This window comes from Clostridium aceticum (assembly GCF_001042715.1).
GTDB classification, from domain to species: Bacteria; Bacillota; Clostridia; order Peptostreptococcales; family Natronincolaceae; genus Andreesenella; species Andreesenella acetica.
This window is the reverse complement of record NZ_CP009687.1, coordinates 1,670,645-1,785,987: the sequence shown is the minus strand read 5'-3', so window position 1 is coordinate 1,785,987 and position 115,343 is coordinate 1,670,645. Positions and strand designations below refer to the sequence as shown.

The following is a 115,343-nucleotide window of genomic DNA, read 5'->3' as shown; positions in this document are numbered from 1 at the left end:
GGGTATTTCTTCCTCCTGCGGAGAGGAAAACCTATAATATCCAACAAAAAATCCTACTAAGATAAAGCTGAAAGCTATAATGAAGAAAGCCACTTTAAAAGGGAATCTTTTTCTTTTTCTAAACATAAAAAAACCTCCTTATCTATCTAGAAGGTTATTTTATCCAAATTTTAGAAAAATATACTTTTTTAATATTTACTTTTATTCTTAAATTTTCGGTACTTTAGGACTTTTTATAACTTAAAATAAAACGTATGATTATTTTAAAACAATACATACTAATATAGAAGTTAATTTATTTTGTTAAGGAGTTGTTAGAATGGATAGATTAGCTCTTATATTAGTAATCATAGGTGCATTAAACTGGGGTCTAATAGGCTTATTTCAGTTTGATTTAGTAGCATCTTTATTTGGCGGTCAAGGTACTTTATTAAGTAGAGCCATATATACTTTGGTAGGAATTGCTGGTGCTTATTGTATCAGTCTCTTGTTTAGAGAAAGAACTGCCTCAAGAGAGTAATAAAGCGTCTTGAATATAATTAAAAAGCGTTTTGAGAAAGAAGAGATAATAGCATCTTTAAATGATATTACTCTTCTTTTTATTTTGACAATACATCATCTATAATCTTTAGTAAAGGATAGAGAATAAAAGAATTCTGTCTACTCTTACTGATAACCCTTCTTTTTAAGTTTTAAGGTTTAGCTTACACGCAACAGTGGTATAGGTTTAAAGAAGTAAAAAAATATAAGTATAACCACCGCTATTATTAAGGAGGGTATGAATGCTAACTATAAGTAATTTGTCAAAAACTTATTTAAAAACAAAAAAAGTAGCTTTAAAAGACATTAACTTAAATATAGAAAAGGGGGAATTCACAGCACTACTTGGTCAAAATGGTGCGGGAAAAACTACTTTAATCAACATACTGGCAGGAAATGTTAAAAAGACCCATGGCGAGGTAAAAATAGGAGATCACGATCTAGAAAACAGCGAATTGGAAACAAAAAAAATTATTGGTATTGTTCCTCAGGAAATATCCTATGAGACTGCTTTTACTGTGGAGGAGATTTTAAAAAAGCAGGCGGGATACTTTGGCTTTAAAAACAACAATGCGTATATTGATGAATTATTGGAGTCCTTGGCATTAGAGGATAAGAAAAAGGCTTATGGTAGAGAACTCTCAGGGGGGATGAAAAGAAGACTATTGATAGCAAAAGCCCTTATCCATAAACCAGAAATTCTTATTCTAGACGAACCTACCGCTGGAGTAGATATAGAATTAAGACACGCTATGTATGAATTTCTAAAAAAATTACATAAGTCAGGGATGACCATCATATTGACCACCCACTATATTGAAGAAGCAGAAAAACTATGTAAAAGGGTGGTTGTAATAAATAAAGGGGAAATTATTGCAGATGAACCGAAGGATAAATTGTTAAAAGACTTTTCTAAAGAAATAAAAGTAGAAATCGACTTTGATTGCGAATTAAGTATAAATGACTTTAAATTTTTAAGTGAGTACAATGTAGAAATAAAAGATAAGAAAAAACTTATACTGAAGATTGTAAAAAATGATTTAACAAAGGTTATAGAGAAAATAGTGCAAAAAAATATGAAATTTATAGACTTAAATATAGAAAAACAAAGTTTGGAAGATATCTATCTACAGTTAATCAGACGTTAGGAGGATCATATATGGGTAAAAATTTGATATTTTATAATAAAATTGGTTTTGTAACATTACTCAAAAGGGAAATTCATAGGTTTATGAAGGTTTCTGTTCAAACTATTCTTGCCCCTTTACTTTCAAATATACTGTATTTAGGTATATTTGGAGGAATGCTGCAAACTAGAGAAGTGGGCATCGAAGGGATAAGTTATCTCCACTTTCTTGTCCCTGGGTTAACTACCATGGGGGCAATCCTTTCCGCATTCCAAAACCCTGCATTTTCTATCATTGTACAAAAATTTCAAAATACTATACAAGATTTGAACAGCTATCCAATTTCTGATATAGAAAAATCTTTGGCCTTTATTCTTGGTGGAACCTTCAGAGGTTTGCTGGTAGGTACATTAACCTATTTAGCTACAGCTTTTTTTGTTGGATATACAATAGAGTACCCTTTGTTTTTCTTTATTTCTCTTTCTGTCACGTCATTTATTTTTGCATCCATAGGCTTAATTTCAGGTCTTTTATTAGATAGCTTTGAAAAATTGAATTTTGTGTTGGCTATTGTTATTACACCGTTAACCTATATAGGAGGTGTATTCTTTGAGATTACAAAATTACCTGGAATTTTATCGAAAATTAGATATATAAATCCTATCTATCCACTTGTAAATCTTACTCGATACACTTATATAGGTGTTTATGAAGGCAATTTATTACTACAGTTGTTGGCAGGCAGTATCTTCCTCATTGGACTTTTTTTAACTGCAGTCTACATATTCAAAAAAGGTTATGGAATTAAAATAGATTAATTCTTATGAAGGAATTAGAAGAAATTTTAAATGCTTTCAGTAAGTTTTATTAGTAATTTCTATTTATATCTGTATCATATCGTCAAAAGGATGCCATAGAACATAAAAAAAAACAAAAAACAAGTTGTATATAATAAACATGTATGGTATACTACATTAGTGTCAATAATTCATAACATATGGGGGTAGATGGGTGCTGGTGTGCCCTCTGGTCTTCAAAACCAGCGCGAGGGGTTAGTAGCCTCTTGGGTGGGTTCGATTCCCACGTACTCCCGCCATATATTTAAACTTTCAACGGCTACAACTCAAAGAGTTGTAGCCGTTTTTTAAAGCCTGTAAAACATATATAATTAGATTATTTATTATCTATCCAGTATTGTTACTTGCTTAATGATTATGTCCTCCTGAGGGCTAGATACTTCTCCAGAATAAGGATTCAGCTCTACAGGTGTATTTGCTATTTTATCTAGAGTTTCTTCCCCCTCTATTAGCTTACCGAAGGCTGCATATTTACCATCAAGAAAACTTTCATCCCCATGCATTATAAAAAACTGGCTTCTTGCAGAATTGGGATCACCACTACGTGCCATAGAAATAACCCCTTTAGTATGTTTTAAAGTGTTTTGTGGGAATCCATTTTCAGCAAATTCCCCTTCAATGTTTTTCTCTGATCCTCCTGTGCCATTTCCATCAGGATCACCGCCTTGAATCATAAATCCTTCAATTATTCTATGGAATGTTAAACCATCATAGAAGCCAGATTTAGAAAGATTAACAAAGTTTTCTACTGTTTTAGGAGCGAATTCAGGGTATAATTCTAAAACCATCTTGCTACCATCCTGCATCTCTATCTGCACCCTAGGATTTTCAGTATTATTAGTAATTTCAGGCTCTTCACTAACTTTTTCACCATCACATCCTGTACTTAGTAAAGTTATTGCCAGTACAACCGTCATCATTGCAATAAATTTTTTCATACCAGTGTTTGTCATCATCGTCTTCTCCTTTATCATCATCTTATTATAAGCCAACTATTGTATTAGCTAATGTTTCCTGCATAGTTGGCCTGATATCTGCACTAATCAATATAGTGCCCGTATACATTATACGCTATATTATAGAAGATAACAAGAAGTCCCGCCGTCCTTTCTGCAATTGGGGGATATGCCACTTATTGCATTTATACATATGAAAATAAACCTATTGAAGCTTATTTTTTTCGAATTGAAAACTATCTCCTCGACTTAAATCCACTTCCATACCTGTAGAAGTAATTCTTTTTTCTATACAATCCCGACAATGGGCTGGTTCATCATCAATGCAAATTTTATTTTCATAAAGTTCATAAAGAGGCCTTACTTTCGTGGGAGAAAGATTAGGCATGACAACATTAGCTCCAGCTAAAATTGCCTTCTCTCTTCCTTTAAGGTCCAAGGTTCCTAGTGCAGTGGTAGCAGGTAACAAAGCCTCTGGAACCATTAATCGTGCTAACGCCACCATTACCAATGTATCCTCTAGGGAGCCTGCTACAGCATTTCTTAAAGGTGTTTCTCCGTGGGGAATAAAAGGTCCTATCCCGATCATATCAGGATTTAATTCCTTTAGAAAAAACAAATCCTCTGCTAAGTCTTCTGCTGTCTGATCCGGTAGTCCCACCATAAATCCAGCCCCTATTTGGTAACCAATTTCCCTCAACATCTTTAGGGTAGCTCTTCTACTTTCAAAACTCATAGTGGGATGAAGCTTTTCGTACAAAGTCTTTGATGCAGTTTCGTGCCGTAGCAAGAATCGATCTGCCCCCACTTTGAACAGTTGTTGGTAAAGCTCTTTACTTCTCTCTCCAATAGATAAGGTGACAGCAACATCCTCATATATTTCTTTGATTTTTTCTACAATGTAAATCAACTGATCTTCTTCGTACCAAAAATCTTCACCACTTTGAAGCACAAAAGTTCTATAGCCAAGGCGGTAGCCTTCCTTGCAACACTGGAGAATTTCTTCAGCAGAAAGTCGGTACCGTTCTATCTTCTTATTAGAGCTCCTAAGACCACAATAAAGACAGTCTTGCTTACAATAGTTGGAGAATTCGATAAGACCCCTCATGTATATTTTTTTACCATAATAACGAATTTTTGTTTGCAAACTATAGTGGAAGAGCAATTTTTTACCTTCCTCTTCTAAGCCACTTATTAGTGCCACTAATTCTTCTTTTGTTAAAACATGATGATGATAGAGCTTTTCAATCAGTTTATTACTCATTTTCATCCTCCAATCACAGATATATCTTCTTCCCATAACATTTTTACCTGTGGGAAAGGAGAAATAACCCGTTGTAAAATTCCCTGAACATGGGCTATTAAAACACCATAGTTGACAATCGGAACCTCTGCTTCAACAGCTTGAGAAATCCTATAAATCATAGCAGAACGATTTAGCATACATCCACCGCAGTGGATGATTAGTTTATATTTTTTTAAATCCTTCGGAAATTGTGTACCTGCACAGTATTCAAAGGTTAAACTTTTTCCTGTCAGCTGTCTAATCCATCGTGGAATTTTAACGTGGGCAATATCATCTGCCTGTTGGTGGTGGGTACAGGCTTCCGCTACTAGAATCTTATCCCCATTTTCAAGGTTTTCAATAGACTTTGCCCCCTTGACTAATTCTGTCAAGTCCCCCTTATGTCTAGCAAATAAGATAGAAAAAGAGGTTAATGGAATATCTTTTGGTGTGTCCGCCGCTACTTTTAGAAAAACCTGGGAATCCGTTATTACTAAAGCTGGTTTTTTCCCAAGCTTTTCTAAGGTTTCTCGTAGTTCGTACTCCTTTGTAACAATTGTAATGGCATCACATTCTAAGATGTCTCTTATGGTTTGCTGCTGGGGTAGAATGAGCCGCCCCTTAGGTGCCGCTTTATCGATGGGAATCACTAGCACCACAAAGTCTCCAGAAGAAATAAGATCTCCTACGATTTTAAATTTATCCTCATCATTAGGAGCAATTTTGATGATTGCCTTCTTTAATAAAGGAATGTTTTTACCTGTTGCGGCAGAAACCGATATAAAAGGAATTCCTAAGGAAGCTTCTAATTCTTGTAATTCTTTTTCGTGTAATGATTGAAGGTCCATCTTATTTAAAACACCTTGCATAGGGATTTTTTTTGATTTTATTAGTTTTATGATCTCTTGATCATAGTCAGTAAGCCCAATAGTAGCATCAATTAAAATTAAAGCAATATCTGCTTTATTTAAAACCTCGAAGGATTTTTCCTTCCTTAGTTGACCTAGTTCTCCTTCATCATCTAGCCCAGCCGTATCAATGAAAACAACAGGACCTATCGGTAAAAGCTCCATGGTTTTATAAACTGGATCTGTAGTAGTACCTTTAACATCTGAAACAATAGCAATGTTTTGACCTGTAAGAGCATTAATGATGCTAGATTTACCAGCATTTCTATTACCAAAAAGAGCAATGTGAATACGGTTGGAGCGGGGGGTTTGATTCATACTCATAATTTACCTCCTTATATTCCTGGAATACCAGGCTTTGTAATTACGTAGGGATTTAAAATCTTTTCTATTTCCTCCTCAGACATCAGCTTCTCTTCCTTTAACACTGCTGTAATATCCTTATCCTCCTTCTGTGCTTTTTTTACTAATTGAGAGGCACAATCATGTCCTATATGATAGACTAATGCAGTCGCTATAGCGCAGGACTCGGATAAATGTTTTTTGCATACTTCTTCGTTTATTTCTATATGATCTATACACTTTTCCTTAAATAATAGAATAGCCTTTGTCATCATTTCTAGAGATTCTAGCAGTGTATCAGCAATTAGAGGAGTAAAAGCATTTAGTTCAAGCTGACCATTCATTGCAGCTAAAGTAATGGCATAATCATTGGCCATAACCTTCATAGCCATTTGGCATACCATTTCTGCTATAACAGGGTTTACTTTGCCAGACATAATGGAGGAGCCTATCTGTACAGAGGGCAAAGTAATTTCCCCTATCCCACCCTTAGGGCCGGAATTTAACAATCTTAGATCACTGGCAATTTTAAAAAGATTGGTTGCAGCAGATTTTAAAAGGCCTGAAACCTCCACAAACACATCCATGTTTTGCGTAATATCCATAGGAAATTCGCTACGTGCAAGCCCCAACTTCGTTGTATCCTGCAAAATGTCTGTGATGGTGTATATGTACTTTAAACTAGCATTCATTCCTGTTCCTATGGCAGTACCACCGATATTAATTTGTCTCAATCTTTCTTCTACTTTATAAAGTCGCCATCGATCTCTAGCTACGGCTTGAGCATAAGCACCAAAACTTTGACCAGCCATCATAGGTAAAGCATCCATTAGCTGTGTACGACCAAGTTTAATAATATGCTCATATTGATTTTCTTTTAGTTGTAAACTATTCTGCAATTCTGCACATGCTTCACTAAGGGGACGTAATAAACGAATAGCTGCAATTCTCAAGGCAGTTGGGTATACATCATTGGTAGATTGTGAGAAATTAGTATGATGGAGGGGATGTATTACTTCATAATTACCTTTTTCATGACCTAATAATTCCAGTGCTCGGTTTGTTAATACCTCATTAACATTCATATGGCTCGAAGTACCGGCTCCCCCTTGAAGGGGGTCTAGAATAAATTGATCTGAAAGAGCACCTTGTAATACTTCATTACAAGCTATGATAATAGCATTACCTATGTCTGAAGAAAGACTTCCCAGCTTTAAATGTGCCATAGTCGCAGCTTTTTTCACTTCTACAATAGCGTGAATTAAGTGGATATTGGTACTTCTATTGCTTATTGAAAAGTTTTCTACTGCCCTTTGGGTATGGATTCCATAGTAAGCATCCTGTAGAATTGATATTTCTCCTAGAAAGTCTTTTTCAGTACGATAAATCTTCTCATGAGGAAAATTCATTTTTTCACCTATCTTCCTTATTATTAATTTAAATTTCAAAGTGAGAAATTTAACAAAAACAGTCCTTTTCTTCTTATAGAAGAAAAGGACTTACTTAACCAAGGTAGACATAATTATATTATAGTGTTTTTCTTTCCCCTCCCCTCAGGCCTGATCAGCCCTTTAGTTCAGATTTAAAAAAAGCTTCCTTGGTGAAAATATAGGATTTGCACCTCAGAAAAAATGGAATATTTTGTTTGATAAAATTGTATCAAAGATTTTAAGGAAAATCAAATAGATATTATCAACTCAGTGCATGTATACATTGTACATTGTGCAGTCTTTTAGAAAACAGCAACCCTTCTTTACTTTTCCATAGCTATCCTTCACCTAATTATTCCCTATGCATTATAAATACCAGCTACTTAACAAACATAGTGAAAATAAACCCTCTAGCAAACATGTCAAGAAGTTACATTATTTTGTAACATAAAAGACCCTACAACATAAAATGTTTAATATCTAAATAAGAGGGGGGTATCCTCTTGGAGGTATCCGTTATTATAGAAAGTGTTATTTCTTTGTTCATTATTATATTAGTAGGAGTTTATGGCAGTAAGAAAAAGATCATTACTGCAGAAACCAACAAAAAATTAGTAGATATTCTTATACAAATAGCCCTGCCCTTTATGATTGTTTCTTCTTTCATTTATACCTATGATCCTACTATTAAATCTAATGTTATAAAAACATTTTACTACTGTATTTTAGCTTATATACTGATGATCCTTATTTCACACTTGCTCTTGTTGCCAGTAAAAAGTGATAGGAAAATAATCCTGCATTTTGCCAATGTCTTTGTGAATACAGGCTACGTGGGATTTCCAATCCTGAATTCTATATATGGTGCAGAGGGGGTTATATACGGATCTATATTTAATATGTTTTTCGTTATACTAGTGTGGACATATGGTCTTATATTATTTAAAGGTAATTTTGACAAAAAGGAATTAAAGGAAGAACTAAAAAAAATCCTTCTAAATCCATCTATCATAGCAGTTTGTGTAGGCATTATGATCATGATATTTGATATTCAATTACCAGGTGCCTTAATATCTAGCGTAGAGGCCATCGGCAATATCACAGGTCCATTATCCATGATCATTATTGGCGTCATACTGGCAGACGTAAAAATAAAAAAGTATTTAAGAGATTGGACAATATATTATGGAGTAGCTACTAAACTAATTATTATACCTGCTATTATATACTTAATCTCATTGTTAATAGGGGATTCATCTAAGGCTATAAATACGGTAGTTATTATGTCCGCTATGCCGGCTTCCGCTATGACCTCAATACTAGCAGAAAGCTTTGATAAAAAGAAAGAATATGCAGCTGTTGTTGTATCTGTAACTACATTACTTTCGTTAATTACTGTTACTATATTATTAAAGATTATAATGTAGTTTAAAATCAGATATGTCTTCCATGTATTATCTGAAATTGTATAATCTTAAAACCGCAATTACTTATGGTGCGGTTCATTGTATCGGTGTAACTGCGGTTTTTCTATGTGTAAAGGTAAGTGAAAGCAACTGATTCTCACATTTAACTCAATTGCCAAAGTGGCTGTTTAAAAAATGAAGGATTCTTTCTGAGTACGCTTTATCATTTTCCGGATTTAAAAGGTTATCCCTTTCTACAATAAAATGATGATATCCTTCTCTGATCCAAATTTCAGCATGTTCAGGTGCATTTTTTATAATTCTTTCAAAATTAGAAAAGGGTACTTCTGGATCTTCGCTAGAATGCATAATCATTACAGGTCTTTCGCCTGAATTTTTTATCTGTACTTTAGGGCTTATATAGAATGATTCGAAACCGTATTTAAGTGTTGTATGAAGCTTCATAAAAGGCTTTTGCATATAAGCAAATACTTTTGGCACCCTCATATTAATCATCGTATCACAAAATACATCCTCCCACGATGAAAAGGCTGACATACTTAATATAAAAAGTTAACCCTGTATCAGCAATAAAACCAATTACATCGCCATTAATGTTTAACTTTATGGCATTTCATCCTCATTTATAAGTTTATATTCTTCTGTGTAGGTAGCTTTGGCGAGTACTTTTAAAAGTGTGCCTTGATCGAGTCTAATACTAGTGGTGAATACCACTCGTTTCGTCTCTCCGCTTTCGGTGACACCCTGCTCCCTATATTTATATCTTCCGTTATCATCTGTAGGTTCATTTTGAACTTCAACATATACATATTCCTGTTCAATCAATGGATTAAAACGATCGAATGGCTCGGGAAATAAAAGGTATATGCTAGCAATGACAACGACTACAACAAGACAAGAAAATAATATCTTTTTCATAACTTTCCCTCCTTTCTATAGAGCATTTATAACGATGTTTTTGTAATACCGAATGGTAAATGCGGCAAACATCAAATAGATGACAATATACGCTACCATACTAATGATGATTGGGGTGAGCATGCTTGCGGCCATGAGAATAGAACCTACGTTAAGCGCAAAAGCAGCGTGAATTAACCCAATTCCCAGAGGAATTAAATAAACAAAGAGCTGCTTACGGACGATGCCTTTCATAATATCCTTTACTTGAAATCCGAGTTGTCGCAGTATCCGATAATGGGTTTTTTCTTGTTCGGCCTCTGTCATTTGTTTAAAGTACAAAATACTTCCCGTTGAAAGGATAAACACAAAGCCTAAAATGCCGGCGATGAAAATGAGGAGCCCAAAGGTTTGACGCGATCCCTCGTATGCGGAATAAAAGTCAGTGATATACAGATCACTATCCAGACTTGTTAGAAAGATGTCAGAGGCCATATCAGATTTCTCAGTATCCAATAATTGAAACACCTCAAAAGTCAAAAATTCTTTATACTCATCATCCTGAATGCTGTCTCTCATTCTCTGGAAGGTTTCTTCAGAAACAAGTAATTGTTGGCCATAGAATCTGTAATTCATCACATTTTCAATCCTAAACTTGGAGACTGTTAGTTGATTTACTTCATCCTTTGATGCGTACTGCACGTCTTTTGGAAATGAAGTATCCATTCCTTCTATAATGGCTCGTGTATTATAATAGATTGCTTCATCATCTTGGGGACTCTCAACATCTAATCCAGCCTGGGCCATCTGCTCTGCTGAAAAAAGCATAAACCTTCTATGACGATTATCTACATTTGGACCCTGTTCCACCCATGTGCCATTAAATCGTATGGCATCTAGTTGATAATGATAAAATTCAATCTGCTCCTCTTCTAACCTACTTGATATGATAGCAGCTTCATCCTGCATATTTTCAACTGCAAAATCAAAAGGCATCGCCAGTCTCACATCGTTTTCCGTTGAATAATATAAGGAATATGAAAGTGAAATCATCGTAATCGTTGCGGCAGACAATACAGTGATTAAGGTTAAGGAATTGGCGTGACCCTTCATTCTGTGCATTAATGGTGCTACCGACAGGCTATTATACAAGCCGAGATTTCCATTTTGCTTTTTTCGGAAAACATATAGTATCCAGCTTATTGTCGTATGGAAGACTAAATAGGTTCCCAGTATGGTACTGGCGAGAACTAATAACATAAGAAACATCAGCAAGTCTGCATGGTCTACAATAAAAGTAGACACATAATACCCAAACCCTATTAGACTTAATCCTGCTAACCCTAAAATGCTTGAAAGGATACTTGGACGCTTGACAAAGTAATCATTTTGATTATTTGCTTGAAACAATTGTAGTAATGTACTGCGATAAACCTTCAGTATAATTTGTAAGGATGTAACAGCAATTAAACAAGTAAAAACAGCAATTGTTTGGATGACTGCTTGGCTGGAGAAAGTTAAGCCAATCATAGCTTCAAGACCTATCAGGTTCATAAACATTAAAATAAAGAGTCGCGAGAGTAAAGTTCCAACGAGCATACCGATAAGTAAAGCTCCTAGACCAAGGATAGTGTGTTCCAAGATCAGTACCCGAGCGACCCAAGCCTTAGACAAGCCAATTAGCTGATACAATCCGATTTCTTGACTACGTCTTCTAATAAATATGCTCGTAGCGTACATCGTAAACACAATGGTAATGAAAGTGAGTAATATTCCAGCGACTTGAAAGCTCGCTGAGAAGTTCATGCTAGTTTTACTCATGTTAACAATGGTTTGATCATTTTGTAGGGTAGAAAAGATAAAATACAAACTTATGCTGAAAATCATGGAGAAAAAATAGAGATAATACATTTTGATGTTTTTTCCCATGCTGCGGATTACTAATTTCTTTATAGTCATTTCTGGGTTCCCCCTCCAAGAACGGCTTGCATATCAAGAATGTCCTTAAAGAAGGATTCTCTCGTTTTCTCTCCCCGGTACAATTCAGAAAAAATCCTTCCATCCTTTAGAAAGACCACACGGCTACAGTAACTAGATGCTAATGGGTCATGTGTAACCATAACAATAGTGACTTGTCGTCCTTGGTTAATCTCATGTAAATTTTCTAATAAGTTGGAGGCTGCTTTTGAATCAAGGGCACCAGTAGGCTCATCAGCAAAAACAATGGAGGGCGAATGAATTAACGCTCGTGCTGCAGAGGTCCGTTGCTTTTCACCTCCTGAAATCTCAGAAGGGTACTTATTTGCTAACGACTTGATTCCTAATATCTCTGTGATTGCATTAAACTCCGTTTCAGCCTGCTTTTTGCTTGTTTTTGTTAAAGAAACTGGTAACAGTATGTTTTCTTTTACCGTTAATGTATCAAGCAAATTGTAATCCTGAAAGATAAAGCCTAAATGTTGACGACGAATTCTTGAAAGCTGACTATCCTTCATTTTGGATATCTCGTGCTCTTTTATAAAAATTTGTCCATCTGTGGCACGGTCAATAGTAGCTAATGTATTGAGAAGAGTTGTCTTGCCTGAGCCTGAAGGTCCCATAATTCCAACAAACTCACCCTCTATCACTCGAAGGTCGATTCCTTGTAACACCTGTTGAGCATTTCCCCTTAAACCATAAGACTTACGTACTCCCTCAGCAATTAAAACTGTCTTCTGTGTCCTTTGATTTTTCATCTCATTCACTCCAATCAAGTTGTTCTATATACAGTATAATTCTTTTGTGGCTCTAGGTCGTAAGCTTTAGGTGATAAAATGAGTCCAAATGTGATATTTTCGTCACCTTGCCAAATAAAAAGCAGTCAGGCAGTAAATATCCTAACTACTTCATTAATGCCTATCTTATAGTAATGATCGTCTAATGCGTTCAAATGGATTATTACTAGAGAATATCATCGAAATAGATGTACCTTCGCCAACGGCTGAATCAACCTCAAGTCGAATATGTAACTTCTTACTTATTTCTTCTGCAAGATAAAGTCCCATTCCAGTGGCTGAGTGCTGTACCCTCCCATTTTCTCCAGTGAAGCCTTTATCAAATATACGTGGCAGGTCATGTGCTTGAATACCAGGCCCTTCATCTTTAATCGTTACGATGACGAATTCATTTTCATGGAGACCAATGTGAATGAATACATTTCCATCTGTTGAACTGTACTTAATCGCATTCGTTAAAATTTGTCTCATCACAAACCCGCACCACTTTTTATCAGTGTACACGGTAGACGCGGTGTTCCCCGTCAAATCAATGGATATATTTTTTTCCATACACCATGTTGATAGCTCACGAACCTCTTCTCTTATCAAATCTTGCACTTGTAGCTTTTCTGGGAGTAAGTCTGAGTCTAAGTTAGCTAATCGCGAAATATAAAGCTGTCGGTCAATTAATAAGTGCATCCTCAACCAGGGCGCATTTAGCCTTTGAGCTAACTCATTAGAACGATGAGCATCAATGGTTATCTTCATCGCTGTAAGGGGCGTTTTCATTTCATGAACCCATGATGCAAGATCATTATGGTCCATTTGTTGAGAGGAGTGATCCTCACGACGTTTGTTTTGCTCATGCTCATGAATTGTTTGTAAAAGTGTATACACAATGCTCTCCGGAAAAGGACTATGAGGAGAAGGAGTGCTTTCAAACCAGTCATCTCCCACACCGTTAGAAAGGGTCAGCAGAGACTTATAATAGGCGGTTTCCTTTTTGTACCTCCAAATAAAAAAACTAACACAGATAATTATAAACAAAAAATTTAAATAGATGAGAGATTGAGGCTCCACAACAATACCAGCGTCAAATTGTATCAAAGCGTTGGTAAGTAGAAGCAGTAACCCAATTAAGCCAATCCAACTTTTTTTATAAACGAGATAAGCTATAAACAATGTGAAGCCTCCTAAAGCGTAACGGCCATATATCCAAGACCTTTTTTTGTCACAATTCCTTCGGCTAAATTGAGAGAAGAAAGTTGTTGCCGTAATCTTTTGATGTTGGTAGTCAGCGTATTGTCATTAATATATTGATCATCATCCCAGAGCATTTTCATCAGTTCATGACGTGAGATGATCTTATTATTTGATCTAACTAAAACCGAAAGAATAAAAAATTCATTTTTTGTCAGGTCAATGGTTTTCCCATCCTTATAGATTCTGCCACTTTTCAAATCAATAAGCGCTTGATTCCACTCAATTACATCGGAGGATGCTTCTTCATACGTATACGTTCGACGAAGAATCGCCTGAACCTTGGCGAGAAGTACATCCATATGAAAAGGCTTCTGAACGTAATCGTCCGCCCCTAAGTTCATGGCCATCACCATATCCATCGGATGATCTCTTGATGAAAGAAAGATAATAGGAACTTTGGACACTGCACGTATTTCTCTACACCAATGAAATCCATCAAACTTTGGAAGCTGTATATCAATAATCACTAGGTGAGGGCGATGCTCTACAAAGGCATCCATCACATGAGAGAAATCATTTGGATTACTCACCCCATATGACCACTGACTTAACCCTTCTCTAAGTGCCTCTAGGAGAAGAGCGTCATCCTCAATAATAAAGATATTCATATTCATTGATAACCCTCCGTATCTATATACTTCTTTATTATAAACAAATGAAAATCAAAAAACTATAGGATAGATGAGTATTTTTTATCCCATTTTCCCTAATCCTGCATCAGCAGACTAACCTATTCTATTCCCTTATCCACGAGAATATTTTTGGCTGTTTCATTTTCATACCCTACGTTTTGTTTGATATGGAGATTATTTACATTTACAATAATTAATATTCCGTCTCAGATTTAGACAAGCGGAGAAGCTCCTTGTTTTCCTTACGTCATATCAGTTATTAACTAAATAACAAGTATCCAAACTCTTTTGGATACCAGTTTATTCAATACTTCTATCAAAAACCGCAGTCATTTATGGTACGGTTCATCATACCATAAATAACAGCGATCTTTCTAAGTAAAAAAACACCTTATTAGAGGCATTCATTTCCTTCATTGAGGTTACGAATATTCAATATATAATCAAACACATCATCACTTGTTATGATTTTGCCATTTGTATGTTTTTTTCTTCTATTTAAAAAATCAAATTCCATATCATCATTTGAAAATATAAAAGCACTTAAATACACCATGAGTCCCTCCTTATCCCTTTACCTCTAACTAAAATATACCCTTAGTTATGCAAAATTCATTTTTTGCATTTAATAACCATAAAATTCAATGGAGGTTTATTATCTATTTTACTATCCGACTCATTAATTTCTGAAACTTCTGTCAGCCTATCCATATTAATGTTTTTGAAATATACATCACTTTTATTATGTTTATCAAGCGAGGGCGATGAGGTGCACCTTCCTCAAATTTATATTTACCTGACTTGTACTATAGTAAAACTGTTCTTTATCTATATGGTGAATTAACTAGGATCAATTTTTCAATAGCCTCTTTTTCATCTACTAAGAAAAACAAATCTTTTCCCTTGTTACTCTCATAAATAAAATCTCTTAAGCTCTTGCTTGAATATATAGAAAAGTCCCCGACTATGGCTATTTTCACACGATAATTAATGAACTTTTGCAAGATTTCTCCTGCAAGTCCTGTTTTTAAGTTGAAAAAGTCCTCACATATTGCTGATTTATTTAAAATTATTGAATCGCAGCCAGTCTCATAGTTTACTGTTGCAATAAAATCTAGTGCAGACTGAACATTAGTGATGAGTATTTCGCTACTACTTACAATGGCGATTTCTATGTCATTTTCTTTCATTTTTTCAATTTTCATGATAGTCCTCCAATGAATGATTATTCTTTTAAATTATATAATTGTTCTTGAACTCATTTTACTAGCAGTAAACTTGAAACTTCTTTAAAGGATTTTGCGAGACGCAGTCCTAGATCATCGATGAAAAAGGTCGGATGACTGCGGCGGCGATTCGAAGCAAGACAACCTCTGGCTGGATCAGACCATCCGCCACCACGAAAAATCCTATAGGCCCCATATACTTTTTCATCATATACATCCCAACACCACTCCCATACATTACCCAACATGTCATACAGCCCCCATGCATTCGGTTCTTTTTTTCCTACTTCGTGGGTTTTTCCACTTGAATTTTCATTATACCAAGCAATCTTATCAAGTTTTCCATATCTAACCTCTGTAGTTCCTGCTCTACATGCGTATTCCCACTCTGCTTCAGTAGGTAGGCGATAACCATGCGATTCCCAATCACATGTAACATCTTCACCATTACTACCTATAATGTAACATTCTTTTAATCCCTCTCTCTGGGATAGTAAATTACATAAGTAAATAGCATCGTACCAAGAGATATTCTCAACAGGATTTTGCTTTCCTCTAAAAGAGGAAGGTGCCTTTTGGGTTATATCATAATAAAGCTCCTGGGTGACAGGATACTTGGCGAGAAAAAAAGGTTTTATTTCGACTTTCCACTTATATTTTATTCTATCGTCTCTTAACACGATCTCTCCCCTTGGAATTTCTACCATTTGAGTATCGGCATAGCGCTTTACTTTATAGGCCATGTTTCTTCCCTCCATACCATAATAAACAAGCCTCCATGTCTAATATAGTTAATACTTTTATATGAATTTTCTTCATTATATCCATTTATTCAACAAGCATTGAAATTGAACTTAACATACCTTCAATAAACTTTACGGTACCCCACAAAATAATTCTTAGCCTTTTATCTTTCTCATCATATTTTACTTGAATTGTGGATTTACCAATCCCTGGCTCTTTACAATTGGCTATTGCTATAAGTGTGTTTGATATTCTTATATATTCATCTTTTTGGATTTCATTGATGTCGATTACCGATGATACATGCATCCGCTTTTGTATAGCCTCTACTTCTTCCCCCACAGTAGAGTAATCCACCTCTAGCCTCTTATCTACTTTTTCATTACCTATTTTAACATTGTTTTTTTCCATAAAAACGTTTAAATCATGTTCTGAAATTCTCCACTGTTTTCCAACTTTACTTGCTCCAAGGCTACCTTCCGCTATAAATTTTCTAATAGTTTTATGATGCATGCCTAACAGTTTTGCAATTTGGTCAATTGTATAAAATTTGTTTTCCATATCATGTAATCCTTTCTTAATAACTTATTACCAAATTATAATTAATTTCCATGCTATGGTCAATTAATTCATTGTATTTTGTTGTAATTTATATCATTTTTTTGTCTTTTGTTGTATTTAAGCACAATCATCAAAGAGGTAGAATTGTCAACATATAGCTTCCTTCAGCAATGGTGTGATCTCCCCTGAATAATATATGCTTAAAACATGAAGCGCTCTGGTAAAGGCTGTATAAAGAAGCAGTCGTTCTTCCTCACAAGCGTAGTTTTCATCTCCTACATTATATATAAGCACCACATCAAACTCTAACCCTTTAGCTAGGTAAGCCGGTATCACCAAGTTACCATTCACATATCCATCTTCATCATTGAGTATTGCTTTAACATCAACCTTGTCTTTTAGGAAACTATATACCTTCTTTGCTTCCTTTACAGTCCTTGTTATGATACCAATTGATTTATATCCTTTATCCTCATATCTTTTTATATCCTCAAGAAGTCTTACTTTTATAGCTCCTTCATCTGGAAAGCTAAGAAGCAAAGGCTCATCTCCTCTTCTTTCTACGAATTCATCAGTAACTTCCTTATTAAGCAATCTTCTTGAAAACTTAGTAATTTCCATTGTGGACCTGTAGCTTTTAGTTAGATTTATTATACATGTGTTTTCTTTAGGAAATACATGAGATATGTTGCTATAATCTCCTACATTCATAAACGGATTAATGGATTGGTGTAAATCGCCTAGCATAGTCATACTAGCAGACTTAAAGAGCTGATAAAAAATCTCATACTGCAATGGTGTGTAATCCTGAGCTTCATCAATAATAACGTATTTTATTTCTGCGGTTTCAGGAAGGTCTCCCATTACACCCTTTAAATATAAAAGGGGTGGCTGATCCTCATAATTAAGCACTCCAGCCTTCAGATTTTCAATAGTATAGCTTTTGATTTCACTAATTTTAGCCTCACAGTATTTAGCATTTGAACCAGTAGAAAAAACCTCAAGCTTTTCAAACAGATTTTTATAAATATCCATCAAATTAAACGCTGTTATTCTATTGATTTCATTGTATATATCCTTCATTTCGTTTCTTACAGTAGCTACACTAATCTCTTTAATTTCTACTTTATCTATATAAGAACCTGTATTATTGAGTTCACTAGCAACTTCTTTTATCCGTTCCTTTTTATATGACTCTACGAGAAACAAAATTCTATCTTTTATTTTTTGGAGCCTCCTCTTCAGTGGCAGTTGAACATAATCTTTAAAGAATAATTGTTTTATATCTTCAGATGAGATTATTAACTTGTCTTGAATAATAATATCTGTAAAATTTCTGTCCTTTTTTTCTAGGTAGAAAGTGTATCGTTTTAACATATCTATAAATTCTACAGAGGACTTAAATTTAATGTTTGTGATTCTTTTTTGATAGATATCTTCTTTCTTAGATGTAAGAATGTACTCCATCATTTGGTAATAGCTTTCCTTTATAAACTCTTTCCCTAACGCTTTATGCATATATTCCTTAAATGTAGTCTGATACATATTGTCTTCCCCAAGCTGTGGTAGTACATTAGAGATATAATCATTAAAAATATCATTCGGAGAGAATATTACTATATTTTGAGGTTTTATTTTATCTCTATGTTTATATAAGAGATAGGCAATTCTATGAAGAGCAACAGAGGTTTTCCCGCTTCCAGCGGGGCCTTGGACAATCAGGTTTTTATACTCCTCATTACGAATAACTTTATTCTGCTCTCTTTGAATAGTTGTTACGATTGCCTTCATCTTATTATCTGTGCTTTTACTCAAGATATCCTGTAACACTTCATCGTCTATATTAAGACTGCTGTCAAACATATACTGGATTTTACCATTATTAGTTTTATACTGCCTTTTTAACGTTAATTTTCCATCAACGATTCCTTCAGGGCATTCATAACTGACTTCCCCAATTTCATAGTCATAAAACATGCTTGAAATCGGTGCTCGCCAATCGTATATGAGAAAATCAAAATCATCATTCATAAGATTTGAAACTCCAATATAACACTTTTCAACTTTCTCCCCACCATTCTCCAGAAAATCCATTCTTGCAAAATAGGGTGATACAAGCATTTTCTCGTATTTTTCCTCAAGTTTTCTAGTGAGTTCATGACCTCTCTTCTGCGTTTTCATGGTATTGATAAACTGCATAAAATCTACAACTTGGTCTAGACCATTGCTTATGGAAACAGAACCTATATCCTGCCACATCTCTCTTTGTGTTTCGATGTAGTCTTTTTTAAAACTTTCTTTAGAATCACGATTTTCATCAAGTTGTTTTCGAACCTCTTTAAGCACCTCCTGTAGCCATTCATTTTCGGTGATCCATTCAACGTCTCTCATACTCATAGCATATACGCTCCTTTTTAATAATTAGTAAAAAAATTTTAAAACCCTCTTGACATTGTTTTTCTAAAGGTATATAATTAATATAGGGTAATTATAATTTAAATTATAAAAGTGACAAATATCTGTTTTAGTGTATCACTTTTATTTTCTTATGTCAATATTAAAGACATCTGTCCTTAAACAGATGTCTTTTTGTAATGCTTTTATGCAATTTACTTCTATTATCCTATATCATATTCACTAACCCATTTCATTAAACATCCGATGATAGACAGCTGGAAAATTCTTTTTTGTATTTTTCGAAAAATTCATAAGAGGTTGCGAATATTCAATATATAATCAAATACATCATCACTTGTTATGATTCTGCTATTTTCAGGAATGTCATCTTCAATCTGCATCCCACACATATTAACATAATCGGAATAGAAATTAGATTTATTGTAGATAGAGTCTCGAAGAATCTTTGTTTTTTCTGCTATTACATTCAATGCTGTTGATTTTCCTGAACCATTTCCACCATATAAGATTGTAATTGGCTCAAAATCAATTCTTGCGAAATTATGTTTTGATAATCCTTTGAATGGATAAAACGTATCATAGCATGTTCTCTTTTCTTCTATTAAAAAATCAAATTCCATATCTTCATTTGGAAATGTAAATGTACTTAAATAGATCATTATTTCCTCCTTATCCCTTTACCTCAAACTAAAATATACCCTTAGTTATGCAAAGTTCACTTTTTTACATTTAATAACCATGAAATTTAATGGAGGTTTATTATCTATTTTACTATCTGACTCATCAATTTCTGAAACTTCTATCAGCCCATACTTTCCAAATTCTTGCTTTATTGAATCAGAATCATAAAAGAACATTTTTACTCCTTTTATTCTCTCGAATCGATCTTTACTTAGTTGTTTCCCTTGGCCAAACATTGGAGCTTTTTTTGAAATAGTTGTAAAAATCATATATCCATTTGGTCTTAATTGATTATAACAATCTTTAATAAATTTCTTTCTCTCATGATGGTTCAATAAGTGGATAAGTGCATAACAAAATATGCCGTCATAAAGTTTGTTGTCAAAGGGCATATCAGTTACTGAACCATGATAGATACTAATATCATCAAGCCCGCTTTTTCTTGCCAAATCAATGGCTGTTTTTGAAATTTCAATGCCCGTTACATTAATTCCGTTTTCGATAAACACCTTTGCATTTCTTCCGTATCCCATACCCGGTATCAATATGTCCTTAACTTTCTTTTCAAGGAAAAAATTCTTTGTGAAAATTGCAAAATTTGAAGGTTCAAATCCCCACATTGTTTGTTTTTCTATAAAGCTCGATTCCCAAAATTCTGTCATATCATCATCTCCTTAAATAGATTTTTTCATCATTTGTCTCCATACTTTTTAAGAATTGTATATATTGTAGGTATATTTTATCTATAATCAGAATATAAAAAAGACTTATACTATAGCTGAATATGTGAAAAAATTATTCCTTACATATTCCATTATTTGCTGCATTTTGGATTATTTCATAAATTTTTTTATTCTGCAAATATATCTCCATCACATTTTCTGCTTCTTTCATTACTTTGAAGATTTGACACCCGCTTTCCTCCTCATGTAACTCACAACTAAATAACGCTCCTGTTCCCTCTGTTGCCTTAATTACATCCATAAACGAAATGTCTTCTACCTTTTTACGCAAAACATAGCCACCTTTTACACCTGGAGTTGACTGAATTAAATCAGCTTTTACTAGTTGCGTTAAAATCTTCGAAAGATATGTGGCAGATATACTAAAGTGATTTGACAATGTTTGTAAACTAAAGTTATCATCTTTATTATGTTTAATCATATATGCCATGGTATGAAGTGCATAGTTTGTAGCTTTAGTATATTTCAAAATGAAGCCTCCTTGTAAAGATATTATAGACTTTAATTATCTTCAATTGTACAAGGAGTATTTATTATTGTCAACCCTTTAAAAAATTAATGAAACACTTCCAATAACCTACAAGTCTTTTTGCGTACATAACAAACTAGCCGCTTTCTCAAAACCTCAGTCATTTGCGATAAGGTTCACCGTATGGCTATAACGACGGTTTTTATGTATAAAAAAAGTCAAAAAGACCACATCACTCTTTTGACTCAAACTTATTAAAAATTTTTTTTGATTATTATAGACATATCTGTTTTTTTAGCTGCTTACAGGGTTTATTAAAGAGCATGGCACATTACACATACATTTACCACATGCATCTCCAGTACCAATAGAGTACTGTGGTATATTGTCATCATAAATTTGATCATTGCACCTTTTTTTATCAACAAAAGGATATCCATTATTAATTGAAATTGCCCCAGCTACACAATACTTAACGCACTTTTTACATGTCCCATTATACTTATATAGGCAATTTTCTTGCTCCTTTCTTTCAGTATGCTCTAATACCATATTAGTAATAATGCTCCCCATTCTCCCACAGCATCCTCTTTCAGTTATAAACATATTATTTACACCAAATGTTCCGATGCCAGCTATATATCCAACATGTCGGTGTGACCAATCACTAATTAATTTTTTCTCATCGTAATTATAAGTAGGCGGTAAAACAGTAGAAGAATAGCCTTTTTCTCTTATCTTTTCATATAAATATTTATTTATATCTACTATAAGATGATTTGTCTCTATATTGGCAATATCCCATTCTCTTGAACTTTCAATGTTTCCTGCATTACTCTTTACAATTTCTTCACTAAAAGGTAAGAAAAACACAATTACAGATTTTGCATCACTAATAAAATCTGATGGCAATGCATGAGAAGAGCTTATTATGTCTTTAAGATCTGCAAACATGGGATCTGTAGCGCTAGCAATCCCAATAACTGGTTCACGCCAATTGGACTCTGTTCCTTTCAATCCTTTATAATTTTTTACATAATCTTTGATTAATAAAGTTACATAATCGTTCATATTTTTACTCCTTTGAAATTAATATTTTAAGGTCATAAGAAGCTATTCACCTTTTAGTAGACTGCAAGATGTTTTAATGAAATTTAAAAATACTTTATCGTCCTAATTCTAAAGTTTCATAAGTCCATGTCAAAAGCAGTTTCATTGTATTTGTTTATATTGTAATCACGATTATGATTTATTAATATAATATCATATTTATAACCAAATAGAAATCATTTCAGAAAAATCTTTGCTTAAATGTGGCCAAGCGGGGACGGCAGACGGGGGTTTTACCGTTTTCGTTTTATCCATTGTTCCAGATGTTCTATAGCTTACACCCACTGTTTTCTTTCCATTCTATGGTGAACAACTGGAAAATTCTTTTTTGTATTTTTCGAAAAATTCATAATATGTACGCACATTCTCTAATTCTGTCCACTTTTTTACATTAACTGGGTTTTCATCAAGATCATATATTTTTGCTCCATGCATGGCAAGTAAAAACGGTGAATGTGTTGATATAATAAATTGACAACTAAAAAACCGTGCGGAGTCCTCAATAAACTTCATTAACTCTATCTGCCGTTTAGGAGAAAGGCTATTTTCAGGCTCATCCAATACATATAGCCCATTTTCACTGATTTTTTCTACAAAGTATCGGAATGCATTTTCACCGTTTGAATACTCTCTCACATTGTCCATCAACTCATTTCTTACAAACTTTGATTGAGTTTTATTTCTAGCACTATTTACTTTCTTTAATTGTTCATAATCTTCTATAGACTTTAGTTTAAAATTAGCATATTTCGCCTCTAAATATTCTTCAAAAATTTTTTCTCGTTTTTCATCAATTCCTTCATTGAGGTTGCGAATATTCAATATATAATCAAATACATCATCACTTGTTATGATTCTGCTATTTTCAGGAATGTCATCTTCAATCTGCATCCCACACATATTAACATAGTCGGAATAGAAATTAGATTTATTATAGATAGAGTCTCGAAGAATCCCTGTTTTTTCTGCTATTACATTCAATGCTGTTGATTTTCCTGAACCATTTCCACCATATAAGACTGTAATTGGTTCAAAATCAATTCTTACGAAATTATGTTTTGATAATACTTTGAATGGATAAAATGTATCATAGCATGTTCTTTTTTCTTCTATTAAAAAATCAAATTCCATATCTTCATTTGGAAATGTAAATGTACTTAAATAAATCATTATTTCCTCCTTAATCTAGCTTTTTCTATCATATAACATACTATATTTCTGATTTCCTAAGAGGTTTCTTTGAAGATAAGTTTAATCTGTTATTATCAATTCTATAAATCCTATATAAATCCTTTGATTTTTTTACAAATAATAGCAATTTTTTTACCAAAATCCCAGTTACTAGAAGAACTAATCGCTTGTATATCTTACTGACGATACGTTGAGCTTTTCCCTTAAAAAGCTACAGGTTTCATTTAAAGCTTCTGTGGCTTCAGGAAACATAGGTGCCAACACTGGAAAACAATGAAACATTCCCTTCCAAACCTTTATTTTCACTTCTACCCCTGACTTTTTTGCTTTTTCTGCAAAAAGAACCGAATCATCTCGTAGAGTTTCATCATTACCGACTTGAATGATCATCGGAGGCAGTCCATGCAAGTCACCAAATAACGGTGAAGCATATGGGTTCTTTGGATCACCATCACCTATATAATAACCCAAATAGGTTTGATTGGCCCCCTTTGGTGTACATGGATCTGCCTTTACACGGCTCTTATGAGATTCACCAGATAATGTCATATCTGTACACGGTGAGAACGCAGCACATACAGCAGGTAATGGTATCCCATCATCTTTACACTTTATCATTGTGGCAAATTGAATTCCTCCACCAGCTGAATCCCCTGCAAACGCTATGTTTTCTGCTTTATAGCCCTCCTCAAGCAGCCATTTATAAATAACTACAGAGTCATAAACAGCAGCTGGGGCAGGATTTTCTGGTGCAAGGCGATAGTCGAAGACTAAGGCATTTACTCCTAAGTGCTTTACAATATTCCCAACGATATTTCGATGGGATTTTGCATTACCCATTACAAAGCCACCACCATGGAAATAAAGCAACACCTTATCCCGTGGTGTACCCTTCAATTCAACCCATTCAGAATAAAAGTCTTTGAACTCTGACTGCCTATAGGTAATCCCGTCATTTTTTTTTAGTAGTTTTGCAGCCATCTCATCGGTTTCACGTCGTAACTTTTCAATGGATGTATTTTTGTCTATTACTTCTGGTTTTAACTGTCCCTTTAATAGATGCCTATATCTTAACATAACATGAAATATTTTTGCTTTTAAACTCATTTAAAACAACTCCTTTTAAGATTCCTGTAGTCATTTAAACAACATAGATTCAATAATACCTTGATCAGGTAACCTACATGGTAATGGCCTTGTAGTATTAAAAATTGCTAAACCATTGATGGTGCTCCAAAATAGAATTGCTAAGTCTTCAGGATTTCCATCTACTATTGTATTTTCCTTTTGCCCCTGCTCCATGATTTTTGCAAAGATTTCATATGGAATATCCCGTTTTTCATTAAGTATTTTTTGTGCTTTTTCTGGAATTGCAGTGGAATTCATGGCTTGTGCTATTAAGCTACAGGTTTCCCTAAAGCTTTCGCTGGTTTCAATAGTCTTATAAAGCTCTGTCAGGGTTAAGGTTATTTTTTCCTTGGCCTTCATATCTAAATTATATACATAATATGAAGCCTCATTTATTTTGTCTAGTGCATTATCAATTAGATCAATAAAAATATCATCCTTTGAAGGATAGTACCGGTACAATAAACCTTGTGATACATTAGCCTCCGTTGCAATATCTTGAATACGGGTAGCAAACAACCCCTTCTTTGAAAATTGATTTAAAGCAGCTGCTCGGATTTTTTCTTTACTTAATTCTCTCATTTGTTGATTTTTTTCTGTTGTTCTAGCCATTTAAGTACACTCCTAATATATAATGAATGAATTTTCATTCATTATATATCTATTATATATTTTTTGTCAAGATGTTCCATAAATATTTTTATTTTTTATCTTATCTCTATAGAAACGTAGAAAAGGACTAAAGCTTATACTCGTTTTAGTCCTTTTCTACGTTTCTATTTATTATTAATCTCTAGATTTTTCTTTATTCTTCTCTACTTTTCCTCTTGAAAATAATCGATTACAAAAAACCGCAGTCATTTGTGGTAAGGTTCACCGTAACGTTGTAACTGCGGTTTGCATGAAGGTTAATTTATTAAAACATTAATTATTACCTGAACTACTGCTGGGACAGGGGTGATGGCTTTTCCTTTGCAATTTTATAATAAACATAATCGGATTCACCGTCCTTAAAACACCATAACCCTCCATACATCTGAATAGAAGCACTTAGAGCCGTACAATCCTGGAATTCAATTAAAAGCTGATGTTTTGGGGGACGGACAGCACTTTCATCGTGAAACCTGATTCCTACACCGTCACCTAGAAGTATTACTGCATTCTCACCCCTAATCTCAACCATTCCACCATAACTCTTTGCTCGATTAATGATTTTTCCTGCAAGCAGAGAATGGTAATCCTGAGGATTACCATGGTAAAAGGCAAATTTGTGGGGGCTTTGGTCAGCAGTTACGACTGAAATCTTCTTCCCAACAATAATATCATCAATCTGTTTAGCGATAGTTACTGCTTCGGGCAACTCAAGCATTATAAGCACCTCCGATATATTTATTTAATTATTTATCTTCACCTCATGTAGATAGCTATATTTTATTCAATTATTGGTATCCATAATTCCATATAAGTTCTATCTGGTGAAGAACCGTAGTATAATTCAATAGCTGTATGTTCAACATTGATTTTTTTCTTTGTAATCCATAAATGCATATATTGGTATACTTTATTAATTGTTTCTGTTATCAGTGTATAGAAATTTTCTGCTTCAAATTTACATATAATATATCTCCTGTCGATAAGAGTGTATGTTTCCATCTTATCATCTTCTATTTTTTCTCTTGTTTCTACACCTGCAAAATATTTTAGCTTTTCACTTTCTCCAATATTTAGACTTATCCCGATTTCATTGCCTTCAGGCATACATTGTTCAATATTTGCCTTTATTGCATGCACTTTGTTCCAGATATCTTCTAATGGGTCAATACTAGGCGATTTATGTGTTACTTCAACTGTGTAACCTGCAAAATATTTTGGTTTATTCAGGAAATGCCGAGTTATTTCAAGCACTATTCCGTCTGTAACAATAGGAACATCTTCATCAATAATGTTGTATTGTAAAAATATTTCTGGCTTTAAAAAATGAGATAACAAAACAGGGTTAGCCCTATACTCTGAAGGAGTTAATCCATATGCGTCTTTAAAGCACCTGCTAAAGGTCTCGTGGTTTTCAAAACCATACTTGAAACATATATCAATAATATTGTCTTTTTTATTGATTTTTAACTCTTCTGAAACCTTAGCCAACCTTCTTAGTTTGACATATTCCATAGCGGTCTTACTAACTACTCTCTTGAACAGTTTTTGAAAATAAAATGGAGAAAGATTAGCTATATCAGCCAAGCAATTAATCGTTATTTCTTTATCCAAATTTTTTTCAATATAATCAGTTGTTTTTTCTATGCATTCCCATGATTCCATAAGTAATTACCTCCTCATTATATTATGTTTAAAGGATACCATTAAACAAAAAGATATTCTTGATGAGAAATGTCTTTTTGAAACCATAGTTTATCTTTTGTATTCATAAAACTTTCAGTTCTCCGTCTAATATCTCCTCAATACACTTTTATTTCCCTATACCCTATCAGGATGCCATTGGTATATGTCTAAATCTATTCTGCCATTTATACCTACCTCAATCCCCTCCAGCTCCAGGAACCGTTTTTGTTCCTTAAAGCCTTCTTCATCTTTAAATCCAATCTGCCCTTTTGAATTAAGGACTCGGTACCATGGCAAGTCATACTTGCGGCTCATGGAATGAAGTATGCGAACAACTTGGCGGGCGGCTCGGGGATGCTCTGAAAGTCCCGCAATCTGTCCATAGGTCATCACCTTTCCCCTAGGAATACTGGATATGATCTGAACCACCTTTTCTGTAAAGGACGTCATAGTTATAATTCCTTTCTATTTATTATTTTCCCTACAAGGGACATAGGGACAGATTGCCCCTTATATTAATTAATTTAGTCTAGCTTTTGTTGAAAATACTTGCTCTCAATAAAACCGCAGTCATTTATGGTACGGTTCACCTACCTCAATACTAAATCCCACCACATAGATCCTCTTGCATTAACTTCCTTGGCAATGAACACGCTATCATCTGTACTTTTTCTACTTCTAAAGCTCGGTTTAGAAGTAGAGGTATGCTTTAAGGCTCGTAGTTTATTCTAGCTCGTTGCCTGTTTTTTTATAGAGAATGACCATAACAACTGCTCCCATCATAAGAAGCCCTACTAAGCCTAAGACAATAGGAGTAAGGTATCCAAAACGCTTCTGCAAATTTCCTCCCACTTTATCTAGCAGTGTAATTTTCTCCTCTGCATAAAGGGTAAAAAACAGGTCTTCTTCTGGTAAGCTTGATAGGGTTGCTGTGTAGAGCTTATTTTCTTGATTTAGCCATTCTATATTACTTTTTACTACATAAGGAGCCTCTTCTGGTGTGATAATTTTAATATTTAAGTTTTTAAAATCCTTCCAATTTGCAGCGGGGTTTAAAATGTATTCAAAGGTGTGTAGGGGTTTTACCGTTTTCGTTTTATCCATTGTTCCAGATGTTCTATAGCTTACACCCACTGTTTTTCTTCCATTCTGTGGAAATTCAACAGTGTAGACCAAGGTTAACATTCTCTGATCATGCTGTTGTGCTAGAAGATCATGTTCGGAGACATACCCCATATTTTGTGTAAGATATTCATCAAAAGATTTTGCATACAGATTATAGATCTGATTATCTGAAATCATTTCAATGTTTTTACTATTGATATGACTTGTTATGTACGATATCAAATATTGTTTGAGTTCTATTTCTTGCGTTAAAATTTCATAGGTGAAAAAATTTGTTTTCTCTTTAAATTCTCCATCTGTATAAGCACTTATCTTCAAATCAATATCCTCACCTAAAACAAAAACTTCTAATGTTTCCGGCTCATAACACCAAACAGCAATTTTGGTTTTTTCACCACTACGCTCATAACGATTAAATCCATTTGTTAATACTTTTGTTTTTTTATGATCGAAATTAAAGTCTATGACAAAGTTTATCCTTTGATCAGTGGTTGGCTTTACATCGATAATGTAGCGTTTTCCCTTTTCAGTTTCTGTAAAATGCTTTGCCTTATAAGGGTTCTTTGTGACAGTACCTACAATACTCTTAAAGTCAAAGTTTGTTCTCTTATCCACTTGTAAAGGATCTCTATAGCTGTTCACCACATCTCCAATATATACATCATACTCCAGTACATTTTCATCTTCTGTTATAACAATTTCCTCCCCTACAAAACTGTCAAGCGTTCCTATAAAAGGGAAGGCCATTTGTACTGATTGCAGTTCATTTGTTGGGTTAAACATTTCGTAGGTTGCAGTAACCTTCCCACTGATGGTGTGGAAGGAATGATCATCATCAGAAAAATCAAAAACCAAGTCTTCCTTTTCTACCCTAATTGGAGAGTTTTCTTCAATTGACAGTATCGTTGAAGATGGATGCCCCTGCCAAAATACAGGCCCGGCATTAGCAAAAACTATAGCAGGAGTAGAAAACATAATTGCAGCAAATACAATGCTTATTAGAAGCTTTTTCATAAGATTTCCCCTTTACTTTATATGATTATTCTTTCTGGTACAAAATTTATTATATAAGTTGTAGTAAATATGTTACATTCGCTACGCCACGGGGACAGTTCCTCAGGCACATAAAAACATACGTGCCAGATGAACCGTCCCCATGACTCCGCTATCTTACACTAAACTATAAAAGTTTTATTACAACTCACTATAGTTATTTTCTTTACTAGGCCGCTGTTTTCCTTCAATTAGTTTTCGCCTGTAGGACTTTTTTATAGTGATGAAATGTAGCAGACTTTATCTTATCTCAGCCCAATAAAAAAACCCTCTTGAGAGGGTTTTTTTATTGGGCTGAGGTCTAAGCTATTTTCTTAAATAACTCTATTAATTTATCTTTGTCAAAAAATACTGGATTTCCGCCTGCACAAGCATCCTTCATAGCATTTTCAGCAAGTTTTTCGAAGTCAGGATTATCAACACCTACTTCTTTTAAAGATTTTGGTATACCTACTTCTTCTGAAAGAGCCTTCATTTTGTTGATTACAAAATCAACACATTCTTTATCTGTTTTACCAGAAACATTCATACCAATTACTTCTGCGATGGCACGGAACTTCTCAGGAGCACCCTTTGCATTTTCTTCTTGAACAATAGGGAGAAGCATTGCATTACATACACCGTGAGGTAGATCATAAATACCACCTAATTGATGAGCCATAGCATGTACATTTCCTAAACCTGCATTACTGAAGGCAATACCATTTAAGAAACATGCATAACCCATTTGTTCTCTAGCTTCAATATCATTGCCATCCTTCACTGCTCTTGGAAGGAACTCGAAAACTTGTTTGATTGCATACAAAGCTGTTGAATCTGTCACATCATATGCACCCTTAGCTACTACTGCTTCAACTGCATGGGTTAAGGCATCCATTCCAGTTGCAGCGGTTAAAGCTGCTGGCTTAGCTAACATCAGTTCTGGGTCATTTACTGTGATGGCAGCCAGTGAATTTGTATCTACCATAATCATTTTTACTTGACGCTCTTCGTCTGTAATTACATAGTTGATTGTAACTTCTGCTGAGGTTCCTGCTGTTGTTGTAACAGCTACAATAGGAAGACTCTTCTTTGTAGTTTTGTTTACACCTTCATAATCCCTTGTATCTCCACCATTTGTAGCAAGAATGGCGATTGCTTTTCCACAGTCTTGTGGTGAACCTCCGCCTACTGTTATAACGAAGTCACAACCTTCTGCCTTTAGTGCAGCTAAACCATCATTAACATTGGTAACAGTAGGGTTTGGTTTAACATCATCATAAACTACATAAGGTAGATTGATTTCATCTAATAAGTCTGTTACCTTTTTTACTGTACCGTTTGATACAAGAAATTTATCACTTACAACAAAAGCCTTTTTTGCCCCTAAGGCTTTAACAGGCTCCTTCATCTCTACAAGACAACCTCTTCCAATTAAGTTAACTGGTGGAACATAATAAATACTCATCAAAATTTCCCCTTCCATGTTGTAATTATTGATTGCCATTTAAATATAAAATGATATTAAATCATTACTATAAGCCTTACAAAAAACTCCATTAACAAACTAAGTAACCACCAAAGGTTTTTAAAAAGAAAATGCTAGTTCTTATATATAAACTATGTTCGTAATTAAGTTCTGTTTATAATTTAACATAGTTGCATGTAATTGTCAATAAGTTAGAAACTCAATCTTTATAATTTTTTTCTCAATTTTTTAGGACTAAGTTCCCCTTTGAATGATGATTACATCATCGTTTTCTACTCTTTTAATATCCGTTAAGGTTAAGACTGAAGATTGCAAAACCCTTTTGTTTCAATCATACCTAATGCTTCTTGTCCCATTACGGCACCTCCATAGATTTTTTATTATTTTCTTTTATAATTAAGCCTTATTATTAAATAAATTTTATTATTAAACCTGCTATCTTTTCTTGACTATATCGATTACATATTGTACTATATAGACTAATATTATTGTACTATTTTGATTTCGTTGCAACTTATTTGATTATTTAAATACAATGACAAAATACTGCCTATAGCACCTGATTTGTTAAACATTCCGTTTAAATTAATTTCAAAAAATAATACATTATCTATGGATTAGACTGTAAGAATTTTTGCAACAAAAACTGAAGTCATGCTGTTTTTTAATTTTAAATTCTATTGTTTATGACTACAAAGGGAGACTTCACCATGAGTTTATTAGATAATTTTAAAGTAGATATCAAAACACTGACGGATATTCAGAGCAGACTAGCAAAATTAGTTGATGTACCTACCATTATCGTGGACCCTGAAGGTAATCCCGTCAGTGAAATAAGTAACTTCACCCCCTTCTGCAAGCTTATTCGTTCTTCTCCAAAGGGGTCACGGAAATGTATAGCCTGTGATGCGGAAGCTGGCCTGATAGCTGTTGAAAAGAAAACCCCAAGAACCTATACCTGTCATACTGGATTGATCGATTGTGTTTCGCCAATTATTGTAGATGATCATTTTTTAGGCTCTGTGCTAGGGGGACAGGTTTTAATCGATGGAGAGCAAACAAGAGATACTATCGATATTAAAAGAATATCTAAAGAGTTTGAAATTCCAATAAATGCACTAGAAAAAACCCTTCATTTTATTCCTGTGGTTTCCCGCCAGTATTTGCAAAACTATGTAGATTTCTATAATTTTCTTGCTAATCAAATCGCTCAAATGGGAATTCATAGACTTACTCAAGAGAAGCTGCTAAAAGAAAGTAGAGAAAAATTTCAATTGGAACAGCAGGCTAAGAAGATGGAACTAAAGACAATCCGCGCTCAAATCCATCCTCATTTTCTTTTTAATACTTTAAATACCATCGCCAGAATGGCCTTGATTGAAGATGCCCCCAAAACTGAAGAGCTCATCTACCAACTTTCTAATCTACTGAGATACAACTTAAAAAATGCAGAGGATTTACCTAGGATCAAGGATGAAATTAGTAATATTAAAAGATATCTTGCCATCCAAACCTTTCGATATAGCGATCGCATCAGTTATGAAATAGATATAGACGAATCTATTATGGAATATAGGATTCCCTCTATGATTCTACAGCCTATTGTAGAAAATTCTATGATCCATGGATTGGAGCCAAAAAAAGAAGGGGGCAAAATAACTATTACAGGAAAAGTTTTACCTAACAAAGATCTCTTAATAAAAATAGATGATAATGGTAAAGGCATTGAAGCTGAGTTGCTTCATATGTTAAATAACTTAAATGATAGGTCTGAGCATCATACAGGCATCGGTATTAAAAATACCAACGATAGAATCTGTCACCATTTCGGTAAGGAATATAGCATAAAACTAGAAAGCCAACCAAATACCTTTACTACTGTCTCTATCCATATCCCGTGCATTAAATAATTTCACCGGACTTCTTATACTAGTATCATAGGTGTTAATTTAACAGAATTACTACCAAAATTCTCTGGAACTGTCCTTCTGAGTGTAGCGAAGGATCTTGGAATAACGAAGAACTTTGCTAATACTAAGATCCTTCGACTCCGCTTTGCTCCACTCAGGATGACAAATTATGGTTTAAGTTAGCGCTAATGATATTATTATAAAGATAACTTTGACTGAAAATATCTATCTTAGGGGGTATTCAAGTGTATAAGCTTATGATTGTTGAAGATGAACCTATTGAAAGAAAAGCATTAAGAATGATATTAAATAGAAATTTCTTTAACCTAGATATTGTTGAAGATGCTAAAAATGGCATAGAAGCTGTAGAACTTGCTAAGATTTATAAGCCCCATATTATACTTATGGATGTTAAGATGCCTGAAAATACTGGACTTGAGGCTCAAAAAAGAATCATTAAGTTTTTGCCAGAGGTAAAAACCATTATGCTAACAGCCTATAGTGACTTTGATTACGCTCAGGAAGCCATTAAAGTAGGGGCTGTAGATTACTTACTAAAACCTGCAAATCCCAATGATATAAAAATTGCTGTTGAAAAGGCCATTACCGCTACCCGCAATAAAGAATCACGAAAGCCCACTCATCCACAATCCAATGATGTGCCAGAAAATATTTTAGATGCTGTAATAACCTATATAGACAATAACTTTACTGAAAAAATAACCTTAGATACAGCGGCTAAATTTGTGCACTTGCATCCTCAATATTTTAGTAAGTATTTTAAAAAGAATGTAGGGGTGACCTTCACAGACTATATTGCAAAATTAAGGATTGAAAGAGCTAAAAACCTTATGATAAATACAGATAAAACAATAGCACAGATATCCTCAGAAGTTGGATATACTGATCCTGCCTATTTTAGCAAGGTGTTTTTAAAGTATGAAAAACAGTCACCTTATAAGTATAAAAGAAGCAATTGCTAAATTTATAGAAGTTAATACTTTTAGAAAATCATCATCTGTCAGTCTAAACACACTAAATAAAAAAGATAACCTTAAAAGCAAAATCCTTGTCTTTTAAGATTATCTTTTCATTATTTTATCAACTTACACCGCCAATTTTACATAGTAATCCACATTCTTCAATAGCCTTTTTAAGATACATCATGGCATCCTTTTCAGGGGTTTTTACCTCCTTCATCTTATATGCATATCCTAAATACTCATATTTATTCTGTCCCAAAGGATGGTAAGGAAGAATATGTATCTCCTTAATCACCTTCAAACCCTGTGCAAACTCAGCAATTGCTTGAAGATCAGCAGAATTATCATTAAAATCTGGGATGATGGGAATCCGTATAATTGTTTGTGTGCCGGACTCAGCAATGATTTTACAGTTTTTTAGTATGATTTCATTTGTCTGTCCAATATATTCCTTGTGTTTATATGGATCTATATGTTTAATATCTAACAGCACTAAGTCTACCCAAGGCAAGACTCTTTTTAATGCATCTTCGCTTGTATATGCTGTAGTTTCTATAGCTGTATGCCAACCTTTTGCCTTACAAGCTTTTAGCAATTCTTCTGCAAATTCAGGCTGTGCCAGTGGTTCTCCTCCTGAAAGAGTGATTCCTCCACCAGAACGTCTATAGTGAAGGGTGTCCTTTGCTAGTTCCTTCAATACTGCCTCCACCGTCTGAAGAGATCCCGCCATATTTAATGCATTACAATAGCAAACTTCAAGACATTTTCCACACTGATTACACTTATTATGATTAATTCTATAGGGAAGATGAAAATCAATAGCTCCTGTAGGACAAGCCTCTAAACACTTTTTACATTCCATACAGTTTTGTGGAATATACATTAATTGTATATCTCTTGGCTGGGATTCTGGATTACTGCACCATCTACAGGCCAATGGGCAACCTTTTAAAAATACTATTGTACGAATTCCTGGTCCATCATGTACTGAAAATCTTTGAAGATCAAAGATTATCCCTTTGGTTTTTAGATTTAGTTGATTCATTATTGCTGTACCTCCCCTCCAGTTCATCATCTGAAAAACAACAAAGTCTTCCTTTTAAGAATAAAAGTTTGACTTTCTTATTTTTCATGGGAAATGAAACCTTCCCTTTATTAGAAGCTGTGTTCCGTTCTTTCAATAATATCATCTTGAATTGATTTATCTAAAGCTGTAAAATGTGCACTATATCCAGCTACTCGAACCACTAGACTTTTATATTTTTCAGGATTTTCCTGTGCCTCCATCAGCATCTCACGGCTTATAACATTAAACTGAGCATGTAGACCTTTTTGGTCAAAGAAACTGCGAACTACAGCAGATAAATTTTCTAGTCCCTGCTGACCTTCTAATGCAGAGGGATGAAACTTTTGATTAAATAATGTACCATTTGAGGCAATATAATGGTCTAGTTTTGCAACGGAGTTCATAGCAGCTGTTGGTCCTGTTTGATCTCTTCCAGAAACAGGCGATACACCATCCGCCAATGGCATGCCAGCTTTTCTTCCATCTGGTGTTGCCCCAGTAGCAGCCCCCATAGGTACATTTGCAGAAACAGGATATAGTCCTGGTTGAAATTGTCCCCCACGTGGATTTTTGTATTTTTCCACCTCACGACAGTAAATCAAAGCCCCTTCACGGGCTAAATCGTCTACTTCATCTATATCATTACCAAACTTTGGTGCTCCATTGATCAGCATTTGGCGTACGTACTCTTTATCTTTTTTCGTACCTAAATCGATATTGATGTTACTGTTAACATTTTTTAGTTCATCTAAAGAAGTCTTATTTTCCTCTAATAATAACTTTTTAAAAATCTCCGCAACTGCTTCTCTTGAGATATCATCTATACTATTTAATTTTCTTTCAACTGCACTTTGTCCCTGATCTCCAAAGTTTGTATCAAGAGCATCCTTTAAATCCCTTAAGGTGATTTTCTTTTCATCAAATACTAACTTCTTAATTGCCATTAAAGAGTCTCCTACATTTGCAACCCCTACACCCTGTGGTCCTGTAAAGTTATAATAAGCGCCACCTTCTTGCAGCGATTTTCCTTTACCGATGCAGTCCTCTACCATAGAGGACAAAAATGGCAGCGGTGCTCTTTCTCCATGGGCTAAGTCTACACTATTATTGGCATTTACTAAAAGACTTACAAAGTATTCCATTTGTTTCCTAAAGGCATCCATAAACTGATCAAATGCTGTAAAGGAAGTGAATTCTCCTGTTTTAGGTCCAAGCTGTTGGTCCCCAGCCATGCCATTGTTGATGGTCAATTCTAATACTTTTGCCATGTTGAAGAAAGCAGCATCATGCCAACCTTCGGTTTTGCCACCTTTTTGTGGCTCAACGCAACCAATAATACCATAATCTCTAGCATCACTTAATGAAACACCTCTAGCTACTAAAGAAGGAATAACGACCTCATCATTATAGTAAGCTGGCATACCTAAACCTAATCGACTTATTTCAGCAGATTTTAAAAGTAACTCATCAGGGGTTTTATTCCATACCCTTATGGATATGGAAGGTTGAGGTAGTTTTATATGAGCAGTGGCTTCAAGGCACATAAATGTTAGTTCATTGGTAGCATCTTTTCCTGATGCATCCTGCCCACCAACAATTAGATTTTGAAACATGGGATAACCGCCAAATGCTTTTGTAGATCCTTCATCCCGCACCTTATTCACATCGTTAAACTTAACCCACAGACAGTCTAAAAGTTCTTGAGCTTCTTCTTTTGTAATTTTTCCACTAGCAATGTCTTTTTCATAGTATGGATACATATACTGGTCAAAGCGCATAGGTGAAATAGAGTGTCCATTAGACTCAATTTGGATTACTGCCTGTACAAACCAGAAGGATTGCATCGCTTCATAAAAAGATCTTGCTGGATTTGCCGGCACCCATTCACAGTTTTCTGCAATTCTTAATAATTCTTCAGATCTTTGTGGATTTAAGCTTTTATTGGCCAATGTTCTGGCTTCTTCTGCAAAGCGTTTAGCAAAGTTGATTACTGCTTTGGCTGTAATGACTACTGCCAATAAAAATTGATCCTTCTTTATATAATCAGGATCTGATTTATCTGCCTTAGCTCTAGCTTCTTCTACTTCAGCAATAATACCATTGAAACCTTTTTTTAGTACCTTATCATAGTCTACAGAAATATGTCCTACACCGTTAAAATAATAATTTCCTACTGTAAAAACCCCTGCATCCATTGCTTCCTTCGTTTCAGTAAACATAAATTCTGTTGCTAATTCATTAACTGTTTTTCCATCCCAGTATTGAAAAACTTCACGAAGATTTTGTTTTGCCTCCTCTGAGATTAGAAAAACATCGCCTTTTCTTTTTGCTAAAGTTTCAAATTCCTCCAATAACCATTTATTTGAAAACTCAGGGAAAATTTGAGTGGCTCTAGGCTTTGTAGTCAAGTTTCCCACAATCAACTCGTTGTCACGAATAACAATATTCATTTTACTTAATATTTTTTCTAAAGCCTTAGCTCTACGGATATTTATCGGAGCTGCTTCTGTTTCTTTATAGGATTCAGTAACTAATAGAGCTCTTTCAGCCTCAATTTCAGGGGTTACTGATAACAATCCATCGGTTAATCTTTCAATACGTGGGCTTGGTATGGAACTGCTAAATTGTCTCCATGCTTCACTCATAAAAAAATCTCCTCTCCCAACAAAGTATTTTTTAGTCGATTTCATTTATAAGTAAATTTTATTACTAAATATCCATTGTTTCTTTTACTTTCTTGACGATTTCTTGTACTTTGTAGATGAAAATATGTTGTATTATTTCGATGTATTGATAAATGTTTATACTTTCTTATCTTTCATTTGGTACGCTGATCATAGGCATTAACTTAATACAATTATTACTAAAATTCTCTTAAACTGTCATTTTACTGACACTAAGATCCCTCGATTCCGCTTTGCTCCACTCAGGATGACGAATTATGGCTTAAGTTAACGCTAATGATACGCTGATAAGCGTAGAAGAAGGGAAAAATCTAATCCTCTAAAAACATATAAAGAGAACACCTTACTTAAAAACTTTTATATTGTTCAAAAATTAAGGAATGGAGATTTGTGCTGAAAGTACCAGCAACATCTCCATTCCTTGATGAATATATTTCATGCTATTAAATTAAAGTAACTTTAATATTGTATATCCTTCATCCAACACAGCACTTATATAACTATAAAAACCATTGCTAAGCCTTATAGATTACTTTTTCATCGATTTCTTTTATACTATTACAGCCAGTTAAAATCATGGCTTGTTTTAGTTCCGCTGCCATTTTATCCAAAAACATTGTTACTCCTGCAGCTCCCCCGCCAAAAGCACCTACTACTAAAGGTCTTCCCACCAGTACCCCATCTGCACCAAGAGCCAGTAATTTTAGAACATCTACCCCAGTACGAAGGCCACCATCAGCTAATACGGTTATCTTTCCCTTCACTGCTGCTGCAATGGCAGGTAGTACCGCTGCTGTTCCAGGTGTGAAGTCAATAATACGTCCCCCATGATTTGATACAACAATAGCCTTTACCCCTGCGGCGACAGCCAATTCTGCTTCATCAACAGTCATGATACCCTTTAAAATAAAGGGTAATTCTGTGGCTTGTACTAGTTCCTTTAACTCCTCTAGGGTTTTAGGTCCCACCGGCTGTCCCTTTAAGGCCATGGTTACTAATCCTGCTCCATCGATGTCTATGCCAACAGCCTTTGCCCCTGCTGCCTCAGCTTGACGAATCCGCTCAATCACTTCTTTTTGTCCTCGAGGTTTAATAATTGCAATTCCATGACCTTCTTCAGCAGAAGTTGCCTCTAAGCCTGAATCATACATGGTAGGATCTGCTCCGTCTCCTATCCAGCCTAAGGTACCACTTTTTTTACTACCTGAAACAATCATCTCTATAAAATCTCTCTCACTTATATTACCACCCATGTTGTATGTAGTACCAGTCATAGGTGCTGCCATTATTGGACTTGTCAGCTTAATTCCTAGCAATTCGGTTTCAGTAGATGGTTCTTTTGCATTGTGTAGCGTTCGCATATTCACACCATATGCTGCTAAAGCAGAAATATTATTTCGAAAAGATATTCCCGTACCTACACCCCCCATACCAGGAACTTCCCCAGCACAAACTCTTCCATCACAAATTGAACAGACGCGACAAAAGCCCTTTAAACTTTCCTTTGCTTGTTTTTTTACAGTAACTAAATCCATGATAAGATCACTCCTAAATCATTATATTTTATTTATACTAGCAATTGTAAATGTGTTTCAGCAAGATAAAACCGATACAAACAATAAATTAACTTGAATTATGCAAATATTTAGTGCAATACCAAAAATTAAATTTTCATTAGTTTTTCTTATCTAATGTTTCTATGATTTTATCCAGTTTTATATGCATTTCTTTTAATTGTAATTTTAGCATATCAATCTTCTCTTCATTTCTTTCAATTTGTTTGGGAACTTGGAAGGCAACCTTATAAATGATGTAACCAATTCCCATCAGCAGCAACAAAGTTAGCTCCATTTTTCATCTCCTTAATATATTTTAAACAAAAAACTTACAAAGCTAATATTTTTTAACCTCTTATTCAACTATAATAAAATAAGCTTAAGCAAAAAGTCAAATAATAGATATATCCATAATAATAGAACATTAACGTTAACTTAAACCATAATTTTACATCCTGAGTGAAGCAAGGCGAAATCGAAGGATCTTAGTGTCAGTAAAATGATAGTTCGATAGAATCTTGGTAATAATTGTATTAAGTTAACACCTATGAATAATAGAAATATCTACTGCCTATTTAAATACTATTCCTCCGAATCAGCATGTAATTTAAAATAATAGTTTGGTTAAACTAACCTTAGCAAAAAAACAGTTGCTGAAGGAGGTAAAAGAATGACTGTTCAGAGTGATTTAGAAAAAGTTATAGCATACTGCGAAGCTATAAAGGGAAACTATGCTATCATGGCACATGCCACTGAAGATCAACAGGCAAAAGACATGTTTAATAGGATGAAGGTTGATATTGAAAAACACATGGAGTTTCTTAGTGGAAGATTGGAATATCTTACTCTAAATAATGAACTAAACAAGCAAAGCTAATGAGGAAAAAAGTTTTGTTTATCTTCCACAAAGGAGAAATACTATGGAGAATTTTAAAAATAAATTTTTAAACCAAACTGTAATAACTAGACATAAAACATTTATTTTTACCCTTGCCACTTGGGTGCTCCTGGGAAGTATTATCGGTATAATCGTAGGTTCCACATCAGCTCTATTGATAAATCTTAATGATTTCCTTACGGAAGTAAGAGAATCAAACCCATTTTTAATCTTTTTTCTCCCTCTTGCTGGTATAGTTATAGGTTATATCTATATGTATTATGGCAAGGGCTCTCGTAAAGGAAATGACTTGATCTTAGAGCATGTTCATCATGGTCAAGGGGAGATTCCTCTAAGGATGGGACCCATCGTTTTTATATGTACCTTCATTACCCATCTATTTGGTGGGTCAACAGGAAGGGAAGGTGCGGCTATCCAGATGGGAGCCAGCATAGCAGAGGGCGTGAATCGACTGACTAAAATTAATAAAATTGACCGAAAAATTCTGATTATAAGTGGAATAAGCGGAGGATTTGGTTCTGCTTTTGGTGCACCTCTGGCAGGTACTATTTTTGGCATGGAGGCTATTGTCATAGGAAAAACTAAGTACGAAGCTTTAGTTCCCTGTTTTGTCGCTAGCTTTGTAGGTCACTATGTAGCTACAGCTTGGGGAATTGAACATGAACATTTTATTATAAAAAGCATACCGGATATTAACACAATCAACCTTATGAAGGTTATTGGTCTATCAGTGGTTTTTGCCTTCACCAGTGCTCTATATAGTCAGCTAAGACATGAAGTAAAAGCATTTTCTGATAAATATCTAAAAAATCTTATGCTAAGAGCCTTTGTTGGGGGAAGTATTATTATAGCACTGACTTATTTAATAGGGTCTAGAGATTATCTTGGTCGTGGTTTGCCTATGGTTGAAAGAGCATTTAAGAGAGATGTCCCACCCTTTGCTTTTTTAGCCAAAATTGTATTTACTGCTATCACAATGGGTACTGGTTTTCGTGGTGGAGAAGTTATACCGCTTTTCTTTATGGGGGCAACTTTAGGAAATACCCTATCTGGTGTAGCAGGTCTACCCCCTTCTTTTCTTGCGGCTTTAGGTATGATCGCAGTATTTTGCGGTGCAGCTAACACGCCTATTTCTGCTTTTATTTTTAGTATGGAAATGTTTCAGGGACAGGGTATGACTTACTTTTTTATGGTTTGTATCATTAGCTTCCTATTTTCAGGTCATCATGGTATCTATGCTGCACAAAAAATATATGAACCCAAGAGCAGAATGTTAAATCTTCCATCTGGTAAGACAATCAAATCTATTGAAGAAGAGTGAACTTGTTTTTGCGAGTTGAAACAAGCGTCCTCCTAAGGATAGCAAGGATCTTATAATTAGCACTATAAACTAAGATCCTTCAGTTCCTTCGGGATGACAAAGTTTCCATCAGCTGTTGCTATAACTACCCAGTCAAAGATCAACAGTAGTGTTTAACGGAGCCTATATAAAATAAACTTTTATATACTGTTTTCCTACTAAATAATAAAATCCTTTATAAAGTTACTAGGTTCAACTACTTTGGATATACATAATTTTCCTTCTGTGTTTATGTCTAAATAAAAAACTTCGTTAAAACCTTTAATATTATTTATTCTTAATTGTTCCTGCAGCCATGCTTTATCTAAATTAATCTTTTTTAAGTTATCTTCATAAACCACTCCATCTACAATAAGAGGAAGTGTCAATCCCTTGTACTTTGTAGTTATCTTCATATCATTAGGGGTCAGTGGCTGAAATTCCGGCTTTTTCATTACACTAATATTACCACTATCCTCTACAATAGCAAATTCAACTTCAGTAATATCAAAAATTCCCTTTTCTCTTAAAAACATGAGTACATTTTCTATAGAATACCTTACTTTTTTCATATTAGATTTTATAAATTGCCCGTTTTGTATGATTACCATTGGTTCAAAGGTAACCGTACTTCCAAACTTTCTGTTTTTAATTGTAAAATGGCTGATAACATACTGTATGGCTATTAATAAAGCTATGGCATACGCTGTTGGCATATGCGGTATCTTAGGGTCAGCAATATCTGCTCCTACCACATTGCCTAATATGATGATCGTTAAGAAATCGAACACTGGAAGTTCACCGATTTTTCTTCTGCCCGTCAATAACACTAAAATTAATAGTAAACCCATTATAGAAAAAATCCTAAAGGTTAGCTTCACATATTCCATAAATTAAGAACCTCCTAGACATCCTTTTCCATGATAACTTTATTATTCCAAAGTAACAGTATAAAATACAGTTAACACTTTTTCTAGGTCTTTCCATATAGCATGAATAAGCTCTAAGTACCCCAGATGAAGAAAACTATCCTTCTTGAATACAGTCCTTGCTTACGTTAAATAGCCAAGGGGAAACCACACCCCTTGGCTATTTAACCACAAGTTCTAGTAAGTATATTTAATATTTTTAGCAATTTTTCTTTAATGCAAAATTCTCTTGTCTTCTAATCTTTTTGTAAGTTTGATATTATCAAAATACTCCAACAGTGCCACAGCATATTTTCTGCTGGTATTCAGTAGATCTCTAAATTCTGCTAAGGATATGCTGCCGTTTTTATTAATATGTTCTATTAACATATTTTTCGCCTCTAGATATGCCTTTTCATGTAAAATTATTTCACTATTAATCTTTATTAATTCTTTTCCCAGCATAGCCTCTAAAACCTGCTCAATATCTTGCTTTTTATAGGAAATGTTCTTTATCACATCCTCTGCCTTAGGCGTTGCATAGGGTTCTTTTAAATAGGTACCTTCTATTTTTAGTTTGATATCCAGTTGTGTAGCATTAAAAGAGATCTCAAAGTCATATGCTGCAATGTATTTTTCAAAAACCTTTACAATCTTCTCCTGTTGTAATAACTCCAGCAGTGCGTCCCCTGACTTACCTGCATTTTTAGGAAGCAATCTGCTTTTAAACTCCTCCTTCATCATACCTAGTCTTAAGGGATTCTGTTGATGATACTTATTAAGCAATGTAAAAGTTTTTTCTTTTATTTCCTCATAATGCTTTTTATGTAGGATGGTAGTGTTGTTTAACAACAATACACGTCCCTTTTCCTTGAGGTCTACGATAAGCTGTTGTACTTCTTGCATCTGCTGTGCAGTCAATTTTGCTAGGAATCCAATATCGGGAAATTCACTGCTGTATCTCTCAATATATTTTTCTAAAAGATCTTCTGGGGTTCCTTTTTCTTTTATAAGAAGTTCTTGTATCACCTTTTCATCTAAGCGTTTATGTTTTTTAGGGTTAGCATCTATTACTATTGCACCGCCAATAGTTGTTAGAGGAGAGTAAAACCTTACCACAATACGATCGCCTTTTTTTACTGCAATGGCCTCTTCCAATCGGAACTGTACCAAGCCACTATCTCCAGGTACTATTTCCTCTTTTTCTAATAAAGCCACTCGAGCAAAAATTTCCGTTGATCCATGATACAGTCTTACCCTATCTCTATTTTCAAGCTTCCTTATGCTGTCTGCTAAGACATTGATTCTTGCATCAATCATCATCGTGGTTTCCATAGCATTGGCTTGAGCTAAAACATATCCTCTTTCTATCTCTTCCTTCTTTATATTAGCTAAATTAATAGCAACCCGCTGCCCTGCATAGGCAGACTCCACAGACTCCCCATGCACTTGTATGTTTCTTATTCGCACCTTTACCTTATCTGGTAATATTTCTAATGTATCTTCTAAAGATATTTTTCCCTCTAGCAAAGTACCCGTAACAACGGTTCCGAATCCTGTAATACTAAAAACCCGATCTATAGGCATTCTGGTGGGTGCACTGATATCTCTGCTTTCTGTCTCATCTGTCAAATGATCAATCGTATCAATGAGCTCCTTAATCCCCTTTTTGCTGATAGAGTCCACCACTATCATTTCTGCATCCTTTAAAAAAGTGTGTTTTACCTTTTCTCTGATATCTTCTTGAATTAACTGTAGCCACTCTTCCTCTACTAAACTAGCTTTTGTAAGAACAATGATGCCTTTTTTTATGTTTAATACAGATAAAATATCTAAGTGTTCCTTCGTTTGAGGCATTACCCCCTCATCAGCAGCAATTACCAGCATAACAATATCCATCCCACCGGCTCCTGCCAGCATATGCCTAACAAATTTCTCATGCCCCGGCACATCTATAATTCCTGCCCTTCTTCCACTGGGTAAATCAAAATAAGTAAACCCCAGTTCAATAGAGATTCCTCTTTTCTTTTCTTCCTTTAACCGATCTGTTTCTCTATTGGTCAAAGCCTTTATTAAAGTAGTCTTACCATGATCAATATGTCCTGCTGTTCCTATAATAATATTCTTCAACTTTATACGCCCCTTTACACACCTATAGCATCCTTTAGTGCTTCATTAATGACACCATAGTCTTCTTCTTTAATTGTTCTTAAATCGATAATTAGCTGATCCTCTTGAATTCTAGTAATAATAGGTATCCTATAATTTCTTAGCTTTTCTTCAAGTCTTGATACGGATAGATGAGATGGTTTAATAGCTATCACTTTTGTAGGTAATTTTTCTAAAGGTAAAGATCCTCCTCCTACTTGAGAAAAATCCTCCTTTATCTCTATAGATAAGCCTACGCTGGATAAAATACTATATAGTTTTTGTGCCCTTTCTGCTAGAGATGTTATTGACTCTGTCAACATCTTTAATGTAGGAATTTTCTCCATCATTTCTTCTTCATCTAAATATAGTTTCAATGTGGCCTCCAAAGCCGCCATTGTTAATTTATCTATTCTAAAAGCCCTAGTTAAAGGATTCTTTTTCATTTGATCTATCCAGTGTTTATTTCCTACAATGATACCTGCTTGGGGACCTCCTAGAAGCTTGTCTCCACTGAAAGTGACCACATCCACCCCCAAAGCTACACTTTCCTGCACCGTAGGCTCATAGGTCAACCCATATTTCTGTAGATCCACTAAAACCCCGCTTCCTAAGTCCTCAATAACAGGAACGTTGTTTTTTCTGCCAAGGGTCACTAGATCCTTCAGCGGCACCGCCTCTGTAAAACCTAGAATTTTATAATTACTTGTATGCACCTTTAATAACGCTGCCGTATCTTCCCCTAGGGCTTTTTCATAATCCCATAGATGCGTTTTGTTTGTAGTTCCCACATCCACCAGCTTAGCACCACTTTGTTCCATAACATCCGGCACTCTAAAGGAGCCTCCTATTTCTACTAGTTCTCCCCTAGAAACAACTACTTCTTTTTCCTTTGCCATTGTGCTTAGTACCAGCATTACTGCTGCTGCATTATTATTCACCACCAATGCATCTTCTGCCCCGGTTAAGTACTTAATGATTTCTACAACATGACTGTAGCGGCTGCCTCTTTTACCAGTAGCAACATTTAACTCTAGATTTGAATATCCCGATGCAACTGACCATACTTCTTCTTTAATTTCATCACTTAGAAGAGCCCTTCCTAAATTTGTATGTAAAACAACCCCTGTTGCGTTAATTACTTTTCTAAGGTTCATACTTATGAACTGTTTGCTTCCCTGTATAATACTGCCTATCAATTCATCTGTATCTACTTGAAAATTTTCTAGTTCTTGTTCCTTCATATTGAGTATTTTACTCCTATAGTTTTGAAGACACCCTCTTATGCTGTTTACTACAAGCTTTCTAGGAACTTCATCTATTAAATCAGTGATCTTATCATCGTTTAAAAGCTCATCTACTGAAGGCAAATTACTTAGTATAGATTTTTTATTCATTTGTTATCGCTCCTTCATGCTAATATTTTTAAAGTATAACATACTTTCCATTATAATATACCCTTAGAAAAAACTCCAACTTCTTTAACTTTTGCACAAAATTACGAACAATCTCAAAATTTGTTTTATTTTTTTTGTAAAGTGTGTTAAAATGTGTTAAAATTAATTTATAAATATTTTCAAAATATTGTTATATTTGAGTCAAGTATGTTGCTTTTTTGTAGCAGCTACATTATTTTTTTAGCACTAGCTTCTTGTTACTCTTTATAATAATTGTACTTTCTTATATAAGTAATAATATATGCTAGCTTTTTTAAATAGGGTTTTACATAATTATCTTAATCCTTTTACTGCTAGTTTATTTATATTAAAAATAAAGTATGGAGGTGATTCATAGACAAAAACTAAAGAAATTGTTTGGATTTATTATAACTTAATAAAAGGAGGATGGTTTTATGTTTGCTTTTTTAAATGCTATTGAAAGTATTAATAGTACCATTAATGGCCTTGTATGGGGTCCTTATATGTTGGTTCTTCTTGTAGGTACTGGAATTTATTTTACTATTAGAACAAATTTCCTTCAAGTTAAAGAATTTGGCTTCACCATGAAGGAAACCTTAATGAAAATCTTTGAAAAACCAGATACATCTGCTGCAGAAGGAGATATCACTCCCTTCCAGGCTCTTGCCACAGCATTAGCTGCAACTATAGGTACTGGTAACATTGCTGGGGTTGCTACTGCTATAGCTCTTGGTGGACCAGGAGCGATCTTCTGGATGTGGGTTTCTGCTTTCTTTGGTATGATGACAAAGTTTGCGGAAGTTGTATTGGCGATTCAATATCGTGAGAAAAATGAAGAAGGTAACTTCGTTGGTGGACCTATGTACTATATCGAGAAGGGTCTTGGTCTAAAATGGCTGGCTGTTATTTTCTCTATATTTGGTGCGTTAGCAGCCTTTGGTATAGGAAATATGGTGCAGTCCAACTCTGTTGCTGCAGCCATGACTACATTTAATATTCCACCGGCAGTGACAGGTGTTGTGTTAGCGGTAGCTGCTGCTTTAGTTATATTAGGAGGACTAAAGAGAATTGCTTCTGTTACTGAGAGAATTGTTCCATTTATGGCTGTATTCTATATTATAGGTGCTTTAATTATTTTAATTATGCATATTTCTGAGATTCCTGCTGCCTTTGGTTTAATCTTTAGGCATGCTTTTACTCCAGCTGCCGCTGTAGGTGGATTTGCTGGTGCAGTTGTAATGGATGCTATGCGTAGAGGGGTAGCCCGTGGGGTATTCTCTAATGAAGCTGGCTTAGGTAGTGCTCCTATTGCCCATGCTGCTGCAAGAACAGATCATCCAGTTAGACAGGGACTTTGGGGAATCTTTGAAGTATTTGCAGATACAATTGTTATCTGTACTTTAACAGCTTTAACTATTATTTCTACTGGTGTTTGGAACAGTGGTTTAACAGGTGCAGAGTTAACTACTGCAGCCTTCAATGACGGTTTACCTGGTCCTGGTGGTGTTATTGTTGCCATTGGTATTTTGTTCTTTGCCTTCTCTACTATTTTAAGTTGGGCTTACTATGGCGAGAAGTGTGCTGAGCATTTATTCGGTTCAGGCGTCAATAAGATTTATCGAATTATATGGTTACCACTGATCTTTGTAGGTGCTATCGGTAGCCTAGATCTTATATGGGATATTGCGGATACATTAAACGGTTTAATGGCTATACCAAACTTAATTGGTCTATTGGGATTAAGTGGTGTTGTTTTTAAACTTACAAAGGAATTTTTTACAGAGAAGGTAGGTAAATAATTCTATCATCTATCAGAATCACAAAACGACAGGGAATTGAATTCCCTGTCGTTTTTGATAGTTTTTTTACTACTTTACATAAATTCTATGAGACTCTTTTGAAACTACTCTCCCTACCACTGCAAAATCGTTTTTGTTTATGGCTTTTAAATTTTCTAAAGCCTGTTCTACATCTTCTTGATGTAGGGAAAACAACAACCCACCGGAGGTTTGGGGATCATATAATATGTCTTGAATTCCCTCTTTGATAGATGAGGCTACCTGTACTTCTTTCTCAATATGTTTTTTATTGGCATACATTCCTGCTGGAATAATCCCCATTTCAGCATATTCTAAGACTCCCTCCAATATTGGGATCTTCTCACTAAATATTTCTAAGGATACATTACTGCCCTTTGCCATCTCGTAGGCATGTCCCAAAAATCCAAAACCTGTTATATCTGTACATGCTGAAAGCCTTAGGCCTTCTAGTGCCTCCAAAGCATATTTATTTAATGTACTCATTGTTTTTATTGCTGCTTCATATTGGCTAGAAGTGCATAAGTCTGCCTTAATAGCAGTATTTAATATACCCGTCCCTAGAGGTTTGGTTAATATTAAATAGTCTCCTTCCTTCGCATGGCTATTGGCTAAAATCTTCTGAGGATGGGCAATTCCTGTAACAGATAATCCGTATTTAGGTTCATCATCCTCAACAGTATGACCTCCTACTAGTAAAGCATTGGCTTCTAAAATCTTATCTGCCCCTCCCTTTAATATTTCTTTTAATATATCTGTAGGTAAACAGCTGGGAAAGCAAACAATATTCATAGCGGTAAGGGGCTGCCCTCCCATGGCATAAACATCACTCAGTGAATTGGCCGCCGCTATCTGACCATAGAGATAGGGGTCATCCACCACTGGTGTAAAAAAGTCCAGTGTTTGTATAAGAGCGGTTTCTTCATTGAGCTGATACACAGCAGCATCATCTGAAGTATCTAAACTAATCAATAGCTTATCGGTATTCATTTTAGGTAAATGACACAGTACCTGTGCCAGGACATCTGGTCCTATTTTAGCTGCTCAGCCAGCACTTTTTGTTAGTTGTGTTAGTCTTGCATGAAGTGTCAATACTTTTTCCTCCCTTCCTCTATCCTAATATAACTTAAACTACTTAAGTCGATAATCTATATATCTTACTAGGATTACCTTATCTTATAGTAATCTTATCTTTAATATCACTGTACTTTTTTTCTCCTATTCCACTAACGCTTTGAAGTTCTTCAATACTTTGAAAAAAACCCTTCTCATTCCTATGATCTATAATCCTTTGAGCTAGTACACTACCCACACCTGGAAGTGTCTCTAACTCTTCTTTAGTAGCGGTGTTGATGTTTATCCCAGTACTACTTACATTGCTGCTTATAGAAGGTGTTGAGAGCATTTGTTGATTTAAAGAAACGTTTGAGAAGCTTTCTCCCTCTACAGGAATATAGATTTTTTCTTCATCGGAAATTTTTTTAGCTAAGTTTATTTCTCTTCTATCAGCAGTATTTTTTAAGCCGCCAGCAGCTTCAATGGCGTTAAACACTCTAGCCTCTTGCGGCAGTTCGTACACTCCTGGTTGAGCTACAGCTCCCTCTACATGTACGATAATGGTATTGTTCTCTACTTTTATTTTTTCGTTTATTTCTTTTTTTTGTTCTTCTTCATCTCTTTCATATTCTACCACAGTTTGTTGACGAGATTCACTCAAGATATATATTTCTTTTTTACTTTTTAAGTGATTTGTATAGGAGACAAAAGCTAATACTATAACTATAAAAATAATGATAATAAGTTTTTGTCTATCATTTAGTTTAAATGTCATGACTGCTTCCACTCCCTTTATATCATAGGATATTATTATATTCAATAGAAATTTTCATCCTATTTTTTAAGATTTCTATAGACTTATTTAATTTTCCTTTATATTCTATAAACTTTTTCTTAAAAATTTTGCTTATATCTGCTATACTATATAAAGTGAGTTTTTCTATGCTATAGATATATACTCAATGAATTTTAATATGCCGAGAGCTATATTTACCCACGAAGTTATAAAAGTTTTATTGCAACTTATATATTAAAATTCAAAATTAAAAGTGCATATCTGTATCTAAATTAAATACTGTATTCTATACAAGGTTGGTGAAAAAAATGCTAAAAAAATTAAATATGATTCTTCTTATGACTTTCACACTTCTTCTTTTTACTACGACATCTACTGTTTATGCACAGCCCAATATAACCGCTCCAAATGCAGTATTGCTAGATTATACTACGGGAAAAGTTCTGTTTGATCATAATGCGCATGAAGTAACTTATCCTGCCAGCACCACCAAGGTTATGACAGCTATCTTAGTACTGGAAAATGCAAATTTAAATGATGTTATAACGATCCAAGAAGATACCTATGTAGATGGTGCCAGTGCTTATCTTCTGGCAGGTGAGTCTTTTACTGTTGAAGAACTGTTAAAAACCTTACTAATTCGCTCTGCTAATGATGTTGCAGAAGTGCTAGCACAACATGTTTCTGGTTCCATAGAAGACTTTGCCCAGTTAATGAATGAAAGAGCCAGGGAGCTAGGCGCCTTAAATACACATTTTACAAATCCTCATGGACTTCCCGATGAAAGCCATGTAACAACTGCCTATGATTTAGCCATGATTGGAAAGCATGCCATGTCCTTTGAAGCTTTTAGAGAGGCTGTTTCAACAGTTAATTTTAGTCTGGAACCTACAGCCTTTACTCCTGAGACTAGATATTATCGTAATACCAATCGATTCTTATGGGGTACTGGTAGTGCCAATAGAATGTTGTATAATGGAGTATATACTAATATTCAATATGATCTTATTGATGGTATTAAAACTGGATATACCCGAGCAGCCCAGCAGTGTCTGATTACTTCCTCTATAAAGGATGGTCATCGTTTTATTGCCGTTGTATTGGGGGCTGAAGGAGTAAATATTTATTCCGACTCAAGAAGTTTAGTGGACTATGGTTATGAAAACTTTCAACTAATACAACTAGTTGAAAAAGATCAACTAAAGATTGAATCACCTGTAGAAAATGGTGCACAAGATTTGATTCCTCTTTATACTGATGAAACCTTGTATGCTGTTGTTCCTCAAACTATGGAACTTTCTCATATTAATGAAAAAGTTCTTCTAAACGAAGATATCAAAGCTCCTATTGCAATTGGAGATGTTTTAGGAAAAGTCCTTTATACTATCGAAGACGAAGTACTAGGAGAAGTTGATTTAATTGCTGAAGAAAATGTTGAGGTAAAACCTCTAATAAGAAGAGTAGCTATTCCTTCAAACCTTTTGATTGCTCTTGTAGTGTTGTTTGTTTTATGGCAGGCTATTGTTATCACCGTCAGAGTAAAACGAAAAAGAGGAAGAAGAGGTTTTTATTCAGGAAGGCATGCTTCTTCTTATAGGTTTAGTAAGAGTTTATTAAATAAGCGAAAATAGGAGAAAGATCTCCTTATTTTCGCTTATTTTTTTCCAAAAACCTGTTCATGTAGTTTTTTCCCTGTAGGTGTTGCTGCTAATCCTCCCAGTGCTGTTTCTCGAAGCTCTATAGGCAAGCATCTTCCCACTCTATACATGGCATCTACAACTTCGTCAAAGGGAATGATACTCTTGACACCAGCTAAAGCCATTTCAGCAGATATGAGAGCATTTGCTGCCCCTATAGCATTTCTTGTTTCACAGGGGACCTCTACTAATCCAGCAATAGGGTCACAGGCCAAACCTAGAATATTTTTAATGCAAATCGCAGCGGCATGAAGACTCATCTCAGGTGAACCACCCATTAATTCTACAATGGCAGCTGCCGCCATTGCAGCAGCGGAGCCAGTTTCTGCTTGACAGCCCCCTTCTGCTCCAGCAACTGTAGCATTTTTTGATATAATTAATCCTACAGCACTGGCAGTCAATAAGCCTTCTACTAATTTTTCGTCAGAAAGATGAAAAGTTTCCCCCATTGTAAGCAATGTCCCTGGTAGTATACCGCTGGAACCCGCAGTAGGAGCCGCTACAATCTTACCCATAGCAGCGTTTACCTCTAGCACCGCCATGGAACGGCTTATAGCCTTGCTCATCACTATTCCGCATACAGATTCATGTGTTTCGCTTCTCTCTTTAACCTTTTTTGCATCACCGCCAATTAATCCGCTAATAGATTTAATATCCTCTGTTAAGCCTTTGCGGACAGACTCTTTCATAATATCTAAACTTATCATGATCTTATCTAGGATTTCTTTTTCTGTTAAATCAGATGCTTTTTTTTCTCGTTCCAACATAATTTCAGATATTTTTTTATTAGAATCATTACATAAGTCTAGTAGCTCACTTCCCTTTGAAAAATTCATTGCCTTCACCTCTTTGATTTTTTATACTTACTTTATGCTTACTAAGTAGGCATTTGCAACGTCATGAATATTTTTAATATCTCCTACAACTTTTTCAGACACATCATCATCTGTTTCTATAATCATGAAGGCTTTTTCCCCTTTTCCATGTCTATACACCCTCATAAAAGCAATATTAATGCTATATTCAGCTAAAATGGCAGAAACCTTAGCAATTACACCTGGTTTATCTATATGAGAAATAATAATAGTAACAAATTCTCCAGTAAACTCTAATTCTAAGCCATTTATTTCTGTTACTACAATGTTGCCTCCCCCTATAGATGAGCCTAATATTTCAACAGTACTTCCATTTTCTTTTGATATAATAATTTTTGCTGTGTTAGGATGTACTTCTCCTAGATCCGCCTCTACAAAATCAAAGATAATTCCTTTTTTTTCTGCTGTTTCAAAGGAATGTCTTATTCCTTCATCATCAGGATCAAAACCTAGTATGCCTCCTACCAACGCTTTGTCTGTTCCATGTCCTCTATAGGTTTTCCCAAAGGAACCATGTAGCAAAAAAGTAACCTTTTTTATACTTCCTCCAGCAATTTTATGTGCTACTTTTCCCAGTCTACAAGCACCTGCTGTGTGAGAACTAGAAGGCCCAATCATATTGGGTCCCACGATATCAAAAATACTATAATCCTTCATTTGTTTTCCTCCTACCTTAGGATAATCTTAGTATTTACTGAGTAAGCTTTTTTAAACAAAAAATAGTGGTCATCGACAAGAGTTACTGAAAAAGTATGGTTTTTAAGATGACAAAAACACTTTTTCAGTGGTTCTGCAGTGACCACTACTATTCTTATTCTACAATTTATTACAGGTTTTGCTAAGATACTAGCCGATAACTTTATTCAGCAATACTGCTCTTACTCCACTACAGCAATAGCTTCAATTTCAACGCCAACATCTCTGGGCAGTCTTGCCACTTCTACACAAGCCCTAGCTGGCTTAGTATCTTTGAAATAGGTAGCATATACTTCGTTAATCTTAGCAAAATCCTCCATATCCTTTATGAATACAGTGGTTTTAATAATATCCTTTAACGTTAACCCAGCTTCCTCTACGATGGCCTTCAAGTTTTCCAAAGCTTGTTTTGTTTGAACTTGAATATCTCCTTCAACAATTTCCATTGTTTCTGGATTCATAGGCAGCTGTCCAGATACAAATAATAAATGTCCTGTCTTTACTGCTTGTGAATATGGTCCAATAGCTGCTGGTGCTTTTGTAGTATTGATTTCTTGTCTCACATCCATCGACTCCTTCGTTTCTTTAAGATAATACATCCCTTTATAGTTTTAACCATTTACTCGTATTTCATCTAAATAATTGTAGATTGTATAGCGGGAAACACAAAGAATTTTGGCAACATAATCGATAGCTCCCTTAATTAAAAAAGCCCCTTGTTCATCTAGTTTTTTAACAATATTGACTTTTTCTTCTTTATTCATATAGGAAACCGGCTTTCCATATCTGTCTAGGGTCTCTGAAACAATATTGATCAATACATCATTTACATTGTTATGCGGAAAATCTCCTAAGTTTACTTCCCCTTTGATGTCTGTTTTTACAATTTCCTCAAAGGCTTTTTGTGCCACGATAAATTCAGAAATATCAATATTGATACATAAACAACCTATAATCTCATCTTTTTCATCCCTAATAAACATGGTCGAGGATTTTAACACCCTACCATCAGAAGTTTTATTTCTATAGTTTAGTATATTGTCTGCTTCATTTCCTTTTCTAATAGCTTGAATACCTACATCCAGCATTGGACTTCCTATAGATCTTCCAGTTACTTCACCATTACAGATCTCTACTATGGACTTTTTGGAATTCTTAAGCTCATGCAGCACAACTTCACAGTTTTTTCCAAGGGTTTTAGCAATTCCTTCTACTACTGGAATAAAACTCTTTATAATAGGATGCAAATTTCTATCCATACTGTCCCCCTCCTTTTTCCTTACTTCACCACAATATTTACCAACTTTTTAGGCACTGCTATTACCTTTTTGATCTCTTTTCCCTCAAGAAATTGTTGAATTTTTTCATTTTCTATTGCTAGCTTTTCCATGTCTTCTTTTGTAATATTTGCTGGAAGCATCAATTTTTCTCTAAGCTTTCCATTAATCTGCACAACAATTTCTACTTCGTCTTTAACAATAGCCTCCGCCTTATAAACAGGCCATTGTGTTAAATAGATCCTAGTATCTTTACCTATTTTTTCCCAAAGTTCTTCAGTAATATGGGGAGCAAAGGGTGCTAATAATAAAATCACCGTTTCAATACCTTCTTTAAATAAAGTACCATTGATTTTATCCTTATCAATTTCTTTATATTTATATAAGTCATTTACTAATTCCATTATACCACTAACAGCAGTATTAAAGTTAAATCTTCCTTCTATATCTTCAGTAACCCTTTTGATGGTTTTGTGGATCATATACTGAAGATCTTTATCTTGCTTATTCATCTCCTCAGTCTTATTGTCTAATAGATGATTTTCTATAGCTTCTTCTACAAGACGCCATACACGATTTAAAAATCTTGAACAACCTTCAACCCCTTGGTCACTCCATTCTAAGTCTCTTTCTGGTGGTGCTGCAAATAATACAAACAGTCTCGCTGTATCTGCTCCATACTTCTCAATAATTTCTTCAGGACTTACAGTATTGCCTTTTGACTTAGACATTTTCGCTCCATCTTTCAACACCATGCCTTGCGTTAATAAATTCTTGAAGGGCTCTTCTATATCTATTAACTTTAAGTCCTTGATGACCTTTGTAAAGAATCTAGAATATAAAAGGTGTAAAATTGCATGTTCAACCCCACCAATATATTGGTCCACCGGCATCCAGTAGTTTGTTACATCTTTACCAAAAGGAAGGCTTTCATTTTTAGGATCAGCATATCGTAAGAAATACCAAGAAGAGTCAACAAAGGTATCCATCGTATCTGTTTCCCTTCTAGCGGTTTTACCACACTTAGGACAAGGTGTATGAATAAAGGTTTCGCTAGTAGTAAGGGGAGATAAGCCCGCTCCTGTAAATTTAACGTCTAAGGGAAGTTGCACCGGTAAGTTTTCTTCTTTTACAGGTACAATACCACAGTCATCGCAATAGACGATAGGTATCGGTGTTCCCCAATATCTTTGTCTAGATAACAGCCAATCTCTCAATCGATAGCTAATCTTTCTTCTACCAATACCTTGCTTTTCCATAAGATCACAAATCCTATTGAAGGCTTCTTCATTTTTGAGTCCATTAAATTCTCCTGAATTGATCATAATACCACTACCGTCATAGGCTTCATCATCTATAGAAAATTCTTTTTCTTCCGATTGAATAACTGGTACTACGGAAATATTATATTTTTTGGCAAAGTCCAAGTCTCTCTGGTCGTGGGCTGGTACTGCCATGATGGCACCTGTACCATAGTCCACCAAGACATAATTAGCAATATAAATAGGTACTTTTTCACCGGATAGAGGATTGATACAATATCGTCCTATAAAAAGACCTTCTTTTTCTGTATCTGTTGAAGTTCTCTCGATATCAGACATGTGCTGAAGCTTTGTAACAAAAGCATCGACAGCCTCTTCAAACTCAGTGCCTTCTACTAATTCCTTTACATAAGGATGCTCTGGTGCTAAAACCATATAGGTTGCTCCAAAAACTGTATCTGGTCTAGTAGTAAATACTGTTAATTTATCTTGATATCCTTCAATCTCAAATTCAATTTCTGCTCCGGTACTTTTGCCTATCCAGTTTTCCTGCATAACTTTTACCTTGTGAGGCCAACCTTCCAATGCTTTTATATCCTCTAATAATTGCTCTGCATACTCTGTAATCTTAAAATACCATTGGTTTAACATCTTTTTTCCAACAGAGCTATCGCATCTCTCACATTTTCCACTGACAACCTGCTCATTTGCTAAAACTGTTTCACAAGACGGACACCAGTTTACCCTAGATTCCTTCTTATAAGCTAAGCCTTCGTGATAAAACTGTAAAAATAGCCATTGGGTCCACTTATAATAGTCTTGGTTACAGGTTGCTATTTCACGATCCCAGTCATAGCTTAAACCTAATGTACTTAGCTGCTCCTTCATGTCTTTAATGTTTTGTTCCGTCCAAATACCAGGATGAATACCATGCTTAATAGCTGCATTTTCTGCAGGTAGCCCAAAAGCATCCCAGCCCATTGGATGTAGGACATTATAGCCCTTCATCTTTTTATATCTAGCAATAACATCTCCTATAGAATAATTTCTAACGTGCCCCATATGGATTTTACCTGATGGGTACGGAAACATTTCCAGTACATAATACTTAGGTTGATCTTCATTATAGGTAGCAAATAGCTTTTCAGTTTCCCATCGATTTTGCCATATTTCTTCAATTTTTTTAAAATCATAAGTAGCCATCTACTTAATCTTCCTCCTTCAATGTCAATTTTTTCTGGATAAAACAAAAACTTTCATGTCTATTTAGGGACGGAGCACAATAGTCCGCGGTACCACCCTAATTGACAGAAAGTCCACTTCTTCGGTTGATAAAGGATTCCATCCTAAATAGCATAAATGAAATAAGGCAAGTTCAACAGTGTGCTTTGTTGATTTTCACCAGCCATCAACTCTCTAAAAAAGCATTTTCTGTTTACTACTCCTTGTACTATTTTATATGATTAGTTTTTTCTAATAATTCATACTTATTTAGTATATTGTATTTAATTATATATTATTATTAATTATTTTGTCAACATCTATTGTTACTGCATCCTTCCAAATTCCTTCTATATTATAAAATTCTCGATCTTCCTTATAAAGTATATGAATGACAATGTCTCCATAATCTAAGAGTACCCATCTCCCTGAAGTATAACCCTCTCTGTGCAACACATAAATCCCTTCTTCTTCTAATCTATCCTGAATCTCGTCGGTAATTGCCTTTACTTGCCGGATAGAGGGAGTACTGGTGATAACAAAATAGTCGCATAAGGTAGTTATACCGTTTAAATCCAATACAGTTATGTTCTGTCCTAATTTATCATCAATAGATTTGACTACTTTTGCTACTAAATCAAAGGTTGTACTTTTCATTTAACTCCTCCTCTTTTTATATAAATAGTTTAGCTAATATACCTAAGTACATAATGTAGATACATAATACGCTGAAACCTATAGTACGACTAATCGCTCCTTTTAAAAATCCTCCTAAAACCAAAATCAGCATCATTAGTAAAGCTACTGGAATGTCTAGATATAAGGATTGAGGCACATTATGAATGGTTGATCCCAACATGATATTTTGATAGTTGATAACCATGCCCCCTTCTCCTAACTTTGAGCATACACCTAGTACCATCACAATGTCAAGAATATTGGCACCTAAAATATTTCCTACAGAGATTTCTCCATGACCCTTTATTACAGATCCTATAGCTGTAGTTAATTCAGGAAGGGAGGTTCCTAGAGCAATTAGCGTTAAGCTTATTACTTGCTGTGGTACACCCACTAATTCAGCAATAATAATACCATTGTTTACCAATAGTCTTGCTCCCCCAGTAATAAACAAAGCACCTATTATAAATTTTCCTATGTTTATTTTCACATTATTTCTACTTAAACTAGAAACCTCATAGTGCTCCTTATTACTTCTTCCAGTACTTTTGAACTCTAATATGTTCATAACAATATATATAAAAAATAGTATAATAAATAGGTTTCCTTCTTGAGATGTAATAATGGTATCTTTGGCTAAAAATAACAATACTATACCACAAAGCAGCATAAAAAAACCCTTGACAGCGAATCTGCTGGGTTGAATTTTTATTGGAGATAATAAAGCTGTTAGCCCCAATATAAGCCCAATATTACAAACCATAGATCCTACCACATTGCCTATTGCAACATCATAGTGATGCTGATAAGTAGCAATGGAAGAGACCAACAGCTCAGGTAGTGTTGTTGCTATGCTTACAATTGTAGCACCAATTAGTACATTAGGTACTCCTGTTACTTTGGCCACCCAAACAGCAGATTCAACAAACCAGTCCCCACCCTTAATAATGATAATTATACCTAAAATAAACAACAAAAAAGCCCCTAAGTTTCCCATATTGCCCCCCCTATTACTCAATTACATAAGTGATGTCTTTACATACTTAAGTTAATCTTGTTTTAAAAGAATCTGTATACTGTCCTCGATAAATGTATACAGTTATAATATATTTTGATTCCTTAAATATATGTCAATTTCTCCAAAACAAAATTCTTTGTGGGTATGGGTCTTTTTTATAATAGGGGAGGCTTTTAATGATTAATTTTCAACTAAATCTTTTCCCACTACAACGCTGATATCTACTGTTGTCATCTCCTCTTTTACTTCTATAAGTTTCTTTATTCCTAAAGCTTTGCCTACCTTTCGTGCCTCCTTTTTATGTTTGGGATGATATTCTATAAAGGATTCACTCATATCATTTGTTTCATAATTTCCTATGGTTGCAACTGTAATGGACTCTCTTTCCAGCTTTTTAGCAAATTCCGCAGCTACGCCGCTTACACCGCATCCATTTAACACTTCAATGACACTATTAGACTTTAATTCACTAGATGCTGTTAAATGACTTTCCTTTATCGTTTGTATATCTTGATCCTTCACGATGTAGTAGGAGATACCATTTACCATTGCAGTAGATCCCGGCAATGTTAACTTAGTAATTTCCTGGAACTTTGCTCTTAAGCCTTTTATGCCTAATGAAAGCATTTTGTTCTTGGGGATATTGGTATCTACGTTATTATAAAAAGTTTTTGTTAATGTAGGGACTTTGAAAATAGTCATAGGGGACATCATTTTATCCATCAAAGCATGTACAAATTTTTGTTGTGCTTGAATCCTTCCTAAGTCTTGGTTGGCATAACCACTCCTAAAACGCAAAAAATGAAGGGCGTCTTTTCCTCCTAAGACCTGCTGCCCTTTCTTTATATCGATATGAAGCGGCGGGTCATCGTAGGGATCAGAATACTTCATATCTATAGGTACGTCGACAGTTACACCACCTAACGCTTCTACCAATTCTTCCACAGCTTTGTAGTTTACTCTAACATAATAATGAATGGGAATATCTAAAAACCCTTCCACCGTATTTGTTAGTAGTTCCACACCTCCATAGGCATGAGCATGGTTAATCTTTTCAGGTGACCTTCTACCTGGGATATTGACTCTAGTATCCCTTGGTATAGAAATCAATACAGGGTTGCTACCATCACCCTCTGTACTCAAAAGCATAATCGTATCTGCTCTAGTAGCTTGACTTTTTTGCAAATTTAAAGCATCTACACCGAGAACCAAAATATTTATTCGATGGCTTGATTTATTATTTATGAAAAAAATACCTGCAACTACAACAACGACAAGAACTAAAATAAAACCAACTGGTCTTTTCTTTTGTTTTGTCCGCCTTCCCATATCTCACCTCTTCAATAAAAAGTATTTCATATCTCTATTCATCTTTTTTCAGCTTTTTTAACATTTCATTACGAGCAAACAGTGTATTGGGATGTAGTAATTTTTCTATGCTCAAAACATAAACAATCGTATTATTTAATGCTTGAAGAACTGCTTTATCTAAGTCCTCTTCAGCAATTTTTCTTAGTTGATCTACACCTGGATAGTTTCTGCCTTCTTCAATAAAATCTGCTAAATAAATAATTTTTTCTAGTTTACTCATGTTTTCTCCACCAGTTGTATGGTTTTCTATAGCTTTCAGAATATCCTTATCTTCAATATCAAACTTGTTTTTTGCAATTGAAGCTGCCACCTTGCCATGCAAAAGTTCATGGGCTTCAAACATAATAGGGTCCATAGTCAGGTGATGTTCCTCAATATAATGTAGTAATTCATCTCGTGTATAATCTTTTGCATAATCATGGAGTAGAGCTGCTATTGTGGCACACAGTGGATCTTCACCATATTGTTTTGCTAAGTTTATGGAAGCTTTAACCACCCCCATAGTATGTACATACCGTTTAGGATTAATGGTATCTTTTAATGCTCTTTTGATTGTACTTATTAGTTGATGGCTCATATATACTACGCTCCTATACTTTATTTTTCACACCTATTATTAAAGTATATTTTAAAATTATTGATATAGTTGATTTTTTTTTATATATTCTTCTACGCCTTCAGGAACTAAATACTTAATGGTTTTCCCTACTTTTATGCGATCTCGAATATCACTTGATGAAATCTCCAAAATAGGCACCGTAACTTTTATAATCTCCGCTTTGTATTTTTTAGTAAATAAGTCCACTTTTTCATTAAAGCTCCTATCATTATACCCTAGTCTCGTTGCTACAACAATTTTGATCATTTGCAATACATCTTTATAGTGTTTCCAAGTATCTACTTCCATAAATGTATCGGTACCAGTAATAAAATATATTTCTACCTCTTCTTTATGATTCTGTAAAATGCTTTGTATTGTATCTATTGTATAGGAAGGTCCCTTTCTATCGATTTCGATTGTGGATAATTTAAAGGTTTTATTACTATCAATAGCAATAGATGTCATCAGCAGTCTGTGATGTGAGTCCGTTACAGTTTCTTGGTCTTTGTGGGGGGGAAGTCCTGTAGGAATAAAGATAACTTCATCTAAACTTAACTCATCTAAAGCTGTTTCAGCAATAAACAAATGACCTAAATGGATAGGGTCAAAGGTCCCCCCCATGATGCCATACCTTTTACTTGGCTTGTGCATCAATACACCCCTTTCAGTTTTATCTTTGGTTATTGGTTCAATTATTACAATATTACTTTCACACCATACTACTTTATGTAAAAAGTTAATGCATTTATCCTTTATACCAAATATCCTCATGGACCAACAAAGCAAAAGGAAATATGACATTTGGATAAATGCAATTCAAGCTTACTGCAGGGAAAAGATAGATTTATATATTATTCTAAAGCTAGCTTCGTCTCATGAATCAGTTCACTGATAAGCTCTTTTACAGTTGTTATCTTATCTAATTTATGTGCACTACTGCCTACAAATATAAGTCCATTTTCTATATTTCCCTTTACTGCTTCAATGAGGGCTTGAGAAATACAATAGGGAGTAGTGGCTGGTTCACAGGTTTTTAAGCAATCATAACATCTTTGTACTGGTTGTTTTCCTGCTTCTGTCTTCTTTACAAAAGCATTTCCTATAGCTCTTCCTGGTAGGCCAGCTGGACTTTTTACTAATTGAATATCTTGTTGTTTTGCGTTGATATAAGCTTCTTTATATTTTATGTCAGCGTCACATTCCTCTGTCGCTACAAATCTGGTTGCCATTTGTACCCCAGCGGCTCCTGCCTTGAGATATTCAGCAATATCACTTCCGTTGTAGATACCACCAGCAGCGATTACAGGTATGGTTTTGTTATATTTATCTTCAAAAGGCTTTATTGCTTGAATAACATCCTTTACAAGGTCTACCAGCTTAGGTTTTGTTTCTTCTGTTAGTTGTTCCAAAGAAAAACCTAGATGACCGCCAGCCTCTGGGCCCTCTACGATCACCATATCAGGGGCATAATCATATTTACGATCCCACATCTTTGCAATAATAGCAGCAGCCTTTCCAGAAGATACAATGGGTGCAATTTTGGTTTTAGATTCCTTAGTCATCCCAGGTAATTCTGTAGGTAGACCTGCTCCTGAAACAATAAGATTGACTTTTTCCTCCACTGCGGCTGTAACCATGTCTTTATAGTTATTAATAGCAACCATGATATTAACACCTAAAATACCATTTGGACTTAATTCTCTTGCCTTTTTAATCTCTTTTTTCAACCCTCTTATATTAGCAGCATTTGTATTGGTTTCAAAATCAGGTTCTCTAAATCCTATTTGTACACCAGATATTGTTCCAATCCCACCTTCATTGGCTACCGCTGAAGCTAATTTTGATAAAGAAACGCCTATTCCCATACCCCCTTGAATAATAGGTACACTTGCCACCAAATCACCTATTTTTAAAAATGGTAATTGCATATAATCGACTCCTTTATAATTTTTTACATATCACATCTATTCACTATTGACAGTGATGTTATAAAAGCTAATGCTTAAGCATTAGCTTTTGGGTAGTTGTATTTTAGGATTATTTTTTGAAGGCCTATAGATAGTAAACTTGTTTCCAATTGCCTGAACAAACTCAGCTTCTAGGGTTTTTGCCACCTCATTAGCTGTTTCCTTAGTATCTAATAGACTACTTTCTAAAATATTCACTTTAACAATTTCTCTAACTTCTAAAGCATCATCTAACTGTGTTAAAAAACTATCACTAATCCCATATTTGCCAATCTGGGTTATTGGTTTTATGTCATGAGCCATTCCTTTTAGATAGGATCTTTGCTTACCTGTTAACATGGATCTACTCCTTTTTTTCTATATTTCTACTTCTTTTCTTATTTTTCTTCTGTGGATTTCATATTCTTTTTCCCCTTTTTTCCATCCACTTCTTACTTTTTCCATTGTTGTAGACTCTGTAGGAATAACAAAATCATTTTTAGCAAAACAATAATAAGTCTTAGTACTCAGTTTGCAATTTTCACAATGTATGCAATTCATTTTTACCTGTAAACCCCCATCTCTTAATCATAGTACTCAAATTCAATGTCCTCAATTTTTACAGTATCTCCATTCTGAATGCCCATTGCTTTTAACTCATCGATAATTCCCCGCTTTCTTAAAACTTTATGAAAGTAGCTTAATGAATCCATATCGTCAAAATTTATAGAGTTCACTAATCGCTCTACAAATTTTCCTCCAATTATAAAGATATCATCTTCTTTACCAACTGTAAATTGATATTTATCATCTTTTTGATATTGGTATACTTTTTCCTCTTCTACCACGATATCTTCTATATAACTTTCTTCTACTTCTTTAAGTTTTTTGGACACATAAATGAATAATTCCTCTAGTCCTTTGTTTGTAGCAGCAGACACTGGGAATACTTCTATTTCCATAGGGGTTAATTTTTCTCTTAATCTTTTAAGGTTTTCCTCTGCTTCAGGAATATCCATTTTGTTGGCAGCTACAATTTGGGGTTTATTTGCTAACTTCATACTATATAACTTTAGTTCTTCATTAATCTTATCAAAATCTTCTAAAGGATCTCTACCCTCTACAGAGGCAATATCTATGATATGAATAAGCAGTTTTGTTCTCTCAACATGTCTAAGAAATTCATGGCCTAATCCAACGCCCTCATGAGCTCCTTCAATAAGTCCAGGTATATCTGCTAAAACGAAACTATCTCCATACTTTGTTTTTACTACCCCTAAATTAGGTGTTAATGTAGTAAAATGGTAGTCTGCTACTTTAGGACTTGCACTGGTAACTACAGAGAGAATAGTAGATTTACCTACATTAGGAAATCCTATTAATCCAACATCAGCAATCATTTTCAATTCTAAGATTACAGTGAGCTCGTCACCATGCTCTCCTGCAATAGCAAATCGTGGAGCTTGTCTCGTAGCGGTCTTGAAATGAATATTTCCTTTTCCTCCCTTACCACCACGTGCAATAATTTTTTTCTCTCCACCCTCTACTAGGTCAGCAATAACAGCTCCAGTGTTTTCATCTTTGATAATCGTTCCTGGAGGGACTTTTAATATCAAGTTTTCTGCATCTTTCCCATACATATTTTTGTTTTTACCGTCTTCTCCATTGTTGGCTACGTAATGCTTTTTATATCTAAAGTCCATCAGCGTACGCATGCCTTCATCTACTTCAAATATGATGTCACCGCCCTTGCCTCCATCTCCTCCTGATGGTCCTCCAGCAGGAACATAGATTTCTCGTCTAAAGGCAACAGCGCCATCACCGCCTTTACCAGCTTTTAAATGGATTTTTGCTTTATCTATAAACATATTTATTTTCACCCTTATTATATTAAAATTATAATATTTTATTTTGCTATTTTCTATATTTTTATGTAAATTTGCTAATTTTATTATATCAACAAAAAAGTTTCTGTCAACTGTCCTAGATATGTCTTCATAAGTGTGTTTTTTTTCTTTAATTCTTAGTTACACATCTATATTTATATTATTGCAATAAAATATAAAAATTAAACTAAAAACCGCCGTGATTCGGCGGTTTAATAAACTAGTTAGCAGCATGAATACTGACTTGTTTTTTATTTTTTCCTTTTCTTTCAAACTTAACAACACCGTCTATTAAAGCAAAAAGTGTATCATCTGAACCTTTACCTACATTTGTACCTGGATGAATTTTTGTACCTCTTTGTCTTACTAAGATGTTTCCAGCAGTTACAAACTGTCCGTCAGCTCTTTTTACTCCTAGTCTTTTAGCGATACTGTCTCTACCGTTTTTGGAGCTACCTACCCCTTTTTTACTAGCGAATAATTGAAGATCAATTCTAAACATGACTTACACCTCCTTGTCATGAAGATCTATATATTGACAATAATTTTCCTGAATATTTTTTAGCCCTACTACCATAGTTTCAAATAATATGTTAACTTGCTGTCTTTTTTCCCTTGAAATATCTTCAGGGATGCTACAGGTTAAGTAACCATGCTTTATGCTATAGGCTGCCTTCACCTCTAGTACCTCATATAACCCCAATACTATTGTTTGGGTTAACATAGAAACAGCAGCACAAACAATATCTCTCCCAGGCTCATCTGCATAAGCATGTCCTGAAGTAGTAAAACCAATAATTTCATTGTTTTTATTGCGCACAATGTCTATTGTAATCATATGTTACACAGCCTACGCATTAATTTTTTCGATCATTAACTTTGTATACGGTTGTCTATGTCCTTGTTTCTTTCTAAAGTCTTTCTTTGGCTTGTATTTGAAGATAATGATTTTTTTACCTTTACCTTGCTCAACAACCTTAGCCTCAACTTTAGCGCCACTAACTACTGGATTACCAACAGTTAAATTGCCTTCTTTAGATACAGCTAATACATTTTCAATGGTTACTACATCGCCTTCAGTTGCATCTAATTTCTCAACAAACAATGTATCGCCTTCTTGTACTCTGTATTGCTTTCCACCTGTCTCAATAATTGCGTACATACTTACACCTCCTCAAACCAGTCTCGCCGAATACTAGGTAACATCGTTTTAAACCCGATCCGTGCGGCTACCTACAGATATATATAATATCATAGAGGGTTATTTATGTCAAGGACTATGTTTGAAGTTCTTTTACTAATTTTTCCATCACTTCTGTTTTTCCCCGGGCCTTAACATTTAGGTCGTTAAAATGAGCATCCTTCTTTGGCAAAATCCATATTCTCATATCATATTCTTCTTCTAGTTCTTTAATAATTAACTTATCTTTGAAAAGCCCATCATATACATCAGTATTCACTTCAAAAACAATGGCTTCGGCATTTGTATGTTTTTTTGTTCGCTTTACTTCTTTTTCTATTCTAAACAGTAAGACCTCTTCGTTTAATACACTGCCAGTACCTTCGCAACAGGGACATTGTTTTAATAATAATGACTCTAGTCGCTGTCTTACCTTTTTTCTTGTAATTTCTACTAACCCAAGAGATGTCATTCCTAGGATTTTGGTCTTAGTACGATCTTTGTTTAATGATTGTTCTAGAACCTGAAGTACCCGCTCTACATAATTTTCGTTGGTCATATCAATAAAGTCTACAATGATGATACCTCCTATATCCCTTAGCCTTAGTTGTTTGGCAATTTCTTGAGCAGCTTCAAGGTTTGTTTTAAAAACAGTGTCCTCTAGATCGATACTTCCTACGTACTTTCCCGTATTAACATCGATCACTGTTAAAGCTTCTGTAGAATCAATAACAATATAGCCCCCACTTTTTAGCCATATTTTTCTCAAAATGCTATTCTTAAACTGGGTCTCTATATTATAGTATTGAAAAATTTCTAACTCTTCATCATAGAGCTCTAGTCTTTCCTTTAATGCTGGTGAAATCAAATCTACTAGTTCTAACGCTCCTTTATAGTCTTCTGTATTGTTCATAATAAATTCATCAATATTTACACTAAAGATATCTCTAATGGTTCGATCCACCAAGTCAAAATCCTTATAGATCATTCTTGGAGCAAATCCTAGCTTTTTTTCTTTCTCGATTTTCTGCCAGAGCTTCAGCAAAAACTTTATATCGTCATTAAAAGCCTCTTTATCCTTACCTTCCGCTACTGTCCTGACAATAACACCCATGTTTTGAGGTTTTACTTCTTCAACAGCTTTTTTTAATCGATTTCTTTCCTCTTCACTTGTAATTCTTCTTGATATACCTAAATAATCGGTATAAGGCATCAATACTAAATATCTTCCAGGCAGGGTAATATGGGTAGTAACTCTAGCCCCTTTAGAACCAATGGGTTCTTTAGTAACTTGAACAATGATTTCTTGACCTGCTTTTATTAGGTCTTTTATAGCTACATTTTGAAAGGTTTCATTTTCTTCATATTGATATTCTTGGGGTACTGCATCCTTAACATAGAGGAAGCTGTTTTTTTCTAAACCGATATCCACAAAAGCTGCCTGCATCCCCGGCAATACATTGGTCACCCTGCCCTTATAAATATTTCCTACAATTCTTTTATTATTTTTTCTCTCAATATACAGCTCAACTAATTCATTATTTTCTATTAACGCTAGTCTAGTTTCATTGATCGTCGTATCCACAATAATTTGATTCATGCCACCAACTCCCAATTATATGTAACTAATTTTTTTGTGTTTTTAGTTATTTTTTCACCCATAAAACAAGTCTTTTAATAAAAATTTATTTAAAAAGCTTCACTTCTATGGTTTTTCTCCTGCTACTATGGACAATAATACAATATTAAGATTCTATCGTATCTAAAGGTGTCAAGTACTGTGGTTGTATTTGTGTTAATAATTCTAATCTGTGCACTCTTATTTTATCAAAGTCCATCTGCAATTCAGCTATTTCTCCAAATTTTTTCACTGCGATTTCAGGTTTTAAATTCCCACTGCTACCAGCAGCCAACATCATTTTAAATATTATTTCCTTTTCTTCGGTTGTATGTATTTGCATTTCTTGTATGTAAGGTCGAATATTAATTTCCTGTACCTGTTTTCTATTAGATTTTTTATAATTACCTTTTTTCTTTTTTTCTTTTATCTCTATAATTTCTTCTAAGTTTAAAAAAGTTTTTAATTTTTCTTGTAATGCCTCACTACAAACCTCTTCATCAAGGACAACCCTTGCGATATAGGTAGAATACTGAATAACAGACATTAGCGAACTTTCACTTCGAGAAATATATTTGCTTTCAACTATAGCTAGTCCCTGTGGTAAAACATGATTTAACCTGTCCATAAAATCTTCTATATCTAATTTTTCTTCTACTTCTATATCTATATATTCTCCTTCGCTAGATACCCCCACACCTAATGCAGTTGCAAAAGCCATGATGGGATGGGGATTATAGCCCTGCGTATAGGAGATAGGAATATTTCCTCTTCTAAAGGCCCTCTCGAAAAGACGTACTAAGTCCAAGTGTGAGATAAAAATCATGTCCTCTTTCTTGTAAAATCTTGACCTTATTCTATACATTTAACATATTCCTCCTATAAATCCTTGATTCACACCACAGGCAGAGCAATTTGTTCTACAGTCCTGTGTTAGTTCACCTTTTATAGCTTTTTCATTTTCTCGAATAAGAAATTCTTTACTTATACCAACATCGATATGATCCCAAGGTAGGATCTCTTCATATTCTCTTTTTCTATTGACATAAAACTTAGGGTCTATTCCTAACTTTTCAAAGACTCCCATCCATTTATCAAAATCAAAGTGTTCCATCCATCCATCAAATTTACAGCCTTCCTCAACAGCCAAGGCTAAAACTTTTGATAATCTTCGATCTCCTCTAGCAAATACAGCTTCTAAAAAGCTGGTTTTTGCATCATGATAGTTGTAGGTAATGCTTTTTCTATTTAACTGCTGCTTTAAAAATTGCTGTCTTTCATCTATTTCTTCTAAGGTAATTTGAGGCACCCACTGAAAAGGTGTAAATGGCTTTGGAACAAAGGTGGAAGTACTGATAGTAACATTTAACCCTTTTGCTCTTTGTTCTTTAGGAATAGCGTAGTATAGATCAATTACCTTAAAAGCAAGCTCCTTAATGCCGGTTACATCCTCTAAAGTCTCCGTAGGCAACCCTAACATAAAATAGAGCTTTACATTACTCCACCCAGATTCAAAAGCCTTTTGACTTGCATTGATTAAATCTTCTTCCGTCAATCCTTTATTAATAACATCCCTTAGTCTTTGACTGCCGGCCTCAGGTGCAAATGTTAGTCCTGTCTTTCTTACTTTTTGTATTTCCTTTACCAATTCTAAAGAAAAATTATCTAACCGCAAAGATGGTAAAGATATCCCGATTTTATCTTTACTATATTTATCAATAAGATGGGTTACAAAATCATTTAGACTTGAATAGTCACTGGTACTTAAGGATGCTAAAGAGATTTCTTCGTATCCTGTAGATGCCAGTAAACTTTCGGCTAAAGTAGATAATCTGTCTATAGATTTTTCACGAACAGGTCTATAAATCATTCCTGCCTGACAAAATCTACAGCCTCTTGTACAACCTCTAAAAATTTCTAATGCAACTCGGTCATGGACTACATTTAGATAAGGAACGATTAATTTTTCTGGATAAAATACATCGTCTAAATTTTTTATAATTCTTTTCTTAATTTTAGAAGGAATACCTTCTATTTTAGGCATAAAGGAGTGAATTCTTCCATCATCATGATACTTAACTTCATATAAGCTAGGAACATAGATACCTGGTATCTTAGAAGCTTCTTTCAAAAATTCCTCTTTTATATATTTACCTTTTTTAAAGGTTCGATATAACGCTATCAATTCTAATTGTACTTCTTCTGCCTCTCCTAAAACAATGATATCAGCAAAATCGGCGATAGGTTCCGGATTATAAGCACAGGGGCCTCCTAGCAAAACAATAGGATGTTCTTCCCCTCTGTCTTTACTATATATTGGTATTCTTGCTAAATCAAGCATATTTAAAATATTACTATAGCTCAACTCATATTGTAAAGTAAAACCCACGAAATCAAAATTATTTATTGATTGCCGGCTCTCTAGAGCAAATAGCGGAATATTCATCTTTCTCATTTCTTTCTCCATATCTAGTGCTGGAGTAAAGACCCTCTCGCAATAAACATCTTCTACAGTATTTATTAAGTGATATAAAATCTGCATTCCTAAGTGACTCATGCCCACTTCATATATGTCAGGAAAACAAAAAGCATAGCGTATGGTTTCTTCTGTAATTGTTTTATGTATACTATTTAATTCATTTCCTAGATATCTAGCAGGCTTTTCTACTTTATATAGTAAATCATGAATTTCAACTTTATTCATTCTTGTTCCTCCAGTCTTTTTTCTTTGGTAGTTTTTTCTTTATAAGTATATGATAACATATATAATTTGAAAATATGTTAGTATAACGATATTATTTTTTTAGCTCTATAAGATCTCCTAAAGTAATTCTATGATTATACTTTATCATGGCATCTAAAATCTCGCTTTCTGATAGACTTCCCAACACCTTTCCTTTCGTATTGATCACCGTCACAAGGTGGTATTTCCAGGTAGAAAATTCTTGTACTGTCTTTCTAAGATCGATAGATTCCAAAGCAGTTAAATACTTTACATCCATAATTCCTTTCTCCAAGAGTTGTTTCTTTTTTGTCACAATCTGATAAATGGAAGTATATGTCATCATTTCTTTTTCTTTATTAGCTTTTATATACAAAAAAACGGCTACACCACATAAAAATAAGTTTTCTTGAGCCCTTATACCAAAATGAATTCCTGTTAAAAACAGAAAAATAGTTAGGACTTTACTAATCCTTATAGCCGCCTTTGTTCCTCTCTTTAAACCAATTTTGCTGCTTATATAAGCCCTTAAAATTCGTCCACCATCTAACGGTAAAATAGGCAGCATATTAAATAGTCCAATAGTAAGATTAGAAAGTATAAAAAAGTGCACTAATTCCATCTGCAATGCTATATAAGATTGCAATACAATCATTACAAACATCATAATGAAGTTAGACATCGGTCCTACAATAGCAATCACCATTTCTTTAAATGGGTCCATTTCTAGATAGTTATTGGCCTTTGCCACTCCTCCAAAGGGAAAAAGTTCTATTTCCTCCACATCTATCCCATAATGTATGGAAGTTAGAGAATGGGCCAGTTCATGAACAACAATAACAAAAATCATTACTATCAATTGAAAAAAGTATTTATAATAAATACTAAAAACGAAAATCGGTAATAACATATAGTTTATTTTTATATATATACCAAATAATTTAAATAGTTTCATGATCAATGCCTACCTTAAAGTCTACATACTTTCCGTATGAAAATCAATCAATTCAAAGGGATCAATAGGTTCTCTATCACGCCATACTTCAAACTGCAGCTTTCCCGAACTTGTACCAATTACTTCCCCCATGACAACTTTTTGATTTTTATCTACTACATATTTTTCTAAATTTTTGTAAACAGATAACAGTTCGCCTTTATGTTTTATAATAACATAATTGCCACTGGATTGATTTTGTCCTACCTCCATAACAACACCTTCTTGAGCTGCCAGTACATTTTCCCCAGCTTTTCCTTCTATGTCAATCCCTCTTGAGACTTTTCCAGATTCCTGCTCATCTTGAAAAAATGTGACAACCATGCCTTCCATAGGATTTGCAAACTGAAGTTTTGAAAATGTACCTATATTGATAACCGCTAATGCTTCTTCTCCCCTTCTTGTTAAACTTACTATCATGTTCTTATACCTATCATAGTTTTCAGCAATTTCAAACTCCTTATTGACATTATAAGTTACTTTATCAATGATATAGTTTGTTGGTTTTGTATTGATGTTTTTTATTACAACAACAGTAAATAGAATGATCAAGCATACACCTAACCTAATTAGCGTCTGGTGCAACCATAAGTTAAAGTCTATACCCCCAAAGGCTTCGTTGTCTTTATACATTGTATTTTGAAAAATTCTCATAGATTGTATCGGTGTATCCCTTTTTCTTCCATTCATTTATATAACCCTCCTTTGTTTAGATTTAGTATAAATATATTGTTTAAAGTCTTCATTTATTACATCCCGACATAGTAATTAGGGGAAATTTGCCTTCATTAAGTTGAGATTCCATAAGTAAAACAGCAAAAAAATTAATCCTTTATTACTTGTTTTTAGATATAAAAAAACCATTTATTTTATATCTAAAATAAATGGTTTTTTTATATCTATTTTTTATTAACATACTTCCTCCAGGCTAAATCACCGCGCTCTAAAGCCCTTATCAAAATTTCTGCAGTAGCAATATTTGTAGCAACAGGAATCATATTTACATCACATAACCTTATAAGAGCTTGTATGTCAGGTTCATGTGGCTGCGGTGTTAAAGGATCTCTTAAGAAAATAACAACATCCATTGAATTTGTTGCTATTTCTGCACCTATTTGTTGATCTCCTCCAAGTGGTCCAGATTGGAATCTTTTCACTTGCAGTGAGGTGGCTTCCATGATCCTTCTACCAGTTGTACCTGTTGCAGATAAGTTATGTTCTTTCAAGATATTTTCATAAGCAATTGCAAAGTTAACCATCATGTCCTTCTTATTATCGTGGGCAATAAGGGCAATATTCATAAATAGTTTTTCGCCTCCTGTAGTTATTCTGTACGAGTTTTATCCTTCATTTTTTTTATCGGAATATTTGCTACTAACGCTGGTACCAATACATCATCTATGTCCCGTTTTGTCTTGGTTAATTTAACATCTAAACCACTTTCATCGATTTCAACATAGTCTGATATGATTTTAATAATATCTCCCTTCACCATTTCAAGAAAGTGAGGAGAGCAATTGGTTCTATCGTGCACCAACACCAATCTTAATCGTTCCTTTGCTACATTTTTGCTCGTTCCATTATCTTTACTAAAAAACTTCAAAAAATCCATTGTTTTCCTCCTTTCTAAACTATTTAGCTAGTCCAAAAATTTTTCTTAGTTTTTTCATGAAGCCCTCATTTGTCTCCATATTGATAAAAGGAACCTCTTCCCCAGCAACACGTTTAGCAATATTTCTATAGGCCTCTCCAGCCACTGAGTTTTTATCTGTAACCACAGGTTCTCCCTTATTGGTAGATATGACAATCGCTTCATCGTCAGGTACTACACCTAGCAAATTAATGGCTAAAATATCAATCATATCATCAATATTCATCATATCTCCCCTTTTGACCATTTCAATTCTAATACGGTTAATGATTAAAAGGGGATCTCTTAGCTCAGAGGCTTCTAATAAACCTATGATTCTATCTGCATCTCTTACAGCCGATATCTCTGGTGTTGTAACAACAATAGCCCTATCAGCTCCAGCAATGGCATTTTTAAAACCCTGCTCAATTCCCGCTGGACAGTCCACTAAAACATAGTCCATAATTTCCTTCAAATCACTTGTTAGTTTACACATTTGTTCTGGTGTAACAGCATTTTTGTCTTTTGTCTGGGCAGCCGGCAATAGGTATAAGCCTTCATATCTCTTATCTTTAATAAGTGCTTGCTTAAGCCTACATACTCCTTCTACAACATCTACCAGATCGTATACAATTCGATTTTCTAATCCCATAACAACATCTAAGTTTCTTAAGCCTATATCAGCATCTATAACTGCAACTTTATACCCCAGCTGCGATAAACCTGTTCCAAGGTTAGCGGTAGTCGTTGTTTTTCCAACACCACCTTTTCCCGATGTAATAACAATTACTTCCCCCATAATTTACTACCTCCTATGTATTTAGTTTGCTTTATTATTTATTTAAGTAAGGTTCAATATACACCATGTTTTGTTTTATCCGTGCCCATTCCGGCCCTTTAGGTTTTTCATATTCCCCGTCAGGTGCCCTAGCAATTACATTGGCAATTCTTAGCTGTGCGGGATCTAAGTAAAGGGCTGCTACACAGGCCTCTATGTTGCCATTGGATCCTGCATATGCTATACCTCTCAAATTTCCCATCACGATGATATTTCCTCTAGCAACAACCTGTCCCCCGGGATTTACATCTCCAAGTACAACTACATTGCCATCATAATCAATAATTTGCCCTGATCTTACTGTACCTTTAATGAATTTTGTTTTTCCCTCACTAATTCCTTCAAATACGTCTTCCTTCACCCCATCAGACTTAGATATATTTACACTTTTTATAATGTTTAAATTATATCTAGTTGTCATAATATTTTCTAATTCTTCTTTTTCCTCGCTTGTAAGCCACCCACATTCGATTTGGAAAATATTTGCACCCTTAAAAAAAAATCCTGTTTTTTCTAGTTTATCGATTAAATGTTTTTTTATGGCTTCAAAATCGTAGTTCGGCTTAATATGAATAAAAAGACCTTGTTTCGTCCCCTTAAACTCGATGGCACTTTCTTCGGTCATGGAATACTACCCCCACTAGTGAATTAAATAGTCTAGCTAGATTGTTTGAATTGTATATTGTATCACTATAGTATGATTCTCCAAATATAGCATAAATCCTTCTTAATATTAATAAAAAAACACAATGACTATAGTACTAAAAACGACAGAAAACCATGATTTGCTACAGCAATCCATATAAAGACCTGTTTCTATGTACTTAAAAACAGGTTAACTTTATCTAGTTAACCTGTTCTCAATAATACTCCCATCATTCTCCACCACTGTATTCAAGCCCATATATTCTGCAACAATTTCTCTAAATATCGGTGCACCATATCCTCCTGATCCCCCTTGAAAAATCAACACGGAGATTGCTATCTGAGGATCTTCATAAGGTGCGAAACCTGTAAACCATGAGTAGTTGTCATAATCGTCTTTAAATTGATCTAAATTTGCTCTTGGGTTTAAAGTTCTAATGGCTTCCCTCATGGCAAAACCTTTGTCTTGATACCTAGGATTATCTTTATTTTCCTCCATCAACTGTGCAGTAACCTCCTCCACAGCAGCTTCTGTTACACCAAAAGATCTTAAATGCCGCTTCAGATACTCCACCTCATCTATTGGTGGTATTTTTCCTTCTCTTTGAGCTGTACCAGTTTTTGCAGCTACCTTGATAGGAAAGTTTCTAAAGTAATTTCTGGCTGTACCAGTTTCGTTTACTAAATACATACCATAATTAATTTCATCCAAATTATTATAGTCTCTTAACTGTATACGCTCTACCAGTTCTGGTGGATATTCCACTGTATTTGTTCCATCATAACTTTGAGTTTTTCTTATTAAGCTCAAATTATATCTATATCCACCATTTGCCAGTATTGCCATATAGTTTGTCATCTGTAGAGGGGTATAGGAATGTTCCCCCTGGCCTATAGAAAAGTTCATGGTATCCGCTACACTCCATCGTGCTTGGTTAAAGTAACTGTATTTTGCAATATCTGTATAAATTCCTGCTTTATCTTCGCTGATGCCTAATTCTATCATTCTATTGTACATAACAGATCTCGATGGATTTTCTTCAGCCCAGCTTACAATTTCTTCTATAATTTCTGTTAATACCTCTGGTGTCCTGTCTAGCCTTGTTTCGTCTAAATCTTCTAGTTTCATTTGCCGCCTCAAATGATTTCTCAGCATGGCTTTAACAGTTCTTGTCTTATTTTCCACACTGGGAACTCCTCCAGATCGTTCTCTAGGTACATCTATTTCTATACCAGTTCTATCATTAAGTCCAAATCTCTTTGTATAGTCTGTCAGAATATCCATATTCATCTGTATTGGAAGGGGTCTGCCGGCACCATAATCATAGCCGTTGGCTACGGAGTAAAAGTAATAGTTATTGGAGTCAGCAATAGCTTGATGTAGATTTTGGTGTCCCATAGTTGATCTACTTTGATTCCACAGCCAGTTACCAAAACTATGTCCTCCTACCTGAATAAATCCTCTATCCAAGATCTTATACTCAGGACTCAAACCTTGTTCTATACCAGCTAACCCTACAATCATTTTAAAGGTAGAACCTGGTTGTATGGCTGTACTTGTTGCAATGTTTTGCAAAGGTCTTGGAGCCAACGGATCTCTCTCGTTTTCTGGCATAAGTCTTTGCCAATCGGCACTACTTATTCCAGTAGCAAATAAGTTTGGGTCATAGGCGGGATAGTTAGCTATTGCCAGTACCTCTCCCGTCTTTACATCTGTCACCACAACAGAACCTGAGGTTGCATTCTTCATCACGCCACTTCTACCCATCAAACGCTCGCTTCCCCAACGAGTTGTATAGGTTCCCCCTACCTGAAGGGTTTTTAATACTGCTTCTAAGGTTTCCTCCGTTACTCGCTGTAAGTTGGCATCAATAGTCAAGTGTACCGCATCACCCGGCACAGGCTCTTCCCTTTCTAATACACTAATTAGTCTTCCTACAGAGTCAACAATCACTCGTTGTGAGCCGTCTGCCCCCTTTAACGTCTCCTCAAAACTATGCTCTATGCCTGACTTCCCAATAATATCAGTGGGCAAATATCCTAATTCTCTTATGAATCTGTCAATCTCACTCTGTTGAGATATTTTCCCCAAATATCCCAAAGTGTGGGCAGCAAGCTGTCCCTCTGGATAATATCTTATTGGCTCTACAGCTATATTTACCCCTGGAAGATTAATAATATTTTCTTCAATCTCCGTCACCGATGCTTCAGAAATATCCTGTGCTATTCGAACTGGTTGGTATTGTAAATACCCCTGTCTTCTTAACTGTTCCCTCACAAGCATAATTTTTCTAGCGTCGATATCGGAATAGTCTTCTGGTATTCTATAAGTTCTAGTTCTTAGTAGTTGAAAAGCCTCCTCAGCCGTTGTCTCTACATCTCTTATGTTGTAACTTTCCAGCCATTGTTCTTTTCTCATTTCCTCAGTAAATTTCCAAGTTCTAATAGATATTGGAACACTTAGATTAGGAATTTTTATAAATTCTTGTTGTACCTCTATTGGGTCTGTTTCTGCTATATTATAACGTCTTCTTAAAATTTCAAAGGCATCTCTAGCATCATCTACATCGATAAGATCGTTTCTTTCTTTCCATGCTTGAAGTTCTAAATCATAGGTGAATACATATTCTCCTTCTTCTGTAAAAATAATAGGAAATTCATCATTGTACTTATCTTCATTCTTCTCTAATATATTTATTATGCTGAGGGATACTTCGTTTATTTTCTCATCTACCACTTCATTTTTCATCATCTGCACAGTAAAGCTTGGACGATTTCCCGCAAGTAACCTTCCATACCTATCACGGATTTCTCCCCTAGCCCCTGGAAGTGGTATTGTCTTGAAAATTCTGTTTTCCGCCTGTTCTCGATATTGTTCTCCTTGCACAATCATAATGGTTGCCAATCTAAATAAAATAACAACAAAAACAAGGGAGAATATCAATAGCGTTACATTATATCTGTTTTCCAGTTTATTAAACATCATATCTCATCACCATTCTAATATCTAGTTTTCTTTGTTTTGAAAATTTTTGATACATAAAAATAGACCAAAAGAGAAAAAATAGAATTATATATTATTTCTACAATAAACATATTTCTGAAAATGCTAAAAAATTGTAAATTATAGCCTAAAAAGTAAACAAGAAGGAGTCCTACAATATAATAAAATATAGTGGCTAAAGATGTAAAAACAAAAGGAATCGCTAGGTTTTCTTTAAATATATTTTTGTTTATTAGGTTAATAAAATAACCTATTAACATATAAATTAAAGCGTTTATTCCTATCATTTTTCCAAAGATAATATCTTGAAGTATCCCAATAGTGCCTCCTATCAAAGCGCCTCGGTTCTTTTTGCTGTTAATAGAAAAACATACTACCAATATAAGACTAGTATTTGGTATGACATTGTAAATACTTATATATGGCAATAGTGCCGGCTGCAAAACGATATTTATCATTATAATCAAACTAATCATGAGTGTTTTCAATTTCGTTTAGCCCCTTTTTTCTATATATTTGGCGTCATAACCAATACTTTATTCATCTTTCTAAAGTTTACAGCAGGCTCTACTGTGATGGTTTTTAACAATTGATCACTAGACTTTGATACCTCTACAACTTCCCCGATAAGAATTCCTCTAGGATAAATCCCTAACCCAGAAGTTACTAGTCTATCTCCTATCACTACTTCTGCCATTGGATCAAACAAATATCCTGATAATTCATTTGTGATACTACCAGATACAATTCCCTGATAAGTTCTATCTCTTAGAACTTGAAAGCTTACTGAACTATTATTATCAACAATAGAGATAACCTTCGCCCAATTTCCTCCCACTTCATAAACTCTTCCCACTAATCCATTAGAAGCCAAGACAATACTATCTTTTGAAATACCTCGGTTACTTCCTACATCTATGGTAAATACCTCGAACCAGTTACTTGGAGATTTACCTATTACATTTGCAGCAATTGGCTGAAGTTCTACCTCCTCTTCTATATGGTTAAGAGCATAGTTTAAACCTCTTAACTCCTCTAGTTCGTCCCGGGTCAATCTTGTCTCAATAAGCTGCTCCTGCAAACCTGCTATTTCTGCCTTAAGTTCTTGATTTTCTCTATCAATCCTCCGAAACTGAAAGATTGATGCAAGACCATCACCAACAGTAGTTGTACCTGTATAGGTTACTCTTTGAATAGGACTTATCAGGTTTCCAATCCAAGATTCCACAGTGGTTACACCTTCTCTTTGCCTAGAAGTCATCCCTATAATGATAATGAGAATGATAGCGACAATTGTCACTATCATTATAGGCTTATCTTTCATGCTTCTTTTTCCCATATTCCTCACCATCTTTATCTCAATTTTCTTTTTGTAGCTCTGTAACTATCAATATCCTCTATCATTCTACCTGTTCCTAAAGCCACACAGTCCAATGGTTCTTCAGCAATTTGTACAGGCATACCAGTTTCTTTCCTAACCAATTCATCTAGTCCTGCTAGTAGTGCACCTCCACCTGTCAGCATGATACCCATCTCCATAATATCCGCAGCTAGTTCCGGTGGCGTTTTTTCTAATGTATATTTAATAGCATCAACTACTTGGCTAACAGGTTCCTTTAATGCCTCCAATATTTCTTTAGAAGAAATCTCCAGTGTTTTAGGCAACCCTGAAACTAAATCTCTACCACGGATTAACATTTTTTCTTCTATTTCCCTTGGATAAGCGGAACCAATAGTTATTTTCACTTCCTCAGCAGTTCTTTCACCAATCATCAGATTATACTGACGTTTAATATATTGTACAATAGCCTCATCAAGCTCATCCCCACCAACTCTGATGGATTTAGCTGTAACAATTCCTCCTAAAGAGATAATAGCTACTTCCGTAGTACCGCCTCCTATATCTACTACCATACTTCCAGTTGGTTCCTCTACAGGAAGTCCTGCACCAAAAGCTGCTGCCATTGGCTCTTCGATCAGATAGGCTTCTCTAGCCCCAGCTTGAAGGGCGGCTTCTTCTACAGCTCTTTTCTCTACTTCAGTTACACCAGATGGCACACAAACCACTACTCTAGGAGAAATCAATGTTTTTCTAGAATAAACTTTCCTTATAAAGTATTTTAACATATTTTGCGTAATATCGAAGTCAGCAATTACACCATCCTTCATAGGCCTTATTGCTATAATGTTTCCCGGTGTTCTTCCTATCATTCTTTTTGCTTCTTCCCCCACCGCTAAAACGGTTTTTGTATCACTCTGAATAGCCACAACCGAGGGTTCTCTTAAAACGATACCCTTTCCCTTCACATATACTAGTGTATTGGCGGTTCCTAAATCTATACCCATATCTCTAGAAAACAACTTGAAAATTCCCATTAGTACTGCTCCTTCCTTTAAATATACATTACATCATATTTTTTTCTTTTAAACTAATATAAACATTATCGCCTATAATGATATGATCTAAAATTTCGATTCCTATTAGTTTTCCAGCCTCCACCAAGCGGTTTGTTATGTTTATATCTTCTTTACTTGGTTGTGGATCACCACTGGGATGGTTATGTACCAAAATCATCGAAGCACTACTACGTTTAATAGCCCTCACGAATACTTCCCTTGGATGCACGATAGAAGCATTTAGACTTCCAATAGAAATGTTCTCCACAGCAATCAGCTCGTTCTTTGTATTTAAAAGTATAATATTAAAGAATTCTTTTTTTAAATACCTCATTTCTTCCATAAGCAAGTGGGTCACATCATCAGGACCCTTTATTCTATAATTATTTGCTTTTGTAGTCAAAGCTATACGCTTTCCAAGTTCTACTGCAGCAATTATTTGCGTCGCTTTTGCTAAACCAACACCTTTTATTTGTATTAATTCTTCTATGGTACAATCTGTAAAAAAACGTAATCCTTCTTTTGTTGAAGATAAAATGCTATTTGCTAAACCAATAGCCGACATTTCCTTAAATCCCGTTGAAAGCAAAATAGCCAAAAGTTCTGCATTTGATAAAGTATTTACACCATAAGTTACCATTTTTTCTCTTGGTCTTTCATATTCCGGCATCTCTTTAATCGTAGTATAAATATTCATTTTATTCACCTCAACACTTCTTATGCCAAAGATTTACCCAGGCATTACTTTAATAATAAAGTCCTTCCCAAGAAGATTTAGGTTAAAATTCATAGATAGTACCTATAGAAAACTCATATTAAAATAACGATGCATTATCTTTCCTAACTTAAATACAGGTAAGCCCACAACGTTATAATAATCTCCCTCTATTTTTTTAACAAACAAAGATGCCTTACCTTGGATACCGTATGCACCAGCTTTATCCATAGGTTCTCCAGTCTCTACATACTTTTTTATTTCTTCATCATTAATTTCTCTAAAATGTACCTTTGTCACTTCATAATCCGTCACTTGTTGTTGATGATAACAGTCTATTATAGCAATACCAGTAACTACCTCATGAGTTCTTCCTGATAAGCTTCTTAACATTCCATAAGCTTCCTCAGAGTTTTGTGGTTTTCCGAGAATTTTATCAAGAATAACAATAGTATCTGCACCTATAACAATTGCTGGATCTGTTATATTTTCTGAAACACTTTTAGCCTTCTGATAAGCTAAATTACAAGCTACTCTATAGGGTTCTATATTATAGTTTACTTTTTCTTCTATATCGCTTGTAATAATACTAAACTTGAGTCCTAAATTTTCTAAAATTTCTTTTCGCCTAGGAGAATTTGAAGCTAATATAAGTTTATACATACAATCACCTACAATTTATTAAATATTAATACCGCCAATAGTAATCCCAGTAGGCTGGCTACATTTATATTCATTAGCAAAGTAAGCCTAAGATAAATAACGCCTAAATCTAATTCAAGGTCATTTAAGCCTAAAGGTTGTGGACCATAAGACAATATAGGTAAAGTATTCCCCAATGAAGAGCCAATTAAGCTACCTAATACAACACCAGTAACAATTAACAGTATCAATGTTAAAGGATTTCGATATTTACTCATATTTTTCCCCCTCTTATCCTAAGCAAAAACATCATCCTATTAAAGATGTACTTTTATTTTCTTTAGTGTGAGATTTGCTGTAAGTCCTATAAAGATTCCTGTAAAAATACTGGCAAACATCATAATCGGTAAATAAACATAAATCCTTATATTGTTAATAATGATGGCGGCAACAGTCAACTGAGCTATATTATGACCTATAGCTCCAAAAATACTGACCCCTATTAAACTAAAATACTTTTTAAAAAGCTTATACACTACCCACATCATCAACGTGCTGACAACAGCACCCGCCATACTATATATCATAGAAGTAACAGCCCCAGATGCCATTCCAGCAATGAAGGCTCTTAGCAAGTTAACTATAAGTGCATATTTAATTCCATAAATCACCAACGTAATCAATCCAATGATATTGGCTAAACCTAGCTTTGCTCCTGGAGCAATCCCTACAAATGGATTAGGAATAAAACCTTCCATTATGTGAAGAGCCAATCCTAATGAAACTAACATTGATAAGTATACTAGTTTTTTAGTATTCATTTATAATCACACCTTCTATAGATTCTGAAAACAAAATCGTTAAATTAGCCCATTAAAAGTTTATCACTAAAGAGTTGAAGTTACAAGTAGAAAAAAAATGATATTTATAAGAACAAGTCTTTTCTTAAAGTCTAAATTCTATTCTCACAAACCTTAAATAGTAAATTATTAGCGTTAACTTAAGCCATAATTTGTCATCCTGAGTGGAGCAAAGCGGAATCGAAGGATCTTAGTGTTAGTAAAATCCTTGGCTACTCCAAGATCCTTCGCTACCCTCAGGATGACAGTTTAAGAGAAGTTTGATGATAATTGTATTAAGTTAACGCCTATGATAGGAAATTGTGCAACTAAAAAACTGACCCTCTAGCAATTGCTAGAGGGTTATAAATTAATTCATTGTGATGGACTTTTTAGGACATTTGGCTTCACAAACACCGCATCCTATGCATTTGTCAGCTAAAATCTTGTGTTTACCTTTTAATTCTCCTTCAATGGCTTCAACAGGACATTGCTTTTTACAAATAGTACACCCTATACAAGTTTCATCATTTATAACAGCTTTTTTTCTCTTTTCAAGATCCCCTTCAATTGCCTTGGTTGGACATTTTTCTACACACACAAAACACTGGGTACACTTTTCATAGTTGATGAAAGCTAAATTGTTTTTAAAGTCAATAGCATCAAATGGACATGCTTTTACACATAATTGACAAGCAATACATGCGACTTCACATTTTTTTCTTACTACTTTGCCAGATTCCTTGTTGTTGCATGTAATAACAACTGTTTGGTCAAAAGGAACCATGTCAATGACATCCTTTGGACATACTTCAATACATTTACCACATGCAGTACATTTTTCTGGAATAATTTTAGCAATTCTTCCGTCAACGATTTCTATTGCATCGAACTGACAGGCTTTTACACAGGTTCCAAAACCTAAACAGGAATAGTTGCAGGATTTGTCTCCCCCTCCACCTACCATAGATGCAGCTATACAATCATTGATACCATGATAATTAAATTTATCTTTGCACTTTTCAGTATTACCGTTACAAATAACCTTCGCCACTTTTCTAGCAGATGTGCTTACTTCTACTCCCATGATCTCTGCTATAGCTTTAGCACAATCAGGACCTCCTACAGGACATGCGTCTACAGGTAATGCTCCTTCTGCCACTGCCTTTGCAAAACTATCACACCCTGGCACACCACAACCTCCACAGTTGGCACCAGGTAAAATATCTCTAATAGCAACTGCTCTTTCATCTATAGGAACAGCAAATTTTTGTGAAGCATAAGCTAGTCCTGCTCCAAAAACTAAACCTAAACCACCTAAACTAACAATAGGATAAATAATGCTTTGAAAATTCATATGACCCCTCCTTTACACAAGTCCAGCAAATCCCATGAAGGCTAACGACATCAGACTTGCAGTAATAAGTGCAACCGGAAATCCTTTAAAAGCCTTAGGAACATGAGCCAACTCTAATCTTTCGCGAATTGCAGCAAATAAGACAATTGCTAGAGAAAAGCCTATCGCTGCTCCTACACCATGTAACACTGTCTCAAATAAATTATACTGAAGCTGAATATTTAAGATAGCAACCCCTAACACCGCACAGTTTGTAGTGATCAGTGGAAGGAATACTCCTAATGACTGATACAGTGTAGGACTACTTTTTTGAATAATCATTTCAACTAATTGTACCAAAGATGCAATAACTAAGATAAAAGCTATTGTCTGCATATATTGTATCTCTAAAGGTACTAAAATTAATCTTTCTACTAAATAGGTAATTAAAGAAGCTAAGGCCATAACAAATGTAACTGCTGCTCCCATGCCTACAGCTGTTTCAACCTGTTTTGAAACCCCTAAAAATGGACATATCCCTAAGAACCTTGATAATACAAAGTTGTTTACTAAAATCGAACTTACAAGAATAACAAACAGTGATGAAATTGACAACTCCTACACCCCCCTATAATTCATTTAAGTCTTTTGAACCAATTTTATTGATTAAGGCTAATAACAAACCTAATGCCAAAAACGCTCCTGGTGGCATTGTCATAAATCTTGCTGGTTCAAAACTAGCACCCATAATAGCTCTTCCAAAGATTGTACCAGCGCCAGTAAGTTCTCTTACCATTCCAAGAATAACTAGTGCACCTGTAAAACCTAGACCCATACCCACACCATCTACAACAGAACCAGGTACAGAGCTTTTAGATGCAAAGGATTCCGCTCTTGCCAAAATTAAACAGTTTACAACAATTAGAGGAATAAATAAACCTAATGCAGCATTTAAAGCCGGCAAATATGCCCTCATCATCATACCTACCATGGTTACAAAAGTAGCAATAACTACAACAAAGGCTGGAATCCTAATTTTACTAGGAATGAAATTCCTTAATAGGGAAATAACCACATTTGAGCCAATCAATACTGCAGTAGTAGCTAGACCCATCCCCAAAGCATTTGATGCGGAATTTGTTACCGCCAGTGTCGGACACATACCCAACATTTGTACAAAAACTGGGTTATCATAAAACAAACCCTTCGTAAATATTCTATTTGCTTTCACAGCAATTCACCTCCGATAGTTTAGCGATTCTTCAACACTTCCTCAAATACACTACGTGCAGCATTTACACCATCTACAACCGCTTTAGAAGAAACGGTAGCACCTGAGATAGCTTCGATATATTCATCTCCAGCTTCTCCCCCCTTTGTGATGATAAATGCATCCTCTGTTCCTTTATCAAGAAATTGGTTAACGAAGGCAGCATCAGCAATCTTAGAACCCAATCCTGGTGTTTCACTGTGATCTCCTATTTTCACTCCAGTAATTCTACCTTCATCTGACATACCTACTAATAATTCTACTCTTCCACCATAACCTTGAGGAGCAACCTTTACAGCATATCCTACTGTAGTTCCCTCTTTGGTACCTTCATAAGCTTCTACGATGAGTTCATCAGTAAAAACGTTTTCATCTTCAATTCCCTGAAAGTCGTCGGCTTCTGGCAGTAAAGCCCCCATTGCTTCTATCGTTTCCTCCATAGCTCTCTGCTGAATAATTCCTTGTGTCATATCGTTAGTGTAACCCAACACTAGACCTGCTACAGCGGTAATAACCAGTAATATAATACCTAATTTAACTATTTCACGCATTGACTATTTCACCTCCCCAAATACTCTCGGGCTTGTATATCTATCTATTAATGGCGATGCTACGTTCATTAATAATATTGAAAAAGCCACACCTTCTGGATATGCTCCATATAGTCTTATAATTGAAGTTAATAATCCACATCCAAAAGCGAAAATCATTCTACCTCTTGGTGTTACAGGAGAAGAAGCATAATCGGTAGCCATATAAATAGCACCTAACATTAAACCACCTGAAAACACATGATATAACATATAGGTAGCATCAAATCCTCCAAATACTAAAGTTAAAACCCCTACTGTCCCTATATAAATCCCTGGTATTTTCCAAGAAATAACGCCCTTATAAATTAAGTAGGCTCCACCTAAAAGCAACAGTATAGCAGATGTTTCCCCCATACTTCCACCAGTGTTACCTATAATCGTATTTACCAGTGGTGGTGCACTGGCTGGTACTATGCCACCAGCTTCCTTAATTAGTGCCAGTGGTGTTGCAGTAGATACTGCATCCACGCCTGGTGTAATCCAAGCTGTCATACGATCTGTCCAAGATAGTGTCAAAAATATTCTTCCAGCTAATGCAGGATTCATAAAGTTATGACCTATTCCCCCAAATACTTGTTTTACAATAGCGATTGCAAAGAATGAACCAACAATTGGCATCCACCATGGTGCTGATGCAGGAATATTTAGTGCTAGTAATAAACCTGTAACAACTGCACTAAAATCATTTATCGTTATAGGACGTCCTAACCACTTCTGGATACCCGCCTCAGTAACAACAGCAGTTAGTACCGAAAGTAATATAAGCATAGCCGCATTTGTTCTAAAGTAATAGATTGCTGCTATGGTAGCTGGTAATAAAGCAATAACCACATCTAACATAATTCTTTGTGCTGTATCATCATCCAATATATGTGGTGAAGAAGATACAATTAACTTTTCATCCATGAATTTCCCTCCCTTTTCCTTGCCTTGCTTTAACTACTTTTCTTTTTTTGCTCTCTTTTTTTTGCGATAATTTGATTTTTTGCTACCCTTATGGATGGTAATAAAGGTCTTCTTGATGGACATACATATGAACAAGAACCGCACTCTATACAATCTAATGCTCGATACTTTTCTGCCTGCTCCATTCTATTACTTAATGAGTTTTCACTAATATACACTGGTTGAAGATTTGCTGGGCATATCTCAACACATCTACCACAGCGTATGCAGTTTATAGGATTTGGCAAGTTTGCCCCTTCTTTATCAAAAACTAAAACACCTGATGTTCCTTTCACAGCAGATACTTCATCTGTGTGCTGAGCGATACCCATCATAGGTCCTCCAAGGATCAGCTTTCCTGGTGTTGTTGCATAACCTCCACATTGATCAATCAATTCTTTAATAGGTGTACCTATTTTTACCATTAGATTTCTAGGTTTTTTTATTGCCTTTCCTGTTACAGTGGTAACTCTTTCTATTAAAGGCATTCCAGTTTTAATGCTTTTTGCTATCTGAGCTGCTGTTCCCACGTTACTTACAATAACCCCTACATCCATTGGAAGTCCTCCAGAAGGAACTTCTTTATTGGTTACAGCATAGATAAGTTGTTTTTCTCCACCTTGCGGGTACTTGGTTTGTAATGCTACTACTTTTATGTCAGACTCATTACTTATGGCCTTTAGCATTACTTCAATAGCGTCTGGTTTATTGTTTTCGATGCCTATATATCCTTTCTTCACACCTACTGCCTTCATCATAGCTTTTAAACCATAAACGATATCATCAGGTGTTTCTAACATGATACGATGATCCGCCGTTAGATAGGGTTCACACTCAGCACCATTTAATATAATGGTATCCACCTTTTTATCAGGCGGTGGAGATAGTTTTACATGGGTTGGAAAAGTAGCGCCACCCATACCTACTATACCAGCTTCCTTAATGATATTAATAATTTCTTTAGGTTGTAGCCCCGCGATGTCACCTTTTGGTTCTACAGAAGGGTCAATTTCATTTTTCCCATCTGATTCAATAATAACTGCTAATGCTTCGTTGCCTGTTACTATTGGCATGTCCATGATTGCCTTCACGGTTCCAGAAACACTGGCATGTACAGGTGATGAAACAAAACCCTGTGCCTCACCAACCTTCTGTCCAACCTTAACTGTGTCTCCTACCTTTACAGTAGGCTCACACGGTGCACCAATATGTTGTTGCATAGGTATTATCACCGTTTCAGGATCAACTGCTTTTTCAATCTTTAAATGCTCAGTTGATTCCTTAGCTTCTGGTGGATGAATACCTCCTCTAAAAGTTAAAGCCTTCATTTGATTTTCACCCCTTATTTAAATTTTAAAGAATAGCCAAATGAGATAATCATTCTTTACTAAGAATTCTTGTATACAGTATATTTAAAAGAAGTCAAAATTTTTTTGATTATTTTTAACTGTCATTATATTTGCTTCTATATACTGTATACATGGCTTCAGCCAAATATTACACTTTCTTACTTAGCCAATACGCGAAGGTTTATTCTATCCTCTGCAGCGCTGGTTTTTCTAAAAAAATTGACATTTTGCAAGATAACTTATCGTATATTGCAAAAAGTTGTTAATTAATTAATTATTATACTTATTATAGTATAACACCATTTATTATACAATAATTTTTTTGCAATTACCATCCAATTGGAAAAGTTTATAATTTAACAAGCTTTGCTATATTTTCCCTTATATACTCTCTTAACCACCTTATTACCTGCGGATCACTAATTGACATATCTTTAAGTATCTCCTTCACTTCCCTTGTGTCTATAGAAAACTTATCTAAATTATAATAATGGGTATAAATATAGTCAACTTCCTTTTCTGTCATTAATGAAGTGACAAACGTATCTTCTATATGACCTAAAGGTGCTCTATCGATATGACTATGTTTAAAAACAGTGTTTATGGTTGTACCTTTTCCTTTTAATGAATAAATCTTAAAACTACCGCCGCATTGCAATGCAGCAGCCTTGAATAAAGAAATACCCAATCCGATTTTTCTAGTAGTTCTTGTGGTATAAAAAGGATCTTCCACTTTTTTCATTGTGTCCTCATCCATTCCTATGCCATTGTCTTTAATTTCTATAGTAAATAGATCTTTTGCAATATCTTCCCATATAGTTATTTCTATTAAACTCGCTTCAGCTTTAACAGCGTTTTCCACAATATCTAATATGTGCAAAGCTAGCTCCCTCAAGTTTTTTCCTCCTAAATAATTTTTAAACTTCCCCTTTGAGTATCTTGAAAATTTCTTGGATACTCTTATCTTGTGTCTTTAGAAAAAAGCCTCCTTCTAGGATTTCTCCTAAATCATGAGCATCTGAACTGATGATTTTTTTATAATTCTTTAAATAGGGATGAAGTTTTTTCAGCTCAGAAAAGTTACAATTTTGTGTAACTTCAACTACCTTAAAGCCCAGTTCTGAATCAATAAAACCTAGATTCGAAAGAATACTAAAGCTATTTCGGTCAATGTGAGCTGGTATAGGTATACCTTTTAACTTTCTTATCTCTGAAACTGCTTCCTTCAAAGGTAAAGAAAGAGCGTTGATTAGTAAAGTGCTATATTCTTCAACAATGTTATCCTTTTCATCATAGATATATTGGTTACCAAATAATCTTGTATCATTTTTCACTCTTGGTAACGTATCATCTAATATAGTTTGAAATTCTTCTGCTTCTATAAGACTCTGGAAGAGTACAGTTAAGTGAACTTCTTCTTTTGTAGTAATTTCTACACCTGGAATACAAATAATGTTGTTATCTTCTCCTACCTTTATAAAGCTTGCTAGGTTTTTAGTACAGTTATGATCAGTGATGGCAACGGCTTCTATTCCTTTGAGCTGTGCCATACGGATAATATTATTAGGCGTCATATCATTGTCTGCACAAGGCGATAATCCACTATGAATATGCAAGTCTACTGTTACCATTATTTTCCCTCTAAAAATTTGTAAACTTGTACTGCTAATTTATAAGCATTTAGAGAGCTTCTCAATAGGGGAATACCCTCCTCATTTGCTTTATTGATTGTTGGTGCCTCTATGTCAGCGTTTTCCACCACAATTACACAGGAAACATCTCTTAGAGCTGCTACTGCAATCACATTAATATTTGTCTGTATTGTAATCCAAGCATCTTCAGAATCAATATGTGCCATTACCCAACTAAGTAAATCTCCAATGTATGCACCTTTTACCGCTTTTGTTATACTCTGTTGACCTGCTACCACTTCCAGCCCTAGTTTGTTACTTAGCTCTTCTACAGTAATCACTTGTTTACCCCCTTTTCTTTATTGATCTTCAAACCTATTATGAATAACGATCTGCAGTCTTGTATATTCTCCCAAAGAGGATTCAATTTTAAATTCATCACAACATCTCTTGATATTAGGCAGTCCCATTCCAGCACCAAAACCTAGCTTTCGAACCTGGTCGGAAGCTGTAGAATAACCTTCCTTCATAGCTAGTTCAATATCTGCGATCCCTGGCCCTCGATCCTCAACTAGAACTTCGACTTTTTCTGGACTGATATTGACTTCTATAAAGCCCCCTTCTGAGTGAATAATGAGATTCATTTCTGCTTCATAGGTGGCTATAGCAATTTTTCTAAGGGTTTTAGGCTCTATTCCCAACTGTCTTAGCACTTTTTTAATGCTGCTAGAAGCTTGTCCTGCCCTTTTAAAATCATCTTTTTCTACTAAATAATATAGTTTTATGATACTCACATCCTCCTACCCTAATTTTTAAGTAGTAACTAGTTATATTCAATGCTAGCACCTTCAAGACCTTCAGCGTATAAAATCCCCGAACTAACATATAAAGTATTTTTAGTTGACATAATAACAATCTCATGTTCTTCTGCCAGTTTAATAATTTCTTCTTCTGCTTTCTTACCTCTAACAAAAACTACCGCCACAATATCTACTATTTCCGCCGCCCGTATTGTATGAGAATTCACTAAACCTGTCAATAATAATGTTTTATCATCCAGAAAAGCTAATGCATCGCTCATTAAATCGCAGGCAAAAGCAGTATTAGCTTCTCTGTCTAGAAGGTTTTCTCCATATAAAATTTCTGCATTTAATAGCTGCTGAACTTCCTTTAATGTCATTTAATCACCTCCTGATATTTCATCATTTAATAGTTTCTAAAGTTCTGAATAAGCTATCTAAAAATAAACTATGTATCCTATAGGCATTTTCCTGATCTTCTAGCAGTTCTGTAGACTTTTTAATATTACCTTCTTGATGAAGAACCATTTTTTCAATAGCTTGCTTTTCCGGCAAACCTTCTGGCCAATCATCTGTATCTAACTTTTCTGATAGTTGTGTCATTAACTCCTGTTGTTCTTCCAATAAATCCCTATATTGGCTTAGTTTGCCTTCCCCTTTTATAAAATTATACCATTCTTTGGCCTGTTTATCTATGATTACAATTAAACTATTTAAATCTTTTATGATGTTTTCCCCTATGTTTTCATCAGTTTCAGAATAATTTATATTTTTTGCTGGTAAATGGATTTCACTGATATAGGCATCTGGATAAAATTCCCTAATAGCAGGCAACTGTTCTTCAATGTATTCTCTGTTGGTCAATCCTAATGTATAAATCTTGTAGGAATTCTCCATTCTATAGATTAAATGAGAGAGTTTTTTTTCATTTAGTTCTTCTACTAATCCTTCTATATTACTTGTACTAGATACGCTAGCTACTTGGATCATATAAATGGATAAGGGTAAAATTTCTGTATCCTCCAAGCCCTCTAATTGCATTATATTCTCCGTCTTTTCTATAGTCTCTGTGGTATCATCTTCTTTTCCGTCAACTTCATCAACTTCTGTTTCGTCATTATTATTAATAATATCAGACAATACTTCCTCCTCTAATATATTATCCGAATACAAAACAGGTATCATAATTCGCTCCGTTATACGAGACCCGATAAGTACTGCTATTACTGGTATAATAATTAAAAAAGTTAACATCCATAAGTAATTATGATTTCTCCTATTTCTCCTTACTTGCAATCGTCTTTTTCTCATAAAAAATACCTCCACATCTTAATATTATATTTCATCGTATTTCTTCATTTTTTCTAAAATTTAATATATTAAAAAACTACATTTGCAGCCCATGGTTTTGGGGCAAAATCATAGACTGTATATATTAAAATTTAGTTTTAAAAGCATATGTCTATAAACAAATCCCCTAGACTTTCTTATATAATTTCAATAAATCCTTCTGCTACTTATTGAATACTTGTCTTATTATATATATAATAAAGTTATATAAAATTATTCCATAATTGGAGTTGATCCCATGATAAAAAATTTTGTTAATGATATTTTTTCTCAGAAAATGCATGAGATTCAAAAACGTATTCCTGTTAACTTGAATTTTTCAACCCCCATCAATACTTCTTTTGGTAAAGTTTTAAGCAACGAGGTATCCAACTTGCAAAAACAAGACTTTCCTAAGGACTTTGATAAGTATATTGATGCAGCAGCACAAAAATATAACCTTTCTCCCGCCCTTATCAAATCTGTTATCAAGGCTGAGTCAAATTTTAATCCTAAGGCTCTTTCAAGGGCTGGTGCTCAGGGATTGATGCAGCTTATGCCTGCCACTGCTAGAGAACTTCAAGTGACAGATGTATGGAACCCTCAACAAAATATTGAAGGAGGAGCAAAATACTTAAGGCAGCTTTTAAATCAATTTGAGGGAAATTTACCTTTATCTTTAGCTGCCTACAATGCAGGTCCCGGTAATGTTAATCGTTATGGAGGTATACCACCTTTTGCAGAAACGCAAAATTATGTTAAATCTATATTAGAAAACCTTAGCGTTTATACTTAATATAATTAAATCTTTTAAATTTTAGTTAGTTGAAGACAGTTAGTTATCTTACTTAAAATTGTAAATTTAAAAAGTCCATAAAAAAATAAAAAATCAGGCTTAATATATAAGCCTGATTTTTTTATAATCTCGTTGCCGTTGAATATCTTCTTTTATAGTTTGCTTCGTCAAGGGAAGAAATAATTACTCCCATACTTCTTCCAGAAGAAGAGTGGATAAATTGATTATTCCCTATATAAATACCTACATGATTAATGGTACTACTTGTCCCATTATTGAAAAAGACTAAATCTCCTATCTGCAGCTGATTTCTACTAACCGATGTACCTACATTAGCTTGATCTCTTGAGGACCTTGGTAGATTAATACCTCTTTGATTTAAATAATCTTTATAGTAAGTATTTAATATGTAGAAAACAAACCCTGAACAATCAAAACTACTAGGTCCAGCAGTAGCATATCTATAAGGTGTTCCTAGATATTTTTCTGAAACACTTTTAATATTGCTTAAAGCGTGAGACCTTGTGCCAGAACGACTTACTGGTCTTGCAATATCAATCTGTAGTTCAATCGATTCACTGCTTATCCATCCTTCAGTAAAATCTCTAGTAACTACATTGTACCAACCACCTTCATAGCCTTTTATAAAAACAGTGTCGGTTTTGTTTAAAGTTACAATAATATTTGCCTGTAAGTTAGCCTCTTTTCTTAGCCTGCTGCTGTTTTCTAATACCTGTGCCTGTGGTAAATTAGGTACGACTACCACAAAATCACTATGTATAAAACCTTTTGGTCCCTGACTTAATTGTACTTGATACCATTCTTCTTCCTGACTCAAGATCGTTACTTCTGACCCACTAGATAATCGTGTAATAACGCTTCCCTCAAGAGAAGGTATGGATCTTACATTTAATGTACTGGCAGTAATGATGCCTTTCTTTAAAGAACTGCTTCCTTCACCATTTGTTACAATAAGGTCTTTATACATCCAACCTTCTGTTCCAGTATTTGGTGACTGAACACGATACCAATCTCCATTTCTTTCTTGCAGAGTTATTTGTGTTCCTAGAGAAAGTGTTTCGACTATATCACCATCAAAATTCGCAGTCCTTCTTAAAATTCCTTGATTAGCAACAATTGTAGCCTCATTTGCTTGTGCTGCTGCAAAAGGTGTCAATAACATAACAAATATCACCATGGATACTATCAGTAATCTGACCCTTATCTTTGGTACTTTCAAATAATTCACCACCTTAGATTGATAGATATTTAAATTCATAAGTTATTTAATTCTATTTTTTTGTAGAAATTCCTCTTTTTTTAGGTAAATTTTTCTTTAATAAAAAAAATACATAAAAAAAGTAATAATTTGGAATATAGATTTCTAAAGTAAACGTTGCTATTTGTATAAAAAGCACAATATGCTACAAGTAAGCAAGTTCAAACTTTAATTTTGATATACACGGTCTACGGTTTCGCCCCAAAACCGGGGGGCTGCAAATGTAGCCCTTAGTATATCAAAATTAAGTCCTGATGTTGTTTATCTATATTACTTTGTACAAATAAAAAACAAACCATACGGTTTTTGTATAAACATACCATATGATTTGTTTTTCTCTCTCTATTTTATATACTTATTTTCTAGCTTGGCTACTACCTCTTTTGCGTATTCTTTAGCACCAAACAAAGACATATCTCTATAGTTACCACACTGTATAGGGTTTACTGCTGGAATTTCATCTGAATTAATTACTTTTTTCAAAGCCTTTATCAGAGCTAATCCTACTTCCTCCTCTGATAAATCTCCTAGCTTAATCAGATAAAAACCTGTTCGACATCCCATAGGTGAAATATCGATAATATCTGATAGTTCTTCTCGAAGATAGCCTGCTAAAAGATGCTCTAGGGCGTGAATAGCACCGGTAGGCATAGCTTCTGCATTAGGCTGGGTAAATCTTAAGTCAAACTTTGCTATTGTATCACCCTTAGGTGTGGTAATATTACCACATTTTCTAACAAAAGGGGCTGTTACTTTTGTATGGTCCATTGTAAAGCTTTCTACTACGATTTTCAAAATATAACCTCCATTTCCTTAATCTCCTTAAGTGAGTCTTTTAGATACATAATCCCAAATTTTTTATATCATAATCATAAGTACTAAAAAACTTTTTTCAGCATATCCCTTTCTTTATATCCCCCTGTTTAATTTATATATGGGATCATAAGCGTTAACTTAGTGCAATTATTTCCAAAATCCTCTCAAACTGTCTTCCTAAAGGTATCGAAGGATCTTGGAATAACGAGGAATTTCCCTCAGGATGACAAATTCTAGTTTAGGTTAACGCTGATGTATATAGTATATCACTATAGAAGTTTTAAAATCAAGGCTACTCTACACTACATATTGATATTCATTATTCTCTTTTATACTAAAAAAGTCTGAGTAATTTATTTCAAATATATCTTTATTGATACGAGATATATCTACCTTATTTTTGATAAGATAAGTTAATACTCCAGAATAGTCTATGTCCCCTTGGAGGATGGCACCATAAATAATGCCTTCTTTATAAACTATCTTTTTATAATTATCTTTATCTTTTTGAATAAACACCTCATAGCTTTCATCTGGTGCATTGGTATATCCTATAGATACTGTTGCTATTCCAAAGAAGTTCATAGCATTTCTTGCACCAAAGAAATCATCCATTTCTGCTATTTCCCCAAACATATTATGTGCTGCAACAATCCCCTGTTTTACAGCTAAAGGCCATATAGGATTTTTACCACATACATCACCAGCAGCATAGATATCTTTTATATTCGTTTCACATCTGCTATTAATAACAATTCCTCGATCTACCTTAATGGTATTTTCTTCAATGAAATTTGTATTTGCCTTTACACCAGCTGCAACAATAATCATATCACATGTAATCAGTGTTTCATCCTCCAGCTTTACAGCCTTTATCTTATTTTCTTGATCTAACACGACCTCCGCTACTTTTCCTCCAGTATAGATTCCTACCCCTCTAGATTTAAAAGCCTTCTCATATTTCGAAGAGGTATATTGATCAAGCTGCAGAGGCAGTATCTTATCAGCCATCTCGATTAAAGATATATTGACATCCTGCTCTAGCAAACCTACAACTGCATCTATACCAACTAATCCTCCCCCTAATACAACTACATCTTTTATCTTCTTCGCTTCCTCTTTTATTTGCAAAGCATCTTCTATATTTCTTAAGCCATAGACACCTTTCCCTTCTTTTAGGTTCTTTATAGGCGGAATAAGAGAAGAAGATCCTGTCGCTATAAGTAACTTGTCATAAGGCAGAGATTCCCCATTATCTAGTAAAACTGTCTTTTCCTCAATAATCAATTTTTTAGCCAAACGGCCTTTTTTCCACGCTATATTGCAGCTTAACCAAAAGTCTTTTTCTGAAAAATCTATTTCTTCTATGCTTCTCTTTTCTCCTATGATGTGATGCAACATACATCTAGAATACACATGATTATCTTTAGATACAATTGTTATTTCTCCTCTGGGATCTAGTTCTCTTATAGTTTTAGCTGCGTTTATACCTGCTGCACTTGCCCCTAATATCAGATATTTCATTTTACTGACCCCCCTCTATACTTAAGCATCCAGTTGGACAGTCTTCTACACATCTTGGGATTTGCCGCTCATTACACATATCGCATTTTTGAATAAGTATTTTTTCTACTTCATCTGCCTTCAAGACCCCGTAAGGACATGCCATAATGCACATAAAGCAGGAGGAACATTGTTCTTCATTGTAAGTAACTAATCCAGTATTTTTATTTTTACTCATGGCACCACTCATACAAGTATAAACACACTCTGGTTTTTCACAATGTCTGCATAGAATAGGTATAGGGCATTTATTGCTATCTAACTCTATATGATTTTTGCTCTCATTGGTTAGATCCTCCAAATCCAAATCATAGATACTTTTACTCTTTTTATTATGTTCAGCCATACAACCGATCACACAATTTAAGCAACTCATACATGATTCTTTATCTATTTTAATTCTTTGCATAGATACTCACTCCTTTTATTTTTTAGCTATAATATATTTATCTTGAAATTTGCAGCAAATATATAAAGCTATTTTTGAGCATCTAATCCTAGACCTTTTCTTCTTTCTAATATAATTTCTTCTAATTCATCCGCAGCTTTCACTACGTCATCTTCAACAATAATCTTTCCTCCTGTTATGTCTACAAGAGAACTTGTTAAAACCTCTTTTACTACTTTACTCCCAGTCATAAAAGGAGGAATAGCTAAGTGTACAGGTAAACCTAAAGCTAAACCAAAGGCACCGTCTGCTAAAGCCTGCTCTTCTAACCACTGAGGAGCGGATAGCACAAGTGGAAGCTGAGGGATATCTATTCCTAAGGCTTCTGCCAATTCGGTTGCCACTATTTCAAGTCTTCCTATAGCTAAGCATGGTCCAAAGTTCAGCACTGGTGGTATACCCAAAGATGTACAGACTTCTTTTAAACTATCTCCAGCTAAATCAGCGGCTTTAGGTGACATCAATCCAACATTTTCAAGGCCTCCGCTTGAACATCCAGCTGATAGAACAATGATATTCCTTTTAATAAGTTCTTTAGTTAGTTCAACGGTAAATACATCGTGTCCCATGGCTGTCAAGTTTGAACATCCTACTACACCAGCTACACCCTTGATCTTGCCTTCAGCGATTAAATCTATCAAAGGCTTCCATGTATTTCCAAGAAAAGCTTTAAGAGATTTCTCACTTACACCTGTTATCACATCATCATGCCCATGATCTTTTGGAATATCAATGATTATTTTATCCCTTCTATTGTTAAAACTATCTAAAGCCTTATTAATGATATGCTGAGATATATTTTTTTCATTATCCTTAGAGAAGGGCTTATATTCAGCATTTGCTTTTTTTCCCACGTCATCAAGACATACCATAGGTACCATCAAGGCATCTGCGATAGGTTCGATTCCCGGCAATGTGCAATTAAACTCTGACACAATTAGATCGATAGCTCCCGTTGTGATCAGTGCTTCACTTGTAAAGTTATTTCCAGCGTGCCCTGCAAATACCTCTTTATAATGCTCTCCCCTCAACTGTAAATCCTGACCCACACAGGTGCATCCTACTAACTTAAAACCTTTTGCCCCTACGCTTGCTGCCAGCGCCTTTACATCTTCATCAATCAATCTATCTTGGAGATGTGCTATTACAGAGTGTTGGTGTCCTGTTATCATGATATTGATGTAATTTTCATCAACAACTTTAAACCCTACAGGCGCTTTTCTAATCACTGGCTCCCCTAACATAACATCATTCAATAAATTGGTTAATGTTAATCCATAAAGTCCTGTAGATATCCCTAAGTTCAAACAATGCATCAACATATCTACTGGATCACTATTTAAATTAGTAGAAGACTTTACAATAGCATCAAAAACTTCTGATTTCGCACCGCCAGGTAATATCCCCAAATCTTTCCATTTTTCAAATCTTGGTTTGTAGGAAATTTTTTCCACTAATTCCATTTTTTCTTCTCTAGGTTTATATAAATCACGTAGAACTTTATCTGCAACCTTTACAGCTTTGTCACTCAAGTCTTTTGCATCAATTTCCAACAACTCAGCTAATTGGTTTAGTGTATCTACTCCTTTAATTTTTTCTTTCTTTTCTCCAGTAGCCTTTAAGTTTTTTGCTGTTGTTTCAATAACATGTAAGTAACATGCAGCTCCTGATGCAACTGCTCTTAAAAAGTTTCTTGCCACTATAGTGTCTGCCGTTGCTCCGCAAACCCCTTTTGGTGACTTAGGCGTAATTCTACAAGGACCATTTGAGCATAATCTACAACATACCCCCTGCTGCCCAAATCCACATTTTATTTTTTGATTCTCAACCCTGTTAAATGATGTTTCTATTTCCTTTGTTTGAATAAAGTTTTGTAATCGACTGTCTGCTGATTTGCATGTTTTCACGGTATATTCCCCCTTAATAATTTTTAGATTCTATTTATATTATTATAAACTATACCAAAATAGTACACTTTATAATAAAAAATATACTTACTCTAGGTACGTTGTAATAAATATATTGCATCAGCTATTTTACAGTGAACTATAAAAGTTATGCTGCAACTTATATATTTATTATATAAGATACGGTTTTAAGTATACTAATTTTGTATAGTTTCGCTGCCAACAACTTTTCTTTATATCAACTACCGAAATCCAAATATAGATTCTCTTTCATCAAAATTTCACTAATTTGTAATCTTTATCTATATAAATAGGCAGTCTACCCTACCGCAACACTTGATAAACATAAATCCTGTCGTATTAGACTATACCCTAAAGTATAGCTATTAATCATCTATCGTCTCATTATTTTCCATTATTGACTTGAAATTAACCTTTTGAAGTACATCTATTACTGTATCCCTTATCTTAGCCAATTCTTTATGTACATCACAGGTATTTGTTCTATGAAGATTACAATACGCTTCATCATATAAACATCGGTTGATATGGATTGGTCCATCAATGGCTTCAATTACATCTTTAAAGGAAATATTCTCAGGTGCTCTATTAAGAGAATAGCCGCCATTCACTCCTCTAAATGATTTAGTTAAACCTGCCTTTGTTAATTTCCTAAGTATTTTTAAGGCAAATCTTGTAGGTATATTTTCACTTTCTGATATCTTCTGGGCATCTACTCTTGTATCACTATCTACCTTTGAAAGGAACAGGATCATTCTAAAGGCATAGTCTGCTTCTTGCGTAATCTTCATGATGTCACTCCCTCACTTGGGAATTTATACCTTTTTGGTATATTTTTATATTATTACATTGTTTTTTATTTGTCAATACCTTTTTTTGTTTTTTGCCTAATTTCATATTTTTTGTGTATATTTTATAAATTTCTGCTATAGCTAGTGATAATTTACACATGGTAAAACCTATACTTTTGTCAACAAAAGTATAGATAAATATAGCTTATACAAACAAAAGAACAAATGCTTCTTTTATGCATTTATTCTTTTATATGTTTAAAAAGTCATGAATATAATAGGCCAACTGAAAATGAAAACAGTCTTCCTGATTATTTAAGCTGTAGCCCGTTAGTTGTTCTATTTTCTCTAAACGATATTTTAGTGTGTTCCTATGAATAAAAAGCTGTTTGGCTGTAGTATGCATACTTCTTCCATTATTTAAAAATTTTTCCAGGGTATCAACTAAATGAGTTTCGTTGACTTTATCATATTCGTATAGAGGAAAAAGCATATTTTTATGAATTTTTCTTAATACATCTAAGTTTTTTACTTCCCATAACAAAGAAAAAATCCCCATCTCTTCATAAAATACAATTTGATTCTTCAAATTTTTTTGATTTGATATCTTTAGTGCTTGCCTTGCTTCTTCCATACTCTTCTTATACTGAGAAAATTGGCTATACTTCGTGCCTATACCAACACTAGTAGTTAATCCAATTTTTTGTTGAATCTTTTCCTGTAGCAAAGATAGTGTTTCTCTTAATATTTGTTTGTTAAAGATCTCTCCATTCACCAAGATAAACATAGCATCGTTAAGAAATAGAAAAAAACCTTTATAAGTATCCGTAGAATATTGTTCCATTATTTGGCGAATTTGTTTTTTCAGAGACAGAATAGTGCTTTCTTTTATTTGGTTATCTTTTATAAAGCTGGAAAGATTATCTGGTTTTATTACCACCACTCTGTGACTTTGATCAAAATTAAACCCAATGCGTGCCGCTTGTTCTTCCAGGCTCTTTGAACTTTCCCCTTCAAAAAAAAGAATCTGTTGTAAAAACTGTTCTACATCATTATATTGTTTTTCTCGATGAACAAGGTGCGTACAAATATCCTGTGTCACTTCTACTAAAGGTACTTCCCATGGCAATGCAAACAAAGGAATGTTCAATTTATTCGCTCTTTCTATTACAGAAATAGGTATTTCTCCAATATAGGGTCCTATAAATACAATGAGCCCTGCTAAGTTTTTTTCATAAATCTTTTCTATTAATTCAAGAAAGATCGTTTCTTCATTTCTGATCCCTATTCCTGTGATAATCACCAGTTCTCCACCATATAACCATTGTGTAAGTTCTGTAACATCTTCTATAACTTCAGCTGCATAGACCCATCGAATATTTCTGTGTAATCCTTCTTTCCCTGCTATTAACTTTAAAGACTTTAAAGAAGGTAGCGCAAATAGCTCCTGGCAACAAATCGACATTTTTATCCCTTCTTCCATCAAGAAAATATTTTCTTTCTATTGTAAAATCCCTTGCTTTATAAGGCAAGGGGTTTTACAGGTTTTTTATAAACTTTTTTTAATAGCTTTTTCTAGCACATCCATGCCATCTTCTACTTGTTCTTCTGTCATCACCAAAGGAGGTAGAAATCTTAAGACATTACTATAAATCCCTGCGCTAATAAAGATCACGCCTTTTTGCAATGCATAATCAGTAATTTTTTTTACAATTTCTGGATAAGGCTCTTTTGTTTCTCTGCTTTTCACAAACTCTATTGCATACATAGCTCCAACACCTCGAACATCTCCAATAACTTCAAAATCTTTTTTCATACTTTGTAGTCTTTTCTCTAGTTGTTTTCCTATCCTTTGTGCTTTTGCAAGCATGTTCTCTGTTTCGATCACCTTTAAAACCTCTAACGCTGCTTGGCAACCTAATGGACTCCCTCCATAAGTTCCCCCTATTTCGCCGGCTCCTGGTGCATCCATGATTTCATCTTTTCCTACAACTGCACTAATGGGAATCCCTGCACCCAGACTTTTAGACAGAGTCATTAAATCAGGGTCCAATCCACATCCTTCACTGGCAAACAAAGTACCGGTTCTAGCAAATCCAGATTGTATCTCATCTACAATAAAAACAATATTATTTTCTTTGCAAATCTTTTCTAATCCTTTTAAAAATGCCGGTGGTTGTAAGATAAACCCGCCTTCCCCCTGTATAGGCTCAACGATTAAAGCAGCAATATTATCAGGGGATAATTCTCCTTTTAGTAGATTCTTCACTCTTTCTAAACAACCCATCTTACAGTTTTCTCTGCCTCCATAGGGGCATCGATAGCAATAAGCCGATGGAATTTTATAGGTTTCTGGAACATAGGGACCAAAACCATTTTTATAGGGATTTACTTTGCTGGTTAAGGTCATAGCCATATAGGTTCTACCATGAAATGCACACTCTAGAGAGATCACTCCTGTTTTTCCGGTATATTTTCTCGCTATTTTAATGGCATTTTCTACAGCTTCAGCACCACTGTTAGCTAGCATAGCTTTTTTTTCACCTGTTCCTGGCGCTTTTTTTGCTAGTTTTTCCGCTAATTTTATATACCCTTCATACATTGTCACATGAAAGCAGGGATGTAGTAGGTTTTCTGTTTGCTCTTGAATAGCCTCGATCACTGCCCCATGCCCATGACCTATATTCTGCATACCAATACCAGCAGCAAAGTCAAGAAATACATTGCCGTCTAAATCTTCTATTAAGGCGCCTTTTGCTGTTTTTGCTACTACGGGAGTAATATTTCCAACTCCTTTTGGCACATATTGTTGTCGCTTTTGAATCCATTCTAAAGATTTATTTCCTGGAATCGTCTTTGTTATTACTTTTCTAGCTGGAATTTCTCCTATGATTATTTTCTCTGTCATGCACTTCATTTTATTTTCCTCCATTTCCTATGTAGATGTAAATTATTATATGCCTTCTTCTACTTCTATTGAGGATTCCTTGAGATAACTTTCTGTATAGGATAGCTTCGCCCAAAGATAGAAAACACCACCTAATACGCTCCACCCAAGAACAATCATCCATTCATATGGCCAAATTAACGCTGCTGGTGCTCCAGGTAAATATAAGACCATCATCCCAAAACTTAATAACACCGCTATAAATCCTACTGCCTTCCCTCTTTTCACTTTGTAGGGTCTTACCATATCAGGTTCTTTATAGCGTAATACTAAGAAGGATAAAGCCACCATAAAGTAAGCTACCACAATTGTTAAGCCACCAGCATCCACCAACCAAACCAACATGCGTCTTCCCAGTAAAGGTGCGAAGGAAGAGAGTATACCAATTAATAAAATAGCATTGGTAGGTGTCTTATATTTTGGATGCAATTCTCCTAGAAAAGCTGGTAATTGTTTGGAATGAGCCAATGCATAAATCGCTCTACTTCCTCCTACAAAGAAGGAATTCCAGCTGGTGATTATGCCTCCAATACCTGCAATAATCATTACTTTTGAGGCTAAAGAACTATTAAAGAAAACCGCCTGCATACCATCCGCTGCTGGTATGCTAGAAGCTTCTAATGCTTGCTTTGACAAAGATAATGAGACCCCTAAAATAATCATCACATACCACCCAATAGCCATCGCTACCGATAAAACTAGTACTTTTCCGATTTTTTCAAAAGGCATATCAATTTCTTCTGCTGCTTGAGGGATCACATCAAATCCTACAAACATAAAAGGTGTCATAATAGCAACCGCTAAAATTCCCTTTGTCCCGTCAATAAAAAGAGGCTGAATATATTCAGTACTTCCATTCGCTACAGATCCTCCGAAAAAAGTCAAACCTACAACCGCCACCATGATGGTAACTGCTCCTTGCATTACTGCCACTGGCTTTACCCCATAATAGTTCAAAATCGTGATTGCAACAGAACTAATCACCCCCACCAATACCCAGGTTAGATACACATCATATCCCGCCACTGTATACATTTTTACTTGGAGATAATTAGGAAATAAGTACTCAACAACAGTAGGAAAAGCAACTGCCTCAAAGGCAACTACAGAAACATAGCCTAAAATAATGGCCCAAGTACAGAAGAAGGAAGCATTTCTTCCTAATGCACGTTGACTAAAAACATGTTCTCCTCCACACTTTGGCATAGCAGCTGTTAGTTCTGCATAAGTAAGACCAACAAATAAAACCATCACACCACCCAGTAAGAATGCAATCATAGCCCCCAAGGTTCCTGCCTTATGAATCCACTCTCCTGCCAATACAACCCAACCCCATCCAATCATAGCCCCAAAGGATAAAGCCATCACATCTTTTTGCGACAATACTCTACTAAAATTCTCTGCTTGCTTTTTCATAACACTTCCTCCTTATGTAATAATATTTTTGAAGTAGTAATGAACAATCCTATCATTCTTTGTTTTTAAAAATCCTTAGCTTTGTTGGAAATTTATAAGCATGCTGTATATAACGCTCGTAGGTCTTCTTCTTTACAGGGAGCAGGATGATTGGAGATTGCATAAGTCATTGTTCTCATTGCATTTTCCACCAACCAATCTATATGATCTTCCTTTACACCTAATTGACCTAATGTTACCTGCAAATCTAATGCCTGCAATAATTTTTCAAAAGTTTTTACACACTGGCATGCTACCTGATCCTTCGTTATTCCATCTTCCTTAATACCAATCGCTTTAGCCATCCTTAAGAATTTTTCTTGGCAATATTTGTAAGAAAATTCTAATATTTCTGGAAATAACGCTGCCAATCCTTCCCCATGCGTAACATTTAACAGACCACTAACAGGGTGTTCCATCCCATGGGGTAACACTACACCTGCCTGATCAATGGCAATCCCACCTATAGTATTAGCATAAGCCACCTTTTCCCAGCTTTCGATATCTGTTGGATTTTTATAAACCTTTGGTAAAAACGTAAACAGCAGTCCTATTGCTTCCAAAGCCATTTCTTCTATATCTGGTCTGCTATGGTTTGCTAAAAATGCTTCAACCGAATGGGACAAGGCATCAAATCCTGTGGCTGCAATCATGGAAGCGGGTAATGTCATCATTAGTTCTGGATCAACAATAGATACCTTTGGATAAATATATGGGCTTTTTAAGGACTTTTTATCTTTGGTCTCAGGATTTGTCAAAACAGCTAAACTGTCTCCTTCACTTCCTGTACCAGCTGTTGTAGTTACAGCGATAATAGGAAGTGCTCCCTTACCTTCCTTACCAAAAATATAGTCAGAAATATCTCCCTCATTGACGGCAGAAAAAGCAATACATTTTGCGGCATCCATAGGACTACCTCCACCTAAACCAATCACTACATCACATTCCTGTTCTTTTAGCAAAGTCACTGCCCTTTTTACTGTGGTAGTGAGGGGATTGGACTCTACTTCGTTGAACACAGTAACATTAATTTTTTCATTTTGCAGATAGCCAATCACCGCATCTAATATACCTGTTTTCTTCGTACTACTGCGGCCTGTAACAATCAATGCACGTTTTCCATAAGCCTTCGTCAATCCACCAATATTCTTCAAGCTTCCTTTTCCAAAAACAAATTTTATTGGAACTTGATTAATTTTTTCTAACATAAGAACTTCCCCCTTTCCTTTTTAAACACAAAAACGCCGCAGACATTTTCATGTCAGCGACGTCCTTGCCACTAAAATATAAAATCTTTAGATAAATCATAATTGTAAAAACATTTCGTTTTTTAGAATTATTTATTAAACTATATCATAGTGCTACTTTCACGTCTATGCACCATTTTTCCAAAAGTGTTTGTGCATTTTGTCACTAGATATATAAAATTCAGTAAAAAAACCAAACAATATATATCCTAGCATTACAAAGGGTGTTTCTTAGGGAAATCCATATACATTGGATCGCTTCAGCAGGATTGATTTTCACAGTTTATAAAAAATCTATATGTATGTCGTAATTCAATAGATTTTACAACCCGTATAAACGTTGTATTTCCACCTTCCTAAGCTTCTTTCCAATTATGATGCACTGCTTGTACATCGTCATTGTCCTCAAGCATATCAATCATTTTTTCCATCTTTTTCGCATCTGCTTCCTGTAATTCTGCTTGGGTTTGAGGGATGTAGACGACATCAGCCTCAATAAAGTTGTAGCCTTCTTCCAATAGTTTATCTTTTACGGCTGGAAAGTCTTCAGGCAATGTAATCACTTCATAGGCTTCCTCTTCTGCAATAAAATCCTCTGCACCAGCATCTAAAGCCGCCATCATTAGGGTTTCTTCATCGATAGCATCATTTTTTTCAATAACAATTTGTCCTTTTCTATCAAACATGAAAGAAACGCAGCCTGTTGTACCTAGGTTTCCTCCGTTTTTGTCAAAGGCATGTCTTACTTCGCCAGCAGTTCTATTTCTATTATCTGTTAAAGCTTCTACAACGACAGCTACTCCACTTGGTCCATAGCCTTCATAAATAATATTTTCATATCTATCTCCACCAGCATCCCCTGCAGCCTTCTTAATAGCTCTATCGATGTTATCATTTGGCATATTTCCTGCTTTAGCTTTATCTATAGCAGTCTTTAAGCTAGCATTATATTCAGGGTCAGTTCCTCCTTCCCTTGCTGCTACAGTTATTAGCCTAGCTAACTTTGTGTAGATTTTCGCCCGCTTAGAATCTTGTTTTGCCTTTCTATCTTTGATATTACCAATTCGACCCATAACATAATCTCTCCTTATCTATATGAACTTGTTTTATGAGTTTTTATTCAGATAAATTTTATCATAAGTATTGCCTCTAATCAATTTATATATTGATTTCTGGCGAGGGAGGCATCTGTCTTTTGTGTTGAGAAGATTTGTGTAGTCGATCAATTACTTCCCTATCTTTTTCATCAATAGGCTGTCCATCTAGGTATTGATCAATACTCTTATAAGTTACGCCCATTTCTATTTCATCTGTTTGCCCTTCCCACAACCCTGCTGAAGGAGCTCTATCTAAAATTACCTGAGGCACACCTAGAACTTGTGCCCATTGATATACCTCATATTTCTTTAAAGAAGCTATAGGTAGTAGGTCTACCCCACCATCTCCATATTTAGTAAAATAGCCGGTATGTACCTCTGCCGCATTATCTGTCCCAGCAACTAAATAATTGAGGTTGTTCGCTATAGAATAAAGAGTGCTCATTCTAAGTCTTGCCCTTAGATTGGCATCCATCATTCTTAGATTATTTTCATTGTATTCTCCTGTTGCTTTCAGCTCATCTACTACTTTTCCCATGATTTCTTCATGCTGTTGACTTAAGTCAATCGTTAAATGAGAGATACCACAGGTATTTGCTACTAGGTTTCCATCCTCTACATCCTTTAAACTACTTTTAACGGGCAAGATCACCCCCATAGAGTTATCAGGACAGGCTTTTTTTATTAGATTAGCTACCACCGCAGAATCGATTCCTCCTGATATTCCCACTACTAATCCTTTTGTTCCAGAGGATTTGACTTGTTTTCTAAACCAGTCTACAACAACATCAATTTTTTTTTCTATTTCCTTACTCATAATTACTAGACTCTCCCCTCTCCTCACTTTGCTCATTGAAAATCCCTACAATGAAAACTATTTTGTTACTGAAACAATTCAGTACTTAAATACCTTTCACCGCAGGAGGGTGCTATTGCAACTACTTTTTTACCAGCCCCCAGTTGTTTTGCTACTTGTAGTGCAGCATAAATAGCGGCACCTGAAGATATACCCACTAGAATTCCTTCTATACCAGCGGTTTTTCTGGCGGTTTCCATAGCAATGGCATCCTCCACTGAAATAATTTCATCAATAACCTTTTCGTTTAAAATAGCCGGTATAAATCCAGCCCCTATGCCTTGAATCTTATGAGGTCCAGCTTCTCCTCCTGAAAGAACTGATGACTTAGATGGTTCTACAGCTACAATTTTAATCTTTTTATTTTTTTGCTTTAATATTTCTCCTACTCCTGTTAAAGTGCCTCCTGTGCCGACACCTGCTACAAATCCGTCTATTTGACCCTCCATTTGTTCCCATATTTCTTCTGCTGTTGATTTTCTATGGGCCTCCACGTTTGCAGGATTTTCAAATTGCTGTGGCATAAAGTAATTAGCGTTTGATGTGACAAGTTCCTGAGCTTGATCAATAGCCCCCTTCATACCCTTTTCCCCCGGTGTTAGCAGGATTTCAGCACCATAAGCCTTCAATAATTTTCTTCGCTCTATGCTCATTGTTTCCGGCATAACTAGAATGATTGAATATCCTTTGGCAGCAGCAATCATAGCTAGTCCTATTCCTGTGTTACCGCTAGTAGGTTCTACAATAGTATAGCCTTCCTTTAATTGTCCTTTTTTTTCTGCATCTTCAATCATACTTAAGGCAATTCTATCTTTTATACTACTTCCAGGATTAAAAAATTCTAGCTTTAAGTAAATATCCGCCATATCCTTCTCTACTATACGATTTAGTTTTACTACTGGTGTACTCCCAATAAGTTCATAAATATAATTAGCTTTTTTCATAACGTACTCTCCCCTTTTACCAAGCATTTTTCTAAATTTAGTCGTCTTATCCACTTAGTTTTCAATAAATGCATTTGCTTAAACTCTCTAAAAAATATTATATTCTTATTATGCATTCATGTAAACAAACTATAGTGAATAGTTTCATATTATATGGTTAAATTAATTTTATCTAACTATAGGGTTAAACTAATTTCAGCTAGAGTTATTTTGAAATTGTTACCTTCTGTTGAGGTGATAAACATAATGAAATCTATTTACTGGGTTAAAGTGTTGGTCATAGGATTTATGGCGGGCATAATTAACGGACTGTTTGGAGCAGGAGGAGGCACAATTATTGTTCCTGCTTTAAATTTTGTTTTTGATGTTCCACAACACAAAGCTCATGCTACTGCTATATCTATTATTCTCCCTTTTGCTTTGGTTAGTAGTTTTGTTTATTATAAAGAAGGATTCACTGCATTGGATGTGACTTGGAAGGTAGCTTTAGGGGGAATTATAGGAAGCTATATCGGTTCTAAAGCCCTCACTCGCTTTTCCGATAGCTACCTAAGAAAGATCTTTGGCGTCTTTATGATATTAGCTGCTCTGAGGATGGTGTTTTAATGGCAATATTTATTCTTGGTTTATTTGCAGGAATTATTGGGGGCATGGGTATTGGTGGTGGTACCATATTAATTCCTGGATTAATTTTTTTAACCGACTTTAAACAACAAACAATCCAAAGCATTAATTTAATCTCCTTTATTCCAGTAGCTATTGTCGCTCTAATTATTCACATAAAAAATAAAAATATTTTATTTAGACTCAGTTTACCTATTATAATTTTTGGTTTAATAGGGGCTTGGATAGGGTCTAAAATCGCTTTAACCATCCCGTCTTCTAGCTTAAGAAGATTATTTGGTATTTTTCTTCTGATTATGGGAATTTACGAAATTTTATGTAAAGATAAAGTTAAGGAAAAAAAATGATTTTATGAGTTCATCACTATCAGAAATATTTTCTATAGCCTGTTACATATGGGAAAACCAGCAGTACAGTTTCCCTATGCAACAGGCTATAATACAAAACATTTATCTTATTGATCTAATGCAACCAGCACACAATCATAATAAACAATTTTCAAGTTATACTCCTCAGCTTTGCTGATGGTTTCCTCATCAAAGGTGCCGGGCTGAAACCAAACATAAGGTATTTCCAATGCTTTAATTTCATCTAATACTGTCTTACTGATGTTGGGACGCACCACCATATCAACACACTCTGGCTTTTCTGGTAGGTCTTTAAGGGAAGAATATATCTTATCTCCTGCTATTTCCTCACAGTTGGGATTAATTCCATAAACAGTATAACCATAATCCTTAAGTTTTTTATAAATTTTATATCCAAACTTTTTGGTATCTGGAGTAGCTCCAACTACAGCCCAAACTTTTTTTTCTAACATTTCTTTTTTATTGTTTTCAATATTTTCCATTATTTTTCCTCCTAAAGATCTAAATTTTCCTTTTTCACTTAGATGCTTTATTATTTTTATCAAAAAATAATCTGGTTATCCAGTTCAGTTAAATATTCATCTTCTTTCTCTATGATTTCACATCGAGCATTTGTCCATTCTACCATCTGCTTTTTAAATAAATCTACTTGATCTAGAGTAATATAAACAAAAAAGTGCACTGCATCATCATATTCAACATTTTTTAGTAAGTAACCCTTCTGTATGATTTCATTTTGTATTTTCCCCAACAAAGTATAGTCTACTTTTATATGTATCTTTTTATAAGCTCTCTTAATAATTATTTTTCCATCATCTAAGGCTATCTTAGCACCCTTTGTGTAAGCCCTCACTAATCCTCCAGCACCTAACTTTATCCCTCCAAAGTATCTAGTTACTAAGACTACTACATTTCTTAAATTTTCTTTCTTTATTACCTCTAATACTGGAATACCTGCGGTTCCAGAAGGCTCCCCATCATCACTATACCTCTGTATTTCGTTATTTTCTCCTACAACATAGGCAGGCACGTTGTGGGTAGCATCTTTGTGCTTTCTTTTAATTTCCTCAATAAACTGAATGGCTTCTTCCTCTGAGGTGATAGGTTTTGCATATCCTATAAACTTAGATTTTTCAATAACAACTTCCTTTGCTCCTGCTTCATAGATGGTTCGATATTCCTTCAACATAACATCTCATTCCTTTTGCTATTATTTCAATTGATGATTATATCATATTTTTTCATAAAAAGAAGCAGCCTTTGCTGCTTCTTTTTATGGTGTATGAAGATTATACCGCTAATTTTTCCTTGTTTTCTTTCTTTTCCTTCATAATTTCTTTATACTTTTTATAAGATAAACTAACTAAAGATTGATCTTGACTATAAGTAATCATATCCAGTGCCTCATCTATTGGATAGAATCCTCCCCCTTTAAAACCTAGTTTAGCATCAATTTCAAAGTTTTTGTTTGTAGCTTTCATTATATACCAAGTGATTTGGTTGCATACCGGCTGTTTTCTTGAAATAGAAAAAAATTCGTAACATGTGTCTCCCGCTGTTAATAGAATTTCAGCACTAATGCCTGTTTCTATCTTAACACGACTTAAGGCCGCATCAATGGAAGTATCATCATTACGAATTTTTCCTTTTGGTAACACCCATTCACTTTTTTCATTTTTTAGGAGAAACACTTGATTTGCATAGAATACTACCCCGCCTGCGCAATTTCTAAAAATCATGGTTAAAACCTCCTTAAATTTTTTAGTTGTTATTAATTACTATCATACACCAATTTAAACAAATTTACAAGATTTTTTCAGAATATTTACTCAAGTTTTCTTGTAATTTTTTCTTATTACTTATTATATAGTATACTTAATATTTTTCAAATAATTCAAAAAAATAATTTTTTTGTTATTTTTTCTTATTTATAATTTTGTTTAAAATAATAAATATATCTCCCATTTTAAAGGGAGATATATTTATACCAGGTGGAATTTTTTATAACGTTCATAGTAATCCTCTTCTATCTTTACTTTTAAAACAATCCCTTCCTCTTGATAATCCGTGGACAACACTTCAGCTTCCTTATGTAGCTGAGATACAATGCTTCCTTCACTATAGGGAACTAGTAAATTGATTTCTAGTATCTTTTTACCGATTATGCTATCAATCATTTCTGTCAGTTGATCCAAATTTTTTCCTGTCAAAGCAGAGATAGAAATAACATTTTCGCTTTTAGATGTTGCTGGCATATCCTCTAGCAAGTCGCACTTATTAAAAACATCTATAATTTTCTTGTTATCTACCCCTAACTCCTTTAATACCTTTGAGGTTGTTAGTTTTTGCAGTTCATAATTTTCATTAGATGCATCAATAATATGAAGCAATAAATCTGCATATTTTACTTCTTCTAGCGTAGACTTAAAAGCGTCTACTAAATCATGTGGCAGCTTACTGACAAAACCAACCGTATCAGTTAGAAGAAATTCCGTTTTGTTAGGCAAAGATATTTTTCTTAAGGAAGTATCTAATGTAGCAAATAGCTGATTTTTGGCATATACTTCTCTTTTTTCATCATAACCTTCGCTTTGTCTTAAAAAAGTATTCATTAAAGAAGACTTACCAGCATTTGTATAGCCTACTAGTGCAACAATAGGAAGATCTGATTTTAGTCGCTGTGCTCGCTGGGTTTCTCTAACCTTTTTAACCTCCTTCAACTGTCCCCTGATATCATCGATTCTTCTGAGGATATGTCTTCTATCAGTTTCTAGTTTCATTTCCCCAGGCCCTTTTGTACCTATGCCGCCCCCTTGCCTAGATAGTTGCTTACCTAAGCCGGTTAATCTAGGAAGGCGATATTTCAGCTGCGCTAATTCTACCTGTAGCTTCCCTTCTTTTGTCTGGGCTCTTTGGGCAAATATATCCAATATTAAGTTTGTCCTATCAATAACATCTACACCAACAACTTCTTCTAGATTTCTTATTTGTGACCCTGACAATTCATCATTAAAGATGACTACGTCTATCTCATGATGTTGGCACAGCTCTGCAATTTCTTGAACTTTCCCTTTACCTATGTAGTAGGCTACATGAATAGCAGGTCTATTCTGTACTACTACAGCAATCACCTCTGCTCCAGCAGCCTTTGCTAACTCTTCTAATTCCTTCATAGATTCGTCTAAAGATTCATCTTGTGGCTTATTCGAAACCTGTAATCCTACTAACAGACTTCTAATTTTTTGAGCTTCCTCTAAAGTTTCTAAGTTTTCTTTTTCCATTATTTTTTCACTCCTATTAACTTGCGCTTATTCCTTATAATAATCATAGCAGAATTTTTGCTAAAAACCTATTATTAATAATAAGCCTTATTCACGATTTGAATTTTTATGTATATACCTTCAAAAATGTACTATATCATCTCTTATGAACTTTAGAATTGCAGAAGTAACCAACATCGTTATTCTTCACAGATCAACCCCTCTTACTATTTTTCCCAATTATATATTTTTTATCTATCACATCTTTAAGAGATAAAATAAGCTACGAACTATCGTTTGATATTGCAGGGGTGACCCTACCTAATCCCCTGACAGAGGTTTTCTTTCTAGGAAAAGGTATCGTTTTGTGACAACTCAACCAACTGATTGAAGAGGTTACTTTCTTTTAACTTTGAGTTAGATATATTCAACTCCTTTAATAAGTATAGGATACCAAAAGCCCAAAAGCTGTCATTATCTCTTAATGCTTTCTCCATAGCATGTTTTATATGTGGAACTAAAGTCTCTATATCTATATCTTTAAGAAGTTCTACGACTACTGGAACACCTGGCCAATTAACATCTTGAAACCAATTCATCAGATAAGGAAGTGCTAATCTATTCCTTGGATAGCCTATTTCTTTTAATACTATCGAGGCGTTATGCCAGCAAGATTTGTTGCATAAATCATTTGATTGATTAGCTAATAATACTGCTTCTTCTTCATTAACTTTAAGTAATTCCTGTATTGCCTTATCGGTTATATCCTTTGGATTATTCCAATTCAGATCTCTTATGAATTTTTCTATATCCTCCATATAACCATCCTTTTACTCATGATATATTACTAGTGCCGGTTCTTATATTAGTTTACTTTAACTTCAAACGCTATTTTTAGTGTTACCTTTTCTATTTGTTCTTTATCTAAAGAGAAACCTGTGTATGCTGTAAAAAAGTATTCTCCCTTAGGCAATTTCAGCTCTTTTTGTGCATAATAGTTTTTCCAGAAGTTAGCATTAGGGTCATTTGCACAATAACCACCACTTTTTGAAAATGGAAGAATATATACTTCTCCTTTTTCTAAAACTGTCGTCTTCAGTATATCTAAGGTCAAGCCTTCATTAAAGTATTCTTGCCCGTTGTGAATCGTATAGTGAAAGTATGGTTCTCCTGACCAGATCGTAATATCATCTTCTTCTCCGATATATTCTATAGTAGAGTACATACTGATTTCTTCATTATCTTTAAAATCTAGTTTATTAATATATGTTTTTATTAGAAAGTTCTCATTCTCTGCTGTAAAAATATGATCGTTTGCACTCTGTGCTTCTTGAGTAGTTTCATATTGAGAACAAGCCCCAAAAACGAATACATATATTAAAATTAATCCAATTACCTTTATTTTTTTCATATAAATGCTTCCCTTCTAAGTGAATTTATATGAATATAGACGATATGCAATTAAAAAGGTTCCCCCTATTGCTATAGCTTTTTCTGAAAGTATTGCACTCCACTCATTAATATTGCCCCTAATCCTATAAAAAATAGTCCCGTAGAAGGAAATACTGCTGCCTAAAACAAACTATTTAATATCTTAATATCCTGACTTTTTGCAGCTCATCTCTGTTATCATTACCTCTATAACAGTGACTGCCTCTATCTGCTCATCGCTGTATTGAAAACTTTTATCTTCTGAATACTGGCTCATTATTATGTCTAATGCCTCTTTTTTATCCGATCTCTCTTCAATAAATCTTGCGGTTCCAAGACCTATTATACTAATGAACTTCATTCCCCAATTACAAGCCATATCTTTTTTTACTAGCTTCGTACCAACTTCTACCTCAAAGCAAACCTTCGGATTAGCTTTCATCATATCAATTTTTTTGCCCTCTTTAGCAGAATGTAAATACAAGCAGTTATTTCTATATCCAAAACTCATAGGAATCACATATGGAATATTGTCAACACATAAACCTAACCTGCAAATGTCTGCCCTTCTTAAAATTTCTTCAATTTCAGCAATATCTTTTACTTCTTTCTCATTTTTTCTCATTGTTTTCTCCTCTTCCTTTTATAGATTATAGAGTTAATATATAAGCAACTCCTCTAAAGCAGCAACTATTCAACTATTTCGCTATCACCATTGCCCATGATACAAGGTCCTTTCTATGATCGCTACAATGCATGTTGTAATAATATTTAGGAGTATTATTAGGCTCATTAGAAACTTTTTAGATAAAGTATATTTCTTTAAGAATCCATAAACAATCGGTACTTCTACTAGAAGCGTGAGAAATAAGTAACCGAATAACACTATGTAATAAGGTCCTTTTGTGAAGGCATCTCTCCATGCATTTACCCAGCCTCCAGATATTGGTCTTAGCGTATACGCTCTTATAATATAAGGTAAAATAAATGAAGCTATATTCGCTAATACAATTATTCCAAAAATCTTAATTCTTTCCCATTTTATTAAATGCAACTTCCCCAAACTTAAAATGCCTATATATTCAATAGCTAGAGTAAAAATAATTGCAATTGGTAGTAGTTCCTTTGGGCTTGATGTTAACCATCGCCAAGATGAATTAGCATAGACGAAACTATTACCAAATGTAAGGAATACTAACAAACTAGTTGCAAAAACATATTTCAATTTCAGTTCTCTTTTTGATTCCATTTGTTTTTGTCTCCCCTTAATTAATTGTATTTAGTAAGCAGTATCTTTATAGATATGATGCTGTTGTATAACCCCTATCTCTTGACAGAGTTTTTCTCCCGATGAAGGGATGTAATGCGTTGACCTTTCCAAAAGTTTTCTTCCAGCACTTCTTTGCAAAAATATTGTTAAACGGGGAATTTGCTATATTGATTTCATTAGCGTTAACTTAAGCCATAATTTGTCATCCTGAGTGAATCAAAGGGGAGTCGAAGGATCTTAGTGTTAATAAAATTCTTCGTTACTCCAAGATCCTTCGCTATGCTCAGAATGATAGTTTCAGAGAATTTTGGTAATAATTGTATTAAGTTAACGCTGATGATATTGATTTAGAGCTATTTAGTTAATTTTTTTGCACCAACTTGTACTGTCGGCGAAGAATTACTAAAGCCTATTATAAAAACAATTAACATCATTAAATATGCCACTCTTATTACCATTGTTCCCTGAATTGTGTTTGTAAACAAACTTATTGCTTTAGTACTCCAACTAACAAAACCTAGCACATAATGTTGTGATATTGAGGAGATAGATATATTTCTATTAATGTCCTGTACAAAAGTAAATTGCCATATATGTAAACCTAACAAAATACTCCATATACTATTCCCCAATATAAAACTCTTTGTCCTGTGCATCTTTAGACTTCCAAATTGTTTTCCTACCCAAAACCAGAAAGCTGTAGAAACGAATGGTAATAAAATCAAAAGTACACTGGAAAATGATAACAGTATTGAAGAATTTAATGCAATTCCATAGTTAATTAACCTATTGATTATTTCACCAGATAAATATGGGATTATTAATAATAAAAATAACTTGAACATAGTATTTTTTCTCATTTTTATCCTCCTCACTTATTCATAGTATACTATTTGTTTATACAATTGGACTTGAACTTATCTACCTTTCTCTTTTTTAAGCAGGTCATCAAAAAAGAATATTCCTTCTGTAACCTTTATAAAAGTTGTTCCATTATCATCTTTGAGAGTATATGCTTTTCCATTGCTATATACAGTTTTTTCATTTGAACTGATGACAAAAGAATTTCCATCTTTTAAATGAAATACAAATTCAATTAATGCCTCGTTTTGTTCTGGTTTTCCCAATTTGTAAGATAGAAAGTTAGTGAGACTTATTGCTGTCTTTATGTCCTGGATTTCTGTAATCTTTCTAGTATTAGTATCTAACCTAATACTAGAAATTTCAACATAAGAAACATCTTCTATTTTGGGAACACCAAACAAAGGAATACCGTTCATAAAAAAATACCCGATAGATGTAATAATTACCGATCCTGTTATCAGTGTAAGATAATATAAAAATCTATTATGTCTAATTTTTTTCATCAAATCTCTCCTATTTACTTGTATCGTTCTTTCATATTATATGGATAATCTTCGCTTCATCTTATTTACCTAGCACGTCTTTAATAGATGATGTGCAATAAATCTACATCTTTTAAAACATACCAAATATACTATGAAGCTACTAATAACTTTTCACTACAGTCTTAGATTAAAAAATATCAATTTAAATCACATAGTTTAAATCCTTTGTTAATTTGCAAGTCTTTGTAAAATATCATCTACTACTCCCTTATCATCATAACTAACCTTAAGTTTGACTTTATTATCCAAATCCCAGAATTTTGACTTAGGAAGGGTAACCATCAATTCATAGTATCTCACATTTTTAAATAATCCCTCTTTATAACCATTATTCCACTTATAATTAACAATCTCATTCCAATCTATAATCTTACCATTAACCAGCACTCCATTTTCATAAATTGTGTTTTTATGCCATCCTCTTTGAAGATATAGTATTGATAAACAAAATGAACCAATAATCCAAGTCAACATACCAAAGAAATTGCTTTCGTAGTAAACTATAGTATTGAGTTCTATCAACATAAAATTTTCATAAAAATACCCACTTAAACTT

At 34.6% G+C, this 115,343-nt stretch carries 120 protein-coding genes, 1 tRNA gene and 1 other annotated feature (1 of these 122 cut by a window edge); of the genes, 14 read left to right on the top strand and 107 right to left on the bottom strand.

Features of this window, described 5'->3' with window-relative positions:
• On the bottom strand, positions 1 to 126 hold the 5' end (the start) of the coding sequence (locus CACET_RS08385) for a BofC C-terminal domain-containing protein (RefSeq protein WP_044823891.1). Its footprint begins 516 nt before the window's first position; the window shows 126 of its 642 coding nt (coding positions 1-126); the start codon lies at positions 124 to 126; the stop codon falls past the left edge of the window.
• Between the two features lie 193 nt (positions 127 to 319).
• Between CACET_RS08385 and CACET_RS08380 the strand changes: the two genes are divergently transcribed.
• The 4 genes from CACET_RS08380 (at position 320) to CACET_RS08365 (ending at position 2,763) form a co-directional block, all read left to right on the top strand.
• The gene (locus CACET_RS08380; protein ID WP_044823890.1) at positions 320 to 520 is read left to right on the top strand and encodes a DUF378 domain-containing protein; all 201 of its coding nucleotides are present in this window, start codon (positions 320 to 322) and stop codon (positions 518 to 520) included.
• Positions 521 to 782: 262 nt separating this feature from the next.
• The gene (locus CACET_RS08375; protein WP_044823889.1) at positions 783 to 1,688 is read left to right on the top strand and encodes an ABC transporter ATP-binding protein; all 906 of its coding nucleotides are present in this window, start codon (positions 783 to 785) and stop codon (positions 1,686 to 1,688) included.
• A gap of 11 nt (positions 1,689 to 1,699) precedes the next feature.
• A complete protein-coding gene (locus CACET_RS08370; protein WP_044823888.1) occupies positions 1,700 to 2,485 on the top strand; it encodes an ABC transporter permease in 786 nt (261 codons plus the stop codon).
• Between the two features lie 181 nt (positions 2,486 to 2,666).
• Positions 2,667 to 2,763, top strand: a tRNA-Sec gene (locus CACET_RS08365).
• Positions 2,764 to 2,847: 84 nt separating this feature from the next.
• Here the strand turns inward: CACET_RS08365 and CACET_RS08360 are convergent.
• The 4 genes from CACET_RS08360 to CACET_RS08345 all read right to left on the bottom strand — a co-directional run bounded on the left by CACET_RS08360 (position 2,848) and on the right by CACET_RS08345 (position 7,463).
• Positions 2,848 to 3,477, bottom strand: a complete 630-nt coding sequence (locus CACET_RS08360) for a peptidylprolyl isomerase (protein ID WP_044823887.1) — start codon at positions 3,475 to 3,477, stop codon at positions 2,848 to 2,850.
• Positions 3,478 to 3,685: 208 nt separating this feature from the next.
• Complete coding sequence (hydE, locus tag CACET_RS08355; protein WP_044823886.1) at positions 3,686 to 4,744, bottom strand: [FeFe] hydrogenase H-cluster radical SAM maturase HydE; 1,059 nt, start codon at positions 4,742 to 4,744, stop codon at positions 3,686 to 3,688.
• A gap of 2 nt (positions 4,745 to 4,746) precedes the next feature.
• Positions 4,747 to 5,997 (bottom strand): [FeFe] hydrogenase H-cluster maturation GTPase HydF, encoded by a 1,251-nt coding sequence (hydF, locus tag CACET_RS08350; RefSeq protein WP_082058127.1) that lies wholly within the window; start codon positions 5,995 to 5,997, stop codon positions 4,747 to 4,749.
• A gap of 11 nt (positions 5,998 to 6,008) precedes the next feature.
• Complete coding sequence (locus CACET_RS08345) at positions 6,009 to 7,463, bottom strand: aspartate ammonia-lyase (protein WP_479722661.1); 1,455 nt, start codon at positions 7,461 to 7,463, stop codon at positions 6,009 to 6,011.
• Between the two features lie 485 nt (positions 7,464 to 7,948).
• Here CACET_RS08345 and CACET_RS08340 point away from each other — a divergent pair, with 485 nt between their 5' ends.
• A complete protein-coding gene (locus CACET_RS08340; RefSeq protein ID WP_044823883.1) occupies positions 7,949 to 8,872 on the top strand; it encodes an AEC family transporter in 924 nt (307 codons plus the stop codon).
• A 147-nt stretch (positions 8,873 to 9,019) separates the two neighbouring features.
• On the opposite strand, the gene CACET_RS08335 is transcribed toward CACET_RS08340, so the two are convergent.
• The 23 genes from CACET_RS08335 to CACET_RS08230 all read right to left on the bottom strand — a co-directional run bounded on the left by CACET_RS08335 (position 9,020) and on the right by CACET_RS08230 (position 30,653).
• Positions 9,020 to 9,352, bottom strand: a complete 333-nt coding sequence (locus CACET_RS08335; protein ID WP_158386023.1) for an alpha/beta hydrolase family protein — start codon at positions 9,350 to 9,352, stop codon at positions 9,020 to 9,022.
• 123 nt (positions 9,353 to 9,475) lie between these two features.
• Complete coding sequence (locus CACET_RS08330) at positions 9,476 to 9,790, bottom strand: YxeA family protein (protein WP_044823881.1); 315 nt, start codon at positions 9,788 to 9,790, stop codon at positions 9,476 to 9,478.
• A 15-nt stretch (positions 9,791 to 9,805) separates the two neighbouring features.
• The gene (locus CACET_RS08325; RefSeq protein WP_044823880.1) at positions 9,806 to 11,728 is read right to left on the bottom strand and encodes an ABC transporter permease; all 1,923 of its coding nucleotides are present in this window, start codon (positions 11,726 to 11,728) and stop codon (positions 9,806 to 9,808) included.
• A complete protein-coding gene (locus CACET_RS08320) occupies positions 11,725 to 12,504 on the bottom strand; it encodes an ABC transporter ATP-binding protein (protein ID WP_044823879.1) in 780 nt (259 codons plus the stop codon). The genes CACET_RS08325 and CACET_RS08320 overlap by 4 nt, the downstream gene beginning before the upstream one ends.
• Before the next feature lie 165 nt (positions 12,505 to 12,669).
• Positions 12,670 to 13,707 (bottom strand): sensor histidine kinase, encoded by a 1,038-nt coding sequence (locus CACET_RS08315; protein ID WP_044823878.1) that lies wholly within the window; start codon positions 13,705 to 13,707, stop codon positions 12,670 to 12,672.
• Between the two features lie 11 nt (positions 13,708 to 13,718).
• Positions 13,719 to 14,402, bottom strand: a complete 684-nt coding sequence (locus tag CACET_RS08310; RefSeq protein ID WP_044823877.1) for a response regulator transcription factor — start codon at positions 14,400 to 14,402, stop codon at positions 13,719 to 13,721.
• A gap of 412 nt (positions 14,403 to 14,814) precedes the next feature.
• Positions 14,815 to 14,973, bottom strand: coding sequence for a hypothetical protein (locus CACET_RS20915; protein ID WP_242846888.1), 159 nt, complete (start codon positions 14,971 to 14,973; stop codon positions 14,815 to 14,817).
• Positions 14,974 to 15,244: 271 nt separating this feature from the next.
• On the bottom strand, positions 15,245 to 15,625 hold the full coding sequence (locus CACET_RS08305) for a DUF4180 domain-containing protein (RefSeq protein ID WP_044823876.1): 381 nt from the start codon (positions 15,623 to 15,625) through the stop codon (positions 15,245 to 15,247).
• 53 nt (positions 15,626 to 15,678) lie between these two features.
• Positions 15,679 to 16,389 carry a formylglycine-generating enzyme family protein gene (locus CACET_RS08300; protein ID WP_044823875.1) on the bottom strand — a complete coding sequence of 237 codons (711 nt, stop codon included), beginning with the start codon at positions 16,387 to 16,389 and terminating at the stop codon, positions 15,679 to 15,681.
• A gap of 85 nt (positions 16,390 to 16,474) precedes the next feature.
• Positions 16,475 to 16,951, bottom strand: a complete 477-nt coding sequence (locus tag CACET_RS08295) for a helix-turn-helix domain-containing protein (protein WP_044823874.1) — start codon at positions 16,949 to 16,951, stop codon at positions 16,475 to 16,477.
• A gap of 147 nt (positions 16,952 to 17,098) precedes the next feature.
• Entirely contained in the window at positions 17,099 to 19,348 is a 2,250-nt protein-coding gene (gene helD, locus CACET_RS08290) for an RNA polymerase recycling motor HelD (protein ID WP_044823873.1), read from the bottom strand.
• Between the two features lie 308 nt (positions 19,349 to 19,656).
• The gene (locus tag CACET_RS08285; RefSeq protein WP_479722660.1) at positions 19,657 to 20,028 is read right to left on the bottom strand and encodes a hypothetical protein; all 372 of its coding nucleotides are present in this window, start codon (positions 20,026 to 20,028) and stop codon (positions 19,657 to 19,659) included.
• A gap of 45 nt (positions 20,029 to 20,073) precedes the next feature.
• Entirely contained in the window at positions 20,074 to 20,712 is a 639-nt protein-coding gene (locus CACET_RS08280) for a class I SAM-dependent methyltransferase (protein ID WP_044823872.1), read from the bottom strand.
• Between the two features lie 133 nt (positions 20,713 to 20,845).
• Positions 20,846 to 21,262 carry an RrF2 family transcriptional regulator gene (locus tag CACET_RS08275; protein ID WP_044823871.1) on the bottom strand — a complete coding sequence of 139 codons (417 nt, stop codon included), beginning with the start codon at positions 21,260 to 21,262 and terminating at the stop codon, positions 20,846 to 20,848.
• Positions 21,263 to 21,556: 294 nt separating this feature from the next.
• Entirely contained in the window at positions 21,557 to 22,333 is a 777-nt protein-coding gene (locus tag CACET_RS08270) for an epoxyqueuosine reductase (RefSeq protein ID WP_044823870.1), read from the bottom strand.
• A gap of 339 nt (positions 22,334 to 22,672) precedes the next feature.
• Positions 22,673 to 23,542, bottom strand: coding sequence for an AAA family ATPase (locus CACET_RS08265; RefSeq protein WP_044823869.1), 870 nt, complete (start codon positions 23,540 to 23,542; stop codon positions 22,673 to 22,675).
• A 180-nt stretch (positions 23,543 to 23,722) separates the two neighbouring features.
• Positions 23,723 to 24,670, bottom strand: a complete 948-nt coding sequence (locus CACET_RS08260) for an alpha/beta hydrolase (protein WP_044823868.1) — start codon at positions 24,668 to 24,670, stop codon at positions 23,723 to 23,725.
• A 30-nt stretch (positions 24,671 to 24,700) separates the two neighbouring features.
• Positions 24,701 to 25,303: a TetR/AcrR family transcriptional regulator gene (locus CACET_RS08255; RefSeq protein ID WP_044823867.1), complete on the bottom strand. Its 603-nt coding sequence runs from the start codon at positions 25,301 to 25,303 to the stop codon at positions 24,701 to 24,703.
• A 328-nt stretch (positions 25,304 to 25,631) separates the two neighbouring features.
• Positions 25,632 to 26,060, bottom strand: a complete 429-nt coding sequence (locus CACET_RS08250; RefSeq protein WP_044824088.1) for a formamidopyrimidine-DNA glycosylase — start codon at positions 26,058 to 26,060, stop codon at positions 25,632 to 25,634.
• A 62-nt stretch (positions 26,061 to 26,122) separates the two neighbouring features.
• Positions 26,123 to 27,007, bottom strand: a complete 885-nt coding sequence (locus CACET_RS08245; protein WP_044823866.1) for an AraC family transcriptional regulator — start codon at positions 27,005 to 27,007, stop codon at positions 26,123 to 26,125.
• Between the two features lie 156 nt (positions 27,008 to 27,163).
• Positions 27,164 to 27,478 carry an MGMT family protein gene (locus CACET_RS08240; RefSeq protein WP_044823865.1) on the bottom strand — a complete coding sequence of 105 codons (315 nt, stop codon included), beginning with the start codon at positions 27,476 to 27,478 and terminating at the stop codon, positions 27,164 to 27,166.
• A 273-nt stretch (positions 27,479 to 27,751) separates the two neighbouring features.
• On the bottom strand, positions 27,752 to 29,167 hold the full coding sequence (locus CACET_RS08235; protein ID WP_044823864.1) for a hypothetical protein: 1,416 nt from the start codon (positions 29,165 to 29,167) through the stop codon (positions 27,752 to 27,754).
• 340 nt (positions 29,168 to 29,507) lie between these two features.
• Positions 29,508 to 30,653: an iron-containing alcohol dehydrogenase gene (locus tag CACET_RS08230; RefSeq protein WP_044823863.1), complete on the bottom strand. Its 1,146-nt coding sequence runs from the start codon at positions 30,651 to 30,653 to the stop codon at positions 29,508 to 29,510.
• A gap of 707 nt (positions 30,654 to 31,360) precedes the next feature.
• Between CACET_RS08230 and CACET_RS08225 the strand changes: the two genes are divergently transcribed.
• Together CACET_RS08225 and CACET_RS08220 are read left to right on the top strand one after the other, a co-directional pair.
• Positions 31,361 to 32,584 carry a sensor histidine kinase gene (locus CACET_RS08225; RefSeq protein WP_242849932.1) on the top strand — a complete coding sequence of 408 codons (1,224 nt, stop codon included), beginning with the start codon at positions 31,361 to 31,363 and terminating at the stop codon, positions 32,582 to 32,584.
• A 245-nt stretch (positions 32,585 to 32,829) separates the two neighbouring features.
• Positions 32,830 to 33,567, top strand: a complete 738-nt coding sequence (locus tag CACET_RS08220; protein ID WP_044823861.1) for a response regulator transcription factor — start codon at positions 32,830 to 32,832, stop codon at positions 33,565 to 33,567.
• A 118-nt stretch (positions 33,568 to 33,685) separates the two neighbouring features.
• Here the strand turns inward: CACET_RS08220 and CACET_RS08215 are convergent, their stop codons facing one another.
• From CACET_RS08215 to CACET_RS20460, 4 genes are all read right to left on the bottom strand, one after another.
• Entirely contained in the window at positions 33,686 to 34,612 is a 927-nt protein-coding gene (locus CACET_RS08215; protein WP_082058126.1) for a glycyl-radical enzyme activating protein, read from the bottom strand.
• Between the two features lie 110 nt (positions 34,613 to 34,722).
• Positions 34,723 to 37,278: a glycyl radical protein gene (locus CACET_RS08210; RefSeq protein ID WP_044823860.1), complete on the bottom strand. Its 2,556-nt coding sequence runs from the start codon at positions 37,276 to 37,278 to the stop codon at positions 34,723 to 34,725.
• A 554-nt stretch (positions 37,279 to 37,832) separates the two neighbouring features.
• Entirely contained in the window at positions 37,833 to 38,852 is a 1,020-nt protein-coding gene (locus CACET_RS08205; RefSeq protein ID WP_044823859.1) for an alpha-hydroxy-acid oxidizing protein, read from the bottom strand.
• A gap of 139 nt (positions 38,853 to 38,991) precedes the next feature.
• Positions 38,992 to 39,168, bottom strand: a complete 177-nt coding sequence (locus tag CACET_RS20460) for a hypothetical protein (protein WP_158386021.1) — start codon at positions 39,166 to 39,168, stop codon at positions 38,992 to 38,994.
• A 375-nt stretch (positions 39,169 to 39,543) separates the two neighbouring features.
• Here CACET_RS20460 and CACET_RS08200 point away from each other — a divergent pair, with 375 nt between their 5' ends.
• The gene (locus tag CACET_RS08200) at positions 39,544 to 39,750 is read left to right on the top strand and encodes a DUF1657 domain-containing protein (protein ID WP_044823858.1); all 207 of its coding nucleotides are present in this window, start codon (positions 39,544 to 39,546) and stop codon (positions 39,748 to 39,750) included.
• Between the two features lie 43 nt (positions 39,751 to 39,793).
• The gene (locus tag CACET_RS08195; protein WP_052661269.1) at positions 39,794 to 41,092 is read left to right on the top strand and encodes a voltage-gated chloride channel family protein; all 1,299 of its coding nucleotides are present in this window, start codon (positions 39,794 to 39,796) and stop codon (positions 41,090 to 41,092) included.
• Positions 41,093 to 41,289: 197 nt separating this feature from the next.
• Here the strand turns inward: CACET_RS08195 and CACET_RS08190 are convergent, their stop codons facing one another.
• The 3 genes from CACET_RS08190 to selA all read right to left on the bottom strand — a co-directional run bounded on the left by CACET_RS08190 (position 41,290) and on the right by selA (position 45,563).
• The gene (locus tag CACET_RS08190) at positions 41,290 to 42,000 is read right to left on the bottom strand and encodes a YetF domain-containing protein (RefSeq protein WP_044823857.1); all 711 of its coding nucleotides are present in this window, start codon (positions 41,998 to 42,000) and stop codon (positions 41,290 to 41,292) included.
• A 252-nt stretch (positions 42,001 to 42,252) separates the two neighbouring features.
• A complete protein-coding gene (gene selB, locus CACET_RS08185) occupies positions 42,253 to 44,148 on the bottom strand; it encodes a selenocysteine-specific translation elongation factor (RefSeq protein WP_044823856.1) in 1,896 nt (631 codons plus the stop codon).
• A 14-nt stretch (positions 44,149 to 44,162) separates the two neighbouring features.
• Positions 44,163 to 45,563: an L-seryl-tRNA(Sec) selenium transferase gene (selA, locus tag CACET_RS08180; RefSeq protein WP_044823855.1), complete on the bottom strand. Its 1,401-nt coding sequence runs from the start codon at positions 45,561 to 45,563 to the stop codon at positions 44,163 to 44,165.
• A 455-nt stretch (positions 45,564 to 46,018) separates the two neighbouring features.
• Here selA and CACET_RS08175 point away from each other — a divergent pair, with 455 nt between their 5' ends.
• Positions 46,019 to 47,383 (top strand): alanine/glycine:cation symporter family protein, encoded by a 1,365-nt coding sequence (locus tag CACET_RS08175; RefSeq protein ID WP_044823854.1) that lies wholly within the window; start codon positions 46,019 to 46,021, stop codon positions 47,381 to 47,383.
• Between the two features lie 69 nt (positions 47,384 to 47,452).
• Here CACET_RS08175 and selD read toward each other — a convergent pair whose 3' ends face one another.
• Together selD and CACET_RS08165 are read right to left on the bottom strand one after the other, a co-directional pair.
• Complete coding sequence (selD, locus tag CACET_RS08170) at positions 47,453 to 48,493, bottom strand: selenide, water dikinase SelD (protein WP_082058125.1); 1,041 nt, start codon at positions 48,491 to 48,493, stop codon at positions 47,453 to 47,455.
• Positions 48,494 to 48,572: 79 nt separating this feature from the next.
• Positions 48,573 to 49,277, bottom strand: coding sequence for a ComEA family DNA-binding protein (locus CACET_RS08165; protein WP_052661268.1), 705 nt, complete (start codon positions 49,275 to 49,277; stop codon positions 48,573 to 48,575).
• Between the two features lie 284 nt (positions 49,278 to 49,561).
• Between CACET_RS08165 and CACET_RS08160 the strand changes: the two genes are divergently transcribed.
• A complete protein-coding gene (locus tag CACET_RS08160) occupies positions 49,562 to 50,884 on the top strand; it encodes a D-alanyl-D-alanine carboxypeptidase family protein (protein ID WP_052661267.1) in 1,323 nt (440 codons plus the stop codon).
• Positions 50,885 to 50,907: 23 nt separating this feature from the next.
• On the opposite strand, the gene sdaAA is transcribed toward CACET_RS08160, so the two are convergent.
• The 46 genes from sdaAA to CACET_RS07930 form a co-directional block, all read right to left on the bottom strand.
• Positions 50,908 to 51,786 (bottom strand): L-serine ammonia-lyase, iron-sulfur-dependent, subunit alpha, encoded by an 879-nt coding sequence (gene sdaAA / locus CACET_RS08155; RefSeq protein WP_044823852.1) that lies wholly within the window; start codon positions 51,784 to 51,786, stop codon positions 50,908 to 50,910.
• A 27-nt stretch (positions 51,787 to 51,813) separates the two neighbouring features.
• Entirely contained in the window at positions 51,814 to 52,482 is a 669-nt protein-coding gene (sdaAB, locus tag CACET_RS08150) for an L-serine ammonia-lyase, iron-sulfur-dependent subunit beta (protein WP_044823851.1), read from the bottom strand.
• A gap of 221 nt (positions 52,483 to 52,703) precedes the next feature.
• Complete coding sequence (locus CACET_RS08145; protein WP_423229895.1) at positions 52,704 to 53,120, bottom strand: RidA family protein; 417 nt, start codon at positions 53,118 to 53,120, stop codon at positions 52,704 to 52,706.
• A gap of 12 nt (positions 53,121 to 53,132) precedes the next feature.
• Positions 53,133 to 53,780 carry a helix-turn-helix transcriptional regulator gene (locus CACET_RS08140; RefSeq protein WP_044823849.1) on the bottom strand — a complete coding sequence of 216 codons (648 nt, stop codon included), beginning with the start codon at positions 53,778 to 53,780 and terminating at the stop codon, positions 53,133 to 53,135.
• A 20-nt stretch (positions 53,781 to 53,800) separates the two neighbouring features.
• Positions 53,801 to 56,263, bottom strand: coding sequence for a leucine--tRNA ligase (gene leuS / locus CACET_RS08135; RefSeq protein WP_044823848.1), 2,463 nt, complete (start codon positions 56,261 to 56,263; stop codon positions 53,801 to 53,803).
• A 62-nt stretch (positions 56,264 to 56,325) separates the two neighbouring features.
• Positions 56,326 to 56,521, bottom strand: a binding site (T-box leader).
• Between the two features lie 48 nt (positions 56,522 to 56,569).
• Positions 56,570 to 56,938, bottom strand: coding sequence for a ribosome silencing factor (gene rsfS, locus CACET_RS08130; RefSeq protein ID WP_044823847.1), 369 nt, complete (start codon positions 56,936 to 56,938; stop codon positions 56,570 to 56,572).
• 16 nt (positions 56,939 to 56,954) lie between these two features.
• Positions 56,955 to 57,956, bottom strand: a complete 1,002-nt coding sequence (locus CACET_RS08125) for a calcium/sodium antiporter (protein WP_044823846.1) — start codon at positions 57,954 to 57,956, stop codon at positions 56,955 to 56,957.
• Between the two features lie 201 nt (positions 57,957 to 58,157).
• On the bottom strand, positions 58,158 to 59,306 hold the full coding sequence (locus CACET_RS08120) for an LCP family protein (RefSeq protein WP_052661266.1): 1,149 nt from the start codon (positions 59,304 to 59,306) through the stop codon (positions 58,158 to 58,160).
• A 34-nt stretch (positions 59,307 to 59,340) separates the two neighbouring features.
• Positions 59,341 to 59,925, bottom strand: a complete 585-nt coding sequence (yqeK, locus tag CACET_RS08115) for a bis(5'-nucleosyl)-tetraphosphatase (symmetrical) YqeK (RefSeq protein ID WP_044823845.1) — start codon at positions 59,923 to 59,925, stop codon at positions 59,341 to 59,343.
• Between the two features lie 57 nt (positions 59,926 to 59,982).
• Positions 59,983 to 60,600 (bottom strand): nicotinate-nucleotide adenylyltransferase, encoded by a 618-nt coding sequence (gene nadD, locus CACET_RS08110; protein WP_044823844.1) that lies wholly within the window; start codon positions 60,598 to 60,600, stop codon positions 59,983 to 59,985.
• A gap of 200 nt (positions 60,601 to 60,800) precedes the next feature.
• On the bottom strand, positions 60,801 to 61,877 hold the full coding sequence (locus CACET_RS08105) for an NAD(P)H-dependent flavin oxidoreductase (RefSeq protein ID WP_044823843.1): 1,077 nt from the start codon (positions 61,875 to 61,877) through the stop codon (positions 60,801 to 60,803).
• An 81-nt stretch (positions 61,878 to 61,958) separates the two neighbouring features.
• Positions 61,959 to 62,255 carry a ribosome assembly RNA-binding protein YhbY gene (gene yhbY, locus CACET_RS08100; RefSeq protein ID WP_044823842.1) on the bottom strand — a complete coding sequence of 99 codons (297 nt, stop codon included), beginning with the start codon at positions 62,253 to 62,255 and terminating at the stop codon, positions 61,959 to 61,961.
• Positions 62,256 to 62,273: 18 nt separating this feature from the next.
• Positions 62,274 to 62,456, bottom strand: coding sequence for a hypothetical protein (locus tag CACET_RS08095; protein ID WP_044823841.1), 183 nt, complete (start codon positions 62,454 to 62,456; stop codon positions 62,274 to 62,276).
• A 23-nt stretch (positions 62,457 to 62,479) separates the two neighbouring features.
• Entirely contained in the window at positions 62,480 to 63,763 is a 1,284-nt protein-coding gene (gene obgE / locus CACET_RS08090) for a GTPase ObgE (RefSeq protein WP_044823840.1), read from the bottom strand.
• A 238-nt stretch (positions 63,764 to 64,001) separates the two neighbouring features.
• Positions 64,002 to 64,283, bottom strand: coding sequence for a 50S ribosomal protein L27 (gene rpmA, locus CACET_RS08085; RefSeq protein WP_044823839.1), 282 nt, complete (start codon positions 64,281 to 64,283; stop codon positions 64,002 to 64,004).
• A 3-nt stretch (positions 64,284 to 64,286) separates the two neighbouring features.
• Positions 64,287 to 64,619, bottom strand: coding sequence for a ribosomal-processing cysteine protease Prp (locus CACET_RS08080; protein WP_044823838.1), 333 nt, complete (start codon positions 64,617 to 64,619; stop codon positions 64,287 to 64,289).
• 12 nt (positions 64,620 to 64,631) lie between these two features.
• Positions 64,632 to 64,943 (bottom strand): 50S ribosomal protein L21, encoded by a 312-nt coding sequence (gene rplU, locus CACET_RS08075; protein ID WP_044823837.1) that lies wholly within the window; start codon positions 64,941 to 64,943, stop codon positions 64,632 to 64,634.
• 115 nt (positions 64,944 to 65,058) lie between these two features.
• Positions 65,059 to 66,561: an Rne/Rng family ribonuclease gene (locus CACET_RS08070; protein WP_044823836.1), complete on the bottom strand. Its 1,503-nt coding sequence runs from the start codon at positions 66,559 to 66,561 to the stop codon at positions 65,059 to 65,061.
• Positions 66,562 to 66,706: 145 nt separating this feature from the next.
• Positions 66,707 to 67,444: a TIGR03936 family radical SAM-associated protein gene (locus CACET_RS08065; RefSeq protein ID WP_044823835.1), complete on the bottom strand. Its 738-nt coding sequence runs from the start codon at positions 67,442 to 67,444 to the stop codon at positions 66,707 to 66,709.
• Entirely contained in the window at positions 67,445 to 69,283 is a 1,839-nt protein-coding gene (locus CACET_RS08060; protein WP_044823834.1) for a TIGR03960 family B12-binding radical SAM protein, read from the bottom strand.
• A 91-nt stretch (positions 69,284 to 69,374) separates the two neighbouring features.
• Complete coding sequence (locus CACET_RS08055; RefSeq protein ID WP_044823833.1) at positions 69,375 to 70,256, bottom strand: site-2 protease family protein; 882 nt, start codon at positions 70,254 to 70,256, stop codon at positions 69,375 to 69,377.
• 21 nt (positions 70,257 to 70,277) lie between these two features.
• Positions 70,278 to 70,985: a murein hydrolase activator EnvC family protein gene (locus CACET_RS19435; protein WP_052661265.1), complete on the bottom strand. Its 708-nt coding sequence runs from the start codon at positions 70,983 to 70,985 to the stop codon at positions 70,278 to 70,280.
• 209 nt (positions 70,986 to 71,194) lie between these two features.
• On the bottom strand, positions 71,195 to 71,596 hold the full coding sequence (locus CACET_RS08045; protein WP_044823832.1) for a methylglyoxal synthase: 402 nt from the start codon (positions 71,594 to 71,596) through the stop codon (positions 71,195 to 71,197).
• Between the two features lie 23 nt (positions 71,597 to 71,619).
• Complete coding sequence (gene minE / locus CACET_RS08040) at positions 71,620 to 71,907, bottom strand: cell division topological specificity factor MinE (RefSeq protein WP_044823831.1); 288 nt, start codon at positions 71,905 to 71,907, stop codon at positions 71,620 to 71,622.
• Between the two features lie 19 nt (positions 71,908 to 71,926).
• Positions 71,927 to 72,724: a septum site-determining protein MinD gene (minD, locus tag CACET_RS08035; RefSeq protein WP_044823830.1), complete on the bottom strand. Its 798-nt coding sequence runs from the start codon at positions 72,722 to 72,724 to the stop codon at positions 71,927 to 71,929.
• A 34-nt stretch (positions 72,725 to 72,758) separates the two neighbouring features.
• Positions 72,759 to 73,388, bottom strand: a complete 630-nt coding sequence (gene minC / locus CACET_RS08030; protein WP_044823829.1) for a septum site-determining protein MinC — start codon at positions 73,386 to 73,388, stop codon at positions 72,759 to 72,761.
• 216 nt (positions 73,389 to 73,604) lie between these two features.
• On the bottom strand, positions 73,605 to 76,391 hold the full coding sequence (locus CACET_RS08025) for a penicillin-binding transpeptidase domain-containing protein (protein ID WP_242846887.1): 2,787 nt from the start codon (positions 76,389 to 76,391) through the stop codon (positions 73,605 to 73,607).
• A gap of 17 nt (positions 76,392 to 76,408) precedes the next feature.
• Positions 76,409 to 76,888, bottom strand: coding sequence for a rod shape-determining protein MreD (gene mreD, locus CACET_RS21295; protein ID WP_278287103.1), 480 nt, complete (start codon positions 76,886 to 76,888; stop codon positions 76,409 to 76,411).
• 32 nt (positions 76,889 to 76,920) lie between these two features.
• A complete protein-coding gene (gene mreC / locus CACET_RS08015; RefSeq protein ID WP_052661264.1) occupies positions 76,921 to 77,751 on the bottom strand; it encodes a rod shape-determining protein MreC in 831 nt (276 codons plus the stop codon).
• Between the two features lie 14 nt (positions 77,752 to 77,765).
• Positions 77,766 to 78,788 carry a rod shape-determining protein gene (locus CACET_RS08010; protein ID WP_044823825.1) on the bottom strand — a complete coding sequence of 341 codons (1,023 nt, stop codon included), beginning with the start codon at positions 78,786 to 78,788 and terminating at the stop codon, positions 77,766 to 77,768.
• Between the two features lie 28 nt (positions 78,789 to 78,816).
• Positions 78,817 to 79,506, bottom strand: a complete 690-nt coding sequence (radC, locus tag CACET_RS08005; protein WP_044823824.1) for a RadC family protein — start codon at positions 79,504 to 79,506, stop codon at positions 78,817 to 78,819.
• Between the two features lie 102 nt (positions 79,507 to 79,608).
• Positions 79,609 to 80,187: a nucleoside triphosphate pyrophosphatase gene (locus CACET_RS08000; protein WP_044823823.1), complete on the bottom strand. Its 579-nt coding sequence runs from the start codon at positions 80,185 to 80,187 to the stop codon at positions 79,609 to 79,611.
• Between the two features lie 8 nt (positions 80,188 to 80,195).
• Positions 80,196 to 80,444 carry a DUF4321 domain-containing protein gene (locus tag CACET_RS07995; RefSeq protein WP_044823822.1) on the bottom strand — a complete coding sequence of 83 codons (249 nt, stop codon included), beginning with the start codon at positions 80,442 to 80,444 and terminating at the stop codon, positions 80,196 to 80,198.
• A gap of 39 nt (positions 80,445 to 80,483) precedes the next feature.
• Entirely contained in the window at positions 80,484 to 80,987 is a 504-nt protein-coding gene (locus CACET_RS07990) for a Gx transporter family protein (RefSeq protein ID WP_044823821.1), read from the bottom strand.
• A 388-nt stretch (positions 80,988 to 81,375) separates the two neighbouring features.
• Complete coding sequence (locus tag CACET_RS07985) at positions 81,376 to 82,362, bottom strand: RnfABCDGE type electron transport complex subunit B (protein ID WP_044823820.1); 987 nt, start codon at positions 82,360 to 82,362, stop codon at positions 81,376 to 81,378.
• A gap of 12 nt (positions 82,363 to 82,374) precedes the next feature.
• The gene (rsxA, locus tag CACET_RS07980; protein WP_044824081.1) at positions 82,375 to 82,950 is read right to left on the bottom strand and encodes an electron transport complex subunit RsxA; all 576 of its coding nucleotides are present in this window, start codon (positions 82,948 to 82,950) and stop codon (positions 82,375 to 82,377) included.
• Positions 82,951 to 82,969: 19 nt separating this feature from the next.
• Positions 82,970 to 83,572 carry an electron transport complex subunit RsxE gene (rsxE, locus tag CACET_RS07975; RefSeq protein ID WP_082058124.1) on the bottom strand — a complete coding sequence of 201 codons (603 nt, stop codon included), beginning with the start codon at positions 83,570 to 83,572 and terminating at the stop codon, positions 82,970 to 82,972.
• 20 nt (positions 83,573 to 83,592) lie between these two features.
• On the bottom strand, positions 83,593 to 84,162 hold the full coding sequence (locus CACET_RS07970; protein ID WP_044823819.1) for an RnfABCDGE type electron transport complex subunit G: 570 nt from the start codon (positions 84,160 to 84,162) through the stop codon (positions 83,593 to 83,595).
• A 3-nt stretch (positions 84,163 to 84,165) separates the two neighbouring features.
• Complete coding sequence (locus CACET_RS07965; protein WP_044823818.1) at positions 84,166 to 85,110, bottom strand: RnfABCDGE type electron transport complex subunit D; 945 nt, start codon at positions 85,108 to 85,110, stop codon at positions 84,166 to 84,168.
• Between the two features lie 29 nt (positions 85,111 to 85,139).
• Positions 85,140 to 86,477 carry an electron transport complex subunit RsxC gene (rsxC, locus tag CACET_RS07960; RefSeq protein WP_044823817.1) on the bottom strand — a complete coding sequence of 446 codons (1,338 nt, stop codon included), beginning with the start codon at positions 86,475 to 86,477 and terminating at the stop codon, positions 85,140 to 85,142.
• Positions 86,478 to 86,847: 370 nt separating this feature from the next.
• Positions 86,848 to 87,393 carry an ATP-binding protein gene (locus tag CACET_RS07955; protein ID WP_044823816.1) on the bottom strand — a complete coding sequence of 182 codons (546 nt, stop codon included), beginning with the start codon at positions 87,391 to 87,393 and terminating at the stop codon, positions 86,848 to 86,850.
• A 22-nt stretch (positions 87,394 to 87,415) separates the two neighbouring features.
• Positions 87,416 to 88,129 (bottom strand): PHP domain-containing protein, encoded by a 714-nt coding sequence (locus CACET_RS07950; protein ID WP_052661263.1) that lies wholly within the window; start codon positions 88,127 to 88,129, stop codon positions 87,416 to 87,418.
• A complete protein-coding gene (locus CACET_RS07945) occupies positions 88,129 to 88,470 on the bottom strand; it encodes a DRTGG domain-containing protein (RefSeq protein WP_052661262.1) in 342 nt (113 codons plus the stop codon). The genes CACET_RS07950 and CACET_RS07945 overlap by 1 nt, the downstream gene beginning before the upstream one ends.
• Before the next feature lie 18 nt (positions 88,471 to 88,488).
• Positions 88,489 to 88,923: an ATP-binding protein gene (locus CACET_RS07940; RefSeq protein ID WP_044823814.1), complete on the bottom strand. Its 435-nt coding sequence runs from the start codon at positions 88,921 to 88,923 to the stop codon at positions 88,489 to 88,491.
• A 29-nt stretch (positions 88,924 to 88,952) separates the two neighbouring features.
• On the bottom strand, positions 88,953 to 89,309 hold the full coding sequence (locus CACET_RS07935) for a DRTGG domain-containing protein (RefSeq protein ID WP_044823813.1): 357 nt from the start codon (positions 89,307 to 89,309) through the stop codon (positions 88,953 to 88,955).
• A 22-nt stretch (positions 89,310 to 89,331) separates the two neighbouring features.
• Positions 89,332 to 90,240, bottom strand: a complete 909-nt coding sequence (locus tag CACET_RS07930; RefSeq protein WP_044823812.1) for a hypothetical protein — start codon at positions 90,238 to 90,240, stop codon at positions 89,332 to 89,334.
• Positions 90,241 to 90,517: 277 nt separating this feature from the next.
• Between CACET_RS07930 and CACET_RS07925 the strand changes: the two genes are divergently transcribed.
• Positions 90,518 to 91,054, top strand: a complete 537-nt coding sequence (locus tag CACET_RS07925; protein ID WP_044823811.1) for a lytic transglycosylase domain-containing protein — start codon at positions 90,518 to 90,520, stop codon at positions 91,052 to 91,054.
• 121 nt (positions 91,055 to 91,175) lie between these two features.
• Here the strand turns inward: CACET_RS07925 and CACET_RS07920 are convergent, their stop codons facing one another.
• From CACET_RS07920 to cysK, 13 genes are all read right to left on the bottom strand, one after another.
• Positions 91,176 to 92,294 carry a C40 family peptidase gene (locus CACET_RS07920; protein ID WP_052661261.1) on the bottom strand — a complete coding sequence of 373 codons (1,119 nt, stop codon included), beginning with the start codon at positions 92,292 to 92,294 and terminating at the stop codon, positions 91,176 to 91,178.
• Positions 92,295 to 92,675: 381 nt separating this feature from the next.
• Entirely contained in the window at positions 92,676 to 93,128 is a 453-nt protein-coding gene (locus CACET_RS07915; protein WP_341412307.1) for an S-ribosylhomocysteine lyase, read from the bottom strand.
• A gap of 318 nt (positions 93,129 to 93,446) precedes the next feature.
• The gene (locus tag CACET_RS07910; RefSeq protein ID WP_044823810.1) at positions 93,447 to 94,673 is read right to left on the bottom strand and encodes an NAD(P)/FAD-dependent oxidoreductase; all 1,227 of its coding nucleotides are present in this window, start codon (positions 94,671 to 94,673) and stop codon (positions 93,447 to 93,449) included.
• A gap of 1 nt (position 94,674) precedes the next feature.
• Complete coding sequence (locus tag CACET_RS07905; RefSeq protein ID WP_044823809.1) at positions 94,675 to 95,121, bottom strand: 4Fe-4S dicluster domain-containing protein; 447 nt, start codon at positions 95,119 to 95,121, stop codon at positions 94,675 to 94,677.
• Positions 95,122 to 95,189: 68 nt separating this feature from the next.
• The gene (cooS, locus tag CACET_RS07900) at positions 95,190 to 97,067 is read right to left on the bottom strand and encodes an anaerobic carbon-monoxide dehydrogenase catalytic subunit (RefSeq protein WP_044823808.1); all 1,878 of its coding nucleotides are present in this window, start codon (positions 97,065 to 97,067) and stop codon (positions 95,190 to 95,192) included.
• A gap of 386 nt (positions 97,068 to 97,453) precedes the next feature.
• Entirely contained in the window at positions 97,454 to 97,879 is a 426-nt protein-coding gene (locus CACET_RS07895) for an RrF2 family transcriptional regulator (RefSeq protein ID WP_044823807.1), read from the bottom strand.
• 250 nt (positions 97,880 to 98,129) lie between these two features.
• Entirely contained in the window at positions 98,130 to 99,344 is a 1,215-nt protein-coding gene (locus CACET_RS07890; RefSeq protein ID WP_044823806.1) for a PucR family transcriptional regulator, read from the bottom strand.
• Positions 99,345 to 99,428: 84 nt separating this feature from the next.
• The gene (gene gabT / locus CACET_RS07885; protein WP_479722659.1) at positions 99,429 to 100,796 is read right to left on the bottom strand and encodes a 4-aminobutyrate--2-oxoglutarate transaminase; all 1,368 of its coding nucleotides are present in this window, start codon (positions 100,794 to 100,796) and stop codon (positions 99,429 to 99,431) included.
• A gap of 36 nt (positions 100,797 to 100,832) precedes the next feature.
• Positions 100,833 to 102,242, bottom strand: coding sequence for an APC family permease (locus tag CACET_RS07880; RefSeq protein WP_044823805.1), 1,410 nt, complete (start codon positions 102,240 to 102,242; stop codon positions 100,833 to 100,835).
• A 92-nt stretch (positions 102,243 to 102,334) separates the two neighbouring features.
• Entirely contained in the window at positions 102,335 to 103,489 is a 1,155-nt protein-coding gene (locus CACET_RS07875; protein WP_044823804.1) for an iron-containing alcohol dehydrogenase, read from the bottom strand.
• Between the two features lie 395 nt (positions 103,490 to 103,884).
• Positions 103,885 to 104,601 (bottom strand): YebC/PmpR family DNA-binding transcriptional regulator, encoded by a 717-nt coding sequence (locus CACET_RS07870; protein WP_044823803.1) that lies wholly within the window; start codon positions 104,599 to 104,601, stop codon positions 103,885 to 103,887.
• A gap of 85 nt (positions 104,602 to 104,686) precedes the next feature.
• Entirely contained in the window at positions 104,687 to 105,442 is a 756-nt protein-coding gene (nadE, locus tag CACET_RS07865; RefSeq protein ID WP_201774910.1) for an NAD(+) synthase, read from the bottom strand.
• 65 nt (positions 105,443 to 105,507) lie between these two features.
• Positions 105,508 to 106,425, bottom strand: coding sequence for a cysteine synthase A (gene cysK / locus CACET_RS07860; protein WP_082058121.1), 918 nt, complete (start codon positions 106,423 to 106,425; stop codon positions 105,508 to 105,510).
• A 246-nt stretch (positions 106,426 to 106,671) separates the two neighbouring features.
• Here cysK and CACET_RS07855 point away from each other — a divergent pair, with 246 nt between their 5' ends.
• Entirely contained in the window at positions 106,672 to 107,031 is a 360-nt protein-coding gene (locus tag CACET_RS07855) for a sulfite exporter TauE/SafE family protein (RefSeq protein ID WP_044823801.1), read from the top strand.
• A complete protein-coding gene (locus tag CACET_RS07850; protein WP_044823800.1) occupies positions 107,031 to 107,396 on the top strand; it encodes a sulfite exporter TauE/SafE family protein in 366 nt (121 codons plus the stop codon). Before CACET_RS07855 ends, CACET_RS07850 begins: the two co-directional genes overlap by 1 nt.
• A 107-nt stretch (positions 107,397 to 107,503) precedes the next feature.
• On the opposite strand, the gene CACET_RS07845 is transcribed toward CACET_RS07850, so the two are convergent.
• The 11 genes from CACET_RS07845 to CACET_RS07795 all read right to left on the bottom strand — a co-directional run bounded on the left by CACET_RS07845 (position 107,504) and on the right by CACET_RS07795 (position 115,312).
• A complete protein-coding gene (locus CACET_RS07845) occupies positions 107,504 to 107,899 on the bottom strand; it encodes a CoA-binding protein (protein ID WP_044823799.1) in 396 nt (131 codons plus the stop codon).
• A 59-nt stretch (positions 107,900 to 107,958) separates the two neighbouring features.
• Entirely contained in the window at positions 107,959 to 108,606 is a 648-nt protein-coding gene (locus CACET_RS07840; protein WP_044823798.1) for a YigZ family protein, read from the bottom strand.
• 100 nt (positions 108,607 to 108,706) lie between these two features.
• Positions 108,707 to 109,156: an NUDIX hydrolase gene (locus CACET_RS07835; RefSeq protein WP_044823797.1), complete on the bottom strand. Its 450-nt coding sequence runs from the start codon at positions 109,154 to 109,156 to the stop codon at positions 108,707 to 108,709.
• A 243-nt stretch (positions 109,157 to 109,399) separates the two neighbouring features.
• Positions 109,400 to 110,698: a GTPase HflX gene (gene hflX, locus CACET_RS07830; protein WP_044823796.1), complete on the bottom strand. Its 1,299-nt coding sequence runs from the start codon at positions 110,696 to 110,698 to the stop codon at positions 109,400 to 109,402.
• Positions 110,699 to 111,024: 326 nt separating this feature from the next.
• The gene (locus CACET_RS07825) at positions 111,025 to 111,495 is read right to left on the bottom strand and encodes a DUF5071 domain-containing protein (RefSeq protein WP_044823795.1); all 471 of its coding nucleotides are present in this window, start codon (positions 111,493 to 111,495) and stop codon (positions 111,025 to 111,027) included.
• A gap of 47 nt (positions 111,496 to 111,542) precedes the next feature.
• Positions 111,543 to 112,088, bottom strand: a complete 546-nt coding sequence (locus CACET_RS07820) for a hypothetical protein (protein WP_044823794.1) — start codon at positions 112,086 to 112,088, stop codon at positions 111,543 to 111,545.
• 183 nt (positions 112,089 to 112,271) lie between these two features.
• A complete protein-coding gene (locus CACET_RS07815) occupies positions 112,272 to 112,733 on the bottom strand; it encodes a pyridoxamine 5'-phosphate oxidase family protein (protein ID WP_044823793.1) in 462 nt (153 codons plus the stop codon).
• A gap of 84 nt (positions 112,734 to 112,817) precedes the next feature.
• The gene (locus CACET_RS07810) at positions 112,818 to 113,357 is read right to left on the bottom strand and encodes a hypothetical protein (RefSeq protein WP_201774909.1); all 540 of its coding nucleotides are present in this window, start codon (positions 113,355 to 113,357) and stop codon (positions 112,818 to 112,820) included.
• Positions 113,358 to 113,731: 374 nt separating this feature from the next.
• Complete coding sequence (locus CACET_RS07805; protein ID WP_044823792.1) at positions 113,732 to 114,238, bottom strand: hypothetical protein; 507 nt, start codon at positions 114,236 to 114,238, stop codon at positions 113,732 to 113,734.
• Between the two features lie 57 nt (positions 114,239 to 114,295).
• Complete coding sequence (locus tag CACET_RS07800; RefSeq protein ID WP_044823791.1) at positions 114,296 to 114,745, bottom strand: hypothetical protein; 450 nt, start codon at positions 114,743 to 114,745, stop codon at positions 114,296 to 114,298.
• Between the two features lie 210 nt (positions 114,746 to 114,955).
• Entirely contained in the window at positions 114,956 to 115,312 is a 357-nt protein-coding gene (locus CACET_RS07795; protein ID WP_158386019.1) for a hypothetical protein, read from the bottom strand.
• Between the last annotated feature and the right edge of the window lie 31 nt (positions 115,313 to 115,343).

What these genes read in the sequence shown, in the direction of transcription:
- CACET_RS08225 (WP_242849932.1), top strand. Translation starts at nt 31,361, where the DNA reads ATGACTACAAAGGGAGACTTCACCATGAGTTTATTAGATAATTTTAAA.
- CACET_RS08370 (WP_044823888.1), top strand. Translation starts at nt 1,700, where the DNA reads ATGGGTAAAAATTTGATATTTTATAATAAAATTGGTTTTGTAACATTA.
- leuS (WP_044823848.1), bottom strand. Translation starts at nt 56,263, where the DNA reads ATGGCTACTTATGATTTTAAAAAAATTGAAGAAATATGGCAAAATCGA.
- CACET_RS07850 (WP_044823800.1), top strand. Translation starts at nt 107,031, where the DNA reads ATGGCAATATTTATTCTTGGTTTATTTGCAGGAATTATTGGGGGCATG.
- CACET_RS07805 (WP_044823792.1), bottom strand. Translation starts at nt 114,238, where the DNA reads ATGAGAAAAAATACTATGTTCAAGTTATTTTTATTATTAATAATCCCA.
- CACET_RS19435 (WP_052661265.1), bottom strand. Translation starts at nt 70,985, where the DNA reads ATGAATGGAAGAAAAAGGGATACACCGATACAATCTATGAGAATTTTT.
- CACET_RS08255 (WP_044823867.1), bottom strand. Translation starts at nt 25,303, where the DNA reads ATGGCTAGAACAACAGAAAAAAATCAACAAATGAGAGAATTAAGTAAA.
- CACET_RS08380 (WP_044823890.1), top strand. Translation starts at nt 320, where the DNA reads ATGGATAGATTAGCTCTTATATTAGTAATCATAGGTGCATTAAACTGG.
- CACET_RS07990 (WP_044823821.1), bottom strand. Translation starts at nt 80,987, where the DNA reads ATGAATACTAAAAAACTAGTATACTTATCAATGTTAGTTTCATTAGGA.
- CACET_RS08060 (WP_044823834.1), bottom strand. Translation starts at nt 69,283, where the DNA reads ATGAATAAAGTTGAAATTCATGATTTACTATATAAAGTAGAAAAGCCT.
- nadE (WP_201774910.1), bottom strand. Translation starts at nt 105,442, where the DNA reads ATGAGTAAGGAAATAGAAAAAAAAATTGATGTTGTTGTAGACTGGTTT.
- CACET_RS08360 (WP_044823887.1), bottom strand. Translation starts at nt 3,477, where the DNA reads ATGACAAACACTGGTATGAAAAAATTTATTGCAATGATGACGGTTGTA.
- CACET_RS08065 (WP_044823835.1), bottom strand. Translation starts at nt 67,444, where the DNA reads ATGTATAGAATAAGGTCAAGATTTTACAAGAAAGAGGACATGATTTTT.
- CACET_RS07930 (WP_044823812.1), bottom strand. Translation starts at nt 90,240, where the DNA reads ATGAGAAAAAGACGATTGCAAGTAAGGAGAAATAGGAGAAATCATAAT.
- CACET_RS08195 (WP_052661269.1), top strand. Translation starts at nt 39,794, where the DNA reads ATGGAGAATTTTAAAAATAAATTTTTAAACCAAACTGTAATAACTAGA.
- CACET_RS07875 (WP_044823804.1), bottom strand. Translation starts at nt 103,489, where the DNA reads ATGTTAGAAAAAATTAATCAAGTTCCAATAAAATTTGTTTTTGGAAAA.
- sdaAA (WP_044823852.1), bottom strand. Translation starts at nt 51,786, where the DNA reads ATGAATTTTTCAAAGGGAAGTGAGCTACTAGACTTATGTAATGATTCT.
- minE (WP_044823831.1), bottom strand. Translation starts at nt 71,907, where the DNA reads ATGGATTTTTTGAAGTTTTTTAGTAAAGATAATGGAACGAGCAAAAAT.
- CACET_RS07835 (WP_044823797.1), bottom strand. Translation starts at nt 109,156, where the DNA reads ATGATTTTTAGAAATTGCGCAGGCGGGGTAGTATTCTATGCAAATCAA.
- CACET_RS08025 (WP_242846887.1), bottom strand. Translation starts at nt 76,391, where the DNA reads ATGTTTAATAAACTGGAAAACAGATATAATGTAACGCTATTGATATTC.
- minC (WP_044823829.1), bottom strand. Translation starts at nt 73,388, where the DNA reads ATGACCGAAGAAAGTGCCATCGAGTTTAAGGGGACGAAACAAGGTCTT.
- CACET_RS08200 (WP_044823858.1), top strand. Translation starts at nt 39,544, where the DNA reads ATGACTGTTCAGAGTGATTTAGAAAAAGTTATAGCATACTGCGAAGCT.
- yqeK (WP_044823845.1), bottom strand. Translation starts at nt 59,925, where the DNA reads ATGAGCCATCAACTAATAAGTACAATCAAAAGAGCATTAAAAGATACC.
- CACET_RS07925 (WP_044823811.1), top strand. Translation starts at nt 90,518, where the DNA reads ATGATAAAAAATTTTGTTAATGATATTTTTTCTCAGAAAATGCATGAG.
- CACET_RS08295 (WP_044823874.1), bottom strand. Translation starts at nt 16,951, where the DNA reads ATGGAAAACAAATTTTATACAATTGACCAAATTGCAAAACTGTTAGGC.
- helD (WP_044823873.1), bottom strand. Translation starts at nt 19,348, where the DNA reads ATGAGTATGAGAGACGTTGAATGGATCACCGAAAATGAATGGCTACAG.
- CACET_RS08280 (WP_044823872.1), bottom strand. Translation starts at nt 20,712, where the DNA reads ATGACAGAATTTTGGGAATCGAGCTTTATAGAAAAACAAACAATGTGG.
- CACET_RS08330 (WP_044823881.1), bottom strand. Translation starts at nt 9,790, where the DNA reads ATGAAAAAGATATTATTTTCTTGTCTTGTTGTAGTCGTTGTCATTGCT.
- CACET_RS07800 (WP_044823791.1), bottom strand. Translation starts at nt 114,745, where the DNA reads ATGAAAAAAATTAGACATAATAGATTTTTATATTATCTTACACTGATA.
- CACET_RS08205 (WP_044823859.1), bottom strand. Translation starts at nt 38,852, where the DNA reads ATGGATTTAGTTACTGTAAAAAAACAAGCAAAGGAAAGTTTAAAGGGC.
- gabT (WP_479722659.1), bottom strand. Translation starts at nt 100,796, where the DNA reads ATGAAGTGCATGACAGAGAAAATAATCATAGGAGAAATTCCAGCTAGA.
- CACET_RS08140 (WP_044823849.1), bottom strand. Translation starts at nt 53,780, where the DNA reads ATGGATAGAAATTTGCATCCTATTATAAAGAGTTTTATTCCAGTAGTA.
- CACET_RS08105 (WP_044823843.1), bottom strand. Translation starts at nt 61,877, where the DNA reads ATGCAATTACCATTTTTAAAAATAGGTGATTTGGTGGCAAGTGTACCT.
- CACET_RS08000 (WP_044823823.1), bottom strand. Translation starts at nt 80,187, where the DNA reads ATGTATAAACTTATATTAGCTTCAAATTCTCCTAGGCGAAAAGAAATT.
- CACET_RS08190 (WP_044823857.1), bottom strand. Translation starts at nt 42,000, where the DNA reads ATGGAATATGTGAAGCTAACCTTTAGGATTTTTTCTATAATGGGTTTA.
- CACET_RS07825 (WP_044823795.1), bottom strand. Translation starts at nt 111,495, where the DNA reads ATGGAGGATATAGAAAAATTCATAAGAGATCTGAATTGGAATAATCCA.
- CACET_RS08145 (WP_423229895.1), bottom strand. Translation starts at nt 53,120, where the DNA reads ATGTATTATCTTAAAGAAACGAAGGAGTCGATGGATGTGAGACAAGAA.
- CACET_RS08120 (WP_052661266.1), bottom strand. Translation starts at nt 59,306, where the DNA reads ATGGGAAGGCGGACAAAACAAAAGAAAAGACCAGTTGGTTTTATTTTA.
- rpmA (WP_044823839.1), bottom strand. Translation starts at nt 64,283, where the DNA reads ATGTTTAGAATTGATCTTCAATTATTCGCTAGTAAAAAAGGGGTAGGT.
- CACET_RS08310 (WP_044823877.1), bottom strand. Translation starts at nt 14,402, where the DNA reads ATGAATATGAATATCTTTATTATTGAGGATGACGCTCTTCTCCTAGAG.
- CACET_RS07950 (WP_052661263.1), bottom strand. Translation starts at nt 88,129, where the DNA reads ATGGTAACAGTAGACTTGCATATTCATAGTGGATTATCGCCTTGTGCA.
- rsxC (WP_044823817.1), bottom strand. Translation starts at nt 86,477, where the DNA reads ATGAAGGCTTTAACTTTTAGAGGAGGTATTCATCCACCAGAAGCTAAG.
- CACET_RS07845 (WP_044823799.1), bottom strand. Translation starts at nt 107,899, where the DNA reads ATGGAAAATATTGAAAACAATAAAAAAGAAATGTTAGAAAAAAAAGTT.
- CACET_RS08125 (WP_044823846.1), bottom strand. Translation starts at nt 57,956, where the DNA reads ATGGGAAACTTAGGGGCTTTTTTGTTGTTTATTTTAGGTATAATTATC.
- yhbY (WP_044823842.1), bottom strand. Translation starts at nt 62,255, where the DNA reads ATGTTAACAGGTAAGCAAAGATCCTATCTAAAAGGAATGGCTCATGAC.
- nadD (WP_044823844.1), bottom strand. Translation starts at nt 60,600, where the DNA reads ATGCACAAGCCAAGTAAAAGGTATGGCATCATGGGGGGGACCTTTGAC.
- sdaAB (WP_044823851.1), bottom strand. Translation starts at nt 52,482, where the DNA reads ATGAAGGATTATAGTATTTTTGATATCGTGGGACCCAATATGATTGGG.
- CACET_RS08250 (WP_044824088.1), bottom strand. Translation starts at nt 26,060, where the DNA reads ATGCTTGAGTTGCCCGAAGCAGTAACTATCGCTAAACAGATTGATGAT.
- CACET_RS07855 (WP_044823801.1), top strand. Translation starts at nt 106,672, where the DNA reads ATGAAATCTATTTACTGGGTTAAAGTGTTGGTCATAGGATTTATGGCG.
- CACET_RS07995 (WP_044823822.1), bottom strand. Translation starts at nt 80,444, where the DNA reads ATGAGTAAATATCGAAATCCTTTAACATTGATACTGTTAATTGTTACT.
- CACET_RS08080 (WP_044823838.1), bottom strand. Translation starts at nt 64,619, where the DNA reads ATGATTACAATAGACATTGTGCGCAATAAAAACAATGAAATTATTGGT.
- CACET_RS08305 (WP_044823876.1), bottom strand. Translation starts at nt 15,625, where the DNA reads ATGAAAATTGAAAAAATGAAAGAAAATGACATAGAAATCGCCATTGTA.
- CACET_RS07810 (WP_201774909.1), bottom strand. Translation starts at nt 113,357, where the DNA reads ATGGAATCAAAAAGAGAACTGAAATTGAAATATGTTTTTGCAACTAGT.
- CACET_RS07795 (WP_158386019.1), bottom strand. Translation starts at nt 115,312, where the DNA reads ATGTTGATAGAACTCAATACTATAGTTTACTACGAAAGCAATTTCTTT.
- CACET_RS08300 (WP_044823875.1), bottom strand. Translation starts at nt 16,389, where the DNA reads ATGGCCTATAAAGTAAAGCGCTATGCCGATACTCAAATGGTAGAAATT.
- mreC (WP_052661264.1), bottom strand. Translation starts at nt 77,751, where the DNA reads ATGGGAAAAAGAAGCATGAAAGATAAGCCTATAATGATAGTGACAATT.
- CACET_RS08240 (WP_044823865.1), bottom strand. Translation starts at nt 27,478, where the DNA reads ATGACGTCCTTTACAGAAAAGGTGGTTCAGATCATATCCAGTATTCCT.
- CACET_RS07815 (WP_044823793.1), bottom strand. Translation starts at nt 112,733, where the DNA reads ATGAGAAAAAATGAGAAAGAAGTAAAAGATATTGCTGAAATTGAAGAA.
- CACET_RS08215 (WP_082058126.1), bottom strand. Translation starts at nt 34,612, where the DNA reads ATGAATCAACTAAATCTAAAAACCAAAGGGATAATCTTTGATCTTCAA.
- rplU (WP_044823837.1), bottom strand. Translation starts at nt 64,943, where the DNA reads ATGTACGCAATTATTGAGACAGGTGGAAAGCAATACAGAGTACAAGAA.
- CACET_RS07870 (WP_044823803.1), bottom strand. Translation starts at nt 104,601, where the DNA reads ATGGGTCGAATTGGTAATATCAAAGATAGAAAGGCAAAACAAGATTCT.
- CACET_RS08260 (WP_044823868.1), bottom strand. Translation starts at nt 24,670, where the DNA reads ATGAGTTTAAAAGCAAAAATATTTCATGTTATGTTAAGATATAGGCAT.
- CACET_RS07910 (WP_044823810.1), bottom strand. Translation starts at nt 94,673, where the DNA reads ATGAAATATCTGATATTAGGGGCAAGTGCAGCAGGTATAAACGCAGCT.
- CACET_RS07905 (WP_044823809.1), bottom strand. Translation starts at nt 95,121, where the DNA reads ATGCAAAGAATTAAAATAGATAAAGAATCATGTATGAGTTGCTTAAAT.
- CACET_RS08070 (WP_044823836.1), bottom strand. Translation starts at nt 66,561, where the DNA reads ATGAATCAAATTATTGTGGATACGACGATCAATGAAACTAGACTAGCG.
- CACET_RS08270 (WP_044823870.1), bottom strand. Translation starts at nt 22,333, where the DNA reads ATGAACGATTATGTAACTTTATTAATCAAAGATTATGTAAAAAATTAT.
- CACET_RS07840 (WP_044823798.1), bottom strand. Translation starts at nt 108,606, where the DNA reads ATGTTGAAGGAATATCGAACCATCTATGAAGCAGGAGCAAAGGAAGTT.
- CACET_RS08245 (WP_044823866.1), bottom strand. Translation starts at nt 27,007, where the DNA reads ATGGAATCATGGGAATGCATAGAAAAAACAACTGATTATATTGAAAAA.
- CACET_RS07890 (WP_044823806.1), bottom strand. Translation starts at nt 99,344, where the DNA reads ATGTCGATTTGTTGCCAGGAGCTATTTGCGCTACCTTCTTTAAAGTCT.
- CACET_RS08320 (WP_044823879.1), bottom strand. Translation starts at nt 12,504, where the DNA reads ATGAAAAATCAAAGGACACAGAAGACAGTTTTAATTGCTGAGGGAGTA.
- mreD (WP_278287103.1), bottom strand. Translation starts at nt 76,888, where the DNA reads ATGATTAGTTTGATTATAATGATAAATATCGTTTTGCAGCCGGCACTA.
- selA (WP_044823855.1), bottom strand. Translation starts at nt 45,563, where the DNA reads ATGAATAAAAAATCTATACTAAGTAATTTGCCTTCAGTAGATGAGCTT.
- CACET_RS07965 (WP_044823818.1), bottom strand. Translation starts at nt 85,110, where the DNA reads ATGGATGAAAAGTTAATTGTATCTTCTTCACCACATATATTGGATGAT.
- radC (WP_044823824.1), bottom strand. Translation starts at nt 79,506, where the DNA reads ATGAATATTTATACTACGATTAAAGAGATGCCGGAATATGAAAGACCA.
- CACET_RS08210 (WP_044823860.1), bottom strand. Translation starts at nt 37,278, where the DNA reads ATGAGTGAAGCATGGAGACAATTTAGCAGTTCCATACCAAGCCCACGT.
- CACET_RS08175 (WP_044823854.1), top strand. Translation starts at nt 46,019, where the DNA reads ATGTTTGCTTTTTTAAATGCTATTGAAAGTATTAATAGTACCATTAAT.
- obgE (WP_044823840.1), bottom strand. Translation starts at nt 63,763, where the DNA reads ATGTTTATAGATAAAGCAAAAATCCATTTAAAAGCTGGTAAAGGCGGT.
- CACET_RS07970 (WP_044823819.1), bottom strand. Translation starts at nt 84,162, where the DNA reads ATGCGTGAAATAGTTAAATTAGGTATTATATTACTGGTTATTACCGCT.
- CACET_RS08160 (WP_052661267.1), top strand. Translation starts at nt 49,562, where the DNA reads ATGCTAAAAAAATTAAATATGATTCTTCTTATGACTTTCACACTTCTT.
- hydE (WP_044823886.1), bottom strand. Translation starts at nt 4,744, where the DNA reads ATGAGTAATAAACTGATTGAAAAGCTCTATCATCATCATGTTTTAACA.
- cysK (WP_082058121.1), bottom strand. Translation starts at nt 106,425, where the DNA reads ATGAAAAAAGCTAATTATATTTATGAACTTATTGGGAGTACACCAGTA.
- rsfS (WP_044823847.1), bottom strand. Translation starts at nt 56,938, where the DNA reads ATGAAAAGTACAACCTTTGATTTAGTAGCAAAAGTAGTCAAATCTATT.
- CACET_RS08230 (WP_044823863.1), bottom strand. Translation starts at nt 30,653, where the DNA reads ATGAGTATTTATTATGTTCCACCAGTTAACTTAATTGGAAGAGGTTGT.
- CACET_RS08010 (WP_044823825.1), bottom strand. Translation starts at nt 78,788, where the DNA reads ATGGGAATTTTCAAGTTGTTTTCTAGAGATATGGGTATAGATTTAGGA.
- CACET_RS07935 (WP_044823813.1), bottom strand. Translation starts at nt 89,309, where the DNA reads ATGACATTAAAGGAAGTTCAGCAGCTATTAAATGCAGAAATTTTATAT.
- CACET_RS08045 (WP_044823832.1), bottom strand. Translation starts at nt 71,596, where the DNA reads ATGAATATTGCCCTTATTGCCCACGATAATAAGAAGGACATGATGGTT.
- CACET_RS20460 (WP_158386021.1), bottom strand. Translation starts at nt 39,168, where the DNA reads ATGGAGCTAACTTTGTTGCTGCTGATGGGAATTGGTTACATCATTTAT.
- CACET_RS08375 (WP_044823889.1), top strand. Translation starts at nt 783, where the DNA reads ATGCTAACTATAAGTAATTTGTCAAAAACTTATTTAAAAACAAAAAAA.
- CACET_RS08095 (WP_044823841.1), bottom strand. Translation starts at nt 62,456, where the DNA reads ATGAATTGCATACATTGTGAAAATTGCAAACTGAGTACTAAGACTTAT.
- hydF (WP_082058127.1), bottom strand. Translation starts at nt 5,997, where the DNA reads ATGAGTATGAATCAAACCCCCCGCTCCAACCGTATTCACATTGCTCTT.
- CACET_RS07880 (WP_044823805.1), bottom strand. Translation starts at nt 102,242, where the DNA reads ATGAAAAAGCAAGCAGAGAATTTTAGTAGAGTATTGTCGCAAAAAGAT.
- CACET_RS08055 (WP_044823833.1), bottom strand. Translation starts at nt 70,256, where the DNA reads ATGAAACTATTTAAATTATTTGGTATATATATAAAAATAAACTATATG.
- CACET_RS07820 (WP_044823794.1), bottom strand. Translation starts at nt 112,088, where the DNA reads ATGAAAAAAATAAAGGTAATTGGATTAATTTTAATATATGTATTCGTT.
- CACET_RS08325 (WP_044823880.1), bottom strand. Translation starts at nt 11,728, where the DNA reads ATGACTATAAAGAAATTAGTAATCCGCAGCATGGGAAAAAACATCAAA.
- CACET_RS07985 (WP_044823820.1), bottom strand. Translation starts at nt 82,362, where the DNA reads ATGAATTTTCAAAGCATTATTTATCCTATTGTTAGTTTAGGTGGTTTA.
- CACET_RS07895 (WP_044823807.1), bottom strand. Translation starts at nt 97,879, where the DNA reads ATGAAGATTACGCAAGAAGCAGACTATGCCTTTAGAATGATCCTGTTC.
- CACET_RS08285 (WP_479722660.1), bottom strand. Translation starts at nt 20,028, where the DNA reads ATGATCTATTTAAGTACATTTACATTTCCAAATGAAGATATGGAATTT.
- hflX (WP_044823796.1), bottom strand. Translation starts at nt 110,698, where the DNA reads ATGGAAAAAGAAAACTTAGAAACTTTAGAGGAAGCTCAAAAAATTAGA.
- CACET_RS08265 (WP_044823869.1), bottom strand. Translation starts at nt 23,542, where the DNA reads ATGATTTATTTAAGTACATTTACATTTCCAAATGAAGATATGGAATTT.
- minD (WP_044823830.1), bottom strand. Translation starts at nt 72,724, where the DNA reads ATGGGGGAAGTAATTGTTATTACATCGGGAAAAGGTGGTGTTGGAAAA.
- CACET_RS08235 (WP_044823864.1), bottom strand. Translation starts at nt 29,167, where the DNA reads ATGAAAAAGCTTCTAATAAGCATTGTATTTGCTGCAATTATGTTTTCT.